The 115343-nt window shown below is 30.3% G+C and carries 94 protein-coding genes and 5 tRNA genes (1 of these 99 cut by a window edge); 35 read left to right on the forward strand and 64 right to left on the reverse strand.

All coding sequences use genetic code 11. The features are described 5' to 3' along the window. The first annotated feature begins 39 nt into the window (after nt 1-39). Nucleotides 40-1680 carry an alkaline phosphatase PafA gene (pafA, locus tag Q0881_RS10315; RefSeq protein WP_299159796.1) on the forward strand — a complete coding sequence of 547 codons (1641 nt, stop codon included), beginning with the start codon at nt 40-42 and terminating at the stop codon, nt 1678-1680. Nucleotides 1681-1902: 222 nt separating this feature from the next. On the opposite strand, the gene Q0881_RS10320 is transcribed toward pafA, so the two are convergent. The 3 genes from Q0881_RS10320 to Q0881_RS10330 all read right to left on the reverse strand — a co-directional run bounded on the left by Q0881_RS10320 (nt 1903) and on the right by Q0881_RS10330 (nt 8524). After that, entirely contained in the window at nt 1903-2058 is a 156-nt protein-coding gene (locus Q0881_RS10320) for a YqaE/Pmp3 family membrane protein (RefSeq protein ID WP_299159798.1), read from the reverse strand. A gap of 205 nt (nt 2059-2263) precedes the next feature. Further along, on the reverse strand, nt 2264-5923 hold the full coding sequence (locus Q0881_RS10325; RefSeq protein WP_299159801.1) for a reprolysin-like metallopeptidase: 3660 nt from the start codon (nt 5921-5923) through the stop codon (nt 2264-2266). 96 nt (nt 5924-6019) lie between these two features. Then, nucleotides 6020-8524, reverse strand: a complete 2505-nt coding sequence (locus Q0881_RS10330) for a M14 family metallopeptidase (protein WP_299159804.1) — start codon at nt 8522-8524, stop codon at nt 6020-6022. 75 nt (nt 8525-8599) lie between these two features. On the opposite strand from Q0881_RS10330, the gene Q0881_RS10335 reads away from it, so the two are divergent. The 7 genes from Q0881_RS10335 to Q0881_RS10365 all read left to right on the forward strand — a co-directional run bounded on the left by Q0881_RS10335 (nt 8600) and on the right by Q0881_RS10365 (nt 17613). After that, entirely contained in the window at nt 8600-9691 is a 1092-nt protein-coding gene (locus tag Q0881_RS10335) for a bestrophin family ion channel (RefSeq protein WP_299159807.1), read from the forward strand. A 21-nt stretch (nt 9692-9712) separates the two neighbouring features. Continuing rightward, nucleotides 9713-10549, forward strand: coding sequence for a GNAT family N-acetyltransferase (locus tag Q0881_RS10340; RefSeq protein WP_299159810.1), 837 nt, complete (start codon nt 9713-9715; stop codon nt 10547-10549). 237 nt (nt 10550-10786) lie between these two features. Continuing rightward, nucleotides 10787-12217, forward strand: a complete 1431-nt coding sequence (locus tag Q0881_RS10345) for a VOC family protein (protein WP_299159812.1) — start codon at nt 10787-10789, stop codon at nt 12215-12217. A gap of 115 nt (nt 12218-12332) precedes the next feature. Further along, entirely contained in the window at nt 12333-12791 is a 459-nt protein-coding gene (locus Q0881_RS10350; protein ID WP_299159815.1) for an Lrp/AsnC ligand binding domain-containing protein, read from the forward strand. 2 nt (nt 12792-12793) lie between these two features. Then, on the forward strand, nt 12794-13447 hold the full coding sequence (locus Q0881_RS10355) for a diphthine--ammonia ligase (protein ID WP_299159817.1): 654 nt from the start codon (nt 12794-12796) through the stop codon (nt 13445-13447). Nucleotides 13448-13457: 10 nt separating this feature from the next. Next, the gene (locus tag Q0881_RS10360; RefSeq protein ID WP_299159820.1) at nt 13458-16355 is read left to right on the forward strand and encodes an FAD-binding and (Fe-S)-binding domain-containing protein; all 2898 of its coding nucleotides are present in this window, start codon (nt 13458-13460) and stop codon (nt 16353-16355) included. Between the two features lie 31 nt (nt 16356-16386). After that, on the forward strand, nt 16387-17613 hold the full coding sequence (locus Q0881_RS10365; protein ID WP_299159822.1) for an MFS transporter: 1227 nt from the start codon (nt 16387-16389) through the stop codon (nt 17611-17613). A 34-nt stretch (nt 17614-17647) separates the two neighbouring features. Here Q0881_RS10365 and Q0881_RS10370 read toward each other — a convergent pair whose 3' ends face one another. Next, entirely contained in the window at nt 17648-20725 is a 3078-nt protein-coding gene (locus Q0881_RS10370) for a hypothetical protein (protein WP_299159825.1), read from the reverse strand. A 292-nt stretch (nt 20726-21017) separates the two neighbouring features. Between Q0881_RS10370 and Q0881_RS10375 the strand changes: the two genes are divergently transcribed. After that, entirely contained in the window at nt 21018-21467 is a 450-nt protein-coding gene (locus Q0881_RS10375) for a hypothetical protein (protein ID WP_299159827.1), read from the forward strand. A 110-nt stretch (nt 21468-21577) separates the two neighbouring features. Here Q0881_RS10375 and Q0881_RS10380 read toward each other — a convergent pair whose 3' ends face one another. The 3 genes from Q0881_RS10380 to Q0881_RS10390 all read right to left on the reverse strand — a co-directional run bounded on the left by Q0881_RS10380 (nt 21578) and on the right by Q0881_RS10390 (nt 24506). After that, on the reverse strand, nt 21578-22441 hold the full coding sequence (locus tag Q0881_RS10380) for an OmpA family protein (protein ID WP_299159830.1): 864 nt from the start codon (nt 22439-22441) through the stop codon (nt 21578-21580). Nucleotides 22442-22512: 71 nt separating this feature from the next. Beyond that, complete coding sequence (ctlX, locus tag Q0881_RS10385) at nt 22513-23439, reverse strand: citrulline utilization hydrolase CtlX (protein WP_299159832.1); 927 nt, start codon at nt 23437-23439, stop codon at nt 22513-22515. Between the two features lie 11 nt (nt 23440-23450). Then, a complete protein-coding gene (locus tag Q0881_RS10390) occupies nt 23451-24506 on the reverse strand; it encodes an NAD(P)/FAD-dependent oxidoreductase (protein ID WP_299159833.1) in 1056 nt (351 codons plus the stop codon). Nucleotides 24507-24776: 270 nt separating this feature from the next. Between Q0881_RS10390 and Q0881_RS10395 the strand changes: the two genes are divergently transcribed. Then, entirely contained in the window at nt 24777-25946 is a 1170-nt protein-coding gene (locus Q0881_RS10395; protein WP_299159835.1) for a histidine decarboxylase, read from the forward strand. Nucleotides 25947-25987: 41 nt separating this feature from the next. On the opposite strand, the gene Q0881_RS10400 is transcribed toward Q0881_RS10395, so the two are convergent. The 3 genes from Q0881_RS10400 to Q0881_RS10410 all read right to left on the reverse strand — a co-directional run bounded on the left by Q0881_RS10400 (nt 25988) and on the right by Q0881_RS10410 (nt 28966). Next, on the reverse strand, nt 25988-27085 hold the full coding sequence (locus tag Q0881_RS10400) for a methyltransferase (protein ID WP_299159837.1): 1098 nt from the start codon (nt 27083-27085) through the stop codon (nt 25988-25990). Nucleotides 27086-27109: 24 nt separating this feature from the next. Continuing rightward, on the reverse strand, nt 27110-28621 hold the full coding sequence (locus Q0881_RS10405; RefSeq protein WP_299159839.1) for an FMN-binding glutamate synthase family protein: 1512 nt from the start codon (nt 28619-28621) through the stop codon (nt 27110-27112). Between the two features lie 93 nt (nt 28622-28714). Beyond that, the gene (locus Q0881_RS10410) at nt 28715-28966 is read right to left on the reverse strand and encodes a type B 50S ribosomal protein L31 (protein ID WP_299159841.1); all 252 of its coding nucleotides are present in this window, start codon (nt 28964-28966) and stop codon (nt 28715-28717) included. 185 nt (nt 28967-29151) lie between these two features. Between Q0881_RS10410 and Q0881_RS10415 the strand changes: the two genes are divergently transcribed. After that, complete coding sequence (locus Q0881_RS10415; protein ID WP_299159843.1) at nt 29152-30192, forward strand: glutaminyl-peptide cyclotransferase; 1041 nt, start codon at nt 29152-29154, stop codon at nt 30190-30192. Nucleotides 30193-30240: 48 nt separating this feature from the next. Next, nucleotides 30241-31740, forward strand: a complete 1500-nt coding sequence (locus Q0881_RS10420; RefSeq protein WP_299159845.1) for a hypothetical protein — start codon at nt 30241-30243, stop codon at nt 31738-31740. Here the strand turns inward: Q0881_RS10420 and Q0881_RS10425 are convergent. Both Q0881_RS10425 and Q0881_RS10430 read right to left on the reverse strand, forming a co-directional pair. Further along, on the reverse strand, nt 31737-32744 hold the full coding sequence (locus tag Q0881_RS10425; RefSeq protein ID WP_299159847.1) for a hypothetical protein: 1008 nt from the start codon (nt 32742-32744) through the stop codon (nt 31737-31739). The genes Q0881_RS10420 and Q0881_RS10425 overlap by 4 nt on opposite strands. Before the next feature lie 70 nt (nt 32745-32814). Further along, nucleotides 32815-34098, reverse strand: coding sequence for an amidohydrolase family protein (locus Q0881_RS10430; protein ID WP_299159850.1), 1284 nt, complete (start codon nt 34096-34098; stop codon nt 32815-32817). A gap of 75 nt (nt 34099-34173) precedes the next feature. Between Q0881_RS10430 and Q0881_RS10435 the strand changes: the two genes are divergently transcribed. From Q0881_RS10435 to Q0881_RS10445, 3 genes are read left to right on the forward strand one after another with little or no spacing between them, the layout of a single operon-like run. Further along, a complete protein-coding gene (locus Q0881_RS10435; RefSeq protein ID WP_299159852.1) occupies nt 34174-34854 on the forward strand; it encodes an SDR family oxidoreductase in 681 nt (226 codons plus the stop codon). A gap of 17 nt (nt 34855-34871) precedes the next feature. Then, a complete protein-coding gene (locus Q0881_RS10440) occupies nt 34872-35465 on the forward strand; it encodes a SprT-like domain-containing protein (protein WP_299159854.1) in 594 nt (197 codons plus the stop codon). An 8-nt stretch (nt 35466-35473) separates the two neighbouring features. After that, complete coding sequence (locus Q0881_RS10445; RefSeq protein ID WP_299159856.1) at nt 35474-36535, forward strand: mannose-1-phosphate guanylyltransferase; 1062 nt, start codon at nt 35474-35476, stop codon at nt 36533-36535. Between the two features lie 61 nt (nt 36536-36596). Here Q0881_RS10445 and lpxK read toward each other — a convergent pair whose 3' ends face one another. After that, nucleotides 36597-37631 carry a tetraacyldisaccharide 4'-kinase gene (gene lpxK / locus Q0881_RS10450; protein WP_299159858.1) on the reverse strand — a complete coding sequence of 345 codons (1035 nt, stop codon included), beginning with the start codon at nt 37629-37631 and terminating at the stop codon, nt 36597-36599. Between the two features lie 50 nt (nt 37632-37681). Here lpxK and Q0881_RS10455 point away from each other — a divergent pair, with 50 nt between their 5' ends. Both Q0881_RS10455 and Q0881_RS10460 read left to right on the forward strand, forming a co-directional pair. Further along, nucleotides 37682-38776, forward strand: coding sequence for a Nif3-like dinuclear metal center hexameric protein (locus Q0881_RS10455; RefSeq protein WP_299159860.1), 1095 nt, complete (start codon nt 37682-37684; stop codon nt 38774-38776). A gap of 3 nt (nt 38777-38779) precedes the next feature. After that, nucleotides 38780-39550 (forward strand): hypothetical protein, encoded by a 771-nt coding sequence (locus Q0881_RS10460; protein ID WP_299159862.1) that lies wholly within the window; start codon nt 38780-38782, stop codon nt 39548-39550. 445 nt (nt 39551-39995) lie between these two features. Here Q0881_RS10460 and Q0881_RS10465 read toward each other — a convergent pair whose 3' ends face one another. The 5 genes from Q0881_RS10465 to Q0881_RS10485 form a co-directional block, all read right to left on the reverse strand. Next, on the reverse strand, nt 39996-41840 hold the full coding sequence (locus Q0881_RS10465) for a DUF349 domain-containing protein (protein ID WP_299159864.1): 1845 nt from the start codon (nt 41838-41840) through the stop codon (nt 39996-39998). An 88-nt stretch (nt 41841-41928) separates the two neighbouring features. Beyond that, on the reverse strand, nt 41929-42687 hold the full coding sequence (locus Q0881_RS10470; protein ID WP_299159866.1) for a shikimate dehydrogenase: 759 nt from the start codon (nt 42685-42687) through the stop codon (nt 41929-41931). Beyond that, nucleotides 42668-43675 (reverse strand): DUF368 domain-containing protein, encoded by a 1008-nt coding sequence (locus Q0881_RS10475; RefSeq protein ID WP_299159869.1) that lies wholly within the window; start codon nt 43673-43675, stop codon nt 42668-42670. Before Q0881_RS10475 ends, Q0881_RS10470 begins: the two co-directional genes overlap by 20 nt. Before the next feature lie 33 nt (nt 43676-43708). Beyond that, nucleotides 43709-44632 carry a DUF368 domain-containing protein gene (locus Q0881_RS10480; RefSeq protein WP_299159871.1) on the reverse strand — a complete coding sequence of 308 codons (924 nt, stop codon included), beginning with the start codon at nt 44630-44632 and terminating at the stop codon, nt 43709-43711. A 12-nt stretch (nt 44633-44644) separates the two neighbouring features. Next, complete coding sequence (locus Q0881_RS10485) at nt 44645-49054, reverse strand: translocation/assembly module TamB (RefSeq protein ID WP_299159873.1); 4410 nt, start codon at nt 49052-49054, stop codon at nt 44645-44647. A 176-nt stretch (nt 49055-49230) separates the two neighbouring features. Between Q0881_RS10485 and tsaD the strand changes: the two genes are divergently transcribed. Beyond that, entirely contained in the window at nt 49231-50259 is a 1029-nt protein-coding gene (tsaD, locus tag Q0881_RS10490) for a tRNA (adenosine(37)-N6)-threonylcarbamoyltransferase complex transferase subunit TsaD (RefSeq protein WP_299159875.1), read from the forward strand. Between the two features lie 79 nt (nt 50260-50338). Beyond that, nucleotides 50339-52189 carry an alkaline phosphatase family protein gene (locus Q0881_RS10495; RefSeq protein WP_299159877.1) on the forward strand — a complete coding sequence of 617 codons (1851 nt, stop codon included), beginning with the start codon at nt 50339-50341 and terminating at the stop codon, nt 52187-52189. Nucleotides 52190-52290: 101 nt separating this feature from the next. On the opposite strand, the gene Q0881_RS10500 is transcribed toward Q0881_RS10495, so the two are convergent. The 3 genes from Q0881_RS10500 to Q0881_RS10510 form a co-directional block, all read right to left on the reverse strand. Next, nucleotides 52291-52914: a thioredoxin family protein gene (locus tag Q0881_RS10500; RefSeq protein WP_299159879.1), complete on the reverse strand. Its 624-nt coding sequence runs from the start codon at nt 52912-52914 to the stop codon at nt 52291-52293. A 6-nt stretch (nt 52915-52920) separates the two neighbouring features. Next, entirely contained in the window at nt 52921-53430 is a 510-nt protein-coding gene (locus Q0881_RS10505; protein ID WP_299159882.1) for a TlpA family protein disulfide reductase, read from the reverse strand. A 122-nt stretch (nt 53431-53552) separates the two neighbouring features. Next, nucleotides 53553-54341 carry a S1/P1 nuclease gene (locus tag Q0881_RS10510; RefSeq protein WP_299159884.1) on the reverse strand — a complete coding sequence of 263 codons (789 nt, stop codon included), beginning with the start codon at nt 54339-54341 and terminating at the stop codon, nt 53553-53555. A 122-nt stretch (nt 54342-54463) separates the two neighbouring features. On the opposite strand from Q0881_RS10510, the gene Q0881_RS10515 reads away from it, so the two are divergent. The 11 genes from Q0881_RS10515 (at nt 54464) to Q0881_RS10565 (ending at nt 64856) form a co-directional block, all read left to right on the forward strand. After that, on the forward strand, nt 54464-55324 hold the full coding sequence (locus tag Q0881_RS10515; RefSeq protein ID WP_299159887.1) for an SPFH domain-containing protein: 861 nt from the start codon (nt 54464-54466) through the stop codon (nt 55322-55324). Between the two features lie 3 nt (nt 55325-55327). Further along, nucleotides 55328-55486, forward strand: a complete 159-nt coding sequence (locus tag Q0881_RS10520) for a DUF4177 domain-containing protein (RefSeq protein ID WP_150900623.1) — start codon at nt 55328-55330, stop codon at nt 55484-55486. A gap of 1 nt (nt 55487) precedes the next feature. Further along, the gene (locus Q0881_RS10525; RefSeq protein ID WP_299159889.1) at nt 55488-55655 is read left to right on the forward strand and encodes a DUF4177 domain-containing protein; all 168 of its coding nucleotides are present in this window, start codon (nt 55488-55490) and stop codon (nt 55653-55655) included. 1 nt (nt 55656) lies between these two features. Next, on the forward strand, nt 55657-56154 hold the full coding sequence (locus Q0881_RS10530; protein ID WP_299159891.1) for a hypothetical protein: 498 nt from the start codon (nt 55657-55659) through the stop codon (nt 56152-56154). Then, nucleotides 56151-56471, forward strand: coding sequence for a hypothetical protein (locus Q0881_RS10535; RefSeq protein ID WP_299159893.1), 321 nt, complete (start codon nt 56151-56153; stop codon nt 56469-56471). The genes Q0881_RS10530 and Q0881_RS10535 overlap by 4 nt, the downstream gene beginning before the upstream one ends. Nucleotides 56472-56473: 2 nt before the next feature. Further along, complete coding sequence (locus Q0881_RS10540; RefSeq protein ID WP_182124936.1) at nt 56474-56638, forward strand: Arc family DNA binding domain-containing protein; 165 nt, start codon at nt 56474-56476, stop codon at nt 56636-56638. 252 nt (nt 56639-56890) lie between these two features. Further along, nucleotides 56891-59998, forward strand: coding sequence for a hypothetical protein (locus tag Q0881_RS10545; protein WP_299160010.1), 3108 nt, complete (start codon nt 56891-56893; stop codon nt 59996-59998). 40 nt (nt 59999-60038) lie between these two features. Next, nucleotides 60039-61958 carry a S9 family peptidase gene (locus Q0881_RS10550; RefSeq protein ID WP_299159897.1) on the forward strand — a complete coding sequence of 640 codons (1920 nt, stop codon included), beginning with the start codon at nt 60039-60041 and terminating at the stop codon, nt 61956-61958. 83 nt (nt 61959-62041) lie between these two features. Then, nucleotides 62042-62704: a DUF2490 domain-containing protein gene (locus tag Q0881_RS10555; RefSeq protein ID WP_299159899.1), complete on the forward strand. Its 663-nt coding sequence runs from the start codon at nt 62042-62044 to the stop codon at nt 62702-62704. Nucleotides 62705-62737: 33 nt separating this feature from the next. Beyond that, on the forward strand, nt 62738-64045 hold the full coding sequence (locus Q0881_RS10560) for a DUF819 family protein (protein ID WP_299159901.1): 1308 nt from the start codon (nt 62738-62740) through the stop codon (nt 64043-64045). Between the two features lie 106 nt (nt 64046-64151). Beyond that, nucleotides 64152-64856, forward strand: a complete 705-nt coding sequence (locus Q0881_RS10565) for a DUF4369 domain-containing protein (protein WP_299159903.1) — start codon at nt 64152-64154, stop codon at nt 64854-64856. Nucleotides 64857-64922: 66 nt separating this feature from the next. Here the strand turns inward: Q0881_RS10565 and Q0881_RS10570 are convergent, their stop codons facing one another. Genes Q0881_RS10570 through Q0881_RS10580 form a run of 3 tightly spaced genes read right to left on the reverse strand, consistent with a single transcriptional unit; the run spans nt 64923 to nt 68518 of the window. Then, entirely contained in the window at nt 64923-66749 is a 1827-nt protein-coding gene (locus Q0881_RS10570) for a DUF885 family protein (protein ID WP_299159905.1), read from the reverse strand. Between the two features lie 53 nt (nt 66750-66802). Beyond that, the gene (locus Q0881_RS10575) at nt 66803-67495 is read right to left on the reverse strand and encodes a response regulator transcription factor (protein ID WP_299159907.1); all 693 of its coding nucleotides are present in this window, start codon (nt 67493-67495) and stop codon (nt 66803-66805) included. A gap of 3 nt (nt 67496-67498) precedes the next feature. Then, on the reverse strand, nt 67499-68518 hold the full coding sequence (locus tag Q0881_RS10580; protein ID WP_299159909.1) for a histidine kinase: 1020 nt from the start codon (nt 68516-68518) through the stop codon (nt 67499-67501). Nucleotides 68519-68714: 196 nt separating this feature from the next. On the opposite strand from Q0881_RS10580, the gene Q0881_RS10585 reads away from it, so the two are divergent. Continuing rightward, nucleotides 68715-71087, forward strand: coding sequence for an outer membrane beta-barrel family protein (locus Q0881_RS10585; protein ID WP_299159911.1), 2373 nt, complete (start codon nt 68715-68717; stop codon nt 71085-71087). 54 nt (nt 71088-71141) lie between these two features. On the opposite strand, the gene Q0881_RS10590 is transcribed toward Q0881_RS10585, so the two are convergent. From Q0881_RS10590 to Q0881_RS10655, 14 genes are all read right to left on the reverse strand, one after another. Continuing rightward, nucleotides 71142-71975, reverse strand: coding sequence for a universal stress protein (locus Q0881_RS10590; protein WP_299159913.1), 834 nt, complete (start codon nt 71973-71975; stop codon nt 71142-71144). A 106-nt stretch (nt 71976-72081) separates the two neighbouring features. Beyond that, nucleotides 72082-72924: a YitT family protein gene (locus tag Q0881_RS10595; protein WP_299159915.1), complete on the reverse strand. Its 843-nt coding sequence runs from the start codon at nt 72922-72924 to the stop codon at nt 72082-72084. A gap of 148 nt (nt 72925-73072) precedes the next feature. Continuing rightward, a complete protein-coding gene (locus Q0881_RS10600; RefSeq protein ID WP_299159917.1) occupies nt 73073-73771 on the reverse strand; it encodes a sulfite exporter TauE/SafE family protein in 699 nt (232 codons plus the stop codon). Beyond that, nucleotides 73771-74217 (reverse strand): FixH family protein, encoded by a 447-nt coding sequence (locus Q0881_RS10605; protein WP_299159920.1) that lies wholly within the window; start codon nt 74215-74217, stop codon nt 73771-73773. Before Q0881_RS10605 ends, Q0881_RS10600 begins: the two co-directional genes overlap by 1 nt. Before the next feature lie 16 nt (nt 74218-74233). Then, the gene (gene ccoG / locus Q0881_RS10610) at nt 74234-75655 is read right to left on the reverse strand and encodes a cytochrome c oxidase accessory protein CcoG (RefSeq protein ID WP_299159923.1); all 1422 of its coding nucleotides are present in this window, start codon (nt 75653-75655) and stop codon (nt 74234-74236) included. 72 nt (nt 75656-75727) lie between these two features. Beyond that, nucleotides 75728-76810: a cbb3-type cytochrome c oxidase N-terminal domain-containing protein gene (locus tag Q0881_RS10615; protein ID WP_299159926.1), complete on the reverse strand. Its 1083-nt coding sequence runs from the start codon at nt 76808-76810 to the stop codon at nt 75728-75730. Nucleotides 76811-76822: 12 nt separating this feature from the next. Continuing rightward, nucleotides 76823-76990 carry a CcoQ/FixQ family Cbb3-type cytochrome c oxidase assembly chaperone gene (locus tag Q0881_RS10620; RefSeq protein WP_299159929.1) on the reverse strand — a complete coding sequence of 56 codons (168 nt, stop codon included), beginning with the start codon at nt 76988-76990 and terminating at the stop codon, nt 76823-76825. A gap of 5 nt (nt 76991-76995) precedes the next feature. Next, a complete protein-coding gene (ccoN, locus tag Q0881_RS10625) occupies nt 76996-79197 on the reverse strand; it encodes a cytochrome-c oxidase, cbb3-type subunit I (RefSeq protein ID WP_299159932.1) in 2202 nt (733 codons plus the stop codon). A 26-nt stretch (nt 79198-79223) separates the two neighbouring features. Continuing rightward, on the reverse strand, nt 79224-79394 hold the full coding sequence (gene ccoS, locus Q0881_RS10630) for a cbb3-type cytochrome oxidase assembly protein CcoS (RefSeq protein WP_299159935.1): 171 nt from the start codon (nt 79392-79394) through the stop codon (nt 79224-79226). A gap of 130 nt (nt 79395-79524) precedes the next feature. Further along, nucleotides 79525-80889, reverse strand: coding sequence for an oxygen-independent coproporphyrinogen III oxidase (gene hemN / locus Q0881_RS10635; protein ID WP_299159937.1), 1365 nt, complete (start codon nt 80887-80889; stop codon nt 79525-79527). Further along, nucleotides 80889-81587 carry a purine-nucleoside phosphorylase gene (gene deoD, locus Q0881_RS10640; protein WP_299159939.1) on the reverse strand — a complete coding sequence of 233 codons (699 nt, stop codon included), beginning with the start codon at nt 81585-81587 and terminating at the stop codon, nt 80889-80891. The genes hemN and deoD overlap by 1 nt, the downstream gene beginning before the upstream one ends. 2 nt (nt 81588-81589) lie before the next feature. Continuing rightward, nucleotides 81590-82255 (reverse strand): deoxyribose-phosphate aldolase, encoded by a 666-nt coding sequence (gene deoC, locus Q0881_RS10645; protein ID WP_299159941.1) that lies wholly within the window; start codon nt 82253-82255, stop codon nt 81590-81592. Between the two features lie 4 nt (nt 82256-82259). Continuing rightward, the gene (locus tag Q0881_RS10650) at nt 82260-82592 is read right to left on the reverse strand and encodes an AraC family ligand binding domain-containing protein (RefSeq protein WP_299159943.1); all 333 of its coding nucleotides are present in this window, start codon (nt 82590-82592) and stop codon (nt 82260-82262) included. A 6-nt stretch (nt 82593-82598) separates the two neighbouring features. Further along, nucleotides 82599-84971, reverse strand: a complete 2373-nt coding sequence (locus Q0881_RS10655; protein ID WP_299159945.1) for a heavy metal translocating P-type ATPase metal-binding domain-containing protein — start codon at nt 84969-84971, stop codon at nt 82599-82601. A gap of 83 nt (nt 84972-85054) precedes the next feature. On the opposite strand from Q0881_RS10655, the gene Q0881_RS10660 reads away from it, so the two are divergent. Then, on the forward strand, nt 85055-85762 hold the full coding sequence (locus tag Q0881_RS10660; RefSeq protein WP_299159947.1) for a Crp/Fnr family transcriptional regulator: 708 nt from the start codon (nt 85055-85057) through the stop codon (nt 85760-85762). 54 nt (nt 85763-85816) lie between these two features. On the opposite strand, the gene Q0881_RS10665 is transcribed toward Q0881_RS10660, so the two are convergent. From Q0881_RS10665 to Q0881_RS10780, 24 genes are all read right to left on the reverse strand, one after another. Then, nucleotides 85817-86125 (reverse strand): DUF3467 domain-containing protein, encoded by a 309-nt coding sequence (locus Q0881_RS10665; RefSeq protein WP_299159951.1) that lies wholly within the window; start codon nt 86123-86125, stop codon nt 85817-85819. Between the two features lie 52 nt (nt 86126-86177). After that, a complete protein-coding gene (gene rpoC / locus Q0881_RS10670) occupies nt 86178-90449 on the reverse strand; it encodes a DNA-directed RNA polymerase subunit beta' (protein ID WP_299159954.1) in 4272 nt (1423 codons plus the stop codon). Nucleotides 90450-90554: 105 nt separating this feature from the next. Beyond that, the gene (gene rpoB / locus Q0881_RS10675; protein WP_299159957.1) at nt 90555-94367 is read right to left on the reverse strand and encodes a DNA-directed RNA polymerase subunit beta; all 3813 of its coding nucleotides are present in this window, start codon (nt 94365-94367) and stop codon (nt 90555-90557) included. Between the two features lie 235 nt (nt 94368-94602). Next, nucleotides 94603-94974 (reverse strand): 50S ribosomal protein L7/L12, encoded by a 372-nt coding sequence (rplL, locus tag Q0881_RS10680; RefSeq protein ID WP_299159959.1) that lies wholly within the window; start codon nt 94972-94974, stop codon nt 94603-94605. 50 nt (nt 94975-95024) lie between these two features. Continuing rightward, nucleotides 95025-95540 (reverse strand): 50S ribosomal protein L10, encoded by a 516-nt coding sequence (gene rplJ / locus Q0881_RS10685; protein ID WP_299159961.1) that lies wholly within the window; start codon nt 95538-95540, stop codon nt 95025-95027. Nucleotides 95541-95561: 21 nt separating this feature from the next. Further along, nucleotides 95562-96251 carry a 50S ribosomal protein L1 gene (rplA, locus tag Q0881_RS10690; RefSeq protein WP_299159963.1) on the reverse strand — a complete coding sequence of 230 codons (690 nt, stop codon included), beginning with the start codon at nt 96249-96251 and terminating at the stop codon, nt 95562-95564. Nucleotides 96252-96271: 20 nt separating this feature from the next. Next, complete coding sequence (gene rplK / locus Q0881_RS10695; RefSeq protein WP_299159966.1) at nt 96272-96709, reverse strand: 50S ribosomal protein L11; 438 nt, start codon at nt 96707-96709, stop codon at nt 96272-96274. A 66-nt stretch (nt 96710-96775) separates the two neighbouring features. Continuing rightward, complete coding sequence (gene nusG, locus Q0881_RS10700; RefSeq protein WP_299160013.1) at nt 96776-97324, reverse strand: transcription termination/antitermination protein NusG; 549 nt, start codon at nt 97322-97324, stop codon at nt 96776-96778. A gap of 2 nt (nt 97325-97326) precedes the next feature. Next, nucleotides 97327-97518 carry a preprotein translocase subunit SecE gene (gene secE, locus Q0881_RS10705; protein ID WP_299159969.1) on the reverse strand — a complete coding sequence of 64 codons (192 nt, stop codon included), beginning with the start codon at nt 97516-97518 and terminating at the stop codon, nt 97327-97329. Between the two features lie 56 nt (nt 97519-97574). Further along, a tRNA-Trp gene (locus Q0881_RS10710) sits at nt 97575-97647 on the reverse strand. A 68-nt stretch (nt 97648-97715) separates the two neighbouring features. Beyond that, a complete protein-coding gene (gene tuf / locus Q0881_RS10715) occupies nt 97716-98903 on the reverse strand; it encodes an elongation factor Tu (RefSeq protein WP_299159972.1) in 1188 nt (395 codons plus the stop codon). Between the two features lie 78 nt (nt 98904-98981). Beyond that, nucleotides 98982-99054 (reverse strand) — tRNA-Thr (locus Q0881_RS10720). Between the two features lie 12 nt (nt 99055-99066). Next, a tRNA-Gly gene (locus Q0881_RS10725) sits at nt 99067-99139 on the reverse strand. 67 nt (nt 99140-99206) lie between these two features. Then, nucleotides 99207-99289 (reverse strand) — tRNA-Tyr (locus Q0881_RS10730). Nucleotides 99290-99324: 35 nt separating this feature from the next. After that, nucleotides 99325-99398 (reverse strand) — tRNA-Thr (locus Q0881_RS10735). A 97-nt stretch (nt 99399-99495) separates the two neighbouring features. Beyond that, entirely contained in the window at nt 99496-99804 is a 309-nt protein-coding gene (locus Q0881_RS10740; protein WP_299159974.1) for an HPF/RaiA family ribosome-associated protein, read from the reverse strand. A 13-nt stretch (nt 99805-99817) separates the two neighbouring features. Continuing rightward, nucleotides 99818-100705 (reverse strand): tyrosine-type recombinase/integrase, encoded by an 888-nt coding sequence (locus Q0881_RS10745; protein ID WP_299159977.1) that lies wholly within the window; start codon nt 100703-100705, stop codon nt 99818-99820. An 83-nt stretch (nt 100706-100788) separates the two neighbouring features. Then, a complete protein-coding gene (rpsU, locus tag Q0881_RS10750) occupies nt 100789-100986 on the reverse strand; it encodes a 30S ribosomal protein S21 (protein ID WP_299159979.1) in 198 nt (65 codons plus the stop codon). Nucleotides 100987-101080: 94 nt separating this feature from the next. Beyond that, on the reverse strand, nt 101081-102463 hold the full coding sequence (locus tag Q0881_RS10755; protein WP_299159982.1) for an alpha-amylase: 1383 nt from the start codon (nt 102461-102463) through the stop codon (nt 101081-101083). A gap of 284 nt (nt 102464-102747) precedes the next feature. Next, nucleotides 102748-103905 (reverse strand): acyl-CoA dehydrogenase family protein, encoded by a 1158-nt coding sequence (locus Q0881_RS10760; RefSeq protein WP_299159985.1) that lies wholly within the window; start codon nt 103903-103905, stop codon nt 102748-102750. A gap of 25 nt (nt 103906-103930) precedes the next feature. Continuing rightward, complete coding sequence (locus tag Q0881_RS10765) at nt 103931-104839, reverse strand: helix-hairpin-helix domain-containing protein (protein WP_299159988.1); 909 nt, start codon at nt 104837-104839, stop codon at nt 103931-103933. Nucleotides 104840-104851: 12 nt separating this feature from the next. Further along, a complete protein-coding gene (locus Q0881_RS10770; RefSeq protein ID WP_299159991.1) occupies nt 104852-106426 on the reverse strand; it encodes an alanine/glycine:cation symporter family protein in 1575 nt (524 codons plus the stop codon). Between the two features lie 165 nt (nt 106427-106591). Next, nucleotides 106592-107593, reverse strand: a complete 1002-nt coding sequence (locus Q0881_RS10775) for a potassium channel protein (RefSeq protein ID WP_299160016.1) — start codon at nt 107591-107593, stop codon at nt 106592-106594. Continuing rightward, a complete protein-coding gene (locus Q0881_RS10780; RefSeq protein WP_299159994.1) occupies nt 107593-107820 on the reverse strand; it encodes a PspC domain-containing protein in 228 nt (75 codons plus the stop codon). Before Q0881_RS10780 ends, Q0881_RS10775 begins: the two co-directional genes overlap by 1 nt. Nucleotides 107821-107930: 110 nt before the next feature. Between Q0881_RS10780 and uvrA the strand changes: the two genes are divergently transcribed. Then, the gene (gene uvrA, locus Q0881_RS10785) at nt 107931-110753 is read left to right on the forward strand and encodes an excinuclease ABC subunit UvrA (RefSeq protein WP_299159996.1); all 2823 of its coding nucleotides are present in this window, start codon (nt 107931-107933) and stop codon (nt 110751-110753) included. Between the two features lie 4 nt (nt 110754-110757). On the opposite strand, the gene Q0881_RS10790 is transcribed toward uvrA, so the two are convergent. Together Q0881_RS10790 and Q0881_RS10795 are read right to left on the reverse strand one after the other, a co-directional pair. After that, complete coding sequence (locus tag Q0881_RS10790) at nt 110758-111552, reverse strand: tetratricopeptide repeat protein (RefSeq protein WP_299159998.1); 795 nt, start codon at nt 111550-111552, stop codon at nt 110758-110760. Further along, complete coding sequence (locus tag Q0881_RS10795; protein WP_299160001.1) at nt 111549-112106, reverse strand: sigma-70 family RNA polymerase sigma factor; 558 nt, start codon at nt 112104-112106, stop codon at nt 111549-111551. Before Q0881_RS10795 ends, Q0881_RS10790 begins: the two co-directional genes overlap by 4 nt. A gap of 106 nt (nt 112107-112212) precedes the next feature. On the opposite strand from Q0881_RS10795, the gene Q0881_RS10800 reads away from it, so the two are divergent. Both Q0881_RS10800 and Q0881_RS10805 read left to right on the forward strand, forming a co-directional pair. Beyond that, the gene (locus Q0881_RS10800; protein WP_299160003.1) at nt 112213-112722 is read left to right on the forward strand and encodes a hypothetical protein; all 510 of its coding nucleotides are present in this window, start codon (nt 112213-112215) and stop codon (nt 112720-112722) included. Between the two features lie 4 nt (nt 112723-112726). After that, nucleotides 112727-115343 carry the 5' portion of a CHAT domain-containing tetratricopeptide repeat protein gene (locus Q0881_RS10805; protein ID WP_299160008.1) on the forward strand. Its footprint extends 35 nt past the window's final position, so the window shows 2617 of its 2652 coding nt (coding positions 1-2617); the start codon lies at nt 112727-112729; the stop codon falls past the right edge of the window.

Consider the following 115343-nt stretch of genomic DNA (forward strand, 5'->3'; position numbering starts at 1 on the left):
TTTTTACTTACCTTTGATTTTGAATTTTTAAAATTAACAATGAAAAAATTAGTATACTTAGCTGCTTTAGCTATGCTTTCTTTGCTTAGCGGTTTTACAAATCCCAAAAAGAATACTCAAAAACCTAAATTGATCGTTGGGGTTGTTATTGATCAAATGCGTTATGATTATCTAACTCGTTTTGCTTCTAAATATGGAGAAGATGGATTTAAACGTTTATTAAAAGGTGGGTTTTCTTTAGAAAATGCACATTATAATTATATTCCAACATACACCGCAGTTGGTCATGCTTCTATTTATACAGGAACTACCCCTGTAAACCATGCTATTATTAGTAATAACTGGTATGATAAATATGCTAAAAAATCAATTTATTGTGTAGATGACAGTAAGTATAAAACCATAGGTAATAATGGTGATGGCGGTAAAAAATCACCTTACAGAATGTTGACTACAACGGTTACAGATCAATTGAAATTAGCACAAAACATGAACGGTAAAACTATAGGTATTGCGATTAAAGATCGTTCTGCTATTTTACCTGCTGGCCACGCAGCTAATGGAGCTTATTGGTTTGATGGTGGTGATAAAGGTCAATGGATTTCGTCTTCTTATTACGTGAACAATCTTCCTAATTGGGTACAAGAATTTAACATGTCTAAAAAAGTTGATGAGTATTTAGAGCAACCGTGGGAAACTTTATATGACATAAATACGTATACTGAAAGTATTTCGGATGATAATAATTTTGAACAGCCTTTTAAGGGTGAAGAAAAACCTGTTTTTCCTCATAACATACCTGCTTTAAAAAGTAAGAACAACAATTACAGTATTATAAAGGCTATTCCTGCTGGTAACTCTTTAACTACCGATTTTGCTAAAGCTGCTATCATTGGAGAAAACTTAGGCAAATCAAATTTCACAGATTTCTTAGCTGTTAGTTACTCATCAACCGATTATGTTGGACATCAATTTGGTGTTGCTTCTAAAGAAATTGAAGACACTTATTTACGATTAGATAAAGATTTAGCTAACTTATTTAAGTTTTTAGACACCCAAGTTGGTGAAGGTAATTACACTTTATTTTTAACTGCAGATCATGCTGCTGTTCAAGTTCCTTCTTACCTTCAGTCTGTTAAAATTCCAGCAAACTATTTTAGCTATACAAAGTTTAGAGATTATGTAACTGAAATTACTAAAAAGCACTTTAATTCTGATGCTATAGTTGAAAACATATCTAATTTTCAAATTTTCTTAAATAAAGAGAAAATTGAAGAATTAAAACTAGATGTACATACAGTTGCTCAAAAAATAGCAGATGAAGTAATCAATTACAAAGGTATTTACAAAACCGTAACTGCAAAAACTTTGCAGTCTACCACTTTTACTAACGGGATTTTAAACTCGTTACAAAATGGATATAATCAAAAGTTTTCTGGGGATGTTTTATTAGTTCCAAACCCATCAACTATAAGTCATTCTAAAAAAGGTACAACTCATGGATCTGGATATTCATATGACACCCATATACCTATGATATTTTATGGAAACGGTATTAAACAAGGAACTTCAAAGAAAAAATATGAAATTGTAGATATTGCTCCTACTATATCTAATTTACTTCAAATTGAATTCCCTAATGGATCCACTGGAAAAATTATAGATGAAGTTTTAGAATAAAAAGAAAAAGCGCTCAATGAGCGCTTTTTCTTTTTCAAATAACATACATAAATATTTCTATTCTTTTCTGCTGTAAACTTTACATGTTTTATATCTATATAAATTTGAAATGTAATTCTTGAAAATAAAAAATGTAAGTAGCGTAAAAAAAATGTAAATCATATTTTTATAATTTTGGTTTCTAATTATTTAGACACGTAAATTTCTAAAAGTCACATTCTTTTATTTCGGATTATTTAATATCACTAAAGCTCCAATAATTCCAGGAACCCAACCACAAAGGGTTAATAAAAAAACAATTATTACAGATCCACATCCTTTACCTAAAACGGATAATGGTGGAAAAAAAATTGCCAATAAAACTCTTAATAAACTCATAGTATTTTTTTGATTAATATACTATAAAGACGAATATTTCTTTGTTTTGTTACAGTTTGTTGTCAAAAAAATAGATTTATTAAAATCAAAAAGTATTGACTATTCAACGATAATCAATACTTTTTTTGATTTTAAAACAATTAAATTAATGCATTGCTAAAATAAACTGCTTAGATAAAAAATTCTAAACAGTTTATTATGTCGCTTATTTCTTAATAAATCGGATGCTCTGCACGTCATTTTCTTTTTCAATGATAATCGTATAAATAGCCGATTTTAATCCACTAACATCTATACTTTTAGTAGTAACACCTTTCTTTATTCTTTGTCCTAATGTATTATATATGGTATAATCTACTTTTTCAAAACCTATTGGTTTTATTAGGTTTAACTGATTTCCAACTGGATTAGGATAAACCGCGAATTCAAGAATATCACCTCTTGTAGTAATTGCTGAATTTGATCCTGTAATTCCAAAGTTATCAATAGCAATATCTGCTTGCCATGTATTTCCAGTTACACGATTAAAACGTAACTTAATACCTTTTCCTACATAATCATTTAAACTTACTGATGCTGTTAACCATGAATTACCTTTATTTCCAGATTGGCTCCAAATAGAAGTCCAATTTGCTCCATCATCTTCACTTACTTCTAAATCGATAGTTCCCATATTAGTAGCTCCATACATATGATACTTAAATGAAATTGTTGCTGCGCTTAAGCCTGACAAGTCAAAACATGGTGAATTTAAGATAGCTCTTTTATTCGGGTACCCTGTATTTCTTCCAGAAGCTTCAACATAAATATAATGTGATCCATTATTAGCTGATGATGGTCCAGTTCCACTAGATGGTGTACTTCCATTTCTTCTTGTCCAGTTAATATCATCTGCGCTAGACTGTGTCCATGCTCCAAAAGATGAATCGAATGATTCTGCATACGGATAACTTCCTATTCCTCCTGTACAACCAGCAACTACAGCATTAACATTAACAGTTCTTGTAACTGGTGTTGCTGCATTTCCTGCCGCATCTGACACATTATAAGTTAATGTATAAGTACCTTGCGTATTCGCATTTACAGAACCTGTTACCACAATATTACTAGTAATATCTCCATCTACATTATCATTAGCAGTTGCTCCTGCATCTGTATAGGCACCTCCTACATTTATATTCTCAACACTGTTTCCTAGTAATGTTAGTACTGGCGCTACTGTATCTGCTCCAGCACCCGCAATAGTAACTGTATAATCTTCTACCTCTCCATAAGTGAATTCACCGCAGGGACTTGGTATTGCATTGTATTGTAAAATAACTCTCATTCTAGTATCTCCAGTAACTGCTGATGCTGGAACTGTAAAACTTCCAGAAACTGGTGTATCTTTAGAAGCTGCTTTACTCCAAATCAATTCTCCTGCATCAGTAAATACTCCATTTTTATTATAATCAATCCAAACTCCATAACCTTCATTATATGTTGTTCCTGTCCAAGTTGGAGTAATCGTAATTGTTTCTGAAGCTCCTTTAGTTATAGTAGTTGAAATACTTGTAAAATCTGAATAGAACTGACCGGTTGAAGTGTTATCAATAGTATTCAATTTTACATTTGAAATATACTCATCATTTACATTTGTACTTTTAACTGTACAATATACTAACTGTACATCTGTTGTTGTAAAAGTAACTACTCCACTAAAGCTAGAAGAAGTTCCATCTGAACAAACACTCTTTACTCTAGCTTCATAATTAGTATTCGCATCTAATCCTGACAATGTTATGCTTGTTCCTGATGTATTACTTGAAGTCCAAGATGAATCTGATGTTTTCTTATATTCAACAGTATAAGTTGCACCAGATACTGTACTCCAAGAAACTGTTGCCCCTGACGCTACAACTCCACTTACACTAACTCCTGTTGGAACTGAAGCTGTACATGGTAATGGATTAGATATTGTAAAGTTAGCGTTAGAAATATCAAAGAATATATGATTTGTTCCTTTAACCATTATCCTATTTTGGCTTCCTACCGAATTTGGTACTGTAATATCGTGTGATCCATCGTTAGCAACTCCACTCGCTAAAGTCACAGGATAAGTATCACCACCATCTGTAGACATTAAAATATCAACATTTGCTGCATTTACACCATTAGCTGTTGTACCAGCTACATCCCATGTTATCGTTTCTGTAGCTCCAGCAGTCAAAGTAACACTTGTATTAAGAGAGTTTACTACAAAAGGTCCTGCAGTTCCATTTACAGTAACTAACATATCGTCACTATTATTAGTTGCACCCCCTGCTCTATTATCTCTTACTGTTAATCTAAAATTTAAGCTTCTAGCTACGTTTGGTACTGCCTCCCATTGCCAAGAAGTATTTCCTGCTTTTATAGTTTCTAATCTAGGGAAATATCTAGATGTATTAGCTGTTGGAGAGAACGATCTAAAAGCAACTCCTGCTGTAGCTGTTACACTTGGATAAGTTGTTGCCGCATTATTTTCATCCATTTGTTCCCAACAATATGAAAGCACATCTGATGCATCTGCATCATTAGCCGAACCTGTTAATACAAATGCTGTTCCCTTTGGAATCGTATAATTACTTCCTGCATTTACTGTTGGTACATTATTTCCTGTTGATGTATTTGTTTGACATGAAGTTGTTTTAATATAGTTTGTAATTTGTTGAATATTTATTGCATGAAAATACGGATCACTATTTGGTTGTACATCTGTTGCTCCTGTAATACCTGCGTACCCCATTATGGTAGTACCACTTCCTGGTTCCATATGCACATCCGTTCCTTCATTTCTTATTGAAAATGTATGATTTCCTCCAAATTGGTGTCCAATTTCATGTGCTACGAAGTCTACATCGAAAGGATCTCCCTCTGGAGTTGTACGTGAAGTAAAAGCACTTCCTTTACTTCCATCTACACAAACACACCCAATACATCCTGCATTTCCGTTGTTTGATGCTTTTGCAAATAAATGCCCTATATCATAATTTGCTTCACCAATAACACTTGTTAATGTTGATTGTACCTGTGAATTAAAACCTCCGTTAGAATAAGGGTCTGTTGACGCATTTGTATAAATTACATCTTCATTATTCGCAATAATTATCATGGTTAGGTTAAAATCTGTTTCATAGATTCCATTTACCCTAGTCATAGTAGTATTCATTGCTGCTAATGCTTGTGCTTTTGTACCTCCATGATGTGTAGTATACTCTCCAGTAGCTGAAATAGCAATACGATACGTTCTTAAAGTTCCATCATCTGCATTTTTGTGCAAAGATGAACCGCTCGTACTTTTATCTCTATTCTTTGGATCTACATCACATTTAAATCCATCAACATCTCTTGGTTTATCAGATTTTTTATAAATAGTATACTTTTTTAAATCATCTGAATATGGTTCAATAAATACCGTTGGCTTATCTATACCTAAACGCATACTTTGTAAACCCTTAGCATTTGAAAGACTAAAACGAATTCTATCTGAAGAATTCTCAACACCTATACCCATATAGGATTTTATATCTGGGTATTTTTTTGATAAACTAGGGTGTAGTACTGAAGCTTCAGAAATTCGGTATTTTTCTAACTTTCCATCAGCATTTGGGAAAGCTATAACCACACTAGACTTATTACCAAACTTTCTTTGTGGAGCATTTGTTAAAACCTTTTTTAAAGCTTTTAAATCTAGTTGATAAATTTCTTTGTCAGGCAATCTTTTTTGCTGTGCAGAAACACTTGCTTTTTCTTTTACATTTTCTTGTTTTTTCCATAATTCGCTGTTTTGAGAAAATAAAACAGACGTAGCCAAGGTCATGGCTAAAAATAGCTTGTTTTTCATAATGTGGGGGACTTAAAATTTATTTTGTTAAAGATATAAAAAAACTTTACAAAAAAAAGTAACACCCTAAAAAACAAACAATTAAAATAACTAAAATTACATCAAGCTCCCGAAAAATATAGCGTTCATTAACAATTTATTTGTTCCAAACCAAAATCCTCTAAAATTTGTGTTATCTGTAAATACAATTACTTTACCAGCTCCTAAACGTTGCGATTTAAAGGGTATCGTACTCTTTAACTCCTTTAAATTTTCTTTTGAAATATAACCACTCAACAATGGTTTATTTGTGTATTGAATTGGGTTATTATAACTTTTTTGATCTGGTTGAATAAATTGGCGTGTATTTCTAAACAAAGCTATCTTGTTATTTTTATATCCAAAATTTATAGGATGAGAACGATCTATCTTAGCTTCAAAAATAGCCCCTCCAATTACCTGTGCTCCAGACTGCAATGAGCGATTTTCAAACGATACATTTTTTACTGTATCTATTTTCGGCTTATTAAACTTTAACTTAATAAACCCTTTACTTGACATCCAATTCACAGCATTTCTATACCCAATTAATACACCTCCTTTTTGAACCCATTTTTTTAATTTTCCTTCTAAATTTTTATCAATTGAATAACTATTAGGTACAATAATGGTGGTATATTTATTTAAATTTACTCTTGACGCATATGATACATCAAGTTTAGTCAATTTCATATCGAAACGTTGATCTAGCAAATGCCAAACCTCTCCTGCATCGTAGCTTGTTATTCCTCGACCAACTAACATAGCTACTTTTGGTTGTTTTAGTGTTCTGAAATTTCTACTTCCTAAATCTATACCACTATTTAAACCTGTTGAAACACCTATAACTTGAATATGATTTTTAATTGCTACTTCTTCTAAAAAATTAAATAATTCAGTATTGTTTAATTTTTGGTTTTGAGCTGGAATGAAAATAGTTCCATAATCAAATGACTTACTCTCATTCTTAAATTGTTTCATTGCTACTTTAGCTCTCAATCCTTTTTCTAAAATTGTATTTAAAGCTCTAGGAGTTTCGTATTCATTCCATGAAAATAAATATCCAACTGTACTTTTATTTTGAATACTTCCCTGTTTTTTCTTTAAGCTCGTTATTTCTTTTCCTACTTTGGTTAACGGAACATTGTTCGTTAAATCTACTCCAAAAGCATGATTAAATGTCCAAGCTGAAACATCGTAAAACAAACTATCTTTAAATGTAGTTCTCACATCAAACATTGCCTTAATTAATCTGTTGTTTTTCTGGTTCATCGGAACTACATAACTATAGCCTTTTTTAAAACGCTTACCATTAGCTGTTAAATCAGATTTTAACTCGTGTAGTTTTATTTTATGTTTCTTTAAAACCTTAGCTAAATGGTAACTTTTTACTGCATCTTTTTCATCTCCAAAAACAATTGCTTTATTTTCAGCTGACTTCTTTGAGTTTTTATAAAAATCTTGTTGATACTTCAAGATTTTTACTCGCATGTTTTTAGCAGCTTCTAATGTTGATAAAGTTGCAGTAAATTGATTTCTAATTGTAAATGGAAATGTTAACACTCCATTGTCACTTTCTTGAGCATGCCCTCGAGAACTTCCTTGTTCAAACAAAATTCCGATACTTCCATTGATATCTGGAAATGTAGATCCTTTTCCATAATAAAAATCATCAAAACTTTCTTCTGAATAATATGTTGATCCTAATTTATCAAAAGCTTTTGCATGATATGTTGCAATCTCTTTTGTTAAATCTTGATTCATTTGAGGTGTTAACGGATTCGTTCTACTCGGAATTCCTGGCTGAAAAAAGAAGGTTGAATTTGTTCCCATTTCATGATGATCTGTTAATATATTTGGCAACCATTTATGAAACGTTTCTATTCTTGCTTTACTTTCTGGTAGCTGTACAGGTAACCAATCACGATTCATATCAAACCAATAATGATTCGTTCTTCCCCCTGGCCAAATTTCATGATATTCTCTATCATTCGGATCTGGATTTATATTATTTGCCTTATTCGTATTAGCCCAATAAGCAAAACGCTGTAATCCGTCTGGATTCAATGATGGATCAAATAAAATTACTGTATTATTTAATAACTCATTAATTTTAGTTCCTTCTGCTGCTGCTAAATAATAAACTGCCGCTAAAGCTGAATTAGATCCACTTGGTTCATTTCCATGAATTGAAAATCCTTGGTACACAACTATTGGCTTATTAGAAATATCTACCGAAGCATTGTCTGTTGCTTTAATATGATCTTTCCTTATTTGCTCTAAATTCTGATGATTTTTAGGCGCTGTAATTGTAAGTAATAACAACGGTCTACCTTCGTATGTTTCTCCTCTATTTTCTATAGTAACTCTATCTGAAGCTTTAGCCAAAGCTTTCATATATGTAACCAATTTATCATGCGTAATATGCCACTCTCCTACTTCATGTCCTATTACAGATTTTGGTGTAGGTATATTTTTATTATAGCTTACATCCTTTGGTAAATAGTACGATAAATCTACTTGTTGTTGAGCTACTACTGAAATTGATAGAAATAATACTAAATATATAAAAGCTTTTTTCATGAATTCGTTGTTTGATAGACTCACAAATATATTAAATCAAAAACGTTATTTTTGATTACAAACTAATTCGTTTTTATGTACACTAAAAAAACTTACCCTATAAAAGGGATGTTGCGATGGACAAGAAGATATATCTATGTTTTTATACTACTTAGTTTAATTCCTGTTTTTTTATTTGACGTTATGCACTGGAAATGGCTATACGTTCCGTGGTTACCGTTAGGGGTATTAGGCACAGCTGTTTCTTTTATTGTAAGTTTTAAAAATAATGCTTCTTATGATAGACTATGGGAAGCTCGTAAAATTTGGGGTGGTATTGTAAACACCTCTCGTTCTTTTACCATTATGGTTAAAGATTTTATAAAAAGCGAGCAAATGCATACTCATGAATTAAAATCAATTCATAAAGAATTAGTGCATAGACATATTGCTTGGCTAACAGCTTTACGTTATCAAATGCGAAAAGACAAGCCTTGGGAAAATTACACTAAGATTAGTAAATCTAACAAAGAATTTAGAGAAGAAAACGTCTATGTTTTTGAAGATAATATTCCAATAAAAGAAGCTATTTCTCCTTATATTTCTGATACTGAATATAATGAAGTTTTTGCTAAAGGAAATCAAGCTTCTCAATTATTAGGAATTCAATCTAAACGAATTAAAGAGCTTCAAAACCAAGGATTAATAGATGACTTCCGACATATGGAGCTCGAAAAAATGTTAGTTGAATTATATACTTTACAAGGGAAATCTGAGCGTATTAAAAACTTTCCTTACCCAAGACAATTTGCCACATTAAACTTTATGTTTATTTGGATATTTATTGTCTTACTACCTTATGGTATGATGCAAGAATTTGAAGCTTTAGGTGATCGAATTACAGAAACCTTGGCTAGTCACCAATCTAGAACTGCTATTATGCACAAAGTTCAAGTATTTATTGCGCGTCATTTTGAATGGGTATCTGTTCCGTTTAGTACGTTAATTGCATGGATTTTTTATTCTATGGAAGCGATTGGTGAAAACTCTGAAAATCCTTTTGAAGGTGGCCCTAACGATGTACCTATTACCAATATGAGTAGAGGTATTGAAATTGACATTCGTCAGTTAATTGACGATACCGATATTCCAGCACCTTATAAATGGGAAAATGATATTGTGTTATAAGCACAATAAATCAATTTAATTATGATCGTAAAAAATTTATCTAGCATCCCATTTGAAAAAATTATAGAATGTTTTCTTCTAGCTTTTGAAAATTATTTTGTTCCTATGCCAAAGGATCATAATTATTACCAAAAAAGATGGAAAGCTGCTAAAGTTGATTTTAATTTTTCTTATGGCATGTTTGATGAAAAAAAATTAGTTGGATTCATAATTCATGCAATTGATAAAAGAAATGGAATTTTAACAGCATTTAATACTGGCACTGGAGTAATTCCAGAATACAGGGGGAAAAAAATTGTAAAATCGATATACCAATACGCATTAAATGAGTTAGAATTAAATAATATCAAACAAAGCTCTTTAGAAGTTATAACAAAAAACGAAAGAGCTATTCACTTATACAAAAGTATTGGATTTAATATTTGTAAAACCTACAAGTGTTTCAGAGGTACAATAAAAACAAACACCTCTTCTATATATGAATTAAAAGAAATCGATTTAAAAAATGTAAATTGGAAACAACTACCTAATCAATCGTTTTATTCTTGGGATAACCAAAAAGAATCTATATTAAAAGATAATTATAAGTTTTTTCAAATAGTTTACAATAATGAACCCGAATCATTTTTTATAATTAATTCAGAACAAAACTATGTGGCACAATTTGATTTATTAAACAATTCAAATATAGGATGGGAAAGACTTTTCTCAGGTATTAAACAATTTTCAAAAACAATTAAAATCAACAACGTCGACACAAGACTTTCAGTAAAGATTTTTGTCATCAACAATATTGGTCTTAAAAATATAATTGATCAATTTGAAATGAGTTTAAACATTGACCAAAAACAACCATAACTATCACATAATTAAAACTACAAAAGCGTTTGTTCATAATCTAAACAGTTTTCATTTAACAGTAAAGTCAAATTGATTTTTTAATAACTTTTTTTAATTAAAAATTGTTTTTTTACTTAAAAAAAATCAATATAAAAACCAAACAAACATAAAATAACTAACTTTAACGTTAATTTTATCTTTGTGGCAACTAAAAAAGATTAAATTTGTTTTATTTGTAGTAAAATTTAATAAACTATGTCGTCAAAAAATATATTAGAAGATTTTAATAATACTGCTAAGACATTTGTCTCACCAGAATATATTCGTAATCGCTTCTCTACGATCATGTCTGATATGTACAAGAACGAGGTACCGCTTTACGGTGAACTACTTGACTTGGTTCATGATATTAATGAAAATGTTCTATTAGAATCTAAAGAAATTAAAGAACAGTTAGCCCATACAGGAGAAATAACTCGATTAAATATGGAACGTCATGGAGCAATTCGTTTAGGTAAACCTTATGAATTATTTACAATGAGACGCTTATTTAAAGTTATGGGAATGTATCCTGTTGGCTACTATGATTTAGCACCAGCTGGTGTCCCTGTTCATTCTACAGCATTTAGAGCTATAGAGAACACTGCCCTTAACCAAGCACCGTTTAGAGTTTTTACATCTTTATTACGTTTAGATTTAATTGACGATAATCAGCTTCGTAATAATGTTGAAACTATTTTAGAAAATCGTCAGATTTTCACAGAAAAAGCATTACTATTAATTGATAAATCTGAAAAAGAAGGAGGTTTAAATAAAGAGGATACAGAAACCTTTGTTCAAGAAGCTTTAGAAACTTTTAGATGGCATGATACTGCTACGGTAGATCACGAAATGTACGAAGCATTATTAAACCAGCACAGATTAATTGCCGATGTAGTTGCTTTTAAAGGACCTCACATCAATCACCTAACACCTAGAACCTTAGATATAGATGAGGTGCAAACAAGTATGGAAGCTCGTAATATTCCTCCAAAAGATAATATAGAAGGACCTCCAGCAAGAAAATGCCCAATTTTATTACGCCAAACAAGTTTTAAAGCACTAACCGAAAAAGTAAGTTTTAAAGGTAATGTTGGAAATGGAAAAATGGGGGAACACAAAGCTCGTTTTGGAGAAATTGAACAACGTGGTGTAGCTGTAACTCAAAAAGGATTAGATCTATATAATGAGTTGTTAGGTAAAACACGTAAAGCAATTGGCGGATCACCAACTGCTGAAAATGCATCAGAATACAATCAATTATTAGCAGAAAACTTTAAAGTTTTTCCTGATAACTATAACGAATTACAATCTAATAAGCTAGCTTACTTCCATTATTTTACTACCAATAAAATAAAAAATATATCAAAAGGTAAAGAATATACAAAAGCAGATGTAAACCAATTATTAAAGGATGGTTATTTAACTATAGAACCTATGGTTTATGAAGATTTTTTACCTGTAAGTGCTGCTGGAATTTTTGCTTCAAACTTAGGTACAGATGATGCTAAGCGTGAGTATGAAGGAACATCTAATCAATCATTATTTGAAAAAGATTTAGGCGAACCTGTATACAAATTGATGAAATGGTATGAAGATATGCAAGATGAAACTATTCAAAAATGTTTAGAACAAATAAATATTTAATATAATGTGTAGTCGAAAATCTAGATTTTCGACTACATTTTTTTTCATAAAAGAGATTGTCTATTTTACAACTTAAACTAAGTTTGTTCTATCAAAACATAACAAAATTATCCTTTTGAAAAATCAATTTGATTATATAGACCAACAAATACTTCTTAAGCTTCGAAAAGATGCCCGTAAAGCTTATTCACAAATAGCTGAAGAACTCAATGTTTCTAACTCTTTAATTCATCAACGTATAAAAAAATTAAATTCTGAAGGTATTATTCAAAATGCTGAATTTATTTTAGATGAAAAGAAATTAGGATATAAAACCAAATCGTATACTGGAATTCGTTTACGTGAAGCACGTTTTGCAAAAGATGTAATGAAAGAGTTAGAAAAGATTGATGAAATTGTAGAATGTAATTTTGTTTCTGGTAATTATGCAATTTTCATTTTAATCTATGCTAGAGATAATGAGCACTTACAAAAAATACTATACGATAACGTTCATTTAATAAAAGGTGTTGCTGGCACCGATACTTTTATTTGTTTTGATACGTGTTTTAAAAGAAATATCCCAATAGAATAATTATGAATAAAACTGCAGCTGTTTTATGGACTGGCGGAAAAGATTGTGCATTAGCATTTTTTAAAGCTCAACAAAGAGAATATTCTATTACTCACCTAATAACTTTTGCTCCTGAAAATCCAGATTTTAAAGCACACAACTTATCATTAATTCAACAACAAGTTAATGAGATTGAACTTCCGCATATAATACTAACAATAAAAAAACCAATAAAAGAAAGTTATGAAAATGCTATAAGTTTATTAAAAACTAAATATAAAATTGAAACTTTAATTACTGGTGATATAGACGAAATTGAAAACCAGAGTAATTGGATTGAAAAATGTAGTGAAAAATCGGGTATGCAAGTATACAATCCTCTATGGAAAAAGAATAGAACAGAATTACTCTCTACCTTACTAAATAAAAAATTTGAAGTTATTTTCTCTTTAGTTAAAAAACCTTTTTTTTCTCAAGATTGGGTGGGTAAAACAATAGATTCTACAACTATCAACAATTTAAAAGAATTAAATATAGATATTTGTGGAGAAAATGGAGAATATCATACTATGGTATTAAATGCTCCGTTTTTTAAACGAAAAATAAATATAGGTTTATATTCTATAAAAGAAAACGAGCATTATAGTTATTTACACAAACAACTAACAACATCATAAGGTGCAAACCATGATACAAAATATACAACTACAAAATTTAGAAAAAAACTTAGCAGGCGAGTTGTTTTTCGATGATTTACATAAAAATATTTACGCAACCGATGCTTCGGTATATCGTAAAATACCATTAGCAGTTGCTTATCCAAAAAATAAAAAGGACATTCAACTTTTAATTGATTTTGCTACTAAAAATAATATTACTTTAATTCCACGTACTGCTGGTACTTCTCTTGCTGGACAATGTGTTGGTGATGGAATTGTAGTTGATGTTTCTAAATACTTTACCAATGTATTGGCTTTTGATGAACAAAACAAAACCATTACTGTTGAACCTGGAATTATTCGCGACGATTTAAATCGTTTCTTAAAACCTTTCGGTTTATTTTTTGGACCAAACACCTCAACTTCTAATCGATGTATGATTGGTGGTATGGTAGGGAATAACTCTTCTGGAAGTACCTCTATTCGATACGGAGTTACTCGCGATAAAGTAGTCGCTGTTGAAGGTTTATTAAGTGACGGAAGCGAAGTTGTTTTCTCAGAAATAACTTCTGATGAGTTTAAGCAAAAACGATTTGAAAACTCTTTAGAAGGAAACATTTATAAAGCTATTTATAATGAGTTAACTTCAAAAGAAAATCAGCAAGAAATAAAAAGAGAATTTCCTAAAGAAAGTATTCACCGTAGAAATACAGGGTACGCTGTTGATGAGTTTTTAACTTCTGATTTATTTGGAGGAAATGAACAAATACTTAATCCAGCAAAATTCTTATCAGGTAGTGAAGGCACTTTAGTTTTCTCGACTTCAATAACCATTCAATTAGACGATTTACCTCCTACTCAAAGTATTATGGTATGTCCACATTTTACCAGTATAAATGACAGTTTAAAAGCAACAGTTACAGCCATGAATCACAAACTATATGCTTGTGAATTGATGGACAAAGTAATTTTAGACTGCACTAAAAGTAATAGAGAGCAAGCTAAAAATCGTTTCTTTTTACAAGGTGACCCCGAAGCTGTTTTAATGTTAGAAGTTTCGGCAAACACCATTGAGGAAGCAGAAATACTAGCTGATAAACTTATTGAAGATTTAAAAGCTAATAATTTCGGTTATCATTATCCAAAAGTGTACGGAGAAGATATTGCAAAAGTTCATTATTTACGTAAAGCTGGTTTAGGCTTGTTAGGTAACATTGTTGGAGATATGAAGGCAGTAGCTTGTATTGAAGACACTGCTGTTGCTTTAGAAGACTTACCTGAATACATTGAAGAATTCACTCAAATTATGGACAAATACCAGCAAAATGCCGTGTATTATGCTCATGCGGGAGCTGGTGAATTGCATTTACGTCCTATTTTGAATTTAAAGAAACAAGAGGATGTTGTATTGTTTAGAAAAATAACGACTGAAACTGCCGAATTAGTAAAAAAATATAAAGGTTCATTTAGTGGTGAGCATGGAGATGGAATTGTTCGTGCTGAATTTATTCCGTTAATGATTGGTGATAAAAATTATCAATTATTACGTAGGATAAAAAAAGCATTTGATCCTAACAATGTATTTAACAAAGGAAAGATTACCGATGCCTTTCCTATGGACAAAAGCTTACGTTATGAAATTGACAGACAAGAACCTGAAATAAAAACTATTCAAGATTTCTCTGATAGTGAAGGTATTTTAAAACTTGCTGAAAAATGTAATGGATCTGGTGATTGTAGAAAATCTCCTGAAGCTGGTGGTACTTTATGCCCTAGTTATAGAGCAACACGTAACGAGAAAGAAACTACACGTGCAAGAGCAAATACTTTACGTGAAGTTCTAACCAACAATACTGCTAAAAATAAATTTGACTCTAAGGAACTAAAACAAGTTTTAGATTTATGTTTAAGTTGCAAAGCTTGTGCTACTGAATGTCCAAGTAATGTTGATATTGCTTCTATGAAAGCAGAGTTTTTATATCAATATCAAGAAACAAATGGTTATTCGTTCAGAAGTAAATTATTTGCCAACAATGTTAAATACAATAAATTAGGAAGTAAATTTCCAACTCTAACAAACTTTTTCACCAATACAACTATAGCTAAAAAAGTAATGGGAGTAGCTACTGAACGCTCTGTTCCTAAATTAGCTAAACAACCTTTAAATGCATGGTTGCACAAACATCATGTAAAAACTTCAAATAAGTCTGTATATTTATTTAACGATGAGTTTACTAATTATTATGATACCGAAATTGGAAAACATGCTGTTATTGTTTTAGAAAAGCTTGGATATGAAATTAAATATATTCAACATGAAGAAAGTGGACGAAGTCATATATCTAAAGGTTTTTTAAAAGAAGCTAAAGAAATTGCCAATAAAAACATTACAATTTTTAAAGATGTAATAACAGATAAAACTCCGTTAATTGGTATTGAACCTTCTGCTATTTTAACTTTTAGAGATGAATATATCCGTTTAGCTGACGATAAAGAATCTGCTAAAAATATTTCTAAAAACACATTTACTTTTGAAGAGTTTTTAGCTTCTGAATTAAAAAAAGGGAATATTGACATCTCTCTTTTTTCAAACGATACAAAAGAACTTAAAATACATGGGCACTGCCATCAAAAAGCACTATCTAGTACACATGCTTCTTTTTCAATATTAAACATTCCAAAAAATTACAAAGTTACCATTATGAATACTGGTTGCTGTGGAATGGCTGGTTCTTTTGGTTATGAGAAAGAGCATTATAAAGTAAGCATGCAGGTAGGTGAAGATACTTTGTTTCCTAAAATAAGAAACTGTTCTTCTGAAACCGAAATTGTAGCCGCTGGTACTAGTTGTCGTCATCAAATTTATGACGGAACAAAACGGATAGCTAAGCACCCTATTACAATATTAAAAGAAGCCTTATCTTAGGCAAATGCAAAACAAAAATAAAATTACTTCTATGCTTTCCCTGATTATTGCAGGGGAAGCTATTTTTTTATTACCCTTTATTTTAATGCGTGTTTTTAAACCCATTATTAGAGAAGCTTTTCTTATCTCTGATGCTCAAATTGGAGAAGCACAAGCACTATATGGTATTACTGCTGTAATTTCTTATTTTTTTGGAGGCTTTATTGCTGATAAATGGGAAGCTAGAAAACTATTATCATTTTCATTAATTTTAACTGCTTCTGGTGGTTTTATAATGGTAATGATTCCTTCTATTTTTACTTTAAAAATACTGTATTCTTTTTGGGGTGTTTCTACAATTTTTCTTTTTTGGGCTGCCTTAATTAAAGCTACCAGACAATGGGGAACTAAAAACAATCAAGGTTTGTCTTTTGGTTTGTTAGATGGTGGTAGGGGCTTTTTTGCTGCTACTATTGCTTTATCTGGCGCTGCTATTTTAAGCTTTTTCTTTCCCGATAACGGATTAATTACTTTTGATAAAAAAGTAATTTCACTTCAATATATAATTGGAACTATTACACTTATTGTTTTTCTAGTCGCTCTTTTTATATGGAAAACATTACCTAAAGACGAACAAAAATCTAAAGATCCTAAAGAGTTTCAGTTCAATTTTAAAGAAGCTTTATTTTTAATGACTAAATCTAAAGTCATTTACCATTCACTTATTATTTTTTGTGCCTATTGCGCCTATAAATTAACTGGTGTCTACGGAACTTATGCAAGAGATGTTTGGGGGTATTCCTTAGAAGAAGCTACTTATTTTGCTGTATTTATTCAATACTTAAGACCATTAGCTGCAATTTCTATTGGATGGATTGCTGATAAATTTGTTCCCTCCAAATTAATACTTCCATGTTTTACTATTTTAATAATAGTTTCTGCTTTTTTAGGCTTAGGAATATTTCAAGAGCAACCATTATTTTTATCTTTTTCATTTTTCATTTTTATGGCTTTAGGCACCTATGCTTTGAGGGGCTTATACTTTGCTATTATTGAAGAAACTAAAATTCCTATTCAATTCACAGGAACTTTAGTGGGAATTATTTCTGTAGTTGGTTTTACTCCTGATATTTTCATGTCTCTTTTTATAGGTTATATGCTTGGAGAAAATCCTACAATAATTGAATATCAACATTTGTTTAGCTATTTTTCTATTATTCCTATTATTGGTCTGTTAGCTACCATTGGGTTTAGAAAAACAATATACAAGAGAAAATAAGTGTATAAAAATCATTTTTTTCACTCTACAAATCTCACTTTTTCTTCTTGTTTAATCTTTTAAAAATCTTCTCTATATTTTCTATTACTTCTGGATGGTGATTTACCATTGCTTTTTGGTATAAAATAGAAGAGCTACTTAATAACCTACCTGTAGCTGGTTGTACAATCCCTTTTTCTTCTATCTCATAACCTTGCTTACCTAAAGCTTCTTTTATTTTATTATTGCTTTCATTAATCAGTTTCACAATACTTTCAATATTCTTTTTATTTATTTTAAACTTTCCTCCTAATACATTTTCTAAATCTTTAAAAGTAAAATAATGAGGTAAATATATATTGACTAACTCTTCTTTATTGTTCAATAAATCTCTAATATAATTAGGCGTATGTTCTATAGCAACTCCAACATTTAATACAGCAATTAGTTCTGGTGATGGTTTTAATTCATCTATTTTAATATTATTTTCATTTGCAAAATATCGGATATAATTTGATTTAGCGTTTACAAAATTTACAAACTTCACAGTATCTATATTCTGAATTATATTTACACTTTCTAGATATTCTTTAAAGCTATAAGCACTTAAAAGCCCTGAATTTTCAAAAGCTCCTCCATCTAAAAAGTAACCTTTCTTTTTAATTTTTGCTGCTGGACTTACAAACGGAAATCTATTACTGGTTGAAACAACTGTATAAAAAGGAAGCTCACGTTGCTTCTCCGAATTTAAAATATTTATAGCTCCTGGAAATATTTTTTCATAAGTTTTACTATTCACTTTTAAGCTTAGTGAATCTTCTAATTCAATCTCTCCTTTAATCTTCAATGAGAGTGCGTTTCCATATTTATTACTTGTACTAATTGTATTAATTAATAAAGGCGGGTAATATCCTTCTTTTTTAAAAACCTTTTCATATAAATCATAAAAAGTTAAAGAATCTATAGCATCACCTTTAAAGTTATTAAGAGCTAAAATATGTTGACGCATTCCATAGTAAGAACGGTCCTTTCCCTCAAACTTTCTTGGAATAAACTCTCTTATCAAATCACCACTTGCTAAATACAAAATATCTGATGAAAGTGCATTTAAATTAGCTAGTCTATCAATGGCTTCTGTTTTATCTTTATTAAGATGCTCAAAAGCTTTTATGTAGGTATAATTTGCAATTCCTACCGAACCTCCTGAAACTCCAGAAAGACATCGTGTATTATTCATAAATTCTCCATTTACACTATCTAACTTATTCAGCAAAAGCATTGTCCACAAATTAGATTTCAATCCTCCTCCATATGATGACACAAAATAATGTTGTTGTTTATCTTCTATTTTTCTTACATACTCACCTATTTCAATTCCTTTATTATAATCTTGATTAATAGTTTGTAATTCATGTAAATCATTTCCTTTATATGACGTGTATCCTCCTATTAAAACCAACAGTAATAAAAAAAATGGAATATGATACACCCATAATCTCCATTTAAATTCATCTCCTTCATTATCAAAATCTATATCCGAAATTGACTTATTTTCTTTACGCCTTTTTTCAAGAATCCTTCTATACATTTGCGTATAGTATTTGAAATGTTTTATATATATAATTACAACACCATATAAAAACAAATACAACATTAAAAAAATAGGAATCGGATTGAAATTATGAATTAGCTTCCAATTAAAATTCAACATCAACACCCCAAAAACGCATAAAACCCCAAAAATTGCTATAAAAAAAAGGTACCAAGAGTTATTACTAAAAAGTGATAAAAAGTTAAGTTGATTTCCTTTATACAATTCATAGTACTTTTCTCTTTTCTCTTCAAAATATCCTTCAGGCTTTTCTAACAAAAAAGTAGTCCATTTATTAGTAAAAATATACTTTAAATAAGACCTCCCTACTGCTAATAGCACGTACGTTAAAGCTAATAATATTGTAAAAATTATAGTAAGAAAAACTAGTTCTTTATTCCATACTGGAGCAACAAAAAAGATAGTTATTAATACTAAAGCATCTAGCAATAACAGATAAGGAAAAGCTGCTATTATTCGAGTAAATCTTTTTACATTTTTAGTTTCTGAAAACTCATTAGAGTTATTGTTAAAGTAAATATCAGTTCCTAACTTTAGCTTTGATAAATACCAAACAAACCAAAATAAAAAAGTAGCTATCAAACCTGTTACGGAATTTGCCAATCTTAAAGAATAAGCTTCATCAACTGCAGTTAGTATCATATACACAAAAGCAATATAAAACAACACTCCTAAACTTCTTCTGTACACCTGAATATTAAACTCTTCATTCTTAGCTTTCCTATCTTCAACTTTACTCTCCGAATTTTCCCTTTTAACAAAATAAATAATACCAACATAAGATTGAATGGTAAATTTTTTGCTCATTATATACTCATACAGATTAGTGTTTGAATACTTAGAACCTTTAAAATAGATAGGGTAATGTGCGGTAGGAATAGAAACAAAGTACACCAACAACAAAGTAATAATTAAATTGAATCGACTTTCAAAGAGCCTAATCATAATGTCACCTCCCTGATCTACAAAACCAATAAGCACACTAACAATTAAAATAAAGATTAAACTAATTCTTGCATTCTTAATAAACTTCCAAACTGAATCTTTATAATCGATAATAACACTAAACAAAAATGTAATAAAACTTAATGTATATAAAAATTCTTTAGCTTTTTTAACCAATGTTACACTTTCTACTTCATAAAATAAATATAAAACATTCTCTATAAAATCACTTACATATGATAGAACAAACAGAACTGTAATAAGCCTTAAAACATTATCTTTTGTAGGTTTTCTTAAAATTCGATACATCATTAAAAGTAATATCGGTGCCCAAATAAAGTCTACACAAAAAAACAGGTAATAACTCCAATTTTGAATACTATTTTTATATTCATTAAATAAAGGAATTGTTGTATCAAACTGTATATTACTATACAGTGCTTCTATTCCTTCTTGAAACATTATATTGTGGAAATAATGATTACACAACACCATAATGATTGTTAACCCAAATAATAAAAATCCATGTATTTTAAACGGAATTCTGTCTACAATTTCATCAAAAAAATTAAGCATACCTTTTACTTTTCATAAAGTTACAAAATAACAAACCTATAGAACTACCTATAAATAAGTGTTTTATTTTTGAATAAAAAGGGAAACGATTTTGAATAAAAACCTGAAAGCTAATATAATAAAAATAAGGCTTAATTACGCTTCCAAAAATAAAGGCTATAGATTAGTATAAATTACTTTATAACTAAAATTAGCATTTAATTACAGAGAACTCCAACAAACATATTAATAATTGATTTTCAATAAGTTATTATGTATCTTTAGATATTCTTATAAATTTAAACATACTATTATGACAAGTACCAAAATAATAATTAACAATGCTTTGTTAATTTTTGCAGGCATTGTAGTGTTCTTTTTCTTAATGAAAATTTTAGGCTTAGAAAATGTTTCTGAACTACGTTTTTTAAATTTCGCCTTTGTTCTTTGGGGTATAAATAGAGCCATAAAAACAAATATCCATAAAAATCAAGAATCTTTATATTTTAATAATTTTTCTATAGGAATAGCTACCTCTGTTGTTGCCGTAGCTTTAACAATTATAGGTTTAATTGTTTATGTAGATTTTATTAACCCTAACTTAATGACTATACTAGAAGATTCTTCTTTTTGGGGGCAAAACCTAAGTTTAGGTTTGGTTGTTTTTGCCCTGGCTATTGAAGGCATTGCATCTTCTGTAATTTGTTCATTTATATTAATGCAGTATTATAAAAATTATAAAGTTGATGTAACTATTGCTTAAGTTGTCTCTCGTTATAAAATAATTTTTAAAAGAAAGTAAAATTGTTTGTCCAATAAAAAACTCGGAATTAAATTTAATTCCGAGTTTTGGTATGTTTATTCTAAGTGTTTTTATGGCTGTATAGTTTCTTCTTGAGCTAACAAACCGAAAAATTTGTCTAAATTAGGTAAAATAATAATTTTTGTTCTTCTATTCTTTGCTCTATTTTTTCTTGTATTATTTTTCACTAATGGTAATGATGAACCTCTACCTGAAGCAATTAATCTACTTGACTCCACCCCATATTTCTTTTCTAAAATACGAACGATAGATGTTGCTCTTTTTACACTTAAATCCCAATTATCCTGTAATACTTTATTATGAATTTGTTGTGAATCTGTATGTCCTTCAACCATAACATCCATACTTGGCTCAGATTTTATAATTTCTGATAATTTTTTAAGTACTTTATATGCTTTACTACTGATTCTATAACTTCCAGATCTAAATAACATTTTATCTGAAATAGAAATCATTACAACAGTTTTATCAATATTTACATTTACATCTTCAGAGTTTTCTAATACATTTTTATTGATTGATTTTTTTAACTTATATGACACTGCAATGTTCATAGAATCTTTTAGCGTTTTAGCATTTGCTAATTCTGCTGGATCAACATTAGCTAATGTTTTACGCATTTTTTCTTTCATCGAATTAGATATAACAGTACCCTGAACCATATCTAATTTTATATCGTTTTCTTTTCGTAAATCTGAGTTTAAATTATTTAAAGAATTTAATTTTTTATTATAATTATCTACTCTCTTTTCTATTTTTGAAAATTTTGATTCTAATTGCTCTTTCTCAAAAGCCGTTTTTTGAAGAGCTCCTCTGGTATCTTTATACTTCTGTTCTAATTCTACATATTTCTTCTTAGAAACACAAGATGTTGCAAGTACAGCAACAACTAAAAAAAGGGAAAATTTTTTCATTATTGATTTATATTAGGTTATTTACCTAATAAACTTATTTTTGATCCCTTTAGTATAAAATCAATACTAATTTATTGAAAAATCTCAGCCATCATACAACGAGCACTGCCACCACCACATGTTTCAATAATATTTAAAGAAGAATGAATTATTGTATTATGCTTTTCTATTTTATGTACCTGTTCTTTAGTTAACGAATTAAATGCCGAACTACTCATTATTAAAAATAATTTATCATTTTCACCTTTAACTTGCAACATATTTCCGGCAAACTGTGTTACTTGTTTTTCCGTTATTGAAATAATTTCTTTTCCATCTGACTTTAAATGTTTTAAAACACTTTTCTTTTCTTTCTTATCGTCAATTGCATCTAAACAAATAACGGCGAAGGTTTCTGCAATACACATCATAACATTTGTATGGTAAATTGCTTCTCTATTACCATCAACAGTTTGATTCGCTGTAAAAATTACAGGAGAAAATTCAAAATCTTCACAAAACTCTATAAATAATTCCTCATCTGCCCTTGGTGACAAAGCGCAATAAGCTTTCCTATTTGCACGATCTAAAATCATACTTCCAGTACCTTCAAGAAATATTTCTTCCGTTTCTGCTTCAGAGTAATCAATTACATTTTTAATTTCAAATCCGTTTTTTTCTAATATCTCTAAAACGTCTTCTCGCTTTTCTAAACGACGATTTTCAGCAAACATAGGATAAATAGCAACATCTCCATTTTCATGAAAAGAAATCCAATTATTTGGGAACAATGCATCTGGTGTATCTGGCACTTTGGTATCTTCAACAACTACTACCTTTATTCCCTTTGCTTTTAATTTTTCTACAAAAGCATCAAACTCTTCTTGTGCTTTTGCATTAATAGTAGCAGGTAACATATTTTTTAATTCTTGCTGATAATAATTATTAACAGCTGTTTGTTCGTTCATTCTAAAATTAGCTGGACGAACCATTAAAATAGTATTAGTAGTATGTTTCATTTTACAAAAAATTATTTTAACTCTTGATCTTTATTTTCTATCACACCTGCTAAATAACTAGCATCTTTTGAGACTCCACCTAAAGTTGCAGATCCTCTAGTAAACATCCATGGCAAACCTATAAAATATAATCCATCTATATTACTTACTCCCCTGTAGTTTTTCGGATAACTGTTTCCATCTAATTCTAGTCCTTCAATCCATTTAAAATTTGGACGATATCCTGTTGCCCAAATAATATTTTTAATGGTAGATACTTTATTGTTTTCAAAAAAGATATCATTATTTAAAGCATCTTTTGTTCTTCCTTCTGGCTTCACATTATTTCTTGAAAGAATTTCTTTAACATCTGTTCCTATAACTGGTTGTAGTGAAGAACTTATTCTTCTTCCAATCCAACTATATTTATTATAACTTAAAAAACCTATTTTAGTAAACCACCACCATAGTGTTTTCCCTAAAAATTGCTGCGGTAATGTTTTTACCTTAGTATCTCCAGAAAAATAAACAGTTCTTGAAGAATCCTTAGAAACTTCATTTAAAATTTGATATCCTGAATCTCCTCCTCCAACAACCAAGGCATCTCCCTCTTGTAACTGATGAACTCCTTTATAATAATTACTGTGCATTTGTAAAACACTTTCCGACATTTTAGTGTGGCAAGGTGGCGTATACGGAATATGAAATGGTCCAGTTGCTACAATTACATTTTTAGCCTCAATCTCATCTCCTTTATAAGCTACATGAAAACATTTTTCTGTTTTTCGTACAGAGGTAACCAAGGTATTTAATTGTACTGGAATATTAAATTTCTCAACATAAGTTTTAAAATAATTACTAACCTCATACTTTGTTGGATAATGCCCTTTTGGAGCATCAAATTTTAACCCCGGTAAATGATTATATTCCGTAGGTGTAAATAACCTCAAAGAATCCCATCTATTTAACCAAGAAGCTCCAATCTCTTTCTCTCCATCTACAACTATAAACTTTTTACCCATTATTTTCAAATGGTAAGCCATAGATAATCCTGCCTGTGCTCCTCCAATTATTACATAATCTAACATCTATTCTTCATTATATTTTATACCTCAAAGATAGATACTAATGACTAAGTTATTGGTTAATCTCACCCTTTTGTTTCCACACTTCTCAATAAACTATCCTTATTATTACTTTCTAAGTGAAAAAAAAATTATTCTTTTTCAAACAAAAACCACTAAATAGATTATATATCTGCAATAACAAAAATACAATGAAAAATAATCTATTATTTAAAAATAAACGTGACTTATATTATTACTCATATTACTTTTGCCCGCTAAATTTTTCAGGTTATGGCAAACAAAAATATATTACCTATAGAAAGTCAACAAAAATTAGATAATTTACATAATGAATTAACTACTGCTCGTGATACTTTTTTAGGGTATCCTGTCTCTAAAGACTTTGATTATTCTGAGTTAAATAAGTTTTTAAACTATCCTATTAATAATCTTGGTGATCCATTTGAACAGGGAACTTATCGTGTACAAACACACGAGATGGAACGTGAAGTAATTGCTTTTTTTGCAAAATTGTTTAGAGCTAATCCTAAAGATTTTTGGGGGTATGTTACCAATGGTGGTTCTGAAAGTAACTTATATGGTTTATACCTTGCTCGTGAGTTATTTCCAAAAGCTATTGTTTATTATTCAGAATCTACTCATTACAGTGTTCGTAAAAACATACATTTATTAAATATTCCAAGTATTGTTATTAAATCACAAGAAAACGGAGAAATAGATTATGAAGATTTTGAGAATACAGTTCGTATGAATCGTCATAAACCTGTAATTGTATTAGCTACTTTTGGCACTACTATGAAAGAAGCTAAAGATGATGTTTCTAAAATAAAAAACATACTAAGCAATCTAGCTATTCAAGATAATTATATTCATTGTGATGCTGCATTAGCTGGTTCATTTGGTCCATTTATGCAACCTCGTTTACCTTTTGATTTTATAGATGGTGCTGATAGTATTTCTATTAGTGGACATAAATTTATTGGCTCTCCAATACCAACTGGTGTACTAATGGCAAAACGTTCTAATAGAGATCGTATTGCAAAAGGCATTTCATATATTGGCTCTTCAGATACTACAATTACCGGTTCTCGTAATGGTCACTCTCCTCTTTTTCTTTGGTATGCTTTAAAAAAACTAGGAGTTAAAGGTTTAGAAGAACGCTATCAACGTAGTTTAGAAGTCGCTGAATATTGTGAAAATGAACTAAAAAACATAGGCATTAACGCATGGAGAAATCCGAATGCTATTACTGTAGTATTACCTAAAACATCAAAAAGCATTAAGGATAAATGGCAATTAGCTACCGAAGGTGACATAGCTCATGTAATTTGTATGCCTAATGTTACTAAAACACAAATTGATGAGTTTATCTATGATTTAAAAAATTGTAAAGAACCTATGATAGAAGATGAATTTTCTTATGATTTTTCATTGAGTTAGAATAAGTCTTTAAATGTATAAAAAACGCTAAGGAAAATTTCTTAGCGTTTTTTTATACATTCTATTATTTCAAACTTTTTATTTTGCTTAAGAATAGACACTCCTTTAAAAATTTTACTTAAATGTGTTTTATAATTCAAATGAGAATTAGCGACTAATAAAAATCTTCCATTATCTCTCAAACAACTATATACATCTCTAAAAAGACTTAAAGCTACTTCTATATTATTTTCATGTTCAAAATGAAAAGGTGGGTTTGATACGACTAAATCAAATGCTTCATTTTCTAAATCATTTAAATTATCAGAACAAACAAATGCTGCTTTTCTATCTTTTAAATTCAACCTAGAAGATTCAATTGCTAGATTAAAATCGTCTACTAAAGTTACTTCAGATGCTGGATTTTGCTGAACTACTTCATAAGCTATAACTCCATTACCAGAAGCAACATCAATTACTTTTAATTCATTTGACTGCACTTTTAAATTCTCTAAAAAAAATTGCGTTCCAATATCAATACTTTTTGATGAAAAGACACCATAATACTGTTTTAATACATTTTCTTTCCAAAAAATTTCGTTCACTAACTCTTTGTATTCAATATCCTTTTTAGGTTTTTTTAATATTAGTAACCTAGCTTTTTTCCATGCCTTTGATTGTTCTATATTTTCAAAATATTTTTCTACTATTTTTAAAAAAGAAGCTGAAAAATATTTAGTCATAAACCCACAAACTACTTCTACATCTTCTTTTGCAGACTTATGAATTTGCTGTAAAAACAATTCGAATAATTCTAATGATTTTGGAATTTTTATAATTACTAAATCTAACTCTTTCAAAGAATCAAAAGGAGTTTTATAATTTACTTTAATAGAAAGCTTATTTAGTTTTAGGTTTTGTTCTATTGCTTTTTGCTGACTTGCGTATGTCCATACTGTGTTAACATTCTTATTACTAAGTGCACAATTCCAAACACCAAATCGATCGTTAAATAAATGAATACCTTTATAATCTTTTTCAGCAATATAATCTAAGACTAAAAGCTCTGCATTACTCCAAGCCCTTAAAGACTTATCAAATGTTTGTGGGTAACGTGCTAATTCATATTCTTTTGAATTAATCTCTACTATTGATTCCAATAAATACCTAATTTTAATTACTTCTTAAGAAAAATATATTTTATCTAACGATGAAATATCTCCTGCTTTATTTCTTCTAAAAATATGTTTTGCTTCTATTTCTGAGATCGATTCTTTACCCATTGCTGCAACAACTTCTTTCACTGCATCAATTGTTTTTGAATGATAATTATTAACTCGAACATTCTTATCGCCAACAACCAATGCTTTTACTAAATCATCATCCTGAGTTGCGACTCCAACTGGACAAGTATCTAAGTTACATTCGCGAGCTTGAATACAACCTAAACTTAACATAAAACTACGAGCCATACCAATAACATCTGCACCTAAACCTTTATATTTTACAATATCAAAAGCATCAATTGCCTTACCACTAGCTATAATTTTAATTTCACTTCTTAGTTTGTATTTTTTTAATGTCTTATCTACAAAAGCTAGTCCTTCTAACAAAGGTGTCCCTACATAATTAGAAAACTCTAATGGTGCAGATCCCGTACCTCCTTCTCCTCCATCAACAGAAATAAAGTCAGGATAATTATTTGCCTCAGCAAATGTTTTTATCATTTCTTCTATCTCCTCATTATCTCCTACGCAAAATTTAATTCCTATTGGCTTACCTTCTGATAATTCTCGTACTTTTTGAATAAATGAAATCATCTCTTCAAAATTAGAAAAGGCATCATGACCAGGTGGTGAGTCTACACGAGTATATGGTTCTACTGAACGAATCTTCGCAATCTCTTCTGTATTCTTTTTTGCAGGTAAAATTCCTCCATGACCAGGTTTAGCTCCTTGAGAAAATTTAATTTCTATCATTTTAACTTCTGGTCGGACAGCATTTTTTTTAAAGATATCATCATCAAAAACACGTTTTCCTTCCACACTTTTTCCAGCTCCAAAATACCCTGTACCTACTTGGAAAATTAAATCACCTCCTTGCAAATGGTATGGTGAAATTCCTCCTTCACCTGTATTATGAGCAAATTTCCCCATTTTTGCTCCTTGATTTAATGCCATAATTGCGTTTTTACTCAAAGAACCAAACGACATTGCAGATATATTAATAATAGAGGCATCATATTTTTGAGTACACTTATTAGAACCTATTAACACTCTATTTCCTTTAATATGATGATGATCTTTAGGAAATAATGAATGCTTTACAAACTCGTATCCTTTTTCATATACATTATGTTGCGTACCAAATGGTACTGTTTCTATTTCTTTTTTGGCCCGTTGATATACAATACTTCTCTTTTCTCTATTAATTGGAGTCCCATTTAAATCGTCCTCTATAAAATATTGTTGAATTTTTTCTCGTTCTTCTTCAAATACCCAACGTAAACGAGCTACAACAGGAAATGCACGCATTAACGAATGCTTTTTCTGAATAAAAGCATCATAAATAGCTAATAATGTTACTGCTGAGGCTATGGTTAATAAAATATAATTTCCCATATCTGGAATAAAATAAACTAATACTCCACACAAAACATTAACAACAATAATTATCGTTAAAATGGTATCTCTCATTTTTATGAATTTTACAGGCTAAAATACAAGTTTTTTGACATAAAAAAAGCTCCGACATCAGTCAGAGCTTTTAAATATCTTAGATACTTAAAATTATTTTTTAAATTTCGAGTATTTATTTTTGAACTTGTCAATACGTCCAGCAGTATCTACTAACTTAGACTTACCTGTATAGAAAGGGTGAGAAGTTCTTGAAATTTCTAATTTTATTAATGGATATTCAACACCTTCTACGTCTAAAGTTTCTTTAGTGTTAGCTGTTGAACGAGTTAAAAATACATCTCCGTTAGACATATCTTTAAAAGCTACCATTCTATAATTTTCTGGATGTATTCCTTTTTGCATCTTAAATGACTTTTAAATATTGTTTTAATTATTTATCAAACACTGTAAAAATGGTAAGGTTTTACACTAAAAAATATTTTTAGCTGTTTGAGGCTGCAAATTTAACCATATTTTTTAATTTTCAAACAAATAAATTGTTTTAATTTGTAGTGAAAACGAATAAATTAGAAATCAAACTATAAAATATGCGTGTTTATACATACTTAGCTTTAGCTTTATCAATAGTAACAATAACTTCTTGCAGTGATGCTGGATACAAATTTAAGTTAAATACCTCTAAAAAAACCACATTAGGAAAAAAGGCTGCAATTAAGTTTGAACAAATTAAAGGAGCTAAAATTGATTCTGTTCATTTATTTGTTGACAAGAAGCGTGTTAACAAAAAAGAAACTAGCATCGCTATAAACACTACTGATTTTGGAGTTGGAAAACATACAGTTACTGCATTAGCTTTTTACCCTAATAAATCTAAAAAAGTTAATAGTTCTATTGAAATTTTAGCTAAAAACGCACCTGCTATTTACACTTATAAAATTATTAACACTTTTCCTCATGATAAAAGCGCGTATACTCAAGGACTTGAATATAAAGATGGTTTTCTATATGAAACTACTGGACGTAGAGGTGAATCATCTTTAAGAAAAGTAGATTTAAAAACTGGTGAAGTTTTACAAAAAATAGATTTAAATAAAAAATACTTCGGGGAAGGAATGACCATTTATAACAATAAAATTTATTGGTTAACGTGGCAAGCTCGTAAAGGTTTTGTATATGATTTAGAAACTTTTAAGCAAGTTGGTGAATTTGATTACAACAATAGCAATGAAGGATGGGGGTTAACTCATAACAATAACGAATTAATAAAATCTGATGGAACTAATAAAATTTGGTTTTTAAATACTGATAATCAAAATGAAAAAAGAAGTATTCAAGTTTACACAAATAAATACCCTGTTGATAATTTAAATGAAATTGAATTAATTAATAATAAAATTTATGCTAATAAATGGCAACAAAATTCTATTGTTATTATTAACCCAGAAACTGGAGTTGTTGAAGGTGTAGCTAATTTAAATGGATTAAGAGATATTGTTGCTAAAGACCAAACTTTAGAACCTAGCGATGAAGTTTTAAATGGCATTGCTTACGACAAAGAAAACAACCGTTTATATGTTACTGGAAAACATTGGGGTAAATTATTTGAAATTGAATTAATTAAAAAATAAAAATCTTTATCTTTCGTTTTTGATTAAACTCCTGATGACATTTTATATATGAGATATTCCCTTCAAATTTTATCTATCATTATTTTAATTGTAGTTAGTTCATGTAGAAAAGACTTTAGCACTGTTCCTAACTTTGGTAAACTTCAATTTTCTAAAGACACTGTTTTTTTAGATACTGTATTTACCAATATAGGTTCTGCAACTTATAACTTAAAAGTATACAATAGAGGTAACAAAGCAATTACAATTCCTGAAATTAAATTAGAAAATGGAGTAACATCTAATTATCGTTTAAATGTTGATGGAATACCTGGTAAAAATTTCAATGATATTGATATTTTAGCCAATGACAGTATTTATGTTTTTGTTGAAACTACTGTCGATTTTAGTACAATTACTGATCCATTATATACAGACAAGATATTATTTGACAATGGGAATAATCAACAAGATGTTGATTTGGTTACACTAGTACAAGATGCTAACTTTATTTTTCCTTCAAAAAACAGCATGGGAATAGAAACCTTAACTATAGATGGAAAAGATTCTAAAATACAAGGACGTTTTTTAAAAGATTCCGAATTGACTTTTACTGACCAAAAACCCTATGTTGTTTATGGATATGCTGCTGTTCCTGCAGATAAAACATTAACTATTAATGCTGGAGCTAAAGTTCATTTTCATAAAAACTCTGGTTTAATTGTAGACAAAAAGGGAAGTTTAAAAATTAACGGAACACTAAATAAAAAAGTTATTTTTGAAGGCGATAGATTAGAACATGCTTTTAATACTATTTCTGGACAATGGGGAACAATTTGGATGCGAGCAGGTAGTAAAGAAAATGAAATTAATCATACTTTAATAAAAAACGGAGTTGTAGGTATTCTTGTTGATAGTATTGGTTCAACAACCTCTCCTACACTATCTATTAAAAACTCTGAGATTTACAACAACTCTAATTATGGTATTTTAGGTAGAAACACCAACATTCTTGGAGAGAACCTTGTAATTGGTTCAACAGGACAATCATCATTAGCATGTACTTTTGGAGGCACTTATAACTTTTCCCATTCAACATTTGCTAATTATTGGGGTAATAGTTTACGTCAATTACCAACCGTGTTAGTAAACAACCATGTTACTATTTCTGATAGCAACAACAACGAAACTATCTTAACTAGAGATTTACTAGCCGCAAATTTCACAAATTGTATTATTGATGGAAATAACAATGTTGAATTTATTTTAGACAAAGCAGCTGGAAGTGCTTTTAATTACAACGTTGAGAATTCAATGATTCAATTTAATGATTTTAATAACTCATTTACTAATAATACTGAATTAAACCTGAATGATGTTTCTCATTATCAAAACAATATTTTAAATGGAAAACCTCATTTTAGAGATACTTCTAAAAATGATTTTATTATTGGCAAAGAAAGTGATGCTATAAACAAAGCAAAAGCTTCTTCTATCTCTGAAGATATCTTAGGTATTAATAGAACTACAAATCCAGATATTGGAGCATACCAACATATTACTTTTTAAATGTGTTGTATTAAATTTTGTTTAAATTCATTTTTTTGATCTATAAAAACAGCTAATGAATTTGCTTTTTTTGAAATACCATAAAAACTACTAAATTTAATTTCTTTCTGAAAGTGTATAATTAAATTATGTCCACCAGCACTTCCTATTGGTGAAAAGTATTTTATTGAAGTTTTTTCTGGTAGCTCTTTAGTTGTTAAATCCACTTCTTTTATTTGATCAAAAGGAATTACTGCATTTGCTAAAATTCCAAACTTTAGCACTAATTGTTTTTTCTCAACATCTATATAAACTGGTCTTTTAGCCAAAGAACGTAAAACTGCTATCACTTGTAATGCAGTATAAACACTTAAAATTGCTAAAATAAAAGAGGCTGTTACATTGCCATTTTTTAGCATGGCATGTGTTACAAACATTTCTACCACAACCACTAATAAAAACCCTAGTATTACACTTGTTGCCATACCATCTTTATGGTAGCTATATTCATTTTTTTGAAGCTTTCTTCTTTTCCAGTTTAATAACCCATAATAAACTACAGAAATCTCTGCTGCAAAAACATTTCCAAGACCATAAGGTAAAAATTCATTACAAGCTTGCTGCATAGCATCAAAAAAATCTAGAGAATCATCATTAGATTCTTTAACCTTTTTAATGATTTTTCTTCCATTTACAATAATATAACCTATTAAAAAGAACTCTACCAAAGGCAGCAATATCATTCTTATTTGAACTAACATTTCTTGATTTTCCTTTGGAAGGATAAAACTTGCTATTGCCAATCCTAAAAACGCTACAGTAATTGTGGTTTTATTTGATATTTCTTTTTTTCTAATCAAGAAAAAATACACTAAAGGTATAGTTATTAAAAAATCAGCGATTATAAAGGGGGAAATTCTTGGTATAAAAAAAGATGATTTTACCACTGCTATCAGTGATAAAATCATCAATAAAGGAATTCCAAAAACTATTAAATTACCTTGTAAGTTAATTTTAGTAAACATATACACGCCTTTTTTAATTACTTCTAATTATTAGTCGTTTACATACTTGTTTTGTTACCTTTTTACAAAACTATTTTTGCTTATACACTTTTCCATTTTTCATAACGAAAACTACATTTTCCATTGTATTAATATTTTTAGTTGGATCTTCATTTACAGCAATAATATCGGCAAAAAAACCTTTTTTAAGCTGCCCTATTTCATTTTCCATTTTTAAAATTTTAGCATTTGTAATCGTTGCAGCCTGAATAGTTTCTATAGCTGGCATACCTGCTTCAACCATATAACCGAATTCTTTACCATTATTACCATGTTTAAAAACACCTGCATCTGTACCAAAAGCTATTCCAACACCTTTTTTATATGCTTTAGCAAAAGTTCCTTGAATTTGTGGACCAACTGCTAATGCTTTTGGCACAACTATTTCTGGATAAAAACCTTTCACTTTAGCCTTCTCTTCTACTTCTTTTCCTGCTGTTATGGTAGGAACTAGATAAGCATTGTGTTTTTTCATTAACTCCATAGTTTTATCACTCATATAAGTTCCATGTTCTATAGTTTTAACACCTCCTATAATAGCACGTTGCATACCTTCATCTCCATGTGCATGCGCTGCTACATGCATTCCATAATCTTTTGCCATATCGCATATAGCTTTTATCTCTTCTATTGTAAACTGGGGGTTATCACCACTTTTAGCTACACTAAGCACTCCTCCTGTAGCAGTGATCTTAATACAATCTGCTCCATTTTTATAACGCTGACGTACTGCTTTTTTGGCATCCTCAACACTATTTACAACTCCTTCTTTTGGTCCTGGATTCCCTATTAGTATTCTACTACTTCCATTTGTAGGATCCGCATGACCTCCTGTAGTTGCTAACGATTTCCCTGCTGTAAACACACGTGGCCCTGGTATCTTACCTGCATTTATTGCTTTTCTTATGGCTATATTTACTCCTGTTCCTCCCAAATCACGAACCGTAGTAAATCCATTTAATAATGTGGTTTTTGCAAAGCCAACCGAATTAAAGGCAATATCTGCTTCATTTTTTATATACTTATTTAATCTTGTTTTTGGGCTATGTTCACTTTCAATATGTACATGCATATCTATTAACCCAGGAAGTACTACTTTATCTCTTAAATCAATTGTTTTAGAAGTTTTATCGCGTGGCATAATATATCCGTCAAAAACATTTGTTATTTTATTTCCATTTACAACTAACGTTTGTTTTTCTTTAACAGTTCCTTTTTTTGTATCAATAATTTTTCCACATAAAACATATGTGTTTTGAGCTTTCATAAATAATGTGACACAAATTAGAAGAAAGAATAAACTGATTTTTTTCATGATAAAATATTAAGATTCGACAATAAATGTAACGTTTTTTTATGTAGCTTGCCTTTTAATTTTTCTATTTGCTATATGAAACATATTATAATTACTGGAACTAGTAGAGGGATTGGTTTTGAACTAGCACAACAATTTGCTAATAAAGGACATAAAGTATTAGCCTTGTCAAGAAACACTACTCCATTAGACACTATAAAACATCAAAACATAACCACTATTTCTGTTGATTTATCGAATAGTCAAGGCATAAAAAAAGCTATTGATTTTATAAAAACTGATTGGAAAAAAGTAGATATCTTAATTAACAATGCTGGAAAATTAATTAACAAGCCTTTTAACGAGTTAACTACAACTGATTTTGAAGAAGTATATAAAGTAAATGTTTTTGCTGTAGCAGAATTAACAAAAAATGTACTTCCGTTTATGCAAAAAGGAAGTCATGTAATTACTGTTAGCTCTATGGGTGGAATTCAAGGAAGCATGAAGTTCCCAGGATTAGCAGCATATAGTTCGGCAAAAGGAGCAGTAATAACACTATCAGAATTATTAGCAGAAGAATATAAAGAGCAGCAAATTGCTTTTAATGTATTAGCATTAGGTGCTGTACAAACCGAAATGTTAGAAGAAGCTTTCCCTGGTTATATAGCTCCATTATCAGCAAAAGAAATGGCGAATTATATTTTTGATTTTTCTTTAACAGGTAATAAATTTTATAACGGAAAAGTATTACAAGTATCTAGTTCTACCCCATAAACAACTTATATCAATCTTTGCATAATACTCTTATAAAATATACTCCAGAGAAAGCAGTTCCGTTAGTTATTTATTTAATTAACGAGCATAAAATCAATCTTAAAATTGTAAATCAACGACAAACGAAACATGGAGATTTTAGAACTTTTCCTAACGGTCAAACCCAAATTACTGTTAATAACAACTTAAACAAATATCAGTTTTTACTAACTTTAGTTCATGAGATTGCTCATCATGTTGTTCATAAAAAATTTGGAAGAGTTCAACCTCATGGAAAAGAATGGAAAATGATTTTTCAACACTTAATGCTTCCTTTTTTGCAACCAGAAATTTATCCAAAACAAATTCTTCCTTATTTAGCTAATTACTTTAAAAACCCTAAAGCAAGTACAGATAGTGACCCACAATTATCGTTAGCTTTACGTGGCGGTGAAGCTGAAAATGGAAAAAGTTTTATTTTTGAAATTCCTTTTGAAAGTATTTTTCAATTTAAGAACACATTATATAAAAGAGGAAATAAGCGTAGAACTCGTTATGAATGTTTAAATTTAACAAATAAACGAGTATATCTTTTTAATCAGAATGCAGAAGTACTAATTATAAAAAAATAGCTTTAAACATGAATAACAATTATTACGCTATAGTTATGGCTGGCGGTATAGGTTCACGATTTTGGCCTGTAAGTACCCAAGAGTACCCTAAACAGTTTCACGATATGTTAGGTACTGGAGAATCTTTAATTCAACGAACTTACAATAGAATTAACCAGCTAATTCCTTCAGAAAATATATTAATTGCAACCAATGAACGTTATGAAGACTTGGTATTAGATCAACTACCAAAAACCACTAAAAAACAATTGCTATTAGAGCCAGCAATGCGTAATACAGCTCCTTGTATTTTATATGCTGCCTTAAAAATTTATAATCAGAATCCAAATGCAATTATGTTAGTTGCTCCTTCTGATCATTGGATTGAAAACGAAACTGAATTTTTAAACAACATAGAAACCTCATTTGAAGCTTCAGCTAATAATGATATTCTAATGACTTTAGGTATTCAACCCGATTCACCTAACACTGGATATGGTTATATTCAATTTGAAGAGAACTCAAACAATATAAAGAAAGTAAAAAATTTCACTGAAAAACCAGACTTAGAAACTGCACAACAGTTTTTAGCTAGTGGTGATTATTTGTGGAATGCAGGGATTTTTGTTTGGTCTGCTAAAAGTATTATAAAAGCTTTTAAAGAACATCTTCCTAAAATGGTTTCGATTTTAGACGATGGAAACAATGTATACAATACCGATTTTGAAGACGATTTCATTAAAAACAATTATGAAAAATGTGAAAACATCTCTATTGATTTTGGAATTATGGAAAGAGCAAAAAATGTACATGTTTTGCCTGTCGATTTCGGATGGAATGATTTAGGCACTTGGGGATCTCTTTATAATAAATTAGGAAAAGATTCGCAACAAAACGCAATTGTTGGTGCTAAAACCATTTTTAGAGACGCTAATGGAAATATGATTAGAACTCAAAACGGAAAAAAAGTAGTTATTCAAGGCTTGAATGATTTTATAGTAGTAGAAAAAGATGATGTTATTTTAATTTGCCCCCGAAAAGACGAACAAGATATTAAACAAATTAGCGCCGAAGTTAAAAACAAACTTTAAATTAAATAAAAAACGAAGCTTTAAAAGCTTCGTTTTTTATTTATCTATATATTGATTCTTATTAAATCATTTTTTTTATTTCTTTGATAATAAATTCATTAAATTTTTCTTCTTCAGTTATAAATTGACTTTTTATTGTAATAAAATGTACATTTTTAAGCTTTTTTTCTAATCGCATATAATCTTTCTCTGTTGTTAAGATTATTTTTTTAGTAGAATTTAGCTTTTCAAATTCATTTTCTATTTTTAAAATATCGTTTTCAGTAAAATCATAATGATCGGGATATTTTAAATGCTTATAATTTATTTTTTCTTCTGAAAGGTAGCTTAATAACGAAGTAGGATTCGCTATTCCTGTTACCAACAAAACCTCTATACTTTTTAAATCAGAAATGGCAAATTTTGACACTCCTCCCTTTAAATTTTCATCATAAGAAATACGTGTAAAAAATAATTGCTGATTCTTTCTTAATTTAATTTTTTTCTTAATTTTTTGCTGCTCTATTTCTGATATGCTTTTAGGGCATTTAGTAACAATAATAGCACCTGCTCTACTTGCTCCTCTTTTACTCTCCCTTAAATTCCCTGTAGGTAATATAAAATCGTCAACAAACAAGTCATTATATTTTGTTAATAACACATATGTACTTGCTTTTACTTTTCTATGCTGATAAGCGTCATCTAACAAAACTATTTGTGGTGATTTACTCTCTTTTAACAACTGTTGAATTCCATTAGTTCTATCAGCGTCTACAGACACCGTAATCTCTTCTCCAAATTTTTTAAAAAACTGAAGTGGTTCATCTCCAACATCTGTTGCAATATGTTTAGAATTTACTACTTGAAAACCTTTAGTTTTTCTTTTGTACCCCCTACTTAAAGTAGCTACTCTAAAATCATTTTTTAATAATCTAATTAAATATTCTATTTGTGGAGACTTTCCTGTACCTCCAACACTCAAATTACCAACTGCTATTACAGGAACTTTAAAAGATGTAGACTTTAATATTCCTACATCAAAAAACCAATTACGTATTGAGGTAATTATATCATACAAAATTGCAAACGGAAATAATAAAAATCGAAGTAACTTCATTGTATCAAAAGTAATAAAAATCTTAACTTTGATTCAAGATATTTTATATTATGCAAATAAAAGACATTACAAACTATATTGAAGAATTGGCTCCTCTTTCTTATGCCGAAGATTTTGACAATGTAGGTTTATTAATCGGTAATTATGCTACTGAAGTGACTGGCGTATTAGTTACTTTAGACACTTTAGAAGAAACAGTTAATGAAGCAATTGCTAAAAATTGTAATTTAATTGTTAGTTTTCACCCAATTGTTTTTAGCGGATTGAAAAAAATTAATGGGAATAATTATGTAGAGCGAGTAGTTTTAAAAGCTATTCAAAATAATATAGCTATCTATGCTACACATACGGCCTTAGACAATGTAAACAATGGTGTTTCAGCTAAAATGTGCGAAGTTTTAGGTTTACAAAACTGCAAAACGTTAATTCCTAAAAAAGGTTTAATAAAAAAACTAACTACTTATGTTCCTCTTAGCAGTGCCGATAATGTAAGAGAACAACTATTTAAAGCTGATGCAGGAAACATCGGTAATTATGACAAATGCTCTTTTAATGTTCAAGGTACAGGTAGTTATAGAGGAAATGAAAACTCAAGCCCTACAGTAGGCAAAAAAGGTGAAGAAATTTTTGAAGAAGAAATTTGCATATCTGTTACTTTTAATAGTTTTTTAGAACAACAAATCCTTAATGCTCTTTTTAAACACCATCCTTATGAGGAAGTTGCTTATGAAGTAATTACACTAAACAATACGAACCAAAACATTGGTATGGGAATGATTGGTAATTTACCTTCTGAAATGAATGAAAAAGATTTTTTACTTTTTGTAAAGAATATTTTTAAAACAGATTGTGTTAGACATTCATCATTACTAAATAAAACTATTAAAAAAGTAGCTGTTTTAGGTGGATCTGGAAGCTTTGCCATAAAAAATGCTATAAAAGCAAAAGCAGATGCTTATATTAGTGCAGATTTTAAATATCATGAGTTTTTTAAAGCTGAAAATAAAATATTACTTGCAGATGTTGGACATTATGAAAGTGAGCAGTTTACAAAAAACCTTTTGATTGATTATCTTAGCAAAAAATTTAGTACTTTTGCAATTATTTTAAGCGAAAAGAGTACAAATCCAATACACTATATATAACAGATGGCAAAAAAAGAAGTAACGGTAGAAGAAAAGTTAAGAGCCTTATACGATTTACAGTTAATTGATTCTAGAATTGACGAAATCAGAAACGTTCGTGGTGAATTACCTTTAGAAGTTGAAGATTTAGAAGATGAAGTTGCCGGATTAAATACTAGACTTTCGAATTTAGCTGAAGATGTTAAAAATTTAGATACTGAAATTAGCAACAAAAAATTGTCTATTGACGAATCTAAAACATTAATTGCTAAGTACGAAGAACAACAAAAAAATGTTCGTAACAATCGTGAGTTTGATTCTTTAACTAAAGAGGTTGAATTTCAAGAATTAGAAATTCAGTTATCTGAAAAAAGAATTAAAGAATACAAAGTAAAAATAACTCAGAAAAATGAAGTTATTTCTGGAACAAAAGATAAATTAAAGCAACAAGACAATCACTTATCTCATAAGAAAGGGGAACTTGATGCTATTTTAAAAGAAACTGAAAAGGAAGAGCAATTATTAAGAAAGAAATCTGAAGAATACTCTCAATCTATCGATGCTCATTTATTAACAGCTTACAATAGAATTCGTACTAAAGTAAGAAATGGATTAGCTGTTGTTGCAATTGAGCGTGGTGCCGCTGGAGGTTCTTTCTTTACAATTCCACCACAAGTACAGTTAGAAATTGCTAACCGTAAGAAAATTACAATTGATGAGCACAGTGGGCGTATTTTAGTTGATGCTGCTTTAGCTCAAGAAGAAAAAGAAAAAATTGACAACTTATTTATTTAATTTTTCTTTCAATATATATTAAAAAAAACTCTCGAAAACGAGAGTTTTTTTTTGCTGTTAACTCTTCTTAATTTTAAATTTTATTAAAAAAGATATTTATGGCTACTCAAGTTTGCCCAAAATGCAATGAAGACTCTTTTACATGGTACATTGAGAATCAAATATCAGAACGAACAATCTGGAGTTGTCACAAATGTAACTACCAAGCTTATGAAGATGAATTTCATGAGAAAAATTGTTCAATTTGTAAAAACAAAATCAAAATTAAAGGACAATGAAAAAAATTATTGGTGGTGCTTTACTTGTAAAAAGCTTTACAATTCATGATGAGTATTAAATCACATACTCTTCTGTCCAATCAATAATTCGACCATAGTTTAAAAAAAATTTTACAAAAAAACTCGAACCATACGATTCGAGCTTTTTTATTTATTATTTACTAAAATTAGTAATCTAACCTTTTTAAGTAATCTAATTTTGTTTGCCAAACATCTAACTGGTCTTTAAACTTTTGTATTCCTTTACGTACGTTTTGCACTAATGGATTATCTTCCGTAGCATTCGAAATAAAACTTAAATTATTTTCTAATTGCTGCATATCACGAACAGATTCATCTATTTTTTTACGAATAAAATATTGTTCACTATCTAACTTTCTAAAATCTTCTTGGGCCAAATAAGTCTCTACAGTATTTTTAAACTTCATCATTTCAATATCACTTCTACTCATATTTAAGTTTCCTAAATGAGCATCAATTGCCTTGTTAAATTTCTCATCTAAATGACGTGCATTTCTAGGCAAAGAACCTAACTCCCTCCATTTAACAATATTTTCTTGAACATTCTCTAACGTTAAGTTCTCTGATGTTTTAATTCCCTCTATGAACTCTTTCTTAGCTTCTACAACAGCTAACTGCTCTTTATTTTGTTCATTTTTCTGAGCATGAAGTCTATCGAAATAATAATTACAAGCATTTTTAAAACGTTTCCATATATCATCAGAAAATTTTCTTGGAACATGTCCTATTTTCTTCCAATCAGATTGTATACGTTTCATTGTATTTGTAGCCTCATTCCAATCTTCGCTGTCTTTAATGCTTTCTGCCAACTCAACAAGTTCCATTTTCTTTTTTAAGTTGTCATTCTGAGCGCTCTTCTCCCCTTTATAGAAAACATTTTTAGAACTATTAAATTTTTTTGTTGCTGTTTTAAATTCTTGCCATACTGCCTCACTTTTACTGTAAGGTAACTTACCTATATCAAAGTATTTTTTACGTAGTTTTTCTATTTCAACAATACTTTTTTGCCAATCATTATGCGATTTATTATTTGAAGTGTCAAATGCATTAATTTCAGCAATCACTTCTAATTTCGCATCAATCATTACTTGATACTTAGATTTTAATTCTTTAAAGTATTGATGACGCTTATCGTGTATCTTCTTTGTTGCTTCACTAAATTTACCCCAAACATCTTCTCTATGTTCTTTTCCTACAGGACCTATTTCCTCTTTCCATAAACGGTGCAACTCTTGTAACTCTTTAAAAGCTACATTTACATCAGTTATTTCATTTAAAGATTCTGCTCGTGTTATTAACTTTAATTTTTCTTCTAAATTATGTTTAAAGTCTAACTCTCTAAAATCTTTATTTAAGTGTAATAAATCATAAAAACGCTCTACATGGTGATGATATGTTTTCCATGTATCATTATATTTCGTTTTTGATACCGCCCCTATTGCTTTCCATCTCTTTTGAATTTCTTGGAATTCATTATACATTGTCTTAGGGTCAGCATTTACAATTAATGCTTTTAACTCATCAATTAAAACATTTCTTTTTTCTAAATTTTCTTTTAATTGCTTTTCTAACTGAGAATAATAAGCATCTCTCTTAGATTTGTATTCTCCTAATAATTTATTGTATTCTGATTTTACTGGGCTAGAAAATTGAAAATCGATAGAATTACCTCCTTCAGCTAAAAATGCTTCTTTTTTCTCAGCTAATAAAGCTCCAAACTTAGCATTAAATGCATTTTTTAATGCATCTACATTTGCCTTTAATTGCTGAACTTGATAAGTCTTTATTAACTTACTTAACTCTTCAACCAACTCTTCTTGCTTCATAGAAGCATAATCAAGCATTGGTATTTCATGCTTTTCATCAGCTTTCTCAGCTTCATTTGCAACCTCATTTTCTACTTCATTTACAGCACTTTCGGTTTCTTTTATCACCTCTGCGCTCTCTTCAATAATTGGTTGTTGTAATTTTTCTTCGTTATTTTCTAACATATCTACAATGTTTAAGTTCCTTTAATTTAGATTATAAAGATACGCATTCTTATAAAATACCAAACTTTATTTTAAGTGAATTATAGTTCTACTTATTCCAAATTCTCCATGCCTTTTCTGCCTGTTGTTCTAACATTTCTAGCCCATTTTTTATATCAGCTCCTTTTTCTTTTCCTTTTTTTAAAAATGTTGTCTCTGACGGGTTATATATTAAATCGTATAACAAATGATTTGAAGTTAAATATTCATAAGGTATATCTGGCTTATCATTTATATTTGGATGTGTTCCTAGAGGAGTACAATTAATAATTAATAAACATGACTCTATTAATTCTTTAGATAAAGTATTGTAGGCTATCTCTTTTTTTTCTTTTGGATTTCTTGAAACAAACTTATATTTAATTCCTAAATCCTCTAACACATATGCTACTGCTTTTGAAGCTCCTCCTGTACCTAAAATTAATGCTTTTTTATGGTGCTTTGCTAGCAAAGGTTTTAACGATTTTTTAAAACCATAAACATCTGTATTAAACCCCTTTAATTTTCCTTTTTTTGATATTTTTATAGTATTAACAGCACCTACTTTTAGCGCTTTTTTATCTATTTTATCTAGATAATTAAACACTTCCAATTTATAAGGAATTGTTACATTCATTCCTTTTAAATTGTTTTTATTTTCTTTTATTTTACTTGATAATTCTTTTATTGATTGAATATCAAAATTAATATACTCACTATTTTTTATATCTAAGTCTTTAAACTTTTTTGTAAAATATCCTTTTGAAAAAGAATACGATATGTTTTTTCCTACTAAAGCGAAAAGTTTTTTACTTCCTTTTCCTTCCATAAAATTCTATAATTAAAATTAAAATAATACCTAGTAAAATAAAAGTCATTGAAACCCAAGTTTCCTGTGTTGAAAAATCAGGCATAAAGCGTTCGTAATTTTCAACAATTTTATTTCCATTTCGGTCTAATAAAAATGAATCATTGTTTACTTTATATATAGTTTCCTTCCAAGGCCATACAATACCAAGCGATCCTGTAATAAATCCAATAATAACCGCAGTCACTATCTGATGCCACCTCTTTAAAACATATCCTAAAACATGTGATATCGATACCAGTCCAAAAGCTGAACCTGCTGTGAATACCGAAATTACTTTCAAGTATCTTATTTTAGTTTGATCTTTCAACACCTCAAAATCACCAGATAAAAGGCTCGTAACTACACTTCCTAAAGCATTTACACTATCTACTAAAAGAAGTACATAATTACCTAATAAAATTAATATAAATGAACCTGACAATCCTGGAAGTGTCATCCCTGATACTCCAATAATTCCACAAACAAAAACAAACCAAAGATTATCATTTTCTTTTGCTGGAGTCATAAAACTTATAGCTATTCCAATAGAAGCTCCTATAATTAAAGAAACTACATTCTTCAACCTCCAATCATTAAAATCTTTTGATATATAATATATTGAACCAATAATCATTCCAAAAAACCATGCCCAAACATAGAGTTCATAATTCTTTAAAAAATAATCTAATACTAAAGAAACACTAAAATAACTAAACATACTTCCTAACATAACTAGTGCTAAAAATTGTATGTTTGTATACTGAGCAAAGCTTTTAAATCGCCCATTTAAAAACAGCTTAAATGCCTTTCCGTTTATTCTTTGAAATGTAAAAATAAGTTCTTCATAAAACCCCATTACAAAGGCCACCATACCTCCTGAAACTCCTGGCACCTTGTTAGCTCCCCCCATAGCCAACCCTTTTAAAAAAAGGTTTATCTTTTGCAATAATGTACGTTCGTTATACATTCTTATTCTATTAGGTTCTGTAGTATTTTAACTCTACTGTTGTTTTACTGCTAATTTTTCTAATAATAAAATTAATGAAAACCCTATTACTGCTAATATAGATGCATATAATAATTGAGAATCTCCATCGAAATTGAGTGGAGATACTGACAATTCATTAAAAGGAACTTGTTCTCCATGTGAATTTGTACGATATGTTAAAACTTTTTTCCAAGGCCATATTTTATTTAATGACCCAATAATAAATCCAGTTAAAACTACTAGCGTATAGTTTTTATAATTTGCAAATAAGTATTTTAATACCCTAGAAAAAGATAGTAACCCAATAACTGCCCCTAAACCGACTGCTGCTATAGTTGTATAGTCACGATTGTTAATTGCTGCTAAAACTGGTTTATATGCTCCTAAAAGTACTAAAATAAAAGATCCTGAAATACCAGGTAAAATCATTGCACATATAGCTATAGCTCCAGCAAAAAACATAAACAAAGTTGATGAATTTTCAGACACCAATGGGTTCATCGTTGTTATATAATATGCTAAAACCGCTCCTACAATTAATAAAATAATTGATATAATGTTCCATTTAGTAATCTGCTTAGCTATATAAATTACACTTGCTAAAACCAATCCAAAGAAAAACGACCATAATAAAATTGGATGATTTACTAGTAACCATGAAATTACTTTTGCTAGCGAGACAATACTTATAAATATCCCAACAAAAAGTGATGCTAAAAAATTTCCATTTAACTGCTCCCAAGCAGACTTAAACCCTTTTTCTTTTAAAGTTTTAAATAAACTTAAATTAACATTACTAATTGAACTTAAAAGCTCTTCATAAATTCCTGAAATAAAAGCAATAGTTCCTCCTGATACTCCTGGAACCACATCGGCAGCACCCATAGCAATTCCCTTTAACATAATTACTAGGTAATCTTTACTTGTTCTATTCATATGTAAGTTTGGTTATTCTTTTTTTTTCTTTTTAGATTTAAATCTAATTAATTTATTCTTTTTAGGTGTTATTATAGTATCTTTTTTAACTTCTTTTTTCTTCTTTTTCAACCCTAATTTTTCTCCAAGTTCAGATAAATTATTGAAATTTACTTGATATGAAATACCAATTCCTTGTGTATACCCCTCTTCTTCTGTTGAATATTGTATCTCATTTTGTCTATTAAAAACATTTCCTCTTAAATTTCCTTCTTCATTTAATAACACCTCTACTTTTACCTCTCCTACTACACTCGTTTGTGTATTTGCTCCTACTGGAACTCCTACTTTACCGTTTACAAGAACTCTATCGCTTAGTTGAGTTGAAATAGAAACATCTACTTGATCATCTGATCTTAAATTATCTACATTTCCTCTATCTCCTTGGGTATACCCTAAACCTAACTGAAATTTACTTCCTTTACTATTTAACATATTTGTTAATATATTAGTTGCAATTTCTGATGCTGTACCGGTTAAACCAGAAGCTGCACTATTACCTATAGCATCTTCGTTATAAAATGTTCCAAAAGCTAATAAAAATGAAAAGTGCTGCATTTTTGTATTTAAATCATTTCCATTTAAAACAAATTCTAATTCTGACGCCACTGTTGAATTGGCATTTGGAATCTTTATATCAAACTCTTGTTTTGAATTGAATAAACTTCCTGTAATTTTCGTGTATAAATCAATCGGAATTTTACGATTTGAATTAATGTTATCTAATAATTGAGCTGGATTCGCTTTTGTTTTATATATCGCTGTTAAATTTAATTCTGCATCATAAGGATCTCCGTCCCAAGATATAGTTCCTCCTTTTTGAACATTAAAAGGTTTTGATATTCCTGCATATTTAAAGTTATACAGCCCATTATCAACTGTAAAATCTCCATACATATTAAATTTACCTAAGGTATTTATATCTATTCTTAAATTCCCTTCTCCACTTCCTTTTAATTCACTTCCCGACACTTTATCTATTACAACTTGAGCTAGAGCATCTTTTGTTACGTTTAAATTGATAGTTAAATCTAAACCTTTGATATCTTTTATTGTCTTATTTCTCTCTGCATCTTCAGGCTTCCCTGTTTTAAAACGAATTAGTTTATAATTATCTATAGTCTTAACATCACTAAGAGGTATAACAAATACGGTACCTTTATTAGTACTTCCATTTACAACAATATCTAAATTATTTGTAAGTCCCCTAATTTTGGCATTTCCATTTAAAAACCCGGTTCCATAATACTGAACTTCTTCTTTTTCTTCAGTATCTAAGACTAATAAATTCTTTGTATCTATATCTAAATTTAAATACCAATCTTTAAAATTTTGGTGCGCAATACTTCCTGATAAGGTCCCTTGCGTTTGATGTTTTGTATCTTCAAGTAAAATATTATTCAACTTAAATTCTTGCTTATTTAATACAACACTGGTATTTCCTTTTAGATCAAAATCTACATTTAAATATGGGAAAGTTAATCCCGCATCTTCAAAATTCAAAATACCTTGGAAATCTGGATTATTCAAGTATCCTTTTGCAGTAAAATCACCCGTTACTTTTCCTCTAAGCTTGTTTAATACATTTTCTCCTAAAGGACTAAAAGCCGCAATCTCATATTCTTTTAAAAAGACATTTAAATCTATAATTGGTCTTTCTTTTGAAAAATCTACACCTCCTGTTGCTGAAATGTTCTTAGCTTTTTCACTAATTAAAGAAAGGTTAACATTATATTTTTCATATGAATTATCTCCTGTTACATTTAAAGCTAAATCTCCTTGAGAATAATTATTGATATGAAAGTTTTCAATTAGCAAGTTTCCTTTAGGAGCTAATAATTTATTCTCTTGTTTAAAGTCTATAATTCCATTTAAATTTCCTTTCAATTTCAAGCTATCAACTGGAGGTAAAAAACTGGCCAATTTCACTTTTTCAAAGTTAACTTGTAAATCTTTATAGGTACTATCTCTAACAACTCCTTTAAACTTAATTTTCTGTTTTCCAGAACTAAAAACAAATGGACTTATAGAAAAATTATTTTCTTTTAGATCAAATGCAACTTTATTCTTTTGATCATTTTTCGGATTAATAACCCAATCGAATCCTTTATAATTTAAGGTCGATTTTTGTATTCCTACAACCGATTTTTGCAATTCGTTAATTGTATAATAAAAATCTAGGCTAAAATGTTCAGAGTAATCCTTTCCTCCTTTAAATACCGACTTAAAAAACAACGTATCATTCTGAGTTCTGTTTAACAAGTTTAACTTTTCTATATTATAATATTCTGTATTAATCTTACTTGCTGTTAAGTGGGTATTATATAAAGGATTTTTGTTATCCATCCTTAACACCACGTTCTCAAGAATATTTTTATATGCCTCTATTTCAGGTGAACTGAATGTTAGTTTTAATGCATTCTTATCTGAATTAATTCTTCCTTTTAACCTTGTGTTTTTTCCTATTGATATTTTAGGTAAAAACACATCTATTATTTTATTATAAATTGTAAAATCAAAATCTAGAAACTGGTTTGGTGTTACTTTATTAGGAAGGTAATTTGTGTATACACTACCAAGAGCATTTTGTGTAATAGGTATTAATTCTCCAAAAGAAAACTTCCCTTTCAATTTCCCTTTTACAATATCTTCTGAATCAATTTCAATAGTTTTTATACTGTCTTTTACTGAAGAATTCACTTCAAATCGTTTAAACGGGTAGCTTTGTTTTTGATTTGTATACACTAAATTTTTAAACGTTGCCTTTCCTATTATATCATCGAAAGTATTTCCTGAAATATTTAAATTGACATTTCCTTTTAATTCAGCAATACTATCACGAGTAAATAAGTTTGTCTTTTTTAAATCTATTTTATCAATATTAGCTACAAAATCAAATTTGTTAATCTCAGATGAAAAATCAGCAAGCCCTTCAAATTTTAATTTAAAATTATCATCTTCAGCTTTTAATAGTCCATCGAATTTTTTATTTTGAAACTGACCATTGACTATTAAGTCTTTATATTCATATTCGTTAAAAACTAAGCTACTAACCTTACCTATTAGTATTGTATTTATATTATCTACATTAAATCCACTTCCATTTACATCTGCTTTCAAAGATATTTTACCCAACACGGGGTCATTAGCAAACACACCTAAATCAAAATCTTTAAACTCTACCTCTCCAACATAAGTAGCTTCATCAATATTATCAATATTAGTTAATTGAAGGTCAGAAATTGTAGTTCCTATTTCTGAATCGACCGAAAGTGTTGCATCCATTTGTTCAGGAGTAACTCTAACAATTCCTTGAAGTGTAAAATTACCTAATCTTTGAAATTCTGTAGGTAGTGTTCTTCCTAATAAATTAGGTAATACACTTTTTAATTGAAAATAATTTGCTGTTACATTATCTAAATCTGCATCAAAAACAAAGCCTCTGTTTGTTTTTATAGCATTTACAAATCCCATGTTACCAACAATTCTCATTCCTTTTTTAGAATACAGCTTTACATTGTTTGCACTAAAATTATTTAAAACACCACTAATATCTCCCGTAAAATAAACAATATCATTACCACTTAATTCTTTATATAACTTGCTTAAATCTTTTACAGAAAGTGCACTTTTAGAAAACTTTGCCTTAACATTTACCTTATCGTTAAAGTTTGCGAAATCTTTACGATTATAAGTTAACTTTATATCTCCTTCTATTTTAGATTCATTATTAGTCTCTAACACAGTATTATCAAACTGCATATATTTTTTTGTATAAATAAAATCAGTAGATAAGTTAGATATTTTAACACCTCTATTCTCTGTAAAATACATTTCTCTAATTTTTAGAGAAACATCTGGTCCTATTATTGAAAAGTTCTTTAAATCTCCTCCAGCATTATATGCTGCAAATTCTAAAGGATCTTTTTTATTATCATCGAATAGTTTAAAAGTGAAATTTTTTAATGAGATCTTATCACTATTTAAAACAAATGGATTTGATAAACTATCTCTTGGTTTGCCATCTTCAAAACTATCAATAAAAATAGACATGTTATCATTTTTCTCCCCTTTGTAAGTTCGCATATTAAAATAAGCGCCACTCAAAGAAGCTTCTCCTAAGTTTACACTATTTTCTAAAATACGTTTCGCATTTAAAAGCGAAGTGCTTAAATTTTGAACAAAAATAAGGGTGTCTTTATGATGATCTCGAATCTCAATTCCCTTTAGCTGTACACTACCCAACCAAGATAAATCTACTTTTTTTACTACAATATTAGTATTGTATTCTTTATTAAGCCAATTGGTTGCCTGTTTTGCTAAATTACTTTGAACTACAGGAAGTGATAATAAAATTATAAGCAGGATTAAAAAAAGCAACACGTACTTAAGTAATTTTCCTAATATTTTACCCGCTTTTTTAATAATTTCTCCCTTTATAAACTAACTAACAAATGTAATCAGCTAACTGCAAAAATGTTGCCTTATTTTAAAGAAATATCAATTTTAACGAAAATCTAACGCAATATCGATATTTTTGCAATCTAATTTGAAATAAATTGAGTACAAAAAACATTTACATATTAGGTATTGAAAGCTCTTGCGACGACACAAGTGCTTCGGTAATTTATAACGGAAAAGTATTAAGTAATGTAGTTGCAAACCAAGAAGTGCATGCTAAATATGGTGGTGTAGTTCCTGAACTCGCTTCAAGAGCACATCAACAAAATATTGTTCCAGTAGTACAACAAGCTATTGAACAAGCAGGTATAACAAAACATGATTTAAATGCGATCGCTTTTACACGTGGCCCTGGTTTAATGGGCTCTTTATTAGTAGGAACTTCTTTTGCAAAATCTTTAGCATTAGGATTAAATATTCCTTTGATAGATGTAAATCATATGCAAGCGCATATTTTAGCCCATTTTATTGAAGAAGAAGGCTGTAAAACCCCTCCATTCCCATTCGTATGCTTAACCATCAGTGGAGGACATACTCAAATTGTAAAAATTACCAATCATTTTGAAATGGAGATTTTAGGAGAAACCATTGACGATGCAGTTGGTGAAGCTTTTGATAAATCTGCGAAAATACTTGGGCTACCTTACCCTGGAGGCCCGTTAATTGATAAATATGCCCAATTAGGAAACCCAAAAACTTTTAAATTTACGAAACCAAAAGTTGGTGATTTAGATTTTAGTTTTAGTGGTTTAAAAACAGGAATCTTATACTTCATTAGAAAGCAAGAAAAAGAAAATCCTGATTTTATAAAAGAACATTTAAATGATATTTGCGCTTCTATTCAATATACCATTATTGAAATTTTAATGGATAAACTAAAAAATACTGTAAAGCAAACCGATATTAAACATATTGCTATCGCAGGTGGAGTATCAGCTAATTCAGAAATTCGTAAACGATTAACATTAGCAGAAAAACACTGGAAATGGACTACTTATATACCTAAATTTGAATATACGACAGACAATGCTGCAATGATTGCTATCGCTGGATATTTAAAATATTTAAACGGTACTTATTCCGATATTTCTGTTACCGCTCAAGCTCGCTTAAAAGTTACCGAATAACCCTTTAAAAACCTTACAAAACCTTACAAGACCTTACAAGACCTTACAAGACCTTACAAAAATCCCTAAATCTCCCTTAATGAATAACCTAAAAAAAAGATTTCTTTTTAATATTACCTATTACCTTTTATGGGTCATTTATTTTTTATTTGCTCGATTTCTGTTTCTATCTTATTATTTTGATAAAACTGCTGAACTTGGTTTTACAACTTCCTTTAAAACCTTTTTTTATGGGATTCAATTAGATTTTTCTTTTGCTGCTTATTTAGCCGCAATTCCTTTTTTAATTATTCTTTTTTCAATTTGGATTCCAAAAAAAACTGTACTGAATCTAATAAAAGGGTATACATTTCCTATTATTTTTATAATCAACTTATTTATGTTGGTTGATATTGTTTTATACAAATCTTGGGGAGTTCGTATAGATTCTACGCTACTAAATTATATTAATACACCCAAAATAATGATGGCTTCAGTTTCTACCTTACAACTAATTGGTGGAATACTAATTTGGATACTTCTTTCATTAACCGTTACTTATTTTTTTAATAAAGTATTAAATAAAGTTAGTAACCTTTTAAATAAGGGATCTTTTTTAGAAACCCCTATTTTCCTTTTACTAATTGGATCTTTAATTATCCCTATTAGAGGAGGTTTTGCAAACATTCCTATCAACCAAAGTAATGTATATTTTTCTACAAAAATGTTTGCTAATCATGCAGCTATAAACTTTATATGGAACTTCGCCAATACACTTACACACAAAATAGATGATAAAAATCCATACGTACATTACAAGTCAGATATAGCAAAAAGCATCATTAATCAGACAAGAAGTGAATTATTAGTAGGTACAGACTCTATTTTAAAAACAAAAAAACCAAATGTAATTTTACTTATTTGGGAAAGTTTATCTGCAAAAGCAGTTGGTGCTCTTGGCGGAGAACCTGATGTAACCTCAAACTTAAACCGATTTGCAAAAGAGGGTATTTTATTTACTAATTTTTATGGTAATGGAGACAGAACAGACAAAGGAGTTCCTGCTATTCTAAGTGGTTATTATCCACAACCTACCACAAGTATTATGAAAATGCCTCATAAATCGAAATCCTTACCTATGTTAACCAAAGAGATGAAAAACTTAGGGTACAATACAGGGTTTTATTATGGAGGTGATAGTAATTTTGGAAATATGATTACTTATTTACGTAACGGTGATATTGATAAAATTGTTGATGGTAAGGAATTTGATAAAGAAAATTGGAATTCTAAATGGGGAGCACACGATCATATTTTTTTAGATCGTTTTATAAAAGATTTATCTAAACCTAATATAAAACAGCCCTTTTTTCAAGTTGCTTTAACCCTTACGAGTCACGAACCTTATGAATTTCCCGACACCTATAAATTTGGAAAAAACTCTGAAGCCAATTTATACAGAAGTGCCCAAGCCTATACAGATAAAGCCATAGGTAAATTTATTGAAGAAGCTAAAAAACAACCATGGTGGGATAATACTTTAGTTGTTATTATGGCCGATCATGGACACCCATTACCTGTTCACAAAGGTTATTTCAACTCACCCATACGCTTTAAAATCCCAATGGTTTGGATAGGTGGAGCTCTAATAAAAACTGGTATTACTATTGATAATTACAGTGCTCAAAGCGATTTCGCATACACTTTAACAGATATGTTAGGAGGAGATTCGAAACAATTCGAATTTGGCAAACACATTTTTAATACTTCTAATAACCAATATGTGCATTATGTATTTAACAAAGGGTTTGGCACCATTTCTAAAAATGGAGCTTTTGTTTACGATTATGTAAGTAACAAACCCGTTATACAAAAAGGAAACTATCAAAGATTAGATTCTTTAGGAAAAGCTATTAGCCAAAATGCTTATCAGAATTTTTTAGACAAATAATTAAATTCCTTCTCCAAATTAAGTTTACAAAAATCAATTATAAATAAAAAATCCCGAGTTGATGAACTCGGGATTTTTTATTTATAATAGTAATTTAATTACTATTGCCAGTTTTTTCTATCCTTAATAGAACACCCTATTGCACGTGTATTGTTTTTTGATGGCTTCTCTCCTTTCAACAAAGCATTTACCGCATTTTCAACAAAACGTTCTGATACTTTACTTTCATCACGAGAACTATCATCTATCGCTCCGATGTATTCTACCATTAATTTTCCATTGTCTTTATTTAATATATAAACATGAGGAGTTTTAGTAGCACCAAACATTGGATATACTCTTTGAGCTACATCAAATAAGTACGGGAATGTAAACCCTTTTTCCTTAGCTCTAACCTTCATGCCTTCAAAGCTATCTCCTTTTGATACTTTTGGATCGTTTGGATTAATAGCTATAACAGGATATCCTTTTGTTTTATATTTTTTATCTAAGGCTATTAATCGATCTTCATTCGCTACTGAATACGGACACATATTACATGTAAACACAACAATAAACCCTTTAGCTTCTTTAAAATCAGATAAAGAAACCATTTTTCCATCTACATTTTTAAGTTGAAAGTCAGAAGCAACATCTCCTACTTTATACCCTTTAGAGTTGTTTATTGTAAATGCTGAAATTGTAGCTATTACAACAAGTAGTACTACTATTTTAAAAGTTTTCATAATTAATTAATTTAAAAAGGTTTGTAATTCATTTTTTAAGGTTTCATAATGAAACGGCTGTTCGTAAAACTTTCTTTTCTTAGCATTGTATATTAAAGTTGCAGGTATAGATCCTGTCCAATTTTCAGCAATATCTTTAATCCAAAATTGTTCATTACTATCGTCAAAATGAAGTACTTTAGATTGTAGTTTTTTATCTTTAATAAACGGTATTAGATTACTTTCCAATTGCCTTGAAAAATCGAGACTTACTAAAATTACCTCAACATTTTTATCTTTAAACTCTTTGTTTAGTTTTTCAAAAGCAGGTAATTCTTTTACACAAGGTATGCACCAAGTTGCCCAAAAATTAATTACATACGTTTTACCATCATTTTTATGTAGTAATGGTTTTAATTTCTCATAATTTAAGGTAGTAATTTTAACACCTTCTAACTGAGGTTCAGTTGATTTCGGTGTTTTTTTACAAGAAACTAACACGGCTACAAAGAGTAATAAGTATCCTAATCTACGCATATTATCTTTTATTTATCTCAAAATTAAATGATTATACTATTCAATTATGTGAATTAACGAAACATTAACAACAAAAAACTCGAAAGACAATCTTTCGAGTTTTTTGTTATTTTAAGTATTTTTTAGCTAAAAATATCGTTTAATAATTTTGCTAAACGTAATCCTCCTTTTTGTAACTGTTCTCTAACTACAGGGAAATAATCATACGAATAACGGTATCGTAATTTATCTCCAGATTTTGCCGATCCATAAACTCTTTTAGTAAGTTTATGTGTGTCTTTCATCCAATCGATTACATCTCCATTTTGAACAGCCTTAATTTGTTCTTTAGACAAGTGTTTAGCATTATCAGCCAATTCTAAATAGCTCATATCCCACTTATTAATCAAGTTCTCGTCCCAAACCCTATGTAAGTTAGAACCTCTTCCGTGCCATTGCACCTGTATAGTATTTCCTCCTTTATCTTCTTTCTGTCCAATATGTAAAGGCTGGTGTAAATCGCCCATTAAGTGCACTAACATTTTTAAATAAAAACGCTTGTCTTCAACAGAACTATTCTCATCTTTTAAAACCTTTACACACTCTTTAATACCTGTAATTAAATCTCCTTTAGGGTTTTTCTCTACATCCTTATAATGAGCATCTAATGGCATATTTACATAATGCCAAGTATAAAATTTTCCGTATTTTTTTCTATCCGACTTTATTTCATCTGCATAGGTAGATACAAAAGCTAAACTTTCACCTTGCAATAACTTATCTATTTTTCGTTTCGCTCTTTTTGTTAAATGATTTTCAGCAATTTTTCCTGTAGCCCTATGGCCGGTTGGCCCCCAAACATCTTCATTATTTGCTATAGCTGAAACACTTATTAAAAATGCACTAAACAGTAGTAATACCTTGACTTTCATAAATAAATTCCTATTAAATTTCCGCTAAAATATAAAAATATTTGCTCAAAAATTTGGATTTAACATAAAATTACCTATATCTTTGTGATATCATTTTAATATCATTTTTAAATCAAAACATAATGAAAGAAGAAAAAATTATAAAACCTGCCAACGGATACTTAATGTTTTTTATCGTACTAGCTCTTTTTATAGGAGGTATTATTTTAACTATAAAAAACGAAAATCCTGTATATATTCTAATGACTATCACAGGATTTATACTAGCCTTAGGATTCATTTTAGTTAACCCAAACTCTTCTAAAGTGCTTTTATTCTTTGGTAAGTATGTTGGAACCGTAAAACAGAATGGATTGTTTTGGGCAAACCCTTTATATAAAAAGAAAACTATTTCATTAAGAGCTAGTAATTTTGATAGCGAACGTTTAAAAGTGAATGATAAATTAGGTAATCCAGTAATGATATCTACAATTTTGGTTTGGAGAGTTACCGAAACTTATAAAGCAGCTTTCGATGTAGACAACTATGAGAATTTTGTTCGTGTTCAAACCGACGCTGCAGTACGTAAACTAGCTAGTATGTATCCTTATGATAATTTTGCTGATGAAGGTCATGAAGAAGATATTACATTACGTTCTAGTGTAAATGAAGTTAGCGAAGCTTTAGAAAAAGAATTAGAAGAGCGTTTGTCTATTGCAGGAATTGAAGTTTTAGAAGCTCGAATTGGTTATTTAGCTTATGCTCAAGAAATTGCTAGTGCCATGTTAAAAAGACAACAAGCTACAGCTATTATTGCTGCTCGTCATAAAATAGTACAAGGTGCTGTTGATATGGTTGAAATGGCTTTAGAAGCATTAAATGAAAAAAACATTGTTGAATTAGACGAAGAACGAAAAGCTGCCATGGTAAGTAATTTATTAGTTATTTTATGTGGAGATAAAGAAGCTTCACCAGTATTAAACACAGGAACTTTAAACCATTAAAATATGAAAGAATACAAAGTTACAATACCCAAATTAGGTTTTAAGAATAGAGTTAAGAAATATGAAGACTTACTTAATCAACACGCCAGAGAAGGTTGGATAGTTAAACATATTGGGCAAAACTCTCCTATGATAATTTTTGAAAGAGACAAGAATAGATAAAATGAAAGAATACAAAATTATACCTAGAAAGTTTAGCTGGAGTAATGGAAGAGAAAAATTTCAAGACGAAATAAATAATCACGCCAAGCAAGGATGGAGAGTTGTAAATGTTTATGCTGTAAGTGACACCAATGTGGAAGCTCTTTTAGAAAAGGATAAAAACAGATAAAATGAAAGTTTTTAAAGAAGAACAACGTTTTACGCAAATTTGGTTAATTATTTTATTAACTATTAGTCTTTGCACTACTATAGCTATAATGCTCAATGAGTATTTAAAACAAGGTTCTTCTTTTAACACAAAAGAATTTCTAATAACGTTCTTCAGCATTGTGTTCTCTGTTTCTTTTATCTTCTTTTTAAAACTAAGAACAAGAATAGATGAAATAGGAATTCATTATCAGTTTTTCCCTTTTCACTTTAAAACTAGAGTAAAAAAATGGGAAGATATAAAATCTGTTTGTGTAAGAAAATATGAACCTATTAGCGAATATGGAGGATGGGGAGTTCATAAATCTCTTTTTAATAAAGAAAAAGGGATTGCTATTAATGTAGCGGGAAATATAGGAATTCAATTAGTGCTAAAGAATAATAAAAAGCTTCTTATAGGTACGCAGAAAGAAAGTGATGTAAAACGAATTTTAGAAACTTATAAAAATAAATTATTATGATACGAATTATAACACTTCTATTTCTTTATACTTTCAATATCATAATAGCTTATGTTCATTTTAAATCTAAAAAGACTATAGCTTCTAATTCACAAATATTAGTTACTGATCAACCTAAAAACAACAAAAAGGAAATATCAACTTTTAATAATTCGTTTGAACTAAATTCTAAAAAATTAAATGTTAGTTCAGTAAATCAAAATCGTGTTTTAAAAATAGTAAATTCGCAAACTAAAAATCAACAAACTTACTTTACACTAAATTTAAATCCAACCAAAGAGTTAATAAAACCCCTTGTTACTTTTGTAAAAAAATAGACATGGCAAAAAAGAAAGCATTTGCACTTCGTATAAACGAAGACATGATAAAAGCCATTGAAAAATGGGCATCAGACGAATTTCGTTCTACTAACGGACAGATCGAATGGATGCTTATGCAAGCACTTAAAGAAGCCAAAAGAGAACCTAAAAAGAAAGAAGAGTAACAACCTATCTTTTTGTTTAGTTAATACGTCTAAAAATGTGTTAATCAATAAAAATAAAGCTTCAATAAATTAAATAAAATTATTCTACTTCTACAAGATAAAAATAAAAACTCACCTTTATAGTTAACATTTTTTTAAGAGTTTAATTAGTACTTTTAAGTTTTAATCAACAAACTAAACTCTGTAATGAAAAAAGCAATTCTATTTTTAGCTTTATTACTATCATACAGTCTATTTTCGCAAGAATTCTCAATGGACTTGGTAAAAAACATGAAACCAAGAAATATTGGACCTGGAGGTATGAGCGGCCGTGTAACTTCTATAGATGTAGTCCATAAAAATCCAGACGTCATGTATGTAGGTACTGCTTCAGGTGGTATTTGGAAATCAACTTCTGGAGGAATTAAATGGCAACCAATTTTCGAAAAAGAGCTAACTGCTTCAATTGGAGCAATAGCAATTCAACAATCAAACCCAAGTGTTATTTGGGCAGGTACTGGTGAAGGAAATCCTCGTAATAGCTTAAATGGTGGTTTTGGTATTTATAAATCTTTAGACGCTGGAAAAACATGGAAAGCTATGGGCTTAGAAAAAACACGTCATATACATCGTGTTATTATAGATCCTAGTAATCCAAACATAGTGTATGTAGCTGCGATAGGTTCTCCATGGGGTGAACATAAAGAACGTGGAGTTTACAAAACCATAGATGGTGGTAAAACATGGAAGCAAATTTTATACAACAATATAAAAACTGGTGCAGCCGATTTAATTATGGATCCATCAAATCCAAACAAATTAATTGCTGCTATGTGGGAACACAAACGAGATCCTTGGTTTTTTAAATCTGGTGGTAAAGGAAGTGGATTGTACATAACACATGACGGTGGTGATAACTGGAAAAAAATCACAGAGAAAGAAGGCTTTCCTAAAGGAGATTTAGGAAGAATTGGAATTGCTATTTCTAGAAGTAATCCAAACACTATTTATGCTTTGGTAGAAGCTAAGAAAAATGCGTTGTACAAAAGTGAAGATGGTGGTTTTAAATGGAAAAAAGTAAACGATAAAAAAGGAATTGGTAATCGTCCATTTTACTATTCAGAAATTTATGTTGATCCTATAAATGAAAATCAATTATATACTGTTTTTACATATATAAACAAATCTATAGATGGAGGTAAGAACTTTAAACAATTAATGCCTGCTTATGGTGTTTCAAATGGAGTTCACCCAGATCATCATGCTTGGTGGATACATCCAGAAGATGGTTCATTTATGATTGATGGAAATGACGGTGGTTTAAACATTACCAAAGACGGTGGTAAAACATGGCGCTTTATTGGAAACCTACCTGTTGCACAATTTTATCACATAAATGTAGACAATGAATTCCCTTATAATGTTTATGGAGGAATGCAAGATAACGGTTCTTGGAGAGGCCCTGCTTATGTATGGAAAGCACAAGGAATAAGAAATTCTTATTGGCAAGAAATTAGCTTTGGTGATGGCTTTGATGTTATACCTGATAAAGATGATTCTCGCTATGGTTGGTCTATGAGTCAGCAAGGTTATGTATCTCGTTACGATTATAAAACAGGGAATAACTATACAGTACGTCCAACACATTCAGATCCAAAAGTAAAACTACGTTTTAACTGGAATGCAGCAATAAACATTGATCCTTTTAATAATTCAACATTATATTTTGGTAGTCAATTTGTCCATAAATCAACAGATAAAGGTTTATCATGGGAAGTAATTTCACCAGATTTAACCACCAATGATAAAAGCAAACAAAAACAAAGTGAAAGTGGCGGTTTAACGCTTGATGCCACTGGAGCTGAAAATCATTGTACTATTTTAGTTATAGAACCTTCATCTTTAGAAAAAGACATGTTATGGATTGGTACTGACGATGGTAATGTTCAAATAACACAAAATGATGGTAAAACTTGGACTAATATTACAAAAAACATTAAAGGATTACCAAATGGCAGTTGGATTACTCAAATAAAAGCTTCAAATAAAAACAACGGAGAAGCTTTATTGGTAGCTAATGATTATAGACGTTTTAATTATACTCCATATGTATATAGAACAAGAAACTATGGAAAAACATGGGAACGCATTGTAAACAAAGATGATGTGGTAAGTTATGCTCTTTCTATTGTAGAAGATCCAATAACTCCTAATCTTTTATTTTTAGGAACCGATGATGGTTTATACATTTCTTTAAATGCTGGAAAAAAATGGACTAAATGGACAAATGGATTCCCTTCTGTTTCTGTAAAAGATTTAGTAATTCATCCTAGAGAACACGATTTAGTAATTGGTACTTTTGGTAGAGCTGCATGGGTATTAGATGACATAAGACCTTTAAGAACAATTGCTATGAATCCTGAGGTATTACAAAAAAACATTGTTTTATTCGAACCTCCAATTGCATATCAAGCAAGCTACCAACAACCTACAGGTAGTAGGTTTGGAGCTGATGCTCTTTATAACGGAGAAAATAGATCTCGTGGAGCCTTAATATCATACTATATAAATAAGCCTAAACAGGATAAGAAGGTAAAAACTTTGAAAGACGAAAAACCTACTATTAAATGGGACTCAATTAAATTTGAAATATTTGATGGTACTCGTCTTATTAGAACCATAAAAAGAAAAACCCCAAAAGAAAACGGTTTACAAAAAGGTACTTGGTATATGAGCGAAAAAGGTGTACCAAGACCTTCTAGACGTATTCGTAAATCTAAAAAAGAGCCTAGCGGTGTTCGTGTAAAACCAGGAACTTATAAAATAAAAACAACTTTTGGTAACCAAATATCTGAACAAAATATTACTGTAAAAAGTGATCCAAGATATAAAGTGTCAAAAGAAAATATTGAAGAAAAATATAATTTAAGTAAAAAGTTAGAAAGATATCAAAAATCTATTTCAGAGGCAGTAAAGCAATTAGTAGAAAGTAAGAATACAGCAAAAAACTTTAAAAGTAAATTAACTAAAAAAGACAAAAAACTGTATAAAAAAGAGATTAAAGCTTCTACTGATATTATAAAAAAGATAGATACTCTTTTAACAACATTTTTAGGTAAAGTAGATAAACGTCAAGGAATTGTAAGAAGCCCCGAAGTAAATGTAAATCAACGAATTGGTACAGCTCAATGGTACGTTGGTAGCAAACCAAAAATTACGGACACTGAAAAAACACTTATTAATCAAGCAAAAGAAGCTATAGAGAAAGCTTTAGACAGTACAAATAAATTCTTTAATAACGATTGGAAAACATACCGCAGTAGCACAGAAAAAATTGTGATCTCCCCTTTTAAAGAAACCAAAAACTTTTCAGTAAAATAATCGTTATATTTATAGCTACCAACAAGTTAAACCTAATACAATGAAAAAACTAACACTTCTTTTTGTTATCGCATTATCTACAATAGCATGTAAAACAAAAGAAAAAGAAGCAGATAGCATTTCTAAAACACTCAAAAAATATTCCATTGAACAAATGATGGATAATGAAAGTGTTTTTGGTGGAAGCTTTTCTCCTGACAAATCAAAATTATTAGTTACTAGTAATCGATCTGGTATATATAACATGTATACCGTTTCAACTTCAAACGGAGCATTTACACCAATTACTGCTTCAGATAGTTCTTCTGTTTTTGGAACTTCGTATTTTCCAAAAGACAATAGAATGTTGTTCAGAATGGACAATAATGGAGATGAAATTTACCATATCTATATGCGTAATTTAGATGGAAGCACTAAAGAATTAACTCCAGAAAAAGGAGCTAGGGCAAGTTTTTATGGATGGTCTAAAGATGAAAAAACTTTCTTTTTTGCATCTAATAAAAGAGATAAACGTTTTATGGATGTTTATGAAATGGACATCGAGAATTTTACTTCAAAAATGTTATATGAAAATAAAGAAGGATATAATGTTGCAGCTATATCAAATAACAGGAACTTCTTTGCCTTAAGTAAAACAGTAAACACGAACGATAGTGATTTATTTTTATTTGATAGAACTAAAAATGAAACTACAAAAATTAATAAAACACTAAGCGGAAATTCTGCTGCTGATTTTTCTACCAATGATACTGATTTCTATTATACAACTGATGCAGATGGAGAGTTTGCTAGTTTAATGAAATATAATATTGCTAGTGGGAAAATAGAGAAAGTACTAAAGAAAGATTGGGATGTTTCTGGAAGTTATTTTACTAATAACGGTAAATATAGAGTTACTTATGTAAATGAAGATGCTAAAAACGTTATTGAAGTTTTAGACGTTGCCACTGGAGAAAATATTGAATTGCCTAATGTAGATGGTAAAAGTATTACTAGTGTTGGATTTTCTAGAGACGAATCTATGATGCGTTTTTATGCTGGCGGTTCTCATACTCCTTCAAATTTATATGTTTATGATTTAAAAACTAAAAAACAAACACAACTAACCGATGTATTAAATAAAGAAATTGATGCTTCCGATTTGGTAAATGCAAAGGTAATTAGATACCCTTCTTTTGATGGAGTTACGATTCCTGCAATATATTACCTACCTCATCAAGCTAATAAAGACCATAAAGTTCCTGCTTTAGTTTGGGTACATGGTGGGCCAGGTGGGCAATCGCGACAAAACTTTAGTTCTAGAATACAATTCTTAGTAAATCATGGCTATGCTGTACTAGCTGTAAATAATAGAGGAAGTAGTGGCTATGGAAAAACTTTTTTTACAATGGATGATTTAAACCATGGAGAAAAAGATTTACAAGACTGTGTAGAAGGTAAAAATTGGCTAGCAAAACAACCTCAAATTGACGCTGATAAAATAGGAATCATTGGAGGTTCTTATGGCGGATACATGACAATGGCTGCACTAACTTATACACCTGAAGAATTTGCTGTTGGTGTAAATATTTATGGGGTAACAAATTGGATGCGTACTTTAAAAAGTATTCCTTCTTGGTGGGAATCGTTTAGAGAAGCTTTATATAAAGAATTAGGAAACCCTCATACGGCAGATTCTATTCGTTTAAAAAGAATTTCACCATTATTCCATACCGATAAAGTTACTAAGCCCTTAATGGTATTACAAGGTGCAAAAGACCCAAGGGTTTTACAAATAGAATCAGATGAAATTGTGGCTGGTGTCCGTAAAAATGGAGTACCAGTAGAATATGTATTATTTAACGATGAAGGACATGGTTTTGTTAAGAAAGAAAACCAGATAGAATCAAATAGTAGAATATTAAAATTTTTAGATAAACATTTAAAAAAAGAGGAGCCTTTAGAAAATAAAGAACTGTAATTTTTAATATACTTAGTTATTAAAAAGCCTTTGTAATTTATACAAAGGTTTTTTTTATTTTCGCTTTATCAAATTAATTTTTCATGAAAAAAATAGCTTTTTTATTTATCATTTTATTTACGCTAAAAAATGTAGCCCAATCTAACCCTGAAAAAGAACTAGGTGTTTGGTATATGTATAATGGCTCACATCAAGTATCAGAAAAATTTAGCTTAAAAACTATGGCACATTTTCGTTTTTTTGAAGTTGGGGATGATATGCAGCAGTTTATTGGAAGACTTGGAGGTAATTATAAAATCAACAAAAACCTAAGTGCTACTATTGGATATGCATATTTAAGTACAGATCGAACTTTTGGAATTTCAAAGGGTGACTTTAGCGATCATCGTATTTATGAAGACTTCAATGTAAAACATAAAATATCAGAATTAGGTATTGCACATCGATTAAGAGCAGAACAACGTTTTTTTGAATCACAGACAGGTCATTTTATTAGATATCAATTAGGATTTAGCTACCCTTTATCAACAAAATGGTCTACTTATATATATGATGAAATCTTTTTTGACTTTGATGGAGAAGCTTATAACCAAAACTGGTTAGGTGTTGGTGTTAAATATAAACTTTCAAAAACTGCAAAACTTCAATTGGGGTATATGAACATTTCTGATGCTAGTAGTAGAAGTTTTGATAGAATTCAATTAGGGATTGCCATAAGTACAGATCACAGAAAAAAGACTAAGTAATTTTCATACTTTAGCAAAAAACTAATTTAAAAAATGAACATTCCTTTTATTACAAATGACGCTATTGTATTTGGTATTCTAATGGTTTCTTTAGGTTTTGTATTTTATACTGAATCTAAAACTTCTGGATTTTGGTCTAAATTTTATAAAATTGTACCAGGTCTATTCATGGCCTACTTTATACCTGCAATTTTTACAACTTTAGGTGTTATTTCTCCTGAATGGGAAACTTCGAATACTGCTGGAGAAGTTATAAAAAATAAATCTCAATTGTATTATGTCGCTAGTAGATTTTTACTACCAGCTGCCTTAGTATTAATGACTTTAAGTATAGATTTAAAAGCTGTTTTCAACTTAGGGTCTAAGGCTTTAATTATGTTTTTTACGGGAACAATAGGTATAATCATCGGAGGTCCCATTGCTATTTTATTAATTTCTATATTTTCTCCTGAAACAGTTGGTGGAGCTGGTTTTGATGCTGTATGGAGAGGTTTATCTACCCTAGCTGGTAGTTGGATTGGTGGTGGTGCAAATCAAACAGCAATGTTAGAAATTTATCAATATAATCCTGCAAAATATGGAGGTATGGTGTTTGTTGATATTGTTGTTGCTAACATTTGGATGGCTATTTTATTAATTGGAATTGGTAGAAAAGATAAGATTAACAAATGGTTAAAAGCAGATACCTCAGCTATTGAAGAATTAAAAGAAAAAGTTTCTACTTTTACTCAAGGGGTAAAAAGAAACCCTACTCTTACGGATTTTATGATTATGCTTGCTATTGCATTTGGCACTGTTGGTTTTGGGCATTTTGCGTCTAAATACTTAAGTACTTTCTTTAGCGAATTGGTTGCTGGTATCGAATCTCAAACATTTAAAAACATATTTTCTTTCTTAGGTTCAGGTTTCTTTTGGTTAATTAGTATTTCAACTATTATTGCAATAATCTTATCATTTACCAAGGCTAAGAATTACGAAGGTGCAGGTGCAAGTAAGCTTGGTAGTATTTTCATTTATATTTTAGTTGCTACCATTGGTATGAAAATGGATTTAGCCATGATTTTCGACAATTTAGGTTTAATTGCTATAGGTTTAGTTTGGATGAGTATCCATGCTGGATTATTAATCTTAGTCGCTAAATTAATTAGAGCTCCTTATTTCTTTTTAGCAGTAGGTAGTCAAGCAAATGTTGGTGGTGCAGCTTCTGCTCCTATTGTAGCCTCTGCATTCCACCCTTCATTAGCAACTGTTGGGGTACTACTAGCTGTATTTGGATATGCTATTGGTACTGTTGGTGCTATATTATGTACAATTTTAATGGAATTATCGGCAACTTTATAAGAGAATTCTGCATATTTGCAATCTAAAATTTAAAATCACATGAAATTAGTATGATATTATTTTATACTAATTTCATCTAACCTAATAAGTAAAACAAAATAAACAGATGAAAAAATTTATCGCTATTTGTGCGTTCTCAATAATGGCTTTTGCCTGTTCTTCTAAAAAAGAAGGAAACATGGTTGTAAAAGGTCAAATTAAAGGGTTAAAAAAGGGTACTTTATATCTTCAAAAAATGAATGATACAGTATTAGTTGCTGTTGACTCTATGGCTTTATTAGGTGATGATAAATTTATTTTAACTGATAATGTAGAATCACCTGTAATGTATTACCTAACTTTTAATGGTAATGCTAAAGATAAACACTTAATGTTTTTTGGAGAAAAAGGCGAAATTACAATTAATGATAATATTGAAGAGTTTGGTTTCAAACCTGAAATTATAGGTTCAAAAAATCAAGATGTAATGAAAAAATTTCGTGAAATTGATAGAAGATTTAAAGACCAACGCTTAGATTTTATACAAAAAGACTTTGAAGCTCGTAAATCTCAAGATGAAGATTTAATTAAACAAGTAGAAGCTGATTATAAAAAGATGATTCGTCGTCGTTTTTTATTCTCAACAAATTTTGCTGTTACTAATGCAGATAGTGAAGCTGCACCATATATTGCTTTATCAGAATTATTTGATGCGAATATTCAATTATTAGATACTATTAATAATAGTTTAACTGATAAAGTTAAGAATTCAGATTACGGAAAACGTTTACAAAAATTTGTTAGTGATATTAAAGCTAAAGAAACTAAGTAATTTCAGTTTTACTTTATAAATAAAAAACTCGATACAAATTGTATCGAGTTTTTTATTCTTATTATTTTACTTTTCAGAAGTAATATATTCTTCAACTAGAGTTTCTAAAACATTTAATGGCAATGGTCCATTAGTTAAAGCTACATTATGGAATTTTCTAATATCAAATTTATCTCCTAAAGCTTCTTTTGCTTTTTTACGAAGCTCTAATATTTTAAGCATTCCTATTTTATACGCTGTTGCTTGACTTGGCATTACGATATGTCTTTCTACCATTTTAATGGCATCTAACTCTGCGTTAGGTGTATTATCAGTATAATACTTTATCCCTTCTTCTCGAGTCCACTTTTTTGCATGAATACCCGTATCTACTACCAAACGACAAGCTCTCCATAACTCCATGGCTAAGCGTCCAAAATCAGAATAAGGATCAGAATAAAAGCCCATTTCTTTTGGTATATATTCTGAATATAGCCCCCATCCTTCTACATAAGCTGTATAGCGCCCAAATTTTCGAAACATTGGCACCTCTTTTAATTCCTGAGCAATTGCTATTTGCATATGATGTCCAGGTATACCTTCATGATAAGCCAAAGCTTCCATTTGATACGATGGCATACTAGCCATGTCATACATATTTGCATAGTATGTACCCGGTCTAGAACCGTCTATCGCTGGCTGCTGATAAAATGCTTTTCCTGCAGATTTTTCTCTAAATGCTTCAACCGCTTTTACAATTAAAGCTGCCTTTGGTTTTGTTATAAATAATTCATCCAAGCGAGTTTTCATACTGTCTATAATATGAGTTGCTTCAACCATATATTCTTCTCTCCCTTTCTTAGAATCTTCATAATAAAATTGAGGATCTTTTTTCATAAATCCGAAAAATTCTTTTAAAGTGCCCTTAAACCCTACTTTTTTCATAATAGCACGCATTTCATCATGAATTCTAGCGACTTCTTTTAATCCTATTTCGTGGATTTCTTCCGCAGTTAAATTAGTGGTGGTGGTTCTTTTTAAAGCATTATTGAAAAACGCTACTCCATCAGGTAATTTCCAAGCACCATCATCAGTACTTGTAACTTTTTCTTGCCCTTCTAAAGTTGTTATTAGATTTTGATACGCTGGTAAAACACTTTCTTTTAAAGCTACTATACCTTTATCTATAAGTGCTTTTTTCTTTTCTGCATCTATATCTAATTTATTAACTTTATTAGTGAAATCATTAAATAAAGTGCTTGGTGTATCTGAATTATCAAAAGGTTTTCCTTTTATTAAATTTCTAGAATCGTCCAATACTTTTGCAAACACAAATTTTGGAGGCATTATTCCTTTTGCTTCTCTTTCTTTCAAACCTGCTACTAATTGTGCAAACAACGGTTTTAAGTTGTTCAAACGGGCAATATAATTTTCTGCATCTTCAACATTAGAGACCTGATGCATATTAATTAAGAATGCAGGAATTTCTGCTTGCATACCATGCATTTGATTTACAGGATATGTATGAAAACGGTATTTGAAATCTGCTATTTGATTTTCTAATTGCTGTTTAAATAAATCGTAACTTAATTTAGTTCCTTTATCTAAGGCTTTCACATTAACTGAATCGTTAATCCAACTTAAAGCTTTCTTAGTTTGTTCTAATTCTGTTTTAGCAAAATCATCAGAAATATCATTCCATTTGTCTGCATCTTTTTTTATACCTAAATAGGTTTGATACATCGGGTGCCTATCTAAGTTTTCTTTAAATTGTTTATCAAAAAAAGCATTTACTTTTTTAGATTCAGCAACAATATCTGCTTCACTAAGAACCTCAGTTTTTTTTTCTTTTTTGCAGGACACTAACATTATTCCTACAAATAATGCTAAGACTGAATATGTTTTTATTTTCATGATTAATAGTTTAATATGCGGAAGATACAAAATAACTATCTCATGAAAATTGGCTATTTGTATTTTACAAACTTCTGTAAAAAGCCTTCTTTATAAGCTCTTCCTAACGGTAAAACTTCTTCATTTGATATATATACCTGATTACCAGAAACTTTATCTAAATAACTAGTATTAACTATATACGACTTATGTATCTGCGCAAAAGATGTAGGTAATTTAATTAACCAATTTTTCATTGATTCTGAACTTAAATATGTTTTTTCTGTAGTAACGATTTCTGCATAATCTGCATCCGATTTTATAAATATGATATCGTTGCTACTAACTTTTACAAAATCATATCCTGATTTTAATAAAAAAGTATCTGCTATATCTACTTTTCCTTTTTTTGGTGATGATACTAAGCTGCTTTTATGAATAGCTTGAACAAAACGCTGAAATGAAAAAGGCTTTAATAAATAATCTACAACATTATATTCATAACTTTCTAAAGCATAATCGGAAAATGCTGTTGTTAAAATTACCTGTGAATTATTTTTTAGTGTTTTTAAAAAATCGATGCCAGATATTTTGGGCAAATGAATATCTAAAAAAATTAAATCAACCTCTTGATTTTGTAAAAATGATAATGCTGTAATACCATCTGAAAAAGTTTCTAATAACTTTAAAGAACCTATATCGTTAATATATTTTTGTAAAATACGTTGTGCTGGTGGCTGATCTTCTACTATAATACATGTTCTCATAGCTTATTCTCTTTTTGCAAGTTGTAATTGTAAGTTTACTTTATATTTTTGATTAGAGTTATCTATCTCTAGAGTATATTTTTGGGGGTATAACATTTCCAGTCGTTTATTTACATTCGTTAAACCAATTCCTTTCGATAAGTTTTGATTATTGGAATTCGATAAAAAACTGTTTTCACAAACAAAATTTAACATTCCCTGTGAATTTACTTGTATGTCTATTTTTATACAAATATTAGTACTTTGACTAGCTGTACTATGTTTAAATGCATTTTCTATAAACATTAATAAAATCAAAGGAGCAATTATATAATTAGCTGGAATTTCTGAGGTATTAAAGGTAACCTCTCCTCTATTCTCTATCTGCAACTCATTCAAAGCCGTAAAATGTTTTAAGTGCTCTATTTCCGACTGTAATAAAACAAAATCTTCTTTGCAATCATATAACATATAACGTAACACCGATGATAACTCTAAAATTATTGATGGAGTTTTTGGTGATTGCTCTATAGCGTACGCATATAAGTTATTTAAGTTATTAAATAAAAAGTGAGGATTGATTTGTGATTTTAAAAAACGTAATTCACTCTCTTTTACAGTAGATTTTAGCTTATCTACCAATACTTGTTTTTTATGCGCATCCCAACCTAATTTAAATCCTACTAGAATTACTATTGTTGGTAAAATATCTAATAGTGTAAAAAATATATTTGAAATATATTTACCTCGTTTATCAGCATAAAATATTTTTTCTAATACAAATTCTTCAGAAATATACAGATATACTAATGTTAATACAATAGCAAATCCAAACTCTTTATACTTTTTTTTATAAAATAAATAAGGGATAAAAACATAGCTTATTATGTAAGAAATCAATGCATAATGCATAAAAAACACTATGGTATCCAAACTAATGTCTGGACTGTGTTTATCAAAAGAAAACAAGAAAAAAATGACGATTAACAATAGTATTTGAAAAAGCCATTCTTTAAGTTCTATCTTATTTAATAATTGTTTCATAGACTCAAAAATAAGTCATTCTTATATAGCTACATATAAGTTTCCTTCAAACGGTTAAATATTACCTACAAACAACAATTTATAAATTTATTACCAAACAAGTCGTTTAAAGGTTAGTATTTGTTGTTTACCGATTTTATTTTTCAAGCTACTTGATTCTTTCAAAATTTGTTTTTTAAAGTTTAAAATACACATCATGAAACAATTTTTAGTACTTATATGTTTATTAACCTTAGTATTTTCTAAGACCTATGGACAAACAGATACCAAAACGATTAATGGAAAAGTAATAGAAAGCAACAATCAATTACCCCTTGAGTTTGTTACAGTAATTGTTATGAATTCAACAAATAATACTCCTATTTCTGGAGCTACTACCGACGAAACTGGTTCCTTTAGTTTAAAAACAACTGCTTCTAATTTTTATATAGAAGCCCGTTTTATTGGTTTTAAAACAAAAAAAATAACTCAATTTAATCGCAATGCTTCTATTATTAAACTACCAACTATTACTTTGGAAGAAGACTCTGATAAACTAGACGAAGTTATTGTTCGTGCTGAAAAATCTCAAACTGTTTTTAAATTAGACAAACGTGTTTTTAATGTTGGTAAAGATTTAAGTAGTACAGGTGCTAGTGCTTTAGAAGTATTAAATAATGTACCTTCTGTAACAGTTAACATTGAAGGGCAAATTAGCTTACGAGGAAGTGAAGGAGTACAAATACTTATAAACGGTAAGCCTTCTGTTTTAGCCAGTGAAGAAGGAAACGCTTTAGGAAGTATTACTGCTGATATGATTAAAAGTATTGAGGTAATTACCAATCCTTCTGCAAAGTATGATGCTTCTGGAACTAGTGGAATTTTAAACATTATTTTAAAGAAGTCAGAAAAAAAAGGTTTGAATGGTTCTATTTCTTTAAACACTGGAATTCCTAATAATCATAGTTTAGGTTTAAGTTTAAATAGACGTACTGAAAAATTCAATCTCTTTAGTCAAGTGGCTTATGGAAGACGTACGTTTCCTAGAAAAGGGAACAATTCAAGTACCAATACTATTAATAATACTCAATTAAGCACTATTAGTGATAGTAATAAAAATGAAAATTTCTTTAATTTAATTTTAGGTACAGATTACCATATCAATGCAAATAACGTTCTTACATTATCAGGTCATTATGCTTTTGAAAATGAAAAAGAAAATGCAAATCAAACTTATAATTTACAAAATACTTCTTTAACTACTACCGATTCTTGGAATCGTTTAGAAGACACCAGAGCTACTAACCCTAAATGGGAATATGAACTACAGTATAAAAAAGATTTTACAGATCGTAAAAAACACAACTTACTCTTTAGTGCATTAGGTACATCTTTCTCTAAAAATAAAACTTCAATTTTCAATAATAATGTACTTATTGGTAATATGACCAACGATGTACAAGAAGCAAAAACCAACTTTGGGCAAAACGAATATACTTTTAAATTAGATTATACACGTCCTATTTACAAAAACTATATCTTAGAAATTGGAGCACAATATTTATTAGATCAAGTAACAAATACCTATACTGTACGTGATTTTATAAACAATAATTGGGTTACTAATATTGGATTTAGTAATGTTTTTGACTACAATCAAGGTGTTTTAGGCACCTATGCTACTTTTGCTTTTGAAGATAAAAATTGGGGAATAAAAGGAGGTTTACGTTTAGAAAACACCAACCTAACTACAAAATTAATTACTTCTAATCAGAATAATAAGCAACGCTATAGTAATCTATTTCCGAGTTTACATAGTTCCTACAAAATAAACGAAAACTTGTCATTACAAGCTGGATATTCAAAACGTATTTTTAGGCCTCGTTTATGGGATTTAAACCCTTTTGTTTCTTTTAGAGACAACTTTAATCTTAATATAGGAAACCCTAATTTAACTCCTGAATTTACCAACTCTTTTGAAATTACTACTATTTATAAATTATCAAAAGCATCTATTAATGCTGGAATATACCATAGGGCAACCACAGATGTTATTGAAGAAATTACTACTATTAACAACAATGTTACTACTTCAAAACCTCAAAATATTGGAACTAATCGTGCTACTGGACTAGAAATTAACACAAAATATTCTCCTATTTCTTGGTTTAGTTTTACTTCAGATTTTAATTATAATACTTTTATAAGAAAGGGACAATTACTAAATAATAATTTTGATTTTACAGGTAATAGATGGAGCTTAAGATCAACAGGTAAAATTAAGTTTCCTGCTGGGTTTACTTTAGAAGTTACTGGAAATTACCGTTCTAAATTTAAAACTGCTCAAAGTACAATATCTGATAATCTTTTTATGGATTTAGGTGTTCGTAAAAAGATGCTAAACGGTAAACTAAATGCTAGTTTAAGTATTCGTGATGCTTTTGCTTCAAGAAACTATGAAGAAGTAACTGTACAAAATAACTTTAATCGCACTTCTTTTAGTCAAAGAGGTCGTTTTGTTACTTTAGGAATTAGCTTTGGTTTTGGTAAAGGTGAAGCAATGGAATTTTCTGGACAAAAAAGATTTTAATAAATTCTAAAATAAAAGTTAGCCTAAAATAGGCTAACTTTTATTTTAACTTTCTTAGGCTTTAAAAGTTAATAATGGAAACTTACTATGATTTGCTACGTCTTCAGTAATACTTCCTTCAAAAAAATGAGCGATTCCTTTTTTACCTCTAGTTGCAATAACTAACATATCTATTTGATGTGTATTTACATAATAACGTAAGCCTTCTTCTACTGTATAATCGGAAACAATATGAATTTGTTCTTTACTAAAACTTACCTCTCCTAGTTTATCTAAAAATTGTTGTATTTTTTCTTTTAATTCAAATGTACTTTTAAACTTTGCCGACGGCGTTTGTACATACACCAATTCTAATGTACTATTTAAACTCTTAAAAAAGGCTTGTGCTCTTAACAATGGATCAATATCATCATCTGAAAAATCGCAAGCAAAAACTACTTTTTCAAAATTTTCTGTAATAGGCTCTTCTTTAACTACCAATACTGGCACATGTGCATAGCGAATTACTTTTTCTGTATTAGATCCTACAAACATTTCTTTTAATCCACTAACTCCTTTAGACCCCATAATAATTAGATCTACATTTTCTTCTCGAGCCAATTCATCTAATTCGCTAAAAATTTTAAAATGCTTAATTATAGGAGTTACTTTTATGTCTATTAAATACTCTTTTTGCAAAAAGCTATTAAACTTTTTTTCTGCTAGTTTTAAATAAAAAAATGTTTCTTTTTGAGCGTAACTTTCCGATTTACTAACTATAGCATTAGATAGTTCTAACATGTGTACAACTATAATTTCGGCATTTGCTTGTTTTGCTAAAAAAGCTGCTGTTTGTAATGCATATTCTGAATGAATAGAAAAATCGACTGGGACTATTATTTTTTTCATAATAAGATATTTAGGGTTTAACTTCCCCTCTAAATTACTAAAGATCTATTAGTAAAATCATGATTTTTGTCAGGTTTATATCCCTTCTTTAATTCTTTATTATATTCTACTCTAAAAATTTTGTTCCTAGCATTTCTGTTGCGTCCATGACAATCATTTTAGCCGTTTTATCTTCATCATTAATTAATTGCTTTAACGCATTTAATCTATTCATAGGTACAGTTACAAAAATCAAGTATTTCTCTTTACTTAAACTTAAATTATTGCCCAATACCAAAGTTCCATTTACTCCTATTCGTTCATTAATTAGCAAGCCCATATTTTCTAAATTATTTGATGATGAAATATGTACGATACGTCCGTTTGGTCTACCTGCTAATACAAGATCAATCATTTTAGTAGTTATAAAAATACTTATCATACTCCATAGTGCTAATTCTATATTATTAAATACAATAGCAGTACATACAACAACAATAGCGTCTAAAATTAAAATTACTGTTCCTGTTTTTAATGACGTTTTAGAAGTTATAATTCTTGCTATAATAGTACCTCCTCCTGCAGAACCTCCTCCTTTAAATATAAACCCAATACCTAGCCCTACTGTTACACCTCCATAAAGGGTGGCTAATAAAGGTTCGTTACTTAATGCTGATAAGCCTATATATTCTGAAGTAATATCAATAAACAAACTCACAGTTATAATTGCAACTGTGCTTTTTAGGGCAAAATATTTTCCTAAGAATCGAATACTAATTATTAATAATGGAATATTTATAAGCGCGAACAACACCCCTATAGGAATCGTAAACAAGTAATTAAAAATAATTGCTAAACCACCTGTTCCCCCCATAGCTATCTTGTTTGGGCTGAGAAAACCTACGACACCAAAAGCCATAAACACACATCCAACAATTATAAAACTATAATTTAAAACCTCTTTCTTCATTTGATTATTTTAAAAGAACAAAGCTATAATATTCTCATTTCCCCTAAAAAAGAACACTCAATTTATTTAGTGTAAATTTTAACGAAGAGTAATCAGATATTAACTTAAAATGTCAGATTCATTTCCTGCAAAGACATAAAATAGTTCATTAATGACATCCTTCTACTGATGTTGTTAAATCAGAAACTGGTAATGGTGAAACATAAGGTATACCAAGTCCTAAACCTCTAAGTACAAACAAAATTCCTATAAAAACAACTACATATGGAATTGCCTGTTGAATTCTTTTTCGAACAATCACATTTGCAAAGTTGCCAACATATACCATTGTTGTCATTAAAGGTATTGTTCCGAGTCCAAAAAGAAACATGTACAAACTTCCTGAAAATGGATTTGTTGTTGTTAAAGCTCCAAAAACTGCCATATAAACTAATCCACAAGGCAGAAAACCATTTAAAAATCCTATGGTAAAAAAAGTATCGTTTCCTTTCTTTTTAAGTTCTTTTCCTAATGCTGATTTCACTTTCATTATCAATCTACTAATTGGCTTTGAAAAATTATATTTCTGAAAAGTTTTCGGAAGTAAAATCACCAAGATCATTAAAATTCCAACTGCAATTGAAAGTTGTTGTTGAAACCCGAAGAAATAAAATCCTTTTCCTAAAAAACCAAATAACACCCCTATTAAACTATAAGTAAAAAGTCTTCCAAAATGATAGCTCATTATTTGAAAAACTTGTTTCACCTTATTTGTTCTATCTACTGGTAGCATAAAAGCTATTGGACCGCACATGCCTATACAGTGAAAACTTCCAAGTAAACCTAATATGATTGCAGAAGTAAGCATTAGTAAAGTAATTCTTTCTGATATAAATAATCTTTATTTTTGTAGTTCCAGGAAACAGTAATGTTCCAGCGACCACCTAACAAACGTTTCTCAGGCACGAGCAAATATGTATTGGAGAATGAAATAGGTATTTCAAAATCCAATTGCTTATTAGATGGTCTATATAGGAACACTTTTCCTGTAATCTCTTCAGGATTAAATTCTTTTGGAAAATGAATTTTTAAGCCTTCTTTTGTTTTTTCTACTCTAATGTTTTCTTTTAATGCTTTTGCATTTTTAGTTGCATCTATTGTATGTTGATATTCTAATTCTTTTTGATAATATTTATCAGATACCAAATCGTGATTATAACTTTTACCTGTACTCATCGAAATGACGAAATACATTATAAAACTTATAAACCCAATAATTGCAATTACTATACCCGTGCCCCAGTTTAGTTTCATTTTTATTGTTTTTTAATTATCTATAACTTCTTGGTCCTAAGAAATTGGTTTTAGTAGTTTCTATTAATTTATCACCACTAAAAACACCAATTTTTAAGTTTACTTTTTCATTTTTCATTTCAGATTGATGTAACTCTATAAATAAAGTTCCTTCAGCTAATCCTTGTTTTGGAATTTCAAAATTTTGATGTGTTACGGTTTCTATTTTCCCTTTATGAGATAGTAACTTATAACTAACATCATCAATCTGTTTCGTTGTTTTATTAATCACTTTATAAGTATAAATATTACTTATAACACCATTTTCTTTATGCTCATATAATTGTCCGGGTAAGCGTAAAACAGTTGCTTCAACATCGTTTCTTAAAAATAACATCCCTATTAAAACAGCGATCAAAATTCCTAAAATAGCAGAATACCCTTTCATTCTTACTGTAAACTGGAAAGGCGTTTTCTTTTCTATATTTTCTTCACTTGCGAAACGGATTAGTCCTTTTGGCAAACCAACTTTTTCCATAATGTGATCACATTCATCAATACAAGCTGTACAGTTAACACATTCTAATTGTGTTCCATTTCTTATATCTATACCCGTAGGACACACATTTACGCATTGAAAACAATCTATACAATCTCCTTTTCCTGAAGCCTCTCTATCTTCTTTCTTTTTAAATTTTGCTCTTCCTTTTTCACCTTCTCCTCTTACATGATCGTATGCTACGTTAATTGTTTTATTATCTAAAAGTACTCCTTGTAACCTTCCATATGGACAAGCTATAATACATACTTGCTCTCTAAACCAAACAAAAATAAAATAGAATACTCCTGTAAAAATTAACAAAGAAATTAAAGTACTCGTGTTATCTAAAGGATTTCCTGTTACATAATCTATAACGGTATCGCCACCTATCAAATATGCTAAAAACACATTAGCTATTAAAAATGAAATGATAAAAAAGATAAACCATTTTAATAATCTCTTTTTTATTTTCTCCGAATTCCAAGGCTGCTTTTCTAACCGTATTTGTTTTCCTCTATCCCCATCAATCCAATACTCTATCCTTCTAAAAACCATTTCTAAAAAAATAGTTTGCGGACAAATCCAACCACAGAAAATACGACCAAAAACAACAGTAAATAGAATAATAAAAACAACACCAATAATCATTGAAACCACTAATAAATGAAAATCTTGTGGCCAAAAAGGGAATCCGAAAATATTAAACTTTCGTTCTAATACATTGAATAATAAAAATTGATTTCCTTTAATTTTTATAAATGGTGCTGATAGTAAAATTGTTAGTAGAAAATAACTTACATACTTTCTGTATTTATAGAATCTTCCACTCGGTTTTTTAGGATACACCCAAGAACGTTTTCCCTCATCGTTGATGGTTCCAATACTATCTCTAAATTGTTCATTCTCGGGTGTTTCCATTTTTAACTATTAAAACCAAATTTATTATCAAGTATTTTTACTGTATACGTCTTTTACTTGTTCTTATATTTTTTATTGACCATTTTCATATTTTTCTCCTTGTGCTGGTTTTGGTTTAGCTGGAGTTGTTCCTTGCATAGACATAATGTAACTAGCCACTTTCTGAATATCTTTTGGCTTTAAAGTTTTCCCCCATGCTACCATACCTTTTCCATCTCTACCTCCATTTGTTATAGTGGCAAACACATTTTTAATACCACCTCCTAAAATCCAATACTCATCAGTTAAATTTGGACCAATACCTCCACCTCCATCAGCAATATGACATGCAGCACAATTTAAATTATACACTGCTTTACCTCTACTTAAATCACTTTCATCTGTTAAAACAGTAACAGTTTCAGCATCTATAATTGCTTCTTTAGATGTTGATCTAAAAGCGGCTAATTCTTTCTTAGCTTCCGCTACAGATTGTGCATACTCCATATCTTGATTTGGAGCTCCCATCATCTCATATTTCACTAAGTAAACTACTGCAAAAATGATAGTTGCATAGAACATGTATACCCACCAAGGTGGTAAATTATTATCTAATTCTTTAATTCCGTCGTAATTATGGTCTAATACAATCTCTTCTTCTTCTTCAATAGCTTTCGCTTCTGTCCATTTATTGATTAACTTTTTAGCCCAAGCCCAATTATCTACTTCTTCAGGATTGATTCCAGCCTTAATCATTTCAGCTTTCTCAATTTTAGCAATTCCTGTTATAGTTAACATTTCTTTTGCTAACACTACTAGACCAAAAGCAACTATACCAATCCATATTAATGGATTTTCTAAAAAACTATATGGGTTTGCATATGAGCTAATTGCTTTTGCTAATGCCAATGGCGTTAAAAACAAGAATAAAAATGAAATAACAGTTTGTACTCTTGTGTAATTTTTAGGCATTAATTCGTTCGCCTTATTTACAACAGTAGCTGCTAAAACTTCTTTTAAAAGCACTACCAAACCAAAACCAACAATTACGAACCAAACTACTGGATTTTCATATAAACTAAATGGATCTTTATATGCCATAAAAGCTTTTGCTAAAATAAATGGCATTGAAAAAACAAAAAGAAATGATACTATAGATTGAATATATTTTTTCATCTTATTTTATTTTTAATCATTAAATGGTAAATCACTGACTCTACTGATGTATTCTTTTTTAGCGGTAAACACCCACCAAAACAACACCATAAAAAATGTAAAGAAAATAGTTAGCGAAATCATTGGGTATATTTCAATACCTATAATACTTTCCATATGGTTTTTTACGAATTTCAACATAATTTCTAGTTTTTAGCGCTTAATTGTTTTTGAACATCTTTTACCTTAATATCCGTCCCTAATCGTTGTAAATAAGCGATTAAAGCGACAATTTCTCTATCTTTCATTTCAATAAAAGTTTGTCCGTTCTCTAGTGCATACTTTTTATCAGCTGCATAACTTTTAGCAAAATCTGGGTCTTGGTGTAAATTCTCTTGAATTTTAGCTCCCTGTGCATCCATACTTACTTGTGCATTCACAATTTCTTCATCCGTATAAGGGACTCCAAGAGTTACCATTGCTCTCATTTTAGCCTCTACATCACTTTTATCTAGTTTATTTCTAACTAGCCATTGGTATGCTGGCATGATAGACCCTGGTGAAGTACTTTGCGGATCATACATATGATTTAAGTGCCAACTGTCCGAATACTTTCCTCCAACTCTTAAAATATCTGGACCTGTACGTTTAGATCCCCATAAAAATGGATGATCATACACAAATTCTCCTGCTTTCGCATATTCACCATAACGTTCAACCTCTGACCTAAATGGACGTACCATTTGTGAGTGACATCCTACACACCCTTCACGGATATATAAATCACGACCTTCTAACTCTAAAGGTGAATATGGTTTTACACTTGTTATTGTTGGTATGTTAGATTTTACTAATAAGGTTGGTACAATCTGCACTATACCTCCTATTAAAATGGCTACTGTTGCGTAAATAGTTAATTTGATAGGTTTTCTTTCTAACCAAGTATGCCATCCTTCTCCTTTTGTTCTGTGTTTAGAAACTTTTGTTAACGGTGCTGCTTCTGCTAAATCATCGGTAACATCTGTACCAGACTTAACTGTTCTAATCATATTATATAGCATCACAAATGCTCCAATAATAAACATACTACCTCCAATAGCACGCATCCAATACATTGGAATAATTTCATTAACTGTTTCAAGGAAGTTTCCATAAGTTAATGTTCCATCTGGATTAAATTGTTTCCACATCGATGCTTGAACAAATCCTGCAACGTACATTGGTAAAGCATACATAATGATACCTAAAGTACCTATCCAAAAATGAAAATTTGCTAATGCCGTAGAGTATAATTTTGTTTTAAATAATTTTGGAACCATCCAATAAATCATCCCGAAGGTAAAGAAACCATTCCAAGCTAATGCTCCAACGTGAACGTGAGCAATAATCCAATCACTAAAGTGGGCAATCGCATTTACATTTTTTAACGATAACATTGGTCCTTCAAAAGTTGCCATACCATAACCTGTAATTGCAACTACAAAGAATTTTAAAACAGGATCTGTACGAACTTTATCCCAAGCACCACGAAGTGTTAACAATCCGTTTATCATCCCCCCCCAAGATGGTGCTAATAACATAATAGAGAATGCTACTCCTAAATTTTGAGCCCAATCTGGTAAAGATGTGTATAATAAGTGGTGAGGTCCTGCCCAGATGTATATGAATATTAATGACCAAAAGTGAACAATTGATAATCGATAAGAATATACAGGCCTATTTGCTGCTTTAGGAACAAAATAATACATCAATCCTAAAAATGGTGTAGTTAAGAAAAATGCTACCGCATTATGTCCGTACCACCATTGCACCAAGGCATCTTGTACTCCTGCATAAACTGAATATGATTTTAAGAAACTAACAGGTAATTCTAAACTATTGAAAATATGCAATACAGCAACTGTTACAAATGTTCCTAGATAAAACCAAATAGCAACATATAAGTGACGTTGTCTTCTTTGAAGAATCGTCCAAATCATATTTACACCAAAAGCTACCCAAACTAAAGCAATTGCAATATCAATTGGCCATTCTAATTCGGCATATTCTTTTGACGTTGTATACCCTAAAGGTAATGTTATGGCTGCTGCGACAATTATTAATTGCCATCCCCAAAAGTTGAAATTACTTAAAAAATCACTTGCCATTCGTGTTTTCAACAATCGTTGTAACGAATAATACACACCTGCGTATATTGCGTTACCAACAAAGGCAAAAATTACTGCATTGGTATGTAACGGACGTAAACGACCAAAACTTAACCAAGAAATTCCGTCAGTAATATTTGGGAATAAAAACATAAAAGCCAATAATAATCCTACTGAGAAACCTACGATTCCCCATAGAAGTGTGGCATAGATGAATTTTTTTACGATCTTATTATCGTAATAAAATTGTTGCATTTCCATAATCTAATTGAATTTAATATCTATTGTTAGTTATTGATTTTTGTTTCTTCTTTTACTAATTCGTCATCAAAGAGCATACGAACTGAAGGCGTGTACGAATCATCGTATTGTCCTTTCTTTACCGAAACGATAAATGCAATAAAAAAAATAATTGCCACTAAAATACTTAGTGTAAGTAGTAAGTAAATAACGCTCATATCTTGCCTGATAATTATACGTCAAAGATACTTGTGAAGGTTTTCTTAAAACATGACATTTGTCATATCTTACATTTTTTTTCAGTTTAATAAATATAAAAAACTCGAAGAAGTCCTTCGAGTTTTTCTTTTAAATAGTCATAGAAAACAGCTTAGTTTCAGGCTGTTTTTGATGTAACTTTTTATCAAATGCCATGCAAATGTTTCGCACATATGGTCTTGCTTTTTCTGGAACTACTAGCTTTTTATCTCCAATAAAAACCAGTTCATCATCAACCATTTCTTTTAATTTATTTAAATGTGCTTCTATATTCTCAATTTGTAATTGCTCTTCTTTCCATGATGTCGAGAAATGACACATAATATTTAGAATATGTTTTCTGATAACTAAATCTTCTTCTGATAAAATATGTCCTCTAAAAACAGGAATCTCTCCTTCATTTACTATTTTTTGGTATTCTTTCACAGTTTTTACATTCTGTGCAAACCCATACCATGAATCTGATATTGCCGACATTCCTAAACCAATCATTAATTGAGTTTTGTTTGCCGTATAACCCATAAAATTTCTATGAAGTGTTTTCTCTTTTGTTGCCTTATACAAACTATCTGTTGGTAAAGCAAAATGATCCATTCCAATTTCTACATAGCCCATTTCAGCAAAGAGTTCTTTTCCTATTTCATAAAGCTCACGCTTTTCTTCATTCTTAGGTAAATCTTGTTCGTTAAAACCTCTTTGCCCAACTCCTTTTACCCATGGCACGTGCGCATAACTATAAAATGAAATTCTATCTGGTTGTAATTCTTTTGTTCTATTAATAGTATGAATTACATTTTCTTTTGTTTGAAATGGTAAACCGAAAATTAAATCATGACTAACAGATTTATAACCAATTTCTCTTGCCCAACGCGTTGCTTTTTCTACATTTTCAAAAGGTTGAACTCTATGAATTGCCACTTGTACTTTTTCATTATAATCTTGCACTCCATAACTTACTCGTGTAAAACCAACATCAAACAATGTTTGCAATTGTTCTTTTGTTGTGTTATTTGGATGACCTTCAAAACTAAATTCGTGATTTGAATGTTTTTTTGCTTTTATAAAAATACCATCTATTAATTTTTTCAATTGCTCTTTTGAAAAAAAAGTAGGTGTTCCCCCTCCTAAATGAATTTCTTTTACTATTGGTGTCTCTTCAACTAAATCTGTATATAAATCCCATTCTTTTAAAACCGTATCTATATAATCTTCTTCCACTTCGTGTCTTTTTGTAATATGTTTATGGCATGCACAAAACGTACATAAACTCTCACAAAATGGTAAATGTATATACAAACTAATTCCTTCTGTAGAATTACTTTCTATAAATGATTTCTTAAAAGTTGTTATCCATTTTTCTATTGAAAAAGTGCTTTCATCCCAATAAGGAACCGTTGGATAACTTGTATATCTTGGTCCTGGAATATTATATTTTTGTATTAGTGAGTTTTTCATTATAAAGTGCCTAATGCGATTTCTATCATTTCTTTAAATGTTTGCTCTCTTTCATCTGCTGTTGTTCTTTCTCCTGTAACTAAACTATCTGATATTGTTAATATAGACAGTGCATTTACTTTGTGTTTTGCGGCTACTGTATACAAACCATTCGTTTCCATTTCTACACATAAAACACCATAATCAGCCCATTTTTTATAGCTTTCAAATTCGTCTGCATAGAATTCATCTGAACTTAAAATATTCCCTGCTTTTATTGCTATGCCTTTTTTATTTGCAGTATTTAGTGCCTTTTGAAATAACTCAAAACTAGCTGTTGGGGCATAATCAGCTCCACTAAATCGAATTGTATTTAATCCAGAATTTGTTGACGCTGCCATTGCTATAACAATATCTCTAATTCCAACCTCTTTTTGATAGGATCCTGCTGAACCTACACGAATTAAGTTTTTCACTCCATATTCAGTAATTAATTCATGAGCATAAATTAATGTACTTGGTATTCCCATTCCTGTTCCTTGTACAGAAACTTTCTCTCCATTATAATCTCCTGTATATCCTAACATTCCTCTTACATCATTATAACAAACAGGATTCTTTAAAAAAGTTTCTGCAATCCACTTAGCTCTCATCGGATCACCTGGCAATAAAACTGTTTCTGCTATTTCGCCTTTTGAGGCAGCTATATGTACGCTCATTTTTAATATTTGTTTTTATCCGAAATTCCTTTTGTTACTAATGACACTCCTGATGATGTTCCTAAACGTGTTACACCTATTTCTATATACTCTTTTGCAGTTTCAATATTCCTAACTCCACCTGCGGCTTTTATTTGAGCCTTTTCACCTACTACATCTTTCATTATTTTAACATCTTCAAATGTTGCTCCTCCTGTACCAAAACCAGTAGATGTTTTTATAAAATCTGCTCCAGCATTTACTGCTAATTGCGATGCTGTTCTTATTTGCTCTTTAGATAAATAACAATTCTCAAAAATTACTTTTAATACATTATTACCTATTGTTTCTTTTATTAACCTAATCTCTTTTTCTACATAATCGTTATCTCCATCTAATAGTTTTCCTATATTGATAACCATATCTATTTCTGAAGCCCCATTATTTATGCAGTTTTTAGCTTCAAAAACTTTAGATTCGGTTGTCATAGCTCCTAACGGAAATCCGATTACCGCAGCGACTTTCACATCTGAATTTTCTAATTCTTGCTTTGCTAATGCTACATAAGAACCGTTTACACAAACTGCATAAAAATTATACTCTTTTGCTTCTTTACATAATTTTACTATGTCTTCTTTAGTAGCTATAGCTTTTAATAGGGTATGATCTATATATTTATTTATCTGCATATTATTATACGTTTTTTACTCTTTTCAAAGTATCCGATTTTGATAATGACAAACGAACTATACTTTCTTCTATTGCTGTCAGATTATGGACAATTTGTGGTTTTAGTGAAATTATATCACCTTCGTTAAGTTGTTTTATCTCTCCATCCACTCCAAAATCAATAATACCTTTAGTTACCTGTACAATAATTGCAAATGGCGCTTGATGGTCTTCCATTATTTGACCTTTTTTAAATACAACTCTTATTTCTTTCGAAAAATCTGTATCTAATAATAATGAAACAGCTGGTTTGTTTTCATTAAACTTTATATCTTTTAAAAATGATCCTATTTTCATAATTTCTTATTTTATTTTTCTTCCTAATAAATTTGTTGCTACAGTAGTAAATATTACAATACTAATAGAACTTAATGGCATTAGAATTGCTGCAATTACTGGTTTTAATTGCCCTGTAGTAGCAAAATACAAACCAATAATATTATATAATAAAGATAGTAAAAAGCTATATTTTATTATTTGAATTGCTTTTTTTGATGCTTTAATATAATTAGCTATTTGACTAAATTTTGATGCATCTAAAATTGCATCACAAGCTGGAGAAAATACATTAATATTTTCAGACAATGCAATACCTACATTACTTTGTGCTAGTGCGCCTGCATCGTTTAATCCATCGCCAATCATAATTACGCTTTTATTTTTTTGCTGTAATTCTTCAACATAAGACAGTTTATCTTCTGGTTTTTGATTAAATAAAAATGAAGTACTTTTTGGCAAAATACTTTCTAAGTATTTCTTTTCTCCTTCATTATCTCCAGAAACTACTGCTAAATTGTATTTAGGGTTCAATTCAGAAAATAAGGTATTTACTCCATTTCTATAAGCATTCTTAAAAATATACTTTCCTTTATATGCATCATTAATACTAATATGTACAGAAGTGTCTAAATTCATTTGCTCGTCAGTACTATTTACAAATGATGATGAACCTACCTTAATTTTTGTTTGCTGATAATTTGCTTCAATACCTTTACCTGTATATTCTTTAAAATTATCAATTATTACAGTTTCTTCTGTTAAAGAATTATACAACATTCTACTTAAAGGATGGTTAGATGCTCTAAGTGTACTTTTTAAAATTGATTTCTCTAACAAGTCTAAATCATTCCCTTGATAGTCTATTTGATTTTCTTTGCTAGTAGTAAGTGTACCCGTTTTATCAAAAATAACTGCATTTGTAGCTGCTAACTGCTCTAATACTGTAGCATTTTTTACATAAAATTTTTTCTTTCCTAAAATACGCAACATATTACCTAAAGTAAATGGTGCTGCTAAGGCTATTGCACATGGACAAGCTATAATTAATACTGCTGTAAAAACATTTAACGCTTTGCTTGTATCTTTATATAACCAAAAACTCGTGGCTATTATGGCTATTAATAAAATAGTAATTGTAAAATGCTGGCTTATTTTATCTGTTAACGTTTTAAAAGATGAATTTTTGTCTTTTTGAAATACATCGTTACTCCACAATTGTGTTAAATAACTTTGTGAAACTGATGTTAAAACTTCCATTTCAATAATTCCTGCTAACTGTTTTCCTCCTGCAAATAATTTATCTCCAGATTTTTTTGTTACTGGTATTGCCTCACCAGTAACAAAACTATAATCTATTTTTGCTTCTCCATTTATTAGAATTCCGTCTACAGGAATTAATTCTTGATTTCTAATTAGTAACCTATCTCCTTTTTCTACATCGTAAATTTGGACATTTTCTTCTTTTCCTTCTAATGTAATTCGAGTAACCGCTATTGGAAAATATGATTTATAATCTCGTTCAAAAGATAAAAAGTTATATGTTTTCTGTTGAAAGAATTTTCCTAGTAATAAGAAAAAAACCAAACCGGTTAAAGAGTCAAAAAAACCAGTTCCTAAATCTAAAAGGATTTCAATACAGCTTCTGATAAACAATACAGAAACCCCTAAAGCTATAGGTACATCAATATTTAAAATTTTAGAACGTAATCCTTTATAGGCAGAAATAAAATAATCTTGTGCCGCATAGAACACTACTGGTAGTGAAAAGAAAAACATTAACCAACGGAAAATTCCTTTGTATTGTTCTAACCAAAATTCTGATACTTCAAAATACTCTGGAAAAGACAAAAACATTACATTTCCAAAAGCAAAGCCAGCTATTCCTAATTTATAAATTAAACTTCTATCTACTTTTTTCTTTCCTACTTCATAGTCTTCCAAGGAAATATATGGTTCATAACCTATAGAACTTAAAAGTAAAACAACTTCTTGTAATGATATATTATTTAAATTATAGGTAATCCGAACAGTTTTCTTAGGAAAATTAACTTGTGAACTTGCTATATTCTCTTGTAATTTATGTAGATTTTCTAATACCCAAATACACGAACTACAATGGATATGCGGAATATATAAATTAACAACCTGGGTATCGCCATCGTTAAATTCTAGTAATTTATTTACAATAGATTCATTTTCAAGAAAATCATACTTCCCTTGAATTTCCTCAGGAATTGCTCCTGGATTATTTTGAAAATCGTAATAACAAGTTAAATCATTTTCCGAAAAAATTTCAAATACCGTCTTACATCCATTACAACAAAAGAATTTTTCTTCTATTGTAATTTTGTTGGTATCACACTCATTACCACAATGAAAACATATTGTGCTTTCCATATTTACTCATTTGCCTGATACAAAGGTCGTTTTTTATCAAAGTATTAAATATGATATTTATCAGTTTTTTCTATCTTTGACATATGTTACAAAACTCAGAGGGTCACAGTAAATGTGAGCAATGCATTGTTAGACAATTTAACTCATTAAAGTCTTTAACTAAAAACGAATTAGTTAGAATTTCTGGGTGTAAAACATCTAAAATTATAAAAAAAGGAGAACCTCTTTTTCAAGAAGGTGAGCACATTAATGGCATTTTTTGTATTAAAGATGGTCTTTGTAAAGTTTCTAAAATGAGTGATAATGGTCGAGATCAAATTATACATTTAATAAGAAAAGGAGATATTATTGGTGAGCGTAGTTTAATAAATGATGAAGTTTCTAATTTAAAAGCTGTGGCTGTTAATGATATGGAGGTTTGTTTTATTCCTAAAGAAGAAATTATTAGAGATTTACAGAATAACTCTAATTTTTCTATGGACATGTTAAAAAAAATGGCTTCTTCGCTTAAAAATGCAGATAATGTTATTGTTGATATGGCTCAAAAAACGGTAAAACAACGTTTAGCTGATACTTTAATTTTTTTAGATGAAAAGTTTGAAAAAACAGAGGAAGGTTCTATTGGTATATCATTAACTAGAGAAGACATCGCTAATATTATTGGTACTGCTACAGAAAGTGCTATTCGTTTACTTTCTGATTTCAAGAAGAAAAAACTTATTAACTTAAAAGGAAAACAAATTTTTGTTTTAAATATTCCTGAGCTTCAACAAATTTCTCAAGGTTTTTAAAAATCCTATTTATATAAAAATAAAAAATCGTCTTTTTAAGACGATTTTTTATTTTTAAGCTTCTCCTGTTGTTCCTCCAAAATTCATTGGAATTGGTACTTGCTCGTAATCTTTTATCTCACCATGGGCTTGTTCAAACTTTCTAACGTTCTCCGCCAATGCTTTTGTTAATCTTTTAGCATGCTGTGGTGTTAAAATTATTCTTGATTTTACCTTAGCTTTTGGTACACCTGGCATAATATTTATAAAATCAACTATAAATTCAGATACTGAATGATTTATTATAGCTAAGTTACTATAAGTACCTTCTGCTATATCTTGATCTAATTCTATATTTAATTGTGGGTCTTTTTGATCTTCCATATTAAAATTAAAAAAAAGACCTCTAATTACTTAGAGGTCTTGTATTGAAAAATTATAAACTTTGTTCCATTTCATCTTTTGGCCCTACGATTTGATCATCGTAAGATCTCATTCCTGTTCCTGCTGGTATTCTCTTACCTACAATTACATTTTCTTTTAATCCTTCTAATGTATCTATTTTACCGTTTACTGCGGCTTCATTTAATACTTTAGTTGTTTCCTGGAATGATGCAGCTGAGATAAATGATTTCGTTTGTAACGAAGCTCTTGTAATACCTTGCAATACTTGTTCAGCTGTTGCTGGTTGTGCATCTCTTGCTACTACTAAATCTTTATCTGCTCTACGTAATAATGAATTTTCATCTCTTAATTGACGAGCTGAAACTATTTGTCCTGGCTTTAAGTTTTCAGAATCTCCTGCTTCTTCAACAACTTTCATTCCATAAATAGCATCATTTTCTTTGATAAAGTCATTCTTGTGAATCAATTGATTTTCTAAGAATAAAGTATCCCCAGAGTCAATAACTCTAACTTTACGCATCATTTGACGTACTACTACTTCGAAATGCTTATCGTTAATTTTTACACCTTGTAAACGATATACTTCTTGAATTTCGTTTACTAAGTATTCTTGTACTGCAGAAGGTCCTTTAATATTTAAAATATCTATTGGAGTAGTTGCTCCATCAGATAAAGGCATACCTGCTTTAATGAAATCATTCTCTTGAACTAAAATTTGGTTTGATAACTTAACTAAATACTTAGTAATCTCACCTGTTTTTGATTCAATAATAATCTCACGATTACCACGCTTAATTTTACCGAAAGATACAACCCCATCAATTTGTGCAACTACTGCTGGATTAGATGGATTACGTGCTTCAAATAATTCTGTTACACGTGGTAAACCTCCTGTAATATCCCCTGCTTTACCAGACTTACGTGGAATCTTAACTAATGTATGACCTGCATCTACTTTATCTCCGTCATTTACCATTAAATGTGCTCCTACTGGTAAACTATACGAACGTAAAGCATTACCATCTGCATCTTCAATAATTAATGAAGCAATGATTTTTTTATTCTTAGAATCAGTCATTACTTTTTCTTGGAAACCAGTTTGTTCATCAATTTCAACAGAGTAGTTAATACCTTGCTCTAAATTGTCAAACTTAACTTTTCCTCCAAACTCAGAAACGATAACTCCGTTAAATGGATCCCATTGACATACTGCATCTCCTTTTTTGATTGATTTAATATTCTTATCAAATATAATCGAACCGTAAGGAATAATGTTAGTACTTAATACAATATCAGTTTTCTTATCTGTAATCTTAATCTCAGCAGTACGAGAAATAACAATTTCTACTTCTTCTCCATTTGCATCTTTTCCTTTTACTGTACGTAAATCGTCAATAGATACTTTACCGTCAAATTTAGCTATTAATTTGTTCTCTTCTGAAATGTTTCCTGCTACCCCTCCAACGTGGAAAGTACGTAATGTTAACTGTGTACCTGGTTCTCCAATTGATTGTGCTGCAATTACACCTACTGCTTCTCCTCTTTGAACTTTCTTACCTGTAGATAAAGATTGTCCGTAACATTTTTCACAAATACCTCTTTGAGATTCACATGTTAATGCTGAACGTACTTCTACTTTATCAACTCCTGCTGCTTGAATTTCTTCTGCTATAACAGGTGTAATTAATTCTCCTGATGCGACTAATAAATCTTCTGTGTTTGGTACAAATACATTGTGTAACGCTGTACGTCCAGAAATTCTATCACTTAAAGATTCAACGATTTCATCATTTTTCTTTAATGGACTTACTTCTAATCCTCTTAATGTACCACAATCTACTTCGTTTACTATTACATCCTGAGATACATCTACTAAACGACGTGTTAAGTAACCTGCATCGGCTGTTTTTAATGCTGTATCGGCTAATCCTTTACGAGCACCGTGTGTTGATATAAAGTATTCAAGAATTGATAATCCTTCTTTAAAGTTAGAAAGAATTGGATTTTCAATAATTTCTCCACCTCCTGCTGTAGATTTTTTAGGCTTTGCCATTAATCCACGCATACCTGTTAACTGACGAATCTGTTCTTTCGATCCACGTGCTCCAGAATCTAACATCATAAATACCGAGTTAAATCCTTGTTGATCTTCACGTAAACGTTTCATCGATAATTCAGTTAATTGATTATTGGTTCTTCCCCAAATATCAATTACCTGATTATAACGCTCTTTTTGCGTTAACATACCCATGTTATAGTTTCCTACAATCGCATCAACTTCTTTGTTTGCTTCAGCAATCATTGTATGCTTTTCTGGAGGAATAATAATATCCCCTAATGAGAATGATAAACCACCTTCGAAGGCGTATTTATATCCCATATTTTTAATTTCATCTAAGAAATTTCCTACAGAAGGAATATCAGTTACCTTTAAAATACCACTAATAACTCCTCTTAATGATTTCTTTGTTAAAACTTCATTAATGTATCCTGCAGCTTTTGGTACTTTTTCGTTAAATAAGACTCTACCTACTGTTGTAGCTATAATTTTAGTAACTGCTTGTCCATCTTCAACATCATGCGTACGAACCTTAATTCCTGCATTTAAGTCTACTCTTTCTTCATTTAAGGCAATAATTACCTCTTCTGGAGAATAGAAAGTTAATCCTTCACCTTTAATAGGCACTTCTGGAGTTGACTTTCTTTCTTTAGTCATATAATAAAGACCTAATACCATATCCTGAGATGGTACCGTAATTGGTGCTCCATTCGCAGGATTTAAAATATTATGAGACCCTAACATTAATAACTGTGCTTCTAAAATAGCCTCAGGTCCTAATGGTAAGTGAACTGCCATTTGATCTCCATCAAAATCGGCATTAAATGCAGAACAAGCAAGTGGATGTAAACGTATTGCTTTTCCTTCAATTAATTTTGGTTGAAATGCTTGAATTCCTAAACGGTGTAATGTAGGGGCACGGTTTAATAAAACTGGATGTCCTTTAATTACATTTTCTAAAATATCCCAAACAACTGGTTCTTTTCTGTCTATAATTTTCTTTGCAGATTTTACAGTTTTTACAATACCTCTTTCGATTAACTTACGAATAACAAAAGGTTTGTATAATTCTGCTGCCATATCTTTTGGCAATCCACATTCAAATAATCTTAATTCTGGTCCAACAACAATTACCGAACGTGCAGAATAATCAACACGCTTACCTAATAAGTTCTGACGGAAACGACCTTGCTTACCTTTTAAACTATCAGATAATGATTTTAATGGTCTGTTAGATTCAGTTTTTACTGCTGATGACTTACGTGTGTTATCAAATAATGAATCTACTGATTCTTGTAACATACGTTTTTCATTACGTAAAATTACCTCTGGTGCTTTAATTTCCATTAATCGCTTTAAACGATTGTTACGGATAATTACACGACGGTATAAATCATTTAAATCTGAAGTCGCAAAACGACCTCCATCTAATGGTACTAATGGACGTAACTCTGGCGGTATAACTGGAACCGCTTTCATAATCATCCATTCTGGATTGTTTTCTCTATTCTTTTGAGAATCTCTGAATGCTTCAACAACATTTAAACGCTTTAATGCTTCGTTTTTACGTTGTTTTGAAGTTTCAGTATTTGCTTTATGACGTAATTCAAATGATAATGTGTCTAAATCGATTCTTTCTAATAAATCAATTAAACATTCAGCTCCCATTTTAGCAATAAACTTCGTAGGATCTGTATCATCTAAATACATGTTTTCTTGTGGAAGTGTATCTAAAATATCTAAATACTCTTCTTCAGTTAAGAAATCCATTTTTTGCAATGGCTCTCCTTCTGTATTCTTAGCATCTCCTGGCTGAATTACTACGTAACGTTCGTAGTAAATAATCATATCTAACTTTTTAGATGGTAACCCTAAAAGGTATCCCATTTTGTTAGGTAATGATCTGAAGTACCAAATATGAGCTACTGGCACCACTAAATTAATGTGACCTACTCTATCTCTACGTACTTTTTTCTCTGTAACTTCAACACCACATCGATCACAAACAATTCCTTTATATCGGATTCGTTTATATTTACCACACGCACACTCATAATCCTTTACAGGACCAAAGATACGTTCACAAAATAAACCATCTCTTTCTGGTTTGTGTGTACGGTAGTTAATAGTTTCTGGCTTTAAAACCTCACCTCTTGATGCTTCTAAAATAGATTCAGGTGATGCTAAACCAATTGATATTTTGTTAAACTTTTTAACAGTGTATTTTTCGTTCTTTCTTGCCATAATAAGTAATGGATTCGAATTAAAAATTTGTCTCTTCTGAGACCTATATTTAAAATGATTTATGATTAGGTAGAAGTTTTCTACCTAATCATATTTCACTGTTTATTATTCCTCTAATTTAACGTCTAATCCTAAACCTTTCAGTTCGTGCATTAATACATTAAATGATTCTGGTAATCCTGGTTCTGGCATAGATTCACCCTTAACGATACTTTCGTATGTTTTAGCTCTACCTAATACATCATCCGATTTTACTGTTAAGATTTCTCTTAAGATACTTGATGCTCCATATGCTTCAAGTGCCCAAACTTCCATCTCTCCAAAACGTTGACCTCCAAACTGAGCTTTACCTCCTAATGGCTGTTGTGTAATTAATGAGTAAGGCCCAATAGAACGCGCGTGCATTTTATCTTCAATCATGTGACCTAACTTAATCATATAAATTATACCTACAGTTGCTGGTTGATCGAAACGTTTTCCTGTACCTCCATCATATAAATATGTATGTCCGTAACGTGGAATTCCTGCTTCATCAGTTAATGCATTAATCTCGTTGATATTTGCTCCATCAAAAATTGGTGTTGCATATTTCTGATCTAATTTTTCTCCAGCCCAACCAAGAACTGTTTCATAAATCTGACCAATATTCATACGAGACGGTACCCCTAATGGATTTAATACAATATCTACTGGTGTTCCGTCTTCTAAGAAAGGCATATCTTCCTGACGTACAATACGTGCAACAATACCTTTATTTCCGTGACGTCCTGCCATCTTATCTCCTACTTTTAATTTACGTTTTTTAGCAACATAAATTTTTGCAAGTTTTAAGATTCCTGCTGGTAATTCGTCTCCTACAGAAATTGTAAATTTCTCACGACGTAAAACTCCTTGTAAATCGTTTACTTTAATTTTATAGTTATGAACTAACTCAACAACTAACTTATTTAAGTCTTTATCTGTAGTCCAAGTACCGTTTAAATGTGTAAAATCTTCTACAGAATTTAACATTTTCTGAGTAAATTTCTTACCTTTTGGTAATACTTCCTCTCCTAAATCGTTGAATACTCCTTGTGAAGTTTTCCCAGTAATTAAAGTAAATAACTTCTCTACTAACTTGTCTTTTAAATTTTCAAACTTAGATACGTAAGATGCTTCTAAAGCTGCAATTGCTTCTTTATCACGAGCACGTTTCGTTTTATCTTTTACAGCGCGTTTGAATAATTTTTTATTAATTACTACCCCTCTTAATGATGGCGAAGCTTTTAATGATGCATCTTTTACATCTCCAGCTTTGTCTCCAAAAATAGCTCGTAATAATTTTTCTTCTGGTGTTGGATCAGATTCTCCTTTTGGTGTAATCTTACCTATTAAGATATCTCCTGGGTTTACTTCTGCTCCAATACGAATCATTCCATTTTCATCTAAGTCTTTTGTAGCCTCTTCTGAAACATTTGGAATATCGTTTGTTAATTCTTCCGCTCCTAATTTTGTATCACGAACATCTAATGAATATTCATCAATATGTATAGAAGTAAAGATATCTTCACGAACAACTTTTTCAGAAATTACAATCGCATCCTCAAAGTTATACCCTTTCCAAGGCATAAAGGCTACTTTCATATTTCTTCCTAAAGCTAATTCTCCTTTTTGTGTTGCATATCCTTCACAAAGTACTTGTCCTTCTTCAACTCTATCTCCAACTTTTACAATTGGCTTTAAGTTAATATTTGTACCTTGATTTGTTTTTCTAAACTTAATTAAGTTATATGAAATTTCATCTGAATCGAAGCTTACCATTTGCTCTTCTTCAGTTCTGTCATACTTAATTGTTATTTTATTTGCATCAACATACTCAACAACTCCTGCTCCTTCTGCATTGATTAAGATACGAGAATCTTTTGCTACTCTACGCTCTAAACCTGTACCTACAATTGGAGATTCAGGACGTAATAATGGAACTGCTTGACGCATCATATTCGATCCCATTAACGCACGGTTGGCATCATCATGCTCTAAGAAAGGAATTAACGATGCTGATATAGATGCTATCTGATTAGGTGCAACATCCATATAGTCTACTTCATTAGGAGTAACTACTGGGAAATCTCCACCTTCACGTGAAATTACTTTATCTTCAACGAAGTCTCCATCTGCATTTACATCTAAATTAGATTGTGCAAATTTCATTCCTTCTTCTTCTTCAGCACTTAAATATATATGCTCTTGCTTTAAATCTATGTTTCCATCAACTACCTTTTTATAAGGTGTTTCAATAAAACCTAAATTATTCACTTTTGCAAATACAGCTAAAGATGAAATTAATCCAATATTCGGTCCCTCAGGAGTTTCAATTGGACATAAACGACCATAGTGTGTATAGTGAACATCACGAACCTCGAATCCTGCTCTTTCTCTAGATAATCCTCCAGGTCCTAAAGCTGATAAACGACGTTTGTGAGTAATCTCTGCTAATGGATTTGTTTGATCCATAAACTGAGATAATTGGTTGGTACCAAAGAACGAATTAATAACTGAAGATAATGTCTTCGCATTAATTAAATCAATTGGAGTAAAAACCTCGTTATCACGTACATTCATTCTTTCACGAATAGTACGAGCCATACGAGCTAAACCTACACCAAACTGACCTGCTAATTGTTCTCCAACAGTTCTTACACGACGGTTAGATAAGTGATCAATATCATCTACTTCTGCTTTTGAATTAATTAATTCAATTAAGTATTTGATAATTGTAATAATATCGTTTTTCGTTAATACCTTTTGATCTATAGCTTCATTAAGACCTAATTTGGTATTCATTCTAAAACGTCCTACTTCTCCTAAACTATAACGTTGCTCTGAAAAGAATAATTTTTCAATAATTCCTCTTGCTGTTTCCTCATCTGGCGGTTCAGCATTACGTAATTGTCTATATACATGCTCTACTGCCTCTTTCTCTGAGTTTGTAGGATCTTTTTGTAATGTATTGTGGATGATTGCATAATCGGCCATGTCATTATCTACCTTATGTAATAAGATAGTTTTTGCTCCAGCATCGATTATTTCATCAATATGTTCTTTCTCTATGATTGTATCACGGTCGAAAACAATTTCGTTACGCTCAATAGATACAACTTCTCCTGTATCTTCATCAACGAAATCCTCATGCCAAGTTTTTAAAACTCTTGCTGCTAATTTACGTCCTAATACTTTCTTTAATCCTGCTTTAGATACTTTTACTTCTTCAGCTAAATCAAAGATTTCTAATATATCTTTATCTCTTTCAAAACCTATGGCTCTGAATAACGTAGTTACTGGTAATTTTTTCTTTCTATCAATATAAGCATACATTACTTGATTGATATCTGTTGCAAATTCTATCCAAGATCCTTTAAAAGGAATTACTCTTGCTGAGTATAACTTGGTTCCGTTTGCGTGGAAAGATTGCCCAAAAAACACCCCTGGTGAACGGTGTAATTGAGACACTACAACTCTTTCTGCTCCATTAATAATGAAAGTTCCAGAATTCGTCATATAAGGAATTGTACCTAAATACACGTCTTGAACAATTGTTTCAAAATCTTCGTGTTCTGGATCGGTACAATAAAGCTTTAACCTAGCTTTTAAAGGTACACTATGTGTTAAACCTCTTTCTATACATTCTTGAATGCTATATCTAGGAGGATCTACAAAGTAGTCTAAAAATTCTAATACAAATTGATTACGAGTATCTGTAATCGGAAAGTTATCCATAAAGGTTTTATACAAACCTTCTTCACCTCGCTCATCGGCTTTGGTTTGCAATTGGAAAAAATCTTGGAAAGATTTCACCTGAATATCAAGAAAATCTGGATAGTCAGTTCCTAACTGCGATGATGCGAAGTTAATTCTTTCAGTAGTGTTTATCGTTGCCAAAAGAGATGCTATTTTTAAATTAAAAATATTATTTTTTGAAACTTTTCTGTTTCAATAATGCAATTTTAATTGCTTTTGATGGTTTTAAACCATCGCTTTATAGTCGTAAAATCACAATTTTAAATCGTGATAAATATAGAACGAATATATACACAAAATGGTTTAGGACTAAAAACATACGTTTCTAGTACCTAAACCTTAATTGTTTTTTCCCGTTTTAAATCGGGAGTATAGCTTACTTAAGCTCTACCTCAGCTCCAGCTTCTTCTAAAGATTTTTTAAGACCTTCTGCCTCATCTTTAGATACTGCTTCTTTTATTGGTGCTGGTGCGCTATCAACGATTGCTTTAGCATCTTTTAATCCTAATCCAGTTAATTCTTTAACTAACTTTACTACAGCTAATTTAGAACCTCCTGCTGCTTTTAAGATCACATCAAATTCAGTTTTCTCTTCTGCTGCTTCTCCTCCTGCTGCTGGACCTGCTACTGCTACTGCTGCTGCTGCTGGCTCAATACCGTACTCATCTTTTAAAATAGTAGCTAAATCATTAACTTCTTTTACTGTTAAGTTAACTAATTGCTCTGCGAAATCTTTTAAATCTGCCATTTTAATTGTTTTTTGAAATTTTATTTATTTTAGTTTATTAGTGCGCGTAATTATTTTTCAGATAACGTTGTAAGTATACCTGAAAGTTTGTTTCCACCTGATTGTAAAGCTGAAACAACATTCTTAGCTGGTGATTGTAATAATCCGATAATATCTCCAATAAGTTCTTCTCTAGACTTAATGTTAACAAGAGCGTCTAATTGGTCATCTCCAATATAAACAGCTTCTTCAACAAAAGCTCCTTTTAATAAAGGCTTGTCTGATTTTTTTCTGAACTCTTTAATAACTTTTGCTGGTGCATTAGCTGCTTCAGCAATCATTAATGAAGTATTACCTTTTAAAACATCTTGTAAGTCTCCAAAATCTTTATCTGAAGCTTCCATTGCTTTAGAAAGCATTGTGTTCTTTACAACAGCCAATTGTACGTTTGCTTTAAAACAAGCTCGACGTAAGTTAGATGTAGTAACTGCATCTAAACCAGAAATATCTGCTAAATAGATAGTACTAGTATCTGCTAATTGTGCTGTTAAATCTTCTATTACTTGTAATTTGTCTTCTCTAGTCATAATTAAAAAGTTTTAACTGCCTTATGATACAGATTTTTCATCTACAGCAACACTAGGACTCATAGTTGAAGACATAAAAATACTCTTAATATATTCTCCTTTAGCCGCTGTTGGCTTTAATTTAATTAATGTTTGTAATAACTCGTTTGCATTTTCTTGAATCTTCTGAGCATCAAAAGATACTTTTCCGATTGCAGCGTGAACGATACCAGTTTTATCAACTTTAAAGTCAATTTTACCTGCTTTTACTTCCTTCACTGCTTTTGCAACATCCATAGTTACTGTTCCTGTCTTTGGGTTAGGCATTAAACCTCTTGGTCCTAAAACACGACCTAAAGGACCTAATTTACCCATAACGCTAGGCATAGTAATAATAACGTCAACATCAGTCCAACCACCTTTAATTTTCTGAAGGTATTCATCTAATCCAACATAATCTGCACCAGCTGCTTGAGCTTCTGCTTCTTTATCTGGAGTAACTAATGCTAATACTTTTACATCTTTACCTGTTCCGTGTGGTAATGTTACTACTCCACGTACCATTTGATTTGCTTTACGAGGATCTACTCCTAAACGTACTGCTAAGTCAACTGATGCGTCAAATTTCACATTTGTAATTTCCTTAACTAAAGCTGATGCATCTTGTAAGCTATAAACTTTAGAGCTATCTATCTTAGCACGAGCTTCTTTTTGCTTTCTAGTAATTGCCATTTCTAAATATCTTTTAAAGTTTAAGCAGATGCATCACCTGTTACTGTTAATCCCATAGAACGAGCAGTTCCAGCGATCATTCTCATTGCAGACTCAACTTTAAAGGCATTCATATCTACCATTTTGTCTTCTGCAATTCCTCGAATTTGATCCCAAGAAACACTTGCTACTTTTTTCCTATTTGGTTCTCCTGAACCTTTCTTAATTTTGGCCGCTTCTAATAATTGTACTGCAGCTGGTGGTGTTTTTACAACAAACTCGAAAGATTTGTCTGTATAAACGGTAATCACAACAGGTAATACTTTACCTTGTTTGTCCTGTGTACGAGCATTAAACTGCTTACAGAACTCCATGATATTAACACCGGCAGCACCTAAAGCGGGTCCAACTGGTGGCGACGGATTCGCAGCACCTCCCCTAACTTGTAGTTTAACTAATTTACTTACTTCTTTTGCCATTGTTTAAGTTTTAATCAATATGTTTAAAATGGAAGCTTCAAACACATCTAAATATAGGTGTAACAATTATATTTTCTCTACTTGCATGTAATTTAACTCTAATGGTGTTTTTCTTCCAAAAATCTTAACCATTACTTCTAACTTACGTTTCTCCTCATTAACTTTTTCAACTGTTCCGTCAAATCCATTAAAAGGACCATCAATTACTTTTACAGTTTCTCCAACTGTATAAGGAATTGCAACATTTTCATCTCTAACAGAAAGTTCATCTACTTTACCTAGCATTCTGTTTACTTCCGATTTACGCATTGGTACTGGCTCTCCTCCTTTAGTTTCTCCTAAAAAACCAATAACTCCAGTTACTGACTTAATTACGTGAGGAACCTCTCCTGCTAAATTAGCTTCTACCATTACATAACCTGGAAAATAAACTCTCTCTCTATTTATCTTCTTTCCGTTTCTTACTTGAATAACTTTCTCCGTTGGAACTATCACTTGATTTACATAATCTGATAATCCAAAACGAGCAATTTCAGTCTCGATATAAGTTTTAACCTTATTCTCTTGACCTCCTACAGCTCTAACAACATACCACTTCATCACCGAATCAGCCATCATTAAAACATTTTAAAGAAGTTATCCAATCCTGTTTGAAAAACTTTATCTATTCCTGCAACTGCTAATGCAAAAACAATAGTAAATGCAGCAACCACTACAGTTGACTTTTGAGCCTCTTCACGAGATGACCAAGTCATGTTTGTATTTAATTCTTCAAAAGAATCTTTGATGTATTGTATAAAGTTGTTCATGTTTTTATCCTTTTAACGAGCTACAGTATTTAAACTGCAACTCGCTTTGATTTTTGCACGGATTGAGGGACTCGAACCCCCGACACCTGGTTTTGGAGACCAGTGCTCTACCAACTGAGCTAAACCCGTATTTCATTTTTAAAGGAGTCTCTCTAATAAAAGAGACTCCTTTTTTTATGCTATAAACTAACTATTAATTAGTCTAAAATTTCAGTTACCTGACCTGCACCAACTGTTCTACCTCCTTCACGGATTGCGAACTGTAAACCTAAGTTTAATGCAATTGGCTGAATTAAATCAACTATAATAGTTAAGTTATCTCCAGGCATAACCATTTCAACTCCATCAGGAAGCGCAATGTTTCCAGTTACGTCAGTTGTACGTACGTAAAACTGTGGACGGTAGTTATTATGGAATGGAGTATGACGTCCACCTTCTTCTTTCTTTAAAACATATACCTCAGCTTTAAACTTAGCGTGTGGAGTTACAGATCCTGGCTTAACAATTACCATTCCTCTCTTTATGTCTTCTTTATTAATACCTCTTAATAAGATACCTGCGTTATCTCCAGCCTCACCTCTATCTAAGATTTGACGGAACATTTCAATACCAGTTACTGTAGAAGTTAACTTCTCAGTACCCATACCGATAATTTCAACAGGATCTCCAGAGTTGATGATTCCAGTTTCAATACGACCAGTAGCAACAGTACCACGACCTGTAATTGAGAATACATCTTCAATTGGCATTAAGAAATCTTTTTCAGTTTCTCTTGGTGGCTCTTCAATCCAAGTATCAACAGCTTCCATTAATTCTAAAACTGTATCAACCCATTTTTGCTCACCATTTAAAGCTCCTAAAGCAGAACCAGCAACAACAGGACCATTATCTCCATCATATTCATAGAAAGATAATAAATCTCTTACTTCCATTTCTACTAACTCTAATAACTCTTCATCATCAACCATATCAACTTTGTTTAAGAAAACAACGATACGAGGAATTCCTACCTGACGACCTAATAAGATGTGCTCACGAGTTTGTGGCATTGGACCATCTGTTGCAGCTACTACTAAAATAGCTCCATCCATCTGAGCAGCACCAGTTACCATATTCTTTACATAATCGGCGTGACCTGGACAATCTACGTGCGCGTAGTGACGGTTTGCAGTTGCATACTCTACGTGAGAAGAGTTAATTGTTATACCTCTTTCTTTTTCTTCTGGAGCATTATCGATTTGATCAAAAGCTCTTTGTTCAGAAAATCCTGCATCTGCTAATACTTTTGTAATTGCAGCAGTTAAAGTAGTTTTACCGTGATCTACGTGACCAATAGTACCAACGTTTAAGTGTGGTTTCGAACGATCATAAGTTCCTTTTGCCATGATTATTAATTTTAATTCTTAGTTAAATATATTTAGTGTTATTTTAAAACTCTTACAAACTCTTTTCACTAAAAAAAGAGCCAATGACCGGATTTGAACCGGTGACCTCATCCCTACCAAGGATGCGCTCTACCAACTGAGCTACACCGGCTTGGAATTTTAGAGCGAGAGACCGGGTTCGAACCGGCGACATTCAGCTTGGAAGGCTGACGCTCTACCAACTGAGCTACTCTCGCGTATTTAAAACCTTTCTTCAATAGTCAAAAGTTGAAGCTTAACATATTGCTTAATCAGTTTTAAAAGTGGGGAGAGCAGGATTCGAACCTGCGAAGTCGTAAGACAACGGAGTTACAGTCCGTCCCATTTGGCCGCTCTGGAATCTCCCCAATACTTCAATAAATTAAAGAACTTGTTTCTTTAGAGCCGATGGAGGGACTCGAACCCACGACCTGCTGATTACAAATCAGCTGCTCTAGCCAGCTGAGCTACATCGGCAATTGTTATAAAAAAACAATCCGCTATTTCTAACGGACTGCAAATGTATAAAGTAATTTTTAATTTTTAAAACTTTTTTAGATTATTTTTTATCTTTTTATGACACTAAAGAATCTCTATGTTTTTCTTTTGATTTTTTCAAACTTCTTTTTAATGATTCGATCGCAATACTGACACCCTCTTCAAACGTTTTTGTTTGTTTTTTCACCATTAACTCATTCCCTGGAATATTAATTTTAACTTCTGTAATTTTATTTTCCTTCTCACTTGTTTTTTGTACTTTTAAGAAAACCTCTGCATCAACTATTTTATCATGAAACTTTTCTAAACCTTCTATTCTCTTTTCAATATAATCTATCAACTTTTTATCTGCTGTAAAGTTTACTGACTGCGTGAATACTTTCATAATTTATCAATCTTTAATTAGACTCTCTAGGATGAGCCTTGTTATACACTTTTTTTATTTGCTCCAAGCTATTATGCGTATACACTTGGGTAGAGGCTAAACTTGAATGCCCTAGTAATTCTTTAACCGAATCTAATGACGCACCATTATTAAGTAAATGTGTAGCGAAAGCGTGCCTTAAGATATGTGGGCTTTTTTTTGCTTTTGTTGACACTCTACTAAAGTACAAATTTATTATTCGGTAAACAAGAGTTTCATAAATTTTAACTCCCTTTTTTGTTATTAAAAGCTCTTCTACATTTCCCTGTTGATATTCTTTTTTCACATCAATATATTGATTCAAAGTCTTTAAGACTGACGGAAGTATTATTACATATCTTTCTTTATTTCTTTTCCCTAAAACTTTTATCACTTTCTTAACAAAATCTACATCCTTCTCTTTTATATTTATCAACTCTATTCTTCTTATCCCTGTTGAATATAGCAATTCTACTATTAACCTATCTCTTACCGATTCAAAATCTTTATTCTCACTCATAATAGCCAACACCCTCTCAACTTCTTTTTCATCAAATGGTACTTGTACTTTTTTCTGAACTTTTAGAGCTTTGTGTTTTGCTAATGGATTTACTTCAATCTCTCCTGTTTTTTGTAAAAACGTGTAAAATGTTTTCAACGAACTCATCTTTCTATTTACAGTTCTATTTGAAACCTCATTATCTATTAAACTCACCAACCATGTTCTAATCTGATTGTAATGTATCTCCTTCAATCTTTCTTGATCATATTCAACAATACAAAAATCTTTAAAAGCAATTAAATCCATTCTATATGCTTGAATTGTATGTTTTGAATATTTTTTTTCACATTCTAAATACTCTAAAAAAGCTTCTATTAACATCCTACTTATTTTATTAAAATAAATGTACAAAAAAACCTGTATTGAAAACAATACAGGTCTTATATCTTTAAAATAGTTTATTTCTAACCTATTTCTTCTTTAGTTCTTAATCCTTGAACGTAAGATGCTTTTATCATTTGAGCACGTTTCACTACAGATGGCTTATTAAACTGCTTTCTGTCACGTAATTGTTTTAACGTTTTAGTGTTACTAAATTTACGCTTATAACGTTTTAACGCTCTATCGATATTCTCTCCTTCTTTAATTGGAATAATTAACATTTGTTAGCACCTCCCTTCATTGTAGTCTCTAAATTTATTATTTTAGGATCGCAAAGGTACTCAGTAATTTTTAATTAACAATTAAAAAAGCATTTTATTTAGGTGCCCAAACTGAATAACTTTTTGGTGGCACTTGAATTTTCACCCATTTACCTCCCTGTGTTACAGGTTCCCATGTTGAATGCCCTGTATAATCTTTAATCTTTGTGTTTGACCAATTGGTTTCTATCCAACGTTCTTGCCAATGATTTGCATTATTTATATACACTACTAAACCTGAATTATTATGTCCGTTTCTCTTTGCAATATACTCATCATTATCTGTATAAAGATTTGTAGTACTACCTCCTGCTAAATTATTATGTATCCATATTAAATTATTTAAACGCTCTTTATTTAACCATTCTTCATAATCTCTATAAAACATTGTCGGATACCCTTCATGCGTTAATATATATGCGTAGGCTAACATTTTACCTCCATAAATTTCATTGGTATCATGATTTGTTACGAATGTTACTGCTTTACTTGCATTTCGTTTCCATAACATATCTTCATTCAATTTATTTAAATTATTTCCGTCAAAAGCATCTTTCATTCTGTAATAACATGCAAAATCAAATGCACTTGCTTCTGCTTGACCTGACCACCAATCTAAAGTACCTGCATTTCCATCCCAATACTCTCCTACTGTAAATCCTCCTACTTCATTTTTCCAATCTTTTACTACCCATGGTTCAAACCCTTTTACATAGTCAAAACGCCATCCGTCAAAACCAATTACATCTCTATAATATTTTGCTACTGATTCTGGGTTTTTCCACAATTCATTTTGAACCCTTACTTGGTGATGACATAAATCTGGAAAACCTCCAAATACTCCTGTATCACTTGCATGATTATGATTTGGGTGAAAATCATTATAATCTCTAGTAAACCTTCCTGACAATGGTGTAAATTTTGTCCAGTTAGCTTGCCCATTAACAGGGTTCACTTCACTTTGACCACCACTATTATGGTTTAAAACAATATCTGCTATTACACTTAATTGTGCTCCATGTGCAGTTGAGATTAAACTTGTTAGTTCATTTTCTGAACCAAACCTTGTCTCGATACTTCCCATTTGATTATACTTTCCGAAATCAAAATAATCAAAAGGGTCATATCCCATAGATAATGATCCATTTTGTGCTTTCGTTGCTGGTGGTAACCAAATAGCATCTATACCTGCATTACTCCAATCCTGAACTTTTCCTTTTACTGTATTCCACCAATTTCCTCCCGCTGGCACATCCCAATAAAATGCTTGCATCATTACTCCCGACCCAATCGGTTTTAAACCTGGTCTTGATGATGCTTGTTGTATTTCTTTTTCTTGTGACTTTACTTTTAATTCTTCTGATAATTCTTCTGAACATCCTAAGAAAACAATTATGATTGGCACAAGAAACCAACACTTTTTTTGAAGAGTTTTCATTTAATAAGTTTTTAAATTTGTTTCAAGTTATACATTGATACTCAAACTGCGAAATCGTTATAGCAACGAAATCGTTTTCGTGTTGAAAACTTATTGATTTTTAATTTTTTACAGCCACAAAAAACAAACTTTACAAAAAAACCACTCGATATTTGAGTGGTTTTTATTTTATAATTAACTTCTAATTATTATAATATTTTAAGTTGTAATTTATATTCTTTCTTATCAATTATCATTTTTGCAATATGAAAACATATTTTCGCAAAATTAATAATCAAGAAATACTAAGTAGCAGGTTTATACTCCTTCTTATCAATTATCATTTTTGCGATAATCTCTTTTAAGATTTCAGAAGTCCCTCCTCCTATTGGACCTAATCGGCTATCTCTTAATAATCGAGCTAATGGGTACTCTTCCATATAACCATACCCTCCCAATAATTGCAATGCATCATAAATAACTTCATCTGCCATTTTTGTTGACAATAACTTACTCATACTAGCCTCTTTCACAACATAATTCCCATCGTTAAGTCTTTTCGTTATTGAGTAATTATACTCTCTGCACATATCCACTTTTGATGCCATTTCTGCTACTTTATGACGTAGTGCTTGAAACTTATCTAATGTCTTACCAAACGCTTCACGTTCGCTCATATACTGCAATACATAATCTACTGCATATTCTGCTCGTGCATGTGCGTTAATTGCCATTATTAAACGTTCTAATGCAAAGTGCTGCATTATGTAAGGGAACCCTTTCCCTTCTTCTCCCATTAAATTCTCTGCTGGAATCACAACATTATCAAAAGCTATTTCTGCTGTATCTGATGCCCTCCATCCTAATTTATCTAACTTTGTTGAAGATATCCCTGGTGTATTTCTATCCAAAACAAAAATACTCATTCCTTTATGTCTATCTTCTGGGTTCGTTTTAGCTGCTACTACTAGATAATCTGAATATACCCCATTAGTAATAAATGTTTTTGATCCATTTATTACATATGTATCTCCTTTTTTTACCGCTGTAGTTCTCATTCCTGCAACATCACTCCCTCCAAAAGGTTCTGATATACATAAACATCCTATTTTATCTCCATCTATACTTGGAGTTAAATATTCTTTTTTTATTCTATCATCCCCTTCTTTATTTAAATGAGTCATTGCTAGATATGCATGTGCCCACATATTTGCTGCAAACCCTCCTGAGTTTACTTTTTGCAACTCTTCTAAAAAGATAACTGTATAAAAAAGGTCAAGGTTTAACCCTCCATATTCTTCTGGTTGGTTTAATCCGAAATATCCCATATCTCCGAATTTCTTCCAAATAAAACGTTCTACCGTTCCTTCTTTTTCCCATTTATCTATATATGGAGTTACCTCCTTTTGTAAAAACTCCTTAAAGCTTTCACGAAATGCTTCGTGTTCTTCAGTAAAATACATACTGTATAATTTTGTTGTTGTTTGTTTATTTAGCTTCCAAATATAAAACTATTCTCCCGTACTTATCTACAGGAAATCCATCTATATTTTTTAATTCCGATATATTTTGAAGTTCTGCTACTTCATCTCTATATTCAAAGATCTTTTTACATAAGTTATAATCTATATACGGATTCTTTAGTATTTCTTTAAACGTTGCCGTATTCACATTTGTTTTTTGAATAATTGGCTTACTTTTAATACTAAATATCTGTAAAATATTATTTACTACTTCCTTATCCACCCCCCATACTTCACTTAGTTGCTCTTTATAGCTAAACCCTTGTATTTTTTTTCGGTATTTGATAATTCGTTCAGCAATAACCTCTCCTACTCCGCTTATTGTTTCTAAGTCTTGTTGTGTTGCCTTATTTATATTCGTCGTAGATAATTTTGTTTTTAAACTACTAGAGGGCTCTTCTACTAATTGTTTTTTAACGATGAAGGATTTCTTTAGTTTCTTCTGTTTATTTCTTTTTACAACCCAATCTGGAAATTTAAAATATGAGGCCATCTGTGCTAATAAAGTATCGGATACTTTTGTTATTTCCTGAAACTCTTCTTTTGAATTTACAAATCTATTCTGTTTCCTATAACTATGTAATCTATCTATTTCATCAACGGTCATACCTAATTTGTATCCTTTATAATCTGTAATATAATTTGGATTAAAAGGATAAATTTTCGGTTTTCTTTTTTCTAGTTCAATTTTCTTTAAACTATCTATGGTATTTCGAAAAACTAGTAATTCATTTGTTGTAGTATCTATTATCTGGTTTGAAGAGAAATCTACATATAAATATATTATTTGTAGTACTACTATAATTAATGCTAAAAAGAAAATCCCATTTCTTTGGCGTTTGTTATACCAGAAATGGGATTTAAAATTTTTCATTATTTATTTGTTTTATCCAGCAAAATCTTTAATTGCTTTCATATACCTAGCTAATTCATCTTTTACTTTTGGTGCTAGCATTACAATACCTATCATATTAGGAACCATCATAGCAAAAATCATTGCATCCGAGAAACCTATTACTGAGCCTAAACTTGCTGCTGAACCTATTACAACGAAAATACAAAATATAATTTTATAAGTATATTCCATTTTCTTACTTCTACCAAATAAATAAGCCCATCCTTGGAAACCATAATAAGACCAAGAAATCATCGTACTAAATGCAAATAATACTACTGCAATCGTTAACACGTATGGAAACCATGAAATTGCTGATTCAAAAGCTCCTGATGTTAGCAAAATAGCTTGAGCATCATTTAACCCTGCATTTGCTGAAGTTACATTTCCTGTTATAATTAATACCAAAGCTGTCATAGTACAAACAACAACTGTATCAATAAATGGCTCTAATAACGCCACTAATCCTTCAGATGCTGCATACTTAGTTTTCACAGCTGAATGCGCAATAGATGCAGAACCAACACCTGCTTCATTTGAGAAAGCTGCTCTTCTAAATCCTTGAACTAGTACTCCTACTGCTCCACCAGCCATTCCTTCTGGACTAAATGCTCCATTTATAATTTGCATGAAAGCATCTCCTATCATATTAATATTAGCAAAGATCACAAACAATGAAGCTGCTACATAAATAACAACCATAAACGGTACAATCTTATCTGTTACTTTGGCTATTTTCTTAATTCCTCCAATAATAACAATACCTACAAACACAGCCATAACAATTCCAAACAACCACCCTTTACCATGTAAAAACGATGCTTCTCCTCCTGTTATATTCTCTACTAATTGAAATGCTTGGTTAACCTGAAACATATTACCTCCTCCAAAAGAACCTCCAATTACGAAGATTGCAAATAAAGCTGCTAATACTTTCCCTAAAGTTTTATTTTTTAGCCCTTTTGTTAAATAATACATTGGACCACCATATACTGTTCCATCTGCTGCAATATCACGGTACTTTACACCTAATGTACATTCAACAAATTTAGAAGCCATCCCTAAAAAACCAGCTACAATCATCCAGAAAGTTGCTCCTGCACCACCTATCGATACAGCAATAGCAACACCAGCTATATTACCTAAACCTACTGTTGCTGACAACGCTGCTGTTAATGCCTGGAAGTGTGACACTTCTCCTTCATGATCCTCTATAGCTATTGTTTCTATATGATCTCCATCTGTTAAATCTCCTGCTCCATGCATAGATTCATGGTGATCTAAATCATCATATTTACCTCTTACAATATTAACAGAAGTTAAAACTCCTCTAAAATTTATAAATTTAAAATAAAATGTAAAATATAAAGCTCCTAATATTAGTGGAAATAATACCCAAAAAACTTTTATTCCTCCTCCGAAGTCTATTTGATAAAAAATTAAATTAACAAACCATCCTGTTGCATCTCCGAAGACTTCATCTATTTGTTGATCAATACCTTTTTCTTGTGCAAATGTTAACATCGGTGTTATTAATAATAACAACGCTAGAAGTTTTTTCTTCATAATATGTATGTTAGTTTTTTGAATTAGTAGCCCGCAATATCATAAAAAAATGAACTTTCGACAAGTTTTAATCGTTAAATGTATTTTTTTACTCGAGTATTCTTAAAAATTTTAGTGATTTTATCTTAATTATTTTTTTTAATATTTTATACTAAAATCTTTTTTTTAAAACAACTCTCTCAGTTTTATAATTTGCTCTGGACGCCCCAAAACAATTAAATTAGCACCTGCTGTTAATCTTACTGAAGCATCTGGATTAATTATATATTCTTTTTCTAAAGTTCTATAACCTATAACTGTACAACCTGTTTTTTTTCGTAAATCTAAATCTAAAATCGTTCTTTCTAAGTATTCTTTAGGCAGATTATCAATTGCTATTTCTTCTAAATTTGCAGTTGTATCTCCTTCTATTGTTAACCTATCAACAAACTCTATAACATCGGGTGTAACCACTAAAGACGCCATATGAGCTCCTCCTAATTTATCGGGCATTATTACATTGTCTGCTCCAGCTATTTTAAGCTTACTATAAGATGTTTCTTTTGATGCTCTACTTATTATTTTACATTTTTTATTTAATTGACTTGCGGTTAACACCACAAATAAATTATCTGCATCTGATGGTAAAGCAGTAATTAAATTACTTGCATTTAAAATACCTGCTCGAATTAATGCTTCATCGGTAGTTGCATCTCCTTCAATATTCAGCACCCCTCTATCATCCAATAATTTAACAATATTTTTATCCTTCTCTACAACAACAAAATCTTTCTTATAACTATTTAATTTAGAAATTGCTTGTTTACCATTTCTACCATAACCACAAACAATAGTATGCCCTTGTAATTTTTCTATTTTTTTTTGCACTTTTTTTATTTTTAAACGATGAAAAAATTGCCCACTTATTAAATATTCTGAAAATGATGATACTGCATAACCAAAAATGAAAAGGCTCGATAATATTAGTCCTATAGTAAAAATTTTTTCTCCTGTTCCAAATGGATGTACTTCGCCAAAACCTATAGTCGTAATTGTTATCACGGTCATATATAAGGCATCAATAAACGAATAATCAAACAATATAAAATACCCTCCTACTCCAATCCCTAAGATTAGTATCGAAAAAATAATTGCTTTGTATAACCTTGATCGGAATATAGTATTCATCATAAATCAAAAACAGAAGTTCTTTTTGTATAAATCATATCTTTTAAACGCAATAAAAACGCAAGAGTTAGGTATAAACCAAACGATAAACCTATGGTTACAAAAGATATATAAATAAAAAACAAACGCACATTGGTTGTTCTCATCCCTAGACGGTCTGCAAACCTAGAAGAGACAGCAAAACCGTGTCGTTCAAAAAAATGACGTACTGAATGTATGAATTGCATATTTACTCGTTTTAATTGCAAGATACCAATTTACAGTCATTTGTTAACAACATCGGCTTTAAAATAAGTTTGGTTTTGGTAACTTTGCTTTTTTCTGTAAAATAGGTATTTTGAAAGAACAAGAATACATTGAAGTATACGGAGCTAGAGCTCATAATTTAAAAAACATTGACGTAAAAATTCCACGCGAAAAACTAGTTGTAATTACTGGTTTAAGTGGTAGTGGTAAATCATCATTAGCTTTTGATACTATTTATGCCGAAGGACAACGTAGGTATATTGAAACATTTTCGGCTTATGCACGTCAATTTTTAGGAGGTTTAGAAAGACCCGATGTTGATAAAATCGACGGACTTTCTCCTGTAATTTCTATTGAACAAAAAACTACCAATAAAAGTCCACGTTCCACCGTAGGTACTATTACAGAAATTTACGATTTTTTACGATTACTTTTTTCTCGTGCTGCAGATGCCTATTCTTATAACACAGGCGAGAAAATGGTTAGCTATTCTGATGAGCAAATAAAAAAATTAATTTTAAAAGATTTTGCTGATAAACGTATAGCTGTTCTTGCACCTTTAATTAAATCTAGAAAAGGACATTATCGCGAATTATTTGAACAAATATCTAAACAAGGTTTTGTTCGTGTACGTGTTGATGGTGAGATTAAAGAAATTGAAAAAGGAATGAAACTTGATCGATATAAAACTCACGATATTGAAGTGGTTATTGATCGTTTAGTTGTAAACTCTTCCGCAGAAAAAAGATTAGAAGAAACCATAAAAACTGCACTATATACGGGTGATAATATTTTAATGGTTATTGATGTTGATAATGAAAAGCCTCGCTATTTTAGTAGAGAGTTAATGTGCCCTACATCCGGTATTGCATATCCAAATCCTGAGCCAAATACTTTCTCTTTTAATTCACCAAAAGGAGCTTGTTCAAATTGTAATGGTCTTGGAATTACGAATGAGATTAATCAATTAAAAATAATTCCAGATACTAGTATTTCTATAAAAAATGGAGGTATTGTTCCTTTAGGAGAACAAAAAAGTAGTTGGATTTTCAAACAACTTGAAAGTATTGCCGAACGATATAAGTTCAAACTAAACGATCCTATTAAAAAGATTCCTAAGGAAGCCATGGAAATTATTTTACATGGTGGAAAGGAAAAATTTGAAATACAATCTAAAACTGCTGGAGTAACTAGAAAATATGAAATTGACTTTGAAGGAATTATTTCTTTTATTGAAAATCAATATAAAAATGCCGAAAGTTCTTCTATAAAAAGATGGGCTAAAGGTTTTATGGATGAAGTTACTTGCTCTACTTGCGAAGGTAATAGACTAAAAAAAGAAGCACTTCATTTTAAAATCACCAATAAAAGCATTAGTGATTTAGCACAAATGGATGTGTTAGAATTAGCTGATTGGTTTACGAAAGTTGATAAAAAACTATCCGAAAAACAATTAATAATAGCTTCTGAAATTTTAAAAGAAATTAGAACAAGAATTCAGTTCTTATTAGATGTTGGTCTTGACTATTTAACCATTGATAGAACCTCAAAATCTTTATCTGGAGGAGAAGCACAACGTATTCGATTAGCTACACAAATTGGCTCTCAGCTAGTAGGTGTTTTATACATTTTAGATGAACCTAGTATAGGTTTACACCAACGAGATAATGAAAAACTTATTAACTCTCTTATAAAACTTCGAGATGTTGGAAATTCTGTTTTAGTTGTTGAACACGACAAAGACATGATTGAGCAAGCCGATTTTGTATTAGATATTGGTCCTGGTGCAGGACGACACGGTGGTGAAATTGTAAGTGAAGGTACTTTTGAAGATTTAAAATCGCACGATACTTTAACTGCTGATTATTTAACTGCACGAAAAGAAATTGCCGTTCCTAAAGAAAGAAGAAAAGGAAATGGGAACACGATTAAGCTTTCTGGTGCTAGCGGTAACAACCTAAAAAATGTTAGTGTTACTTTTCCATTAGGACAAATGATTTGTGTTACAGGTGTTTCCGGTAGTGGTAAATCTACTTTAATAAACGAAACCTTATACCCCATTTTAAATGCTCATATTTATAGAGGTGTAAAAAAACCAATGCCTTATAAAAAAATTGAAGGCTTAGAGCATGTTGATAAAGTTATAGATATTGATCAATCTCCAATTGGAAGAACTCCAAGATCTAACCCAGCTACGTACACAGGTACATTTGGTGAAATTAGAAGTTTGTTTGCAAAAACCCCTGAGGCTGCAATTAGAGGTTATAAACCTGGTCGTTTTAGTTTTAATGTAAAAGGAGGTCGTTGCGAAACTTGTCAAGGAGGTGGCGTTCGTGTTATTGAAATGAATTTTTTACCAGATGTTCATGTAGAATGTGAAACTTGTCAAGGAAAACGATTTAATAGAGAAACTTTAGAGATTAGATACAAAGGAAAATCTATTTCTGATATTTTAGAAATGACCATTAATGAGGCTACACAGTTTTTTGAACACATTCCGAAAATATTTAGAAAATTAAAAACCATTAAAGATGTTGGTTTAGGTTATATTACCTTAGGACAACAATCTACTACGCTTTCTGGTGGTGAAGCACAACGTATTAAATTAGCTTCAGAATTATCTAAAAGAGATACTGGAAATACTTTTTATATTTTAGATGAACCGACTACTGGTTTACATTTTGAAGATATTCGTGTTTTAATGGATGTATTAAACAAACTAACCGACAAAGGAAATACTGTATTAATTATTGAACATAATCTAGATGTTATTAAACTTGCCGATTATATTATTGATGTTGGAATGGAAGGCGGAAAAGGTGGTGGACAAATATTAACTACTGGTTCTCCTGAAAAAGTAGCAAAACATAAAACTAGCTATACTGCTAAGTTTTTAAAAAAAGAACTAAACTAGATGATTAATCTAGTTTAGTTAATAATTCTTCTGCTTTTTGATATTTAAAATAGTTGTTTTCTATAATGAATTCTAGCTGTTTTTTCGCTTTCTCTATTTGCTTAGATTTTATAAATAATAAACTCTTGTACCAATAGCCTTTTTGTGCGTCTATTAAATCGCTATTTATTAAAGCATTTAATGTTGTTTCTGCTTCTACAAACTTATCCAATTCTATTTGACAAATGGCAGTGTACAAGTAGATCGATGCCGTATTTTTATTACTAGGCAGTACTTTTATAAAAATGGGCAAAGCTTCTGCATATTTTTTTTCTTTAAAATACGTCTCTCCTTCTATTAAACTCTGCACTAAATCTCCTTCACCTCTACTTATATTAGAATACAATTCATTTGGTTGAATATATTCCGCATACAATTCATTGGGTGCTGTCTTTACTGTAAAGAACAAACTATAAGCCGTAAAAATCAAAGCTACACTAGCAGCTGCCAAATAAATTAACTTTACGGTGCTTTTTTTAGGCTTCTTATATTCTTCTTGAGCTAATGAAATAGATTCCTTTATCTCTTTTATTGCATCGCTTTTAAAAATAGCTTCTAATTCTTCAACCTCTTCTGAATTAACATTTTCAGAAAAACTCCAATCATTTTCGTTTAATGTTTCAAAAAGTTCTTTTTCAAAAACTACTTTTTCTTTAAAGCTAGCATCCACAGACATTTGCTCTAAAAAACCTTTTCTTTCATCTTCTGAAAGTTGATTTTTTAAATATTTTTCGATTAATATATCTTCTTCTAAACTCATAATTCTATTAATGAATTATACCTTTTATCTTCTTTAATCAATTCTGTAAGTTTTTTCTTACATTTAAAAACACGTTGTCTTACTACTGTTTCCGAACTATACTCTGTACTCTCTACTATTTCTGCATAGGGCACTTTTGCAAAAAAATACGATAATATTTTTCTACAATTTTCAGAAATCTTATCTAGTTTTTCAACAAAAAGCTCCTGCCTTTTTAACTCTAAATAAGCTAAGGAATTATCTCGCTCTTCACTTACCAGTTCAACAATTTCATCATTTGTTACCTTGCTTTTATGTTTATTTAACTCTCTACGCCATAAGTTTTTACAAACGGTGTATAAATATGCATTAAAACTAGATTTTATTTGAAATTTCTCTTTCTTATATCTAACAGCAATTTGGAGTAATGCTTTCTGAAAAATATCTTCAGCGTCTGCAATTCCTCCTTTATTTTGAAGCACAAATTTTTTTACAGAAGTAAAATTCTCTTGATAAATTATATTTATTTTCTTAGAGTCCCCATCAATAAGTGCTTTTAAAAAAACGTCTCCCATTATTTTAAATAATTATTGATAGGCTAAAATAAACTTTTATATTTGAAACGGGTAACATTTTTTGTTCTTAGGAACAAGAAAGTAAGAAAACAAAATATTTTATATTATGAAAAAATTGAATTTAACATTCAAAATCACGCTATTATTTTTAGCTTTTTTAACCTGTAGTTTTATTGCAAAAACTAATACTAATTTAGCAACAAACTATAAGAAAAATATTACAAAAGAAACTACAATACAATACACTAATAAAGTATTAATAATGTTTCCTATCGGAACAACTCCTTTGCAAAAATCTCAAACAAGATCCTGTATTGCAAGCAGTTTAGGATCTATAATAAACCAAATTACTCCATGTCCTAATAACCCTAATGTGGAAGTAATAACCTTTTCTAATTTAAGAATAATAATACAACCAACTACAGATATCGGGTATGAAGGTGATGATGATGATGAAGTATTAGAACAAACTGTTTATGATTCTTCTTTTAAAACGATTACCGAAGAAGAATTACATATAAAAATAGGTCAATGCCCTAACATATTTGCTCATTCTTTAAATATCTTTGATTGTTTAGGCCCATTACCAATAGACCCAACTAACATAGGACAATAAAAACATGAAAAATATACTATCTCTCTTTTTTATTTCTTTTATTTCTTTTAATGCAAGTGGACAAACTTATACGGAAAAAAAAGGGGATAGTATATTAAATAGTATTCAAATAAAAAATGGCAACTATGCAAAGATTGCTCATGATATTTCTTTTTATTTTTATAAAAAAAAGAAAGACTATCCTTTAGCTATAAAATATGGGAAAATAGAAATAAATACTATTGAACAAAATCTCATTAAAAAAGATAGTATTTATTGTAATGCATTATATAATCTAGGTAAATTTTACTACAGGTTAAAAGACTATCAAAATGCAATTATATATTATTCAAAAGCTATAAAAACCAATGACTTCCCTTTAAAAAAAGCACAATCATATTGTGCCTTAGCAAAATGCTATAGAGCAACTGGAGATTTATATAAATCTTTTAATTATTATTTAAAGGGTATTCCTTTAATGAAAAAACATGCTCCTTTAAGAAACTTCATCTCTCTTTCTATTGTTTTTTCACGTGTTTGTAAAGAAATAGGAACTAACAAAAGTAATAAGAAAGGAATTTCTTATTTAAAAGTAGCAGATAGTATATTAAATGTTAAACCCGAATTACAAAGCCCTATTAAATTTTACTCTCTAAATGTTAATTTAGCAAACTTGTATGCTTCTAAAAGTTCCTATAACTACAAAAAAGCTAAATATTATTATACTAAAAATCTAAATAGAGCTTTATTAGAAAACAATAGATTAGTTAAAGCAAATTCTTACCTTAATTTAGGAGAGCTTTATTTTAATAAAGGAAATGATAGTTGCTTGTATTTTTTAAAACAAAGTTCTCTATTTAATGTTAAGTTAAAAACAATAACATCTGAAACTTACAGGAACTTAGCTAATTATTATACCTCAAAAGAAGATTACATTAAAGCTTTAAAAAACATAAAAAGATCTTTAAATGTTAGTTTTAATGTTAATAAGAATGAAACCATTCCTTCATTATCAAATAATTCTTTACTAAAAATTTTAGAAAAAAGAAATGTAGTCAGAGCTATAAAAAGTAAAATAGAAATTTTAATTCATCTATATAGAAAAACTAAAAATTCTGAATACTTAAATAAAGCTCTTAAAACAGTTAATGTTGCAGATAAATTAATTGCGATAACCATAGAGTATAGTACAGAAAATGATACTCATTTTTTATGGAGGCAAGTGGTTTCTGACATATATACGCTTGGCGTGCATATATCTCAATTACTTAACAATGGTTCTTTAATGTTTAATTTTATAGAAAAAAATAAAGCTTTTTTATTAGCTACAGATATTAGTAGTAGTATTAAAAACTTTAAACTCCCTTTCAAAGTAGCGAATAAAGATCTTGCTTTCAAAAAAAGTATTCTACAACTAGAAAACAATAACACAACTAATCAAATAAAAGATTCGCTATTTAACTTAAAAGAAAAATATACTTTTTTTAAAGACTCTATCAAGAAAATATATCCTCAATACGATGCCTCTAAAAAAAATAGAATATTAATTTCTTTAAATCAAGTAACAGAACAGCTACCTAGTAATGAAATTATAATATCTTATGCTTTGAATCACTTAATTTATGGAAAAGAAAAAACTGCTTTGTTTGGCTTATTAATCACAAATAAAAAAAACATCCCTTTTAAAATCAAAGATGCTACAGGAGTTTTAAAATTACTAAAAGATTATAAAACACTTATTTCTAAACCTCTGGTTAAAAAAAATGAGCTTGATAATTTTAAAAAAAATTCCGCTTCTCTATATGAATTATTATTTCCTTCTAAAGAGATTAGAGAACTTATTAAAAGTAAAAACATAACTATAGTTCCTGATATAAACCTTGAAAACATTCCTTTTGAAGCTTTAAATATCAATAAAAAAGAACTACGTTATTTAATAGAAGAATGTAATATTAGTTATGCTTATTCTGTTTCTTTTTCTGCGTTTAATTCTACTCTTAGAAGAGAAACAACAACAGATTTTATTGGTTTTGCTCCTATTGATTTTAAAAACTCTCAAAAATCTTCTTTAAAATACTCAAACAACGAAATAACGAATATTAACAGTTTACTAGACGGAGATATTTATACACATGTTGATGCTAATAAAGAAAACTTTATAAAACAAAGCTCTCAATCTAAAATCATTCACCTTGCAACACATGCAAGCTCAAAAGGAAATCCTTTTATTAATTTTCACGATAAAAAACTCGAATTACACGAATTATACACATACAAAAACAATGCTGATTTAGTTGTTTTAAGTGCTTGCGAAACCAATTTAGGAGAAATTAAAAAAGGAGAAGGTGTTTTAAGCTTGGCTAGAGGTTTCTTTTATTCTGGAGCTAACGCTGTAATTTCCTCTCTTTGGAGTGTTAATGACTCCTCTACATCTTTTTTAATGGAAAATTTTTATACCAATTTAAAAAAGAAACAATCTAAAATTGATGCTTTAAGTAATGCGAAAAGAACTTATTTACAATCGCATTCATTATCTGAAAAATCTCCATATTACTGGGCTTCCTTTGTTTTAATTGGTGATACTACCGCTACTTTTAAAACAAATTATTTCCACTATTTACTTCCTATTATTTTAGGCCTGT

It is taken from the genome of uncultured Tenacibaculum sp. (assembly GCF_947494125.1).
Lineage (GTDB): Bacteria > Bacteroidota > Bacteroidia > Flavobacteriales > Flavobacteriaceae > Polaribacter.

What these genes read in the sequence shown, in the direction of transcription:
- pafA (WP_299159796.1), top strand. Translation starts at nt 40, where the DNA reads ATGAAAAAATTAGTATACTTAGCTGCTTTAGCTATGCTTTCTTTGCTT.
- Q0881_RS10320 (WP_299159798.1), bottom strand. Translation starts at nt 2,058, where the DNA reads ATGAGTTTATTAAGAGTTTTATTGGCAATTTTTTTTCCACCATTATCC.
- Q0881_RS10325 (WP_299159801.1), bottom strand. Translation starts at nt 5,923, where the DNA reads ATGAAAAACAAGCTATTTTTAGCCATGACCTTGGCTACGTCTGTTTTA.
- Q0881_RS10330 (WP_299159804.1), bottom strand. Translation starts at nt 8,524, where the DNA reads ATGAAAAAAGCTTTTATATATTTAGTATTATTTCTATCAATTTCAGTA.
- Q0881_RS10335 (WP_299159807.1), top strand. Translation starts at nt 8,600, where the DNA reads ATGTACACTAAAAAAACTTACCCTATAAAAGGGATGTTGCGATGGACA.
- Q0881_RS10340 (WP_299159810.1), top strand. Translation starts at nt 9,713, where the DNA reads ATGATCGTAAAAAATTTATCTAGCATCCCATTTGAAAAAATTATAGAA.
- Q0881_RS10345 (WP_299159812.1), top strand. Translation starts at nt 10,787, where the DNA reads ATGTCGTCAAAAAATATATTAGAAGATTTTAATAATACTGCTAAGACA.
- Q0881_RS10355 (WP_299159817.1), top strand. Translation starts at nt 12,794, where the DNA reads ATGAATAAAACTGCAGCTGTTTTATGGACTGGCGGAAAAGATTGTGCA.
- Q0881_RS10360 (WP_299159820.1), top strand. Translation starts at nt 13,458, where the DNA reads ATGATACAAAATATACAACTACAAAATTTAGAAAAAAACTTAGCAGGC.
- Q0881_RS10365 (WP_299159822.1), top strand. Translation starts at nt 16,387, where the DNA reads ATGCTTTCCCTGATTATTGCAGGGGAAGCTATTTTTTTATTACCCTTT.
- Q0881_RS10370 (WP_299159825.1), bottom strand. Translation starts at nt 20,725, where the DNA reads ATGCTTAATTTTTTTGATGAAATTGTAGACAGAATTCCGTTTAAAATA.
- Q0881_RS10375 (WP_299159827.1), top strand. Translation starts at nt 21,018, where the DNA reads ATGACAAGTACCAAAATAATAATTAACAATGCTTTGTTAATTTTTGCA.
- Q0881_RS10380 (WP_299159830.1), bottom strand. Translation starts at nt 22,441, where the DNA reads ATGAAAAAATTTTCCCTTTTTTTAGTTGTTGCTGTACTTGCAACATCT.
- ctlX (WP_299159832.1), bottom strand. Translation starts at nt 23,439, where the DNA reads ATGAAACATACTACTAATACTATTTTAATGGTTCGTCCAGCTAATTTT.
- Q0881_RS10390 (WP_299159833.1), bottom strand. Translation starts at nt 24,506, where the DNA reads ATGTTAGATTATGTAATAATTGGAGGAGCACAGGCAGGATTATCTATG.
- Q0881_RS10395 (WP_299159835.1), top strand. Translation starts at nt 24,777, where the DNA reads ATGGCAAACAAAAATATATTACCTATAGAAAGTCAACAAAAATTAGAT.
- Q0881_RS10405 (WP_299159839.1), bottom strand. Translation starts at nt 28,621, where the DNA reads ATGAGAGATACCATTTTAACGATAATTATTGTTGTTAATGTTTTGTGT.
- Q0881_RS10410 (WP_299159841.1), bottom strand. Translation starts at nt 28,966, where the DNA reads ATGCAAAAAGGAATACATCCAGAAAATTATAGAATGGTAGCTTTTAAA.
- Q0881_RS10415 (WP_299159843.1), top strand. Translation starts at nt 29,152, where the DNA reads ATGCGTGTTTATACATACTTAGCTTTAGCTTTATCAATAGTAACAATA.
- Q0881_RS10420 (WP_299159845.1), top strand. Translation starts at nt 30,241, where the DNA reads ATGAGATATTCCCTTCAAATTTTATCTATCATTATTTTAATTGTAGTT.
- Q0881_RS10425 (WP_299159847.1), bottom strand. Translation starts at nt 32,744, where the DNA reads ATGTTTACTAAAATTAACTTACAAGGTAATTTAATAGTTTTTGGAATT.
- Q0881_RS10430 (WP_299159850.1), bottom strand. Translation starts at nt 34,098, where the DNA reads ATGAAAAAAATCAGTTTATTCTTTCTTCTAATTTGTGTCACATTATTT.
- Q0881_RS10435 (WP_299159852.1), top strand. Translation starts at nt 34,174, where the DNA reads ATGAAACATATTATAATTACTGGAACTAGTAGAGGGATTGGTTTTGAA.
- Q0881_RS10445 (WP_299159856.1), top strand. Translation starts at nt 35,474, where the DNA reads ATGAATAACAATTATTACGCTATAGTTATGGCTGGCGGTATAGGTTCA.
- lpxK (WP_299159858.1), bottom strand. Translation starts at nt 37,631, where the DNA reads ATGAAGTTACTTCGATTTTTATTATTTCCGTTTGCAATTTTGTATGAT.
- Q0881_RS10455 (WP_299159860.1), top strand. Translation starts at nt 37,682, where the DNA reads ATGCAAATAAAAGACATTACAAACTATATTGAAGAATTGGCTCCTCTT.
- Q0881_RS10460 (WP_299159862.1), top strand. Translation starts at nt 38,780, where the DNA reads ATGGCAAAAAAAGAAGTAACGGTAGAAGAAAAGTTAAGAGCCTTATAC.
- Q0881_RS10465 (WP_299159864.1), bottom strand. Translation starts at nt 41,840, where the DNA reads ATGTTAGAAAATAACGAAGAAAAATTACAACAACCAATTATTGAAGAG.
- Q0881_RS10470 (WP_299159866.1), bottom strand. Translation starts at nt 42,687, where the DNA reads ATGGAAGGAAAAGGAAGTAAAAAACTTTTCGCTTTAGTAGGAAAAAAC.
- Q0881_RS10475 (WP_299159869.1), bottom strand. Translation starts at nt 43,675, where the DNA reads ATGTATAACGAACGTACATTATTGCAAAAGATAAACCTTTTTTTAAAA.
- Q0881_RS10480 (WP_299159871.1), bottom strand. Translation starts at nt 44,632, where the DNA reads ATGAATAGAACAAGTAAAGATTACCTAGTAATTATGTTAAAGGGAATT.
- Q0881_RS10495 (WP_299159877.1), top strand. Translation starts at nt 50,339, where the DNA reads ATGAATAACCTAAAAAAAAGATTTCTTTTTAATATTACCTATTACCTT.
- Q0881_RS10500 (WP_299159879.1), bottom strand. Translation starts at nt 52,914, where the DNA reads ATGAAAACTTTTAAAATAGTAGTACTACTTGTTGTAATAGCTACAATT.
- Q0881_RS10505 (WP_299159882.1), bottom strand. Translation starts at nt 53,430, where the DNA reads ATGCGTAGATTAGGATACTTATTACTCTTTGTAGCCGTGTTAGTTTCT.
- Q0881_RS10510 (WP_299159884.1), bottom strand. Translation starts at nt 54,341, where the DNA reads ATGAAAGTCAAGGTATTACTACTGTTTAGTGCATTTTTAATAAGTGTT.
- Q0881_RS10515 (WP_299159887.1), top strand. Translation starts at nt 54,464, where the DNA reads ATGAAAGAAGAAAAAATTATAAAACCTGCCAACGGATACTTAATGTTT.
- Q0881_RS10520 (WP_150900623.1), top strand. Translation starts at nt 55,328, where the DNA reads ATGAAAGAATACAAAGTTACAATACCCAAATTAGGTTTTAAGAATAGA.
- Q0881_RS10525 (WP_299159889.1), top strand. Translation starts at nt 55,488, where the DNA reads ATGAAAGAATACAAAATTATACCTAGAAAGTTTAGCTGGAGTAATGGA.
- Q0881_RS10530 (WP_299159891.1), top strand. Translation starts at nt 55,657, where the DNA reads ATGAAAGTTTTTAAAGAAGAACAACGTTTTACGCAAATTTGGTTAATT.
- Q0881_RS10535 (WP_299159893.1), top strand. Translation starts at nt 56,151, where the DNA reads ATGATACGAATTATAACACTTCTATTTCTTTATACTTTCAATATCATA.
- Q0881_RS10540 (WP_182124936.1), top strand. Translation starts at nt 56,474, where the DNA reads ATGGCAAAAAAGAAAGCATTTGCACTTCGTATAAACGAAGACATGATA.
- Q0881_RS10545 (WP_299160010.1), top strand. Translation starts at nt 56,891, where the DNA reads ATGGACTTGGTAAAAAACATGAAACCAAGAAATATTGGACCTGGAGGT.
- Q0881_RS10550 (WP_299159897.1), top strand. Translation starts at nt 60,039, where the DNA reads ATGAAAAAACTAACACTTCTTTTTGTTATCGCATTATCTACAATAGCA.
- Q0881_RS10555 (WP_299159899.1), top strand. Translation starts at nt 62,042, where the DNA reads ATGAAAAAAATAGCTTTTTTATTTATCATTTTATTTACGCTAAAAAAT.
- Q0881_RS10560 (WP_299159901.1), top strand. Translation starts at nt 62,738, where the DNA reads ATGAACATTCCTTTTATTACAAATGACGCTATTGTATTTGGTATTCTA.
- Q0881_RS10565 (WP_299159903.1), top strand. Translation starts at nt 64,152, where the DNA reads ATGAAAAAATTTATCGCTATTTGTGCGTTCTCAATAATGGCTTTTGCC.
- Q0881_RS10570 (WP_299159905.1), bottom strand. Translation starts at nt 66,749, where the DNA reads ATGAAAATAAAAACATATTCAGTCTTAGCATTATTTGTAGGAATAATG.
- Q0881_RS10575 (WP_299159907.1), bottom strand. Translation starts at nt 67,495, where the DNA reads ATGAGAACATGTATTATAGTAGAAGATCAGCCACCAGCACAACGTATT.
- Q0881_RS10580 (WP_299159909.1), bottom strand. Translation starts at nt 68,518, where the DNA reads ATGAAACAATTATTAAATAAGATAGAACTTAAAGAATGGCTTTTTCAA.
- Q0881_RS10585 (WP_299159911.1), top strand. Translation starts at nt 68,715, where the DNA reads ATGAAACAATTTTTAGTACTTATATGTTTATTAACCTTAGTATTTTCT.
- Q0881_RS10590 (WP_299159913.1), bottom strand. Translation starts at nt 71,975, where the DNA reads ATGAAAAAAATAATAGTCCCAGTCGATTTTTCTATTCATTCAGAATAT.
- Q0881_RS10595 (WP_299159915.1), bottom strand. Translation starts at nt 72,924, where the DNA reads ATGAAGAAAGAGGTTTTAAATTATAGTTTTATAATTGTTGGATGTGTG.
- Q0881_RS10600 (WP_299159917.1), bottom strand. Translation starts at nt 73,771, where the DNA reads ATGCTTACTTCTGCAATCATATTAGGTTTACTTGGAAGTTTTCACTGT.
- Q0881_RS10605 (WP_299159920.1), bottom strand. Translation starts at nt 74,217, where the DNA reads ATGAAACTAAACTGGGGCACGGGTATAGTAATTGCAATTATTGGGTTT.
- ccoG (WP_299159923.1), bottom strand. Translation starts at nt 75,655, where the DNA reads ATGGAAACACCCGAGAATGAACAATTTAGAGATAGTATTGGAACCATC.
- Q0881_RS10615 (WP_299159926.1), bottom strand. Translation starts at nt 76,810, where the DNA reads ATGAAAAAATATATTCAATCTATAGTATCATTTCTTTTTGTTTTTTCA.
- Q0881_RS10620 (WP_299159929.1), bottom strand. Translation starts at nt 76,990, where the DNA reads ATGTTGAAATTCGTAAAAAACCATATGGAAAGTATTATAGGTATTGAA.
- ccoN (WP_299159932.1), bottom strand. Translation starts at nt 79,197, where the DNA reads ATGGAAATGCAACAATTTTATTACGATAATAAGATCGTAAAAAAATTC.
- ccoS (WP_299159935.1), bottom strand. Translation starts at nt 79,394, where the DNA reads ATGAGCGTTATTTACTTACTACTTACACTAAGTATTTTAGTGGCAATT.
- hemN (WP_299159937.1), bottom strand. Translation starts at nt 80,889, where the DNA reads ATGAAAAACTCACTAATACAAAAATATAATATTCCAGGACCAAGATAT.
- deoD (WP_299159939.1), bottom strand. Translation starts at nt 81,587, where the DNA reads ATGAGCGTACATATAGCTGCCTCAAAAGGCGAAATAGCAGAAACAGTT.
- deoC (WP_299159941.1), bottom strand. Translation starts at nt 82,255, where the DNA reads ATGCAGATAAATAAATATATAGATCATACCCTATTAAAAGCTATAGCT.
- Q0881_RS10650 (WP_299159943.1), bottom strand. Translation starts at nt 82,592, where the DNA reads ATGAAAATAGGATCATTTTTAAAAGATATAAAGTTTAATGAAAACAAA.
- Q0881_RS10655 (WP_299159945.1), bottom strand. Translation starts at nt 84,971, where the DNA reads ATGGAAAGCACAATATGTTTTCATTGTGGTAATGAGTGTGATACCAAC.
- Q0881_RS10660 (WP_299159947.1), top strand. Translation starts at nt 85,055, where the DNA reads ATGTTACAAAACTCAGAGGGTCACAGTAAATGTGAGCAATGCATTGTT.
- Q0881_RS10665 (WP_299159951.1), bottom strand. Translation starts at nt 86,125, where the DNA reads ATGGAAGATCAAAAAGACCCACAATTAAATATAGAATTAGATCAAGAT.
- rpoC (WP_299159954.1), bottom strand. Translation starts at nt 90,449, where the DNA reads ATGGCAAGAAAGAACGAAAAATACACTGTTAAAAAGTTTAACAAAATA.
- rplL (WP_299159959.1), bottom strand. Translation starts at nt 94,974, where the DNA reads ATGGCAGATTTAAAAGATTTCGCAGAGCAATTAGTTAACTTAACAGTA.
- rplJ (WP_299159961.1), bottom strand. Translation starts at nt 95,540, where the DNA reads ATGACTAGAGAAGACAAATTACAAGTAATAGAAGATTTAACAGCACAA.
- rplA (WP_299159963.1), bottom strand. Translation starts at nt 96,251, where the DNA reads ATGGCAATTACTAGAAAGCAAAAAGAAGCTCGTGCTAAGATAGATAGC.
- rplK (WP_299159966.1), bottom strand. Translation starts at nt 96,709, where the DNA reads ATGGCAAAAGAAGTAAGTAAATTAGTTAAACTACAAGTTAGGGGAGGT.
- nusG (WP_299160013.1), bottom strand. Translation starts at nt 97,324, where the DNA reads ATGGCTGATTCGGTGATGAAGTGGTATGTTGTTAGAGCTGTAGGAGGT.
- secE (WP_299159969.1), bottom strand. Translation starts at nt 97,518, where the DNA reads ATGAACAACTTTATACAATACATCAAAGATTCTTTTGAAGAATTAAAT.
- tuf (WP_299159972.1), bottom strand. Translation starts at nt 98,903, where the DNA reads ATGGCAAAAGGAACTTATGATCGTTCGAAACCACACTTAAACGTTGGT.
- Q0881_RS10740 (WP_299159974.1), bottom strand. Translation starts at nt 99,804, where the DNA reads ATGAAAGTATTCACGCAGTCAGTAAACTTTACAGCAGATAAAAAGTTG.
- Q0881_RS10745 (WP_299159977.1), bottom strand. Translation starts at nt 100,705, where the DNA reads ATGTTAATAGAAGCTTTTTTAGAGTATTTAGAATGTGAAAAAAAATAT.
- rpsU (WP_299159979.1), bottom strand. Translation starts at nt 100,986, where the DNA reads ATGTTAATTATTCCAATTAAAGAAGGAGAGAATATCGATAGAGCGTTA.
- Q0881_RS10755 (WP_299159982.1), bottom strand. Translation starts at nt 102,463, where the DNA reads ATGAAAACTCTTCAAAAAAAGTGTTGGTTTCTTGTGCCAATCATAATT.
- Q0881_RS10760 (WP_299159985.1), bottom strand. Translation starts at nt 103,905, where the DNA reads ATGTATTTTACTGAAGAACACGAAGCATTTCGTGAAAGCTTTAAGGAG.
- Q0881_RS10765 (WP_299159988.1), bottom strand. Translation starts at nt 104,839, where the DNA reads ATGAAAAATTTTAAATCCCATTTCTGGTATAACAAACGCCAAAGAAAT.
- Q0881_RS10770 (WP_299159991.1), bottom strand. Translation starts at nt 106,426, where the DNA reads ATGAAGAAAAAACTTCTAGCGTTGTTATTATTAATAACACCGATGTTA.
- Q0881_RS10775 (WP_299160016.1), bottom strand. Translation starts at nt 107,593, where the DNA reads ATGAATACTATATTCCGATCAAGGTTATACAAAGCAATTATTTTTTCG.
- Q0881_RS10780 (WP_299159994.1), bottom strand. Translation starts at nt 107,820, where the DNA reads ATGCAATTCATACATTCAGTACGTCATTTTTTTGAACGACACGGTTTT.
- Q0881_RS10790 (WP_299159998.1), bottom strand. Translation starts at nt 111,552, where the DNA reads ATGAGTTTAGAAGAAGATATATTAATCGAAAAATATTTAAAAAATCAA.
- Q0881_RS10795 (WP_299160001.1), bottom strand. Translation starts at nt 112,106, where the DNA reads ATGGGAGACGTTTTTTTAAAAGCACTTATTGATGGGGACTCTAAGAAA.
- Q0881_RS10800 (WP_299160003.1), top strand. Translation starts at nt 112,213, where the DNA reads ATGAAAAAATTGAATTTAACATTCAAAATCACGCTATTATTTTTAGCT.